The sequence below is a fragment of the Desulfocurvibacter africanus subsp. africanus DSM 2603 genome (assembly GCF_000422545.1).
Lineage (GTDB): Bacteria > Desulfobacterota > Desulfovibrionia > Desulfovibrionales > Desulfovibrionaceae > Desulfocurvibacter > Desulfocurvibacter africanus.
This window is the reverse complement of sequence record NZ_AULZ01000011.1, coordinates 1-115,343: the sequence shown is the minus strand read 5'-3', so window position 1 is coordinate 115,343 and position 115,343 is coordinate 1. Positions and strand designations below refer to the sequence as shown.

General features: G+C 57.6%; 99 protein-coding genes, 3 tRNA genes and 4 pseudogenes (1 of these 106 running past the window's edge). 60 read left to right on the top strand and 46 right to left on the bottom strand.

Annotated features, from left to right (window positions below; translation table 11 throughout):
• From treS to H585_RS0108825, 5 genes are all read right to left on the bottom strand, one after another.
• On the bottom strand, positions 1–2,102 hold the 5' portion of the coding sequence (gene treS / locus H585_RS0108845) for a maltose alpha-D-glucosyltransferase (RefSeq protein WP_027367561.1). Its footprint begins 1,207 nt before the window's first position; only the first 2,102 of its 3,309 coding nucleotides appear in the window; it begins with the start codon at positions 2,100–2,102; its stop codon lies off the left edge, out of view.
• Positions 2,103–2,114: 12 nt separating this feature from the next.
• Positions 2,115–4,124: an alpha-1,4-glucan--maltose-1-phosphate maltosyltransferase gene (locus tag H585_RS0108840; protein ID WP_027367560.1), complete on the bottom strand. Its 2,010-nt coding sequence runs from the start codon at positions 4,122–4,124 to the stop codon at positions 2,115–2,117.
• A gap of 135 nt (positions 4,125–4,259) precedes the next feature.
• On the bottom strand, positions 4,260–4,856 hold the full coding sequence (locus tag H585_RS0108835) for a histidine phosphatase family protein (RefSeq protein ID WP_244432505.1): 597 nt from the start codon (positions 4,854–4,856) through the stop codon (positions 4,260–4,262).
• A gap of 164 nt (positions 4,857–5,020) precedes the next feature.
• The gene (locus H585_RS0108830) at positions 5,021–5,320 is read right to left on the bottom strand and encodes a hypothetical protein (protein ID WP_005983756.1); all 300 of its coding nucleotides are present in this window, start codon (positions 5,318–5,320) and stop codon (positions 5,021–5,023) included.
• 352 nt (positions 5,321–5,672) lie between these two features.
• Positions 5,673–7,574, bottom strand: a complete 1,902-nt coding sequence (locus H585_RS0108825) for a FapA family protein (RefSeq protein ID WP_027367558.1) — start codon at positions 7,572–7,574, stop codon at positions 5,673–5,675.
• 515 nt (positions 7,575–8,089) lie between these two features.
• Here H585_RS0108825 and H585_RS0108820 point away from each other — a divergent pair.
• The 3 genes from H585_RS0108820 (at position 8,090) to H585_RS0108810 (ending at position 10,848) form a co-directional block, all read left to right on the top strand.
• Positions 8,090–9,208 (top strand): FapA family protein, encoded by a 1,119-nt coding sequence (locus H585_RS0108820; RefSeq protein ID WP_027367557.1) that lies wholly within the window; start codon positions 8,090–8,092, stop codon positions 9,206–9,208.
• 125 nt (positions 9,209–9,333) lie between these two features.
• Positions 9,334–10,086 carry a motility protein A gene (locus tag H585_RS0108815; protein WP_005983750.1) on the top strand — a complete coding sequence of 251 codons (753 nt, stop codon included), beginning with the start codon at positions 9,334–9,336 and terminating at the stop codon, positions 10,084–10,086.
• Entirely contained in the window at positions 10,087–10,848 is a 762-nt protein-coding gene (locus tag H585_RS0108810; protein ID WP_027367556.1) for a flagellar motor protein MotB, read from the top strand.
• 8 nt (positions 10,849–10,856) lie between these two features.
• Here the strand turns inward: H585_RS0108810 and H585_RS0108805 are convergent, their stop codons facing one another.
• The 4 genes from H585_RS0108805 to osmF are packed head-to-tail and all read right to left on the bottom strand — an operon-like array spanning position 10,857 to position 14,748.
• Positions 10,857–11,606 (bottom strand): ABC transporter permease, encoded by a 750-nt coding sequence (locus tag H585_RS0108805; RefSeq protein ID WP_027367555.1) that lies wholly within the window; start codon positions 11,604–11,606, stop codon positions 10,857–10,859.
• 10 nt (positions 11,607–11,616) lie between these two features.
• Entirely contained in the window at positions 11,617–12,705 is a 1,089-nt protein-coding gene (locus H585_RS0108800) for an ABC transporter ATP-binding protein (RefSeq protein WP_027367554.1), read from the bottom strand.
• Positions 12,702–13,952: an ABC transporter permease gene (locus H585_RS0108795; RefSeq protein ID WP_027367553.1), complete on the bottom strand. Its 1,251-nt coding sequence runs from the start codon at positions 13,950–13,952 to the stop codon at positions 12,702–12,704. Before H585_RS0108795 ends, H585_RS0108800 begins: the two co-directional genes overlap by 4 nt.
• The gene (osmF, locus tag H585_RS0108790) at positions 13,900–14,748 is read right to left on the bottom strand and encodes a glycine betaine ABC transporter substrate-binding protein OsmF (RefSeq protein WP_272941426.1); all 849 of its coding nucleotides are present in this window, start codon (positions 14,746–14,748) and stop codon (positions 13,900–13,902) included. The genes H585_RS0108795 and osmF overlap by 53 nt, the downstream gene beginning before the upstream one ends.
• A 254-nt stretch (positions 14,749–15,002) precedes the next feature.
• Between osmF and H585_RS0108785 the strand changes: the two genes are divergently transcribed.
• The 6 genes from H585_RS0108785 to H585_RS0108760 all read left to right on the top strand — a co-directional run bounded on the left by H585_RS0108785 (position 15,003) and on the right by H585_RS0108760 (position 20,719).
• Positions 15,003–15,560: a chemotaxis protein CheD gene (locus H585_RS0108785; RefSeq protein ID WP_027367552.1), complete on the top strand. Its 558-nt coding sequence runs from the start codon at positions 15,003–15,005 to the stop codon at positions 15,558–15,560.
• Between the two features lie 141 nt (positions 15,561–15,701).
• Positions 15,702–16,853 carry a DNA polymerase IV gene (locus H585_RS0108780; RefSeq protein ID WP_027367551.1) on the top strand — a complete coding sequence of 384 codons (1,152 nt, stop codon included), beginning with the start codon at positions 15,702–15,704 and terminating at the stop codon, positions 16,851–16,853.
• Positions 16,854–16,864: 11 nt separating this feature from the next.
• Positions 16,865–18,064 (top strand): aminopeptidase, encoded by a 1,200-nt coding sequence (locus H585_RS0108775; protein ID WP_027367550.1) that lies wholly within the window; start codon positions 16,865–16,867, stop codon positions 18,062–18,064.
• Between the two features lie 3 nt (positions 18,065–18,067).
• Positions 18,068–19,003, top strand: a complete 936-nt coding sequence (gene miaA, locus H585_RS0108770; protein ID WP_027367549.1) for a tRNA (adenosine(37)-N6)-dimethylallyltransferase MiaA — start codon at positions 18,068–18,070, stop codon at positions 19,001–19,003.
• A gap of 150 nt (positions 19,004–19,153) precedes the next feature.
• Positions 19,154–20,122: a hypothetical protein gene (locus H585_RS0108765; protein ID WP_244432504.1), complete on the top strand. Its 969-nt coding sequence runs from the start codon at positions 19,154–19,156 to the stop codon at positions 20,120–20,122.
• A gap of 33 nt (positions 20,123–20,155) precedes the next feature.
• A complete protein-coding gene (locus H585_RS0108760; RefSeq protein ID WP_027367547.1) occupies positions 20,156–20,719 on the top strand; it encodes a CDP-alcohol phosphatidyltransferase family protein in 564 nt (187 codons plus the stop codon).
• Between the two features lie 299 nt (positions 20,720–21,018).
• Here H585_RS0108760 and H585_RS0108755 read toward each other — a convergent pair whose 3' ends face one another.
• Positions 21,019–21,225: a twin-arginine translocase TatA/TatE family subunit gene (locus H585_RS0108755; RefSeq protein WP_005983725.1), complete on the bottom strand. Its 207-nt coding sequence runs from the start codon at positions 21,223–21,225 to the stop codon at positions 21,019–21,021.
• A gap of 82 nt (positions 21,226–21,307) precedes the next feature.
• Here H585_RS0108755 and H585_RS0108750 point away from each other — a divergent pair, with 82 nt between their 5' ends.
• From H585_RS0108750 to ilvC, 10 genes are all read left to right on the top strand, one after another.
• Positions 21,308–21,790: a hypothetical protein gene (locus H585_RS0108750; RefSeq protein ID WP_244432503.1), complete on the top strand. Its 483-nt coding sequence runs from the start codon at positions 21,308–21,310 to the stop codon at positions 21,788–21,790.
• Positions 21,791–21,826: 36 nt separating this feature from the next.
• A complete protein-coding gene (locus H585_RS0108745; RefSeq protein ID WP_027367546.1) occupies positions 21,827–22,591 on the top strand; it encodes a hypothetical protein in 765 nt (254 codons plus the stop codon).
• 12 nt (positions 22,592–22,603) lie between these two features.
• Positions 22,604–23,281: an HAD family hydrolase gene (locus H585_RS0108740; RefSeq protein WP_027367545.1), complete on the top strand. Its 678-nt coding sequence runs from the start codon at positions 22,604–22,606 to the stop codon at positions 23,279–23,281.
• Between the two features lie 96 nt (positions 23,282–23,377).
• Positions 23,378–23,677, top strand: a complete 300-nt coding sequence (locus H585_RS0108735) for a YggT family protein (protein ID WP_005983718.1) — start codon at positions 23,378–23,380, stop codon at positions 23,675–23,677.
• 7 nt (positions 23,678–23,684) lie between these two features.
• Positions 23,685–24,188: a DivIVA domain-containing protein gene (locus H585_RS0108730; protein ID WP_014260952.1), complete on the top strand. Its 504-nt coding sequence runs from the start codon at positions 23,685–23,687 to the stop codon at positions 24,186–24,188.
• Complete coding sequence (locus H585_RS22465; protein ID WP_014260953.1) at positions 24,185–24,514, top strand: DUF167 domain-containing protein; 330 nt, start codon at positions 24,185–24,187, stop codon at positions 24,512–24,514. The genes H585_RS0108730 and H585_RS22465 overlap by 4 nt, the downstream gene beginning before the upstream one ends.
• A 26-nt stretch (positions 24,515–24,540) precedes the next feature.
• On the top strand, positions 24,541–24,771 hold the full coding sequence (locus tag H585_RS0108725) for a DUF465 domain-containing protein (protein ID WP_005983715.1): 231 nt from the start codon (positions 24,541–24,543) through the stop codon (positions 24,769–24,771).
• 4 nt (positions 24,772–24,775) lie between these two features.
• The gene (ilvB, locus tag H585_RS0108720) at positions 24,776–26,473 is read left to right on the top strand and encodes a biosynthetic-type acetolactate synthase large subunit (RefSeq protein ID WP_014260954.1); all 1,698 of its coding nucleotides are present in this window, start codon (positions 24,776–24,778) and stop codon (positions 26,471–26,473) included.
• A gap of 9 nt (positions 26,474–26,482) precedes the next feature.
• On the top strand, positions 26,483–26,962 hold the full coding sequence (gene ilvN, locus H585_RS0108715) for an acetolactate synthase small subunit (protein WP_005983711.1): 480 nt from the start codon (positions 26,483–26,485) through the stop codon (positions 26,960–26,962).
• Between the two features lie 185 nt (positions 26,963–27,147).
• Positions 27,148–28,137, top strand: coding sequence for a ketol-acid reductoisomerase (gene ilvC, locus H585_RS0108710; RefSeq protein ID WP_014260955.1), 990 nt, complete (start codon positions 27,148–27,150; stop codon positions 28,135–28,137).
• A 138-nt stretch (positions 28,138–28,275) separates the two neighbouring features.
• Here ilvC and H585_RS0108705 read toward each other — a convergent pair whose 3' ends face one another.
• The 7 genes and pseudogenes from H585_RS0108705 to H585_RS0108695 all read right to left on the bottom strand — a co-directional run bounded on the left by H585_RS0108705 (position 28,276) and on the right by H585_RS0108695 (position 31,983).
• Positions 28,276–29,445, bottom strand: coding sequence for a multidrug effflux MFS transporter (locus H585_RS0108705; protein ID WP_244432502.1), 1,170 nt, complete (start codon positions 29,443–29,445; stop codon positions 28,276–28,278).
• A gap of 543 nt (positions 29,446–29,988) precedes the next feature.
• A pseudogene (locus H585_RS23925) lies at positions 29,989–30,140 on the bottom strand (IS3 family transposase); the annotation flags it as partial.
• Between the two features lie 29 nt (positions 30,141–30,169).
• A pseudogene (locus H585_RS23920) lies at positions 30,170–30,334 on the bottom strand (IS3 family transposase); the annotation flags it as partial.
• Between the two features lie 183 nt (positions 30,335–30,517).
• Positions 30,518–30,662 (bottom strand): annotated as a pseudogene (locus H585_RS23245) (transposase); the annotation flags it as partial.
• Positions 30,663–30,699: 37 nt separating this feature from the next.
• Positions 30,700–30,813: a DUF6538 domain-containing protein gene (locus H585_RS23915; protein WP_420834582.1), complete on the bottom strand. Its 114-nt coding sequence runs from the start codon at positions 30,811–30,813 to the stop codon at positions 30,700–30,702.
• Between the two features lie 138 nt (positions 30,814–30,951).
• A tRNA-Met gene (locus H585_RS0108700) sits at positions 30,952–31,028 on the bottom strand.
• A 97-nt stretch (positions 31,029–31,125) separates the two neighbouring features.
• Positions 31,126–31,983: an undecaprenyl-diphosphate phosphatase gene (locus tag H585_RS0108695; RefSeq protein WP_027367543.1), complete on the bottom strand. Its 858-nt coding sequence runs from the start codon at positions 31,981–31,983 to the stop codon at positions 31,126–31,128.
• A gap of 139 nt (positions 31,984–32,122) precedes the next feature.
• Between H585_RS0108695 and H585_RS23655 the strand changes: the two genes are divergently transcribed.
• Genes H585_RS23655 through H585_RS0108680 form a run of 3 tightly spaced genes read left to right on the top strand, consistent with a single transcriptional unit; the run spans position 32,123 to position 34,593 of the window.
• The gene (locus tag H585_RS23655) at positions 32,123–32,317 is read left to right on the top strand and encodes a hypothetical protein (protein ID WP_014260960.1); all 195 of its coding nucleotides are present in this window, start codon (positions 32,123–32,125) and stop codon (positions 32,315–32,317) included.
• 6 nt (positions 32,318–32,323) lie between these two features.
• Positions 32,324–33,514, top strand: coding sequence for an LPS export ABC transporter permease LptF (gene lptF / locus H585_RS0108685; RefSeq protein ID WP_027367542.1), 1,191 nt, complete (start codon positions 32,324–32,326; stop codon positions 33,512–33,514).
• Positions 33,511–34,593 (top strand): LptF/LptG family permease, encoded by a 1,083-nt coding sequence (locus tag H585_RS0108680; protein WP_027367541.1) that lies wholly within the window; start codon positions 33,511–33,513, stop codon positions 34,591–34,593. The genes lptF and H585_RS0108680 overlap by 4 nt, the downstream gene beginning before the upstream one ends.
• On the opposite strand, the gene yihA is transcribed toward H585_RS0108680, so the two are convergent.
• Positions 34,590–35,180: a ribosome biogenesis GTP-binding protein YihA/YsxC gene (gene yihA / locus H585_RS0108675; protein WP_027367540.1), complete on the bottom strand. Its 591-nt coding sequence runs from the start codon at positions 35,178–35,180 to the stop codon at positions 34,590–34,592. The genes H585_RS0108680 and yihA overlap by 4 nt on opposite strands.
• 173 nt (positions 35,181–35,353) lie before the next feature.
• On the opposite strand from yihA, the gene H585_RS0108670 reads away from it, so the two are divergent.
• The 3 genes from H585_RS0108670 to H585_RS0108660 all read left to right on the top strand — a co-directional run bounded on the left by H585_RS0108670 (position 35,354) and on the right by H585_RS0108660 (position 39,003).
• Positions 35,354–35,824, top strand: coding sequence for a type II 3-dehydroquinate dehydratase (locus H585_RS0108670; protein ID WP_014260964.1), 471 nt, complete (start codon positions 35,354–35,356; stop codon positions 35,822–35,824).
• Positions 35,825–35,848: 24 nt separating this feature from the next.
• A complete protein-coding gene (gene efp, locus H585_RS0108665; RefSeq protein ID WP_027367539.1) occupies positions 35,849–36,406 on the top strand; it encodes an elongation factor P in 558 nt (185 codons plus the stop codon).
• Positions 36,407–36,516: 110 nt separating this feature from the next.
• Positions 36,517–39,003 (top strand): DNA translocase FtsK, encoded by a 2,487-nt coding sequence (locus tag H585_RS0108660; protein WP_027367538.1) that lies wholly within the window; start codon positions 36,517–36,519, stop codon positions 39,001–39,003.
• A 324-nt stretch (positions 39,004–39,327) separates the two neighbouring features.
• Here H585_RS0108660 and H585_RS0108655 read toward each other — a convergent pair whose 3' ends face one another.
• Positions 39,328–39,792 carry an L-2-amino-thiazoline-4-carboxylic acid hydrolase gene (locus H585_RS0108655; RefSeq protein ID WP_027367537.1) on the bottom strand — a complete coding sequence of 155 codons (465 nt, stop codon included), beginning with the start codon at positions 39,790–39,792 and terminating at the stop codon, positions 39,328–39,330.
• 104 nt (positions 39,793–39,896) lie between these two features.
• Between H585_RS0108655 and lolA the strand changes: the two genes are divergently transcribed.
• On the top strand, positions 39,897–40,547 hold the full coding sequence (gene lolA / locus H585_RS0108650) for an outer membrane lipoprotein periplasmic chaperone LolA (protein ID WP_005983687.1): 651 nt from the start codon (positions 39,897–39,899) through the stop codon (positions 40,545–40,547).
• On the opposite strand, the gene H585_RS0108645 is transcribed toward lolA, so the two are convergent.
• Positions 40,548–41,312 (bottom strand): pseudouridine synthase, encoded by a 765-nt coding sequence (locus H585_RS0108645; RefSeq protein WP_014260968.1) that lies wholly within the window; start codon positions 41,310–41,312, stop codon positions 40,548–40,550.
• A gap of 73 nt (positions 41,313–41,385) precedes the next feature.
• The gene (yedF, locus tag H585_RS0108640; RefSeq protein WP_027367536.1) at positions 41,386–42,018 is read right to left on the bottom strand and encodes a sulfurtransferase-like selenium metabolism protein YedF; all 633 of its coding nucleotides are present in this window, start codon (positions 42,016–42,018) and stop codon (positions 41,386–41,388) included.
• Positions 42,019–42,194: 176 nt separating this feature from the next.
• Between yedF and H585_RS0108635 the strand changes: the two genes are divergently transcribed.
• The 6 genes from H585_RS0108635 (at position 42,195) to H585_RS0108610 (ending at position 51,290) form a co-directional block, all read left to right on the top strand.
• Positions 42,195–43,985 carry an ABC transporter ATP-binding protein gene (locus H585_RS0108635; RefSeq protein WP_027367535.1) on the top strand — a complete coding sequence of 597 codons (1,791 nt, stop codon included), beginning with the start codon at positions 42,195–42,197 and terminating at the stop codon, positions 43,983–43,985.
• A gap of 3 nt (positions 43,986–43,988) precedes the next feature.
• Complete coding sequence (locus tag H585_RS0108630) at positions 43,989–44,660, top strand: lysophospholipid acyltransferase family protein (RefSeq protein WP_027367534.1); 672 nt, start codon at positions 43,989–43,991, stop codon at positions 44,658–44,660.
• A 61-nt stretch (positions 44,661–44,721) separates the two neighbouring features.
• Positions 44,722–45,636: a lysophospholipid acyltransferase family protein gene (locus H585_RS0108625; RefSeq protein WP_027367533.1), complete on the top strand. Its 915-nt coding sequence runs from the start codon at positions 44,722–44,724 to the stop codon at positions 45,634–45,636.
• A 480-nt stretch (positions 45,637–46,116) separates the two neighbouring features.
• A complete protein-coding gene (locus H585_RS0108620; protein WP_027367532.1) occupies positions 46,117–47,139 on the top strand; it encodes a sensor histidine kinase in 1,023 nt (340 codons plus the stop codon).
• 20 nt (positions 47,140–47,159) lie between these two features.
• On the top strand, positions 47,160–49,214 hold the full coding sequence (locus tag H585_RS0108615; RefSeq protein WP_027367531.1) for a SpoIIE family protein phosphatase: 2,055 nt from the start codon (positions 47,160–47,162) through the stop codon (positions 49,212–49,214).
• A 1,278-nt stretch (positions 49,215–50,492) separates the two neighbouring features.
• Positions 50,493–51,290, top strand: coding sequence for an alpha/beta fold hydrolase (locus H585_RS0108610; RefSeq protein WP_027367530.1), 798 nt, complete (start codon positions 50,493–50,495; stop codon positions 51,288–51,290).
• Between the two features lie 126 nt (positions 51,291–51,416).
• Here H585_RS0108610 and H585_RS0108605 read toward each other — a convergent pair.
• Positions 51,417–51,493, bottom strand: a tRNA-Arg gene (locus H585_RS0108605).
• A gap of 132 nt (positions 51,494–51,625) precedes the next feature.
• Between H585_RS0108605 and H585_RS0108600 the strand changes: the two genes are divergently transcribed.
• From H585_RS0108600 to H585_RS0108590, 3 genes are all read left to right on the top strand, one after another.
• Complete coding sequence (locus H585_RS0108600; protein ID WP_027367529.1) at positions 51,626–52,291, top strand: O-methyltransferase; 666 nt, start codon at positions 51,626–51,628, stop codon at positions 52,289–52,291.
• A gap of 22 nt (positions 52,292–52,313) precedes the next feature.
• Positions 52,314–52,892: a UbiX family flavin prenyltransferase gene (locus H585_RS0108595; RefSeq protein ID WP_027367528.1), complete on the top strand. Its 579-nt coding sequence runs from the start codon at positions 52,314–52,316 to the stop codon at positions 52,890–52,892.
• A 192-nt stretch (positions 52,893–53,084) separates the two neighbouring features.
• Positions 53,085–53,807: a metal-dependent hydrolase gene (locus H585_RS0108590; protein ID WP_027367527.1), complete on the top strand. Its 723-nt coding sequence runs from the start codon at positions 53,085–53,087 to the stop codon at positions 53,805–53,807.
• 167 nt (positions 53,808–53,974) lie between these two features.
• Here H585_RS0108590 and H585_RS0108585 read toward each other — a convergent pair whose 3' ends face one another.
• The 4 genes from H585_RS0108585 to H585_RS0108570 form a co-directional block, all read right to left on the bottom strand.
• Positions 53,975–54,454: a transposase gene (locus tag H585_RS0108585; protein ID WP_027367526.1), complete on the bottom strand. Its 480-nt coding sequence runs from the start codon at positions 54,452–54,454 to the stop codon at positions 53,975–53,977.
• Positions 54,455–55,066: 612 nt separating this feature from the next.
• A complete protein-coding gene (locus tag H585_RS0108580; RefSeq protein ID WP_014260978.1) occupies positions 55,067–55,354 on the bottom strand; it encodes a TRASH domain-containing protein in 288 nt (95 codons plus the stop codon).
• A gap of 71 nt (positions 55,355–55,425) precedes the next feature.
• Positions 55,426–55,899 carry a 2-amino-4-hydroxy-6-hydroxymethyldihydropteridine diphosphokinase gene (gene folK / locus H585_RS0108575; protein WP_081678628.1) on the bottom strand — a complete coding sequence of 158 codons (474 nt, stop codon included), beginning with the start codon at positions 55,897–55,899 and terminating at the stop codon, positions 55,426–55,428.
• 14 nt (positions 55,900–55,913) lie between these two features.
• Entirely contained in the window at positions 55,914–57,080 is a 1,167-nt protein-coding gene (locus H585_RS0108570) for an LL-diaminopimelate aminotransferase (RefSeq protein ID WP_005983660.1), read from the bottom strand.
• A gap of 237 nt (positions 57,081–57,317) precedes the next feature.
• Here H585_RS0108570 and xerD point away from each other — a divergent pair, with 237 nt between their 5' ends.
• The 10 genes and pseudogenes from xerD to H585_RS22460 form a co-directional block, all read left to right on the top strand.
• The gene (gene xerD / locus H585_RS0108565; protein ID WP_051183037.1) at positions 57,318–58,280 is read left to right on the top strand and encodes a site-specific tyrosine recombinase XerD; all 963 of its coding nucleotides are present in this window, start codon (positions 57,318–57,320) and stop codon (positions 58,278–58,280) included.
• Positions 58,281–58,300: 20 nt separating this feature from the next.
• A complete protein-coding gene (locus H585_RS0108560; protein ID WP_027367523.1) occupies positions 58,301–61,009 on the top strand; it encodes a CBS domain-containing protein in 2,709 nt (902 codons plus the stop codon).
• Positions 61,010–61,088: 79 nt separating this feature from the next.
• Positions 61,089–61,556 carry a TIGR00725 family protein gene (locus H585_RS0108555; RefSeq protein WP_005983654.1) on the top strand — a complete coding sequence of 156 codons (468 nt, stop codon included), beginning with the start codon at positions 61,089–61,091 and terminating at the stop codon, positions 61,554–61,556.
• 3 nt (positions 61,557–61,559) lie between these two features.
• Positions 61,560–62,048 (top strand): HIT family protein, encoded by a 489-nt coding sequence (locus H585_RS0108550; protein WP_027367522.1) that lies wholly within the window; start codon positions 61,560–61,562, stop codon positions 62,046–62,048.
• Positions 62,049–62,070: 22 nt separating this feature from the next.
• Positions 62,071–62,448 carry a lipopolysaccharide assembly protein LapA domain-containing protein gene (locus H585_RS0108545; RefSeq protein ID WP_027367521.1) on the top strand — a complete coding sequence of 126 codons (378 nt, stop codon included), beginning with the start codon at positions 62,071–62,073 and terminating at the stop codon, positions 62,446–62,448.
• Positions 62,449–62,461: 13 nt separating this feature from the next.
• Positions 62,462–63,601 (top strand): tetratricopeptide repeat protein, encoded by a 1,140-nt coding sequence (locus H585_RS0108540; protein WP_027367520.1) that lies wholly within the window; start codon positions 62,462–62,464, stop codon positions 63,599–63,601.
• 27 nt (positions 63,602–63,628) lie between these two features.
• Positions 63,629–66,283: a DNA mismatch repair protein MutS gene (gene mutS / locus H585_RS0108535; protein WP_027367519.1), complete on the top strand. Its 2,655-nt coding sequence runs from the start codon at positions 63,629–63,631 to the stop codon at positions 66,281–66,283.
• On the top strand, positions 66,280–66,723 hold the full coding sequence (locus tag H585_RS0108530; protein WP_027367518.1) for a hypothetical protein: 444 nt from the start codon (positions 66,280–66,282) through the stop codon (positions 66,721–66,723). The genes mutS and H585_RS0108530 overlap by 4 nt, the downstream gene beginning before the upstream one ends.
• A gap of 2 nt (positions 66,724–66,725) precedes the next feature.
• Complete coding sequence (gene lysA, locus H585_RS0108525; RefSeq protein ID WP_014260987.1) at positions 66,726–67,988, top strand: diaminopimelate decarboxylase; 1,263 nt, start codon at positions 66,726–66,728, stop codon at positions 67,986–67,988.
• A 149-nt stretch (positions 67,989–68,137) separates the two neighbouring features.
• Positions 68,138–68,221: pseudogene (locus tag H585_RS22460) on the top strand (transposase); the annotation flags it as partial.
• Positions 68,222–68,608: 387 nt separating this feature from the next.
• On the opposite strand, the gene H585_RS0108515 reads toward H585_RS22460, so the two are convergent.
• The 6 genes from H585_RS0108515 to H585_RS0108490 all read right to left on the bottom strand — a co-directional run bounded on the left by H585_RS0108515 (position 68,609) and on the right by H585_RS0108490 (position 75,664).
• Positions 68,609–69,691 (bottom strand): protein-glutamate methylesterase/protein-glutamine glutaminase, encoded by a 1,083-nt coding sequence (locus H585_RS0108515; protein ID WP_014260988.1) that lies wholly within the window; start codon positions 69,689–69,691, stop codon positions 68,609–68,611.
• 22 nt (positions 69,692–69,713) lie between these two features.
• Positions 69,714–70,580 (bottom strand): CheR family methyltransferase, encoded by an 867-nt coding sequence (locus H585_RS0108510; protein WP_014260989.1) that lies wholly within the window; start codon positions 70,578–70,580, stop codon positions 69,714–69,716.
• Positions 70,581–70,659: 79 nt separating this feature from the next.
• Entirely contained in the window at positions 70,660–72,771 is a 2,112-nt protein-coding gene (locus H585_RS0108505) for a chemotaxis protein CheA (protein ID WP_027367516.1), read from the bottom strand.
• A gap of 79 nt (positions 72,772–72,850) precedes the next feature.
• On the bottom strand, positions 72,851–73,213 hold the full coding sequence (locus tag H585_RS0108500) for a response regulator (RefSeq protein ID WP_005983635.1): 363 nt from the start codon (positions 73,211–73,213) through the stop codon (positions 72,851–72,853).
• Positions 73,214–73,218: 5 nt separating this feature from the next.
• Complete coding sequence (locus H585_RS0108495) at positions 73,219–73,524, bottom strand: STAS domain-containing protein (RefSeq protein WP_027367515.1); 306 nt, start codon at positions 73,522–73,524, stop codon at positions 73,219–73,221.
• A 277-nt stretch (positions 73,525–73,801) separates the two neighbouring features.
• Positions 73,802–75,664, bottom strand: a complete 1,863-nt coding sequence (locus H585_RS0108490) for a methyl-accepting chemotaxis protein (protein ID WP_027367514.1) — start codon at positions 75,662–75,664, stop codon at positions 73,802–73,804.
• 521 nt (positions 75,665–76,185) lie between these two features.
• Here H585_RS0108490 and H585_RS0108485 point away from each other — a divergent pair.
• On the top strand, positions 76,186–76,887 hold the full coding sequence (locus H585_RS0108485) for a methyltransferase domain-containing protein (RefSeq protein WP_027367513.1): 702 nt from the start codon (positions 76,186–76,188) through the stop codon (positions 76,885–76,887).
• An 89-nt stretch (positions 76,888–76,976) separates the two neighbouring features.
• On the opposite strand, the gene H585_RS0108480 is transcribed toward H585_RS0108485, so the two are convergent.
• Positions 76,977–77,708: a class I SAM-dependent methyltransferase gene (locus H585_RS0108480; RefSeq protein WP_244432500.1), complete on the bottom strand. Its 732-nt coding sequence runs from the start codon at positions 77,706–77,708 to the stop codon at positions 76,977–76,979.
• A 213-nt stretch (positions 77,709–77,921) separates the two neighbouring features.
• Between H585_RS0108480 and H585_RS0108470 the strand changes: the two genes are divergently transcribed.
• The 13 genes from H585_RS0108470 to H585_RS0108410 all read left to right on the top strand — a co-directional run bounded on the left by H585_RS0108470 (position 77,922) and on the right by H585_RS0108410 (position 95,798).
• A complete protein-coding gene (locus tag H585_RS0108470; RefSeq protein ID WP_027367511.1) occupies positions 77,922–79,148 on the top strand; it encodes a glycosyltransferase family protein in 1,227 nt (408 codons plus the stop codon).
• A complete protein-coding gene (locus H585_RS0108465; protein WP_027367510.1) occupies positions 79,148–80,386 on the top strand; it encodes a glycosyltransferase family 4 protein in 1,239 nt (412 codons plus the stop codon). The genes H585_RS0108470 and H585_RS0108465 overlap by 1 nt, the downstream gene beginning before the upstream one ends.
• Before the next feature lie 3 nt (positions 80,387–80,389).
• Positions 80,390–81,508, top strand: a complete 1,119-nt coding sequence (locus H585_RS0108460) for a glycosyltransferase family 4 protein (RefSeq protein ID WP_027367509.1) — start codon at positions 80,390–80,392, stop codon at positions 81,506–81,508.
• Positions 81,508–82,125, top strand: a complete 618-nt coding sequence (locus tag H585_RS0108455; RefSeq protein WP_027367508.1) for a histidine phosphatase family protein — start codon at positions 81,508–81,510, stop codon at positions 82,123–82,125. The genes H585_RS0108460 and H585_RS0108455 overlap by 1 nt, the downstream gene beginning before the upstream one ends.
• Complete coding sequence (locus H585_RS0108450; RefSeq protein WP_027367507.1) at positions 82,122–83,282, top strand: glycosyltransferase family protein; 1,161 nt, start codon at positions 82,122–82,124, stop codon at positions 83,280–83,282. The genes H585_RS0108455 and H585_RS0108450 overlap by 4 nt, the downstream gene beginning before the upstream one ends.
• Positions 83,279–84,061: a polysaccharide deacetylase family protein gene (locus H585_RS0108445; RefSeq protein ID WP_027367506.1), complete on the top strand. Its 783-nt coding sequence runs from the start codon at positions 83,279–83,281 to the stop codon at positions 84,059–84,061. Before H585_RS0108450 ends, H585_RS0108445 begins: the two co-directional genes overlap by 4 nt.
• A 122-nt stretch (positions 84,062–84,183) precedes the next feature.
• Positions 84,184–84,882 carry an ABC transporter permease gene (locus H585_RS0108440; RefSeq protein ID WP_027367505.1) on the top strand — a complete coding sequence of 233 codons (699 nt, stop codon included), beginning with the start codon at positions 84,184–84,186 and terminating at the stop codon, positions 84,880–84,882.
• A gap of 10 nt (positions 84,883–84,892) precedes the next feature.
• Positions 84,893–85,657, top strand: coding sequence for an ABC transporter ATP-binding protein (locus tag H585_RS0108435; protein ID WP_034627539.1), 765 nt, complete (start codon positions 84,893–84,895; stop codon positions 85,655–85,657).
• A 10-nt stretch (positions 85,658–85,667) separates the two neighbouring features.
• On the top strand, positions 85,668–90,560 hold the full coding sequence (locus tag H585_RS0108430; protein ID WP_027367503.1) for an FtsX-like permease family protein: 4,893 nt from the start codon (positions 85,668–85,670) through the stop codon (positions 90,558–90,560).
• Between the two features lie 6 nt (positions 90,561–90,566).
• Entirely contained in the window at positions 90,567–92,543 is a 1,977-nt protein-coding gene (locus tag H585_RS0108425) for a DUF6785 family protein (protein ID WP_027367502.1), read from the top strand.
• 39 nt (positions 92,544–92,582) lie between these two features.
• On the top strand, positions 92,583–94,544 hold the full coding sequence (locus tag H585_RS0108420) for an OPT family oligopeptide transporter (RefSeq protein ID WP_027367501.1): 1,962 nt from the start codon (positions 92,583–92,585) through the stop codon (positions 94,542–94,544).
• 14 nt (positions 94,545–94,558) lie between these two features.
• Positions 94,559–95,422 carry a hypothetical protein gene (locus tag H585_RS0108415; protein ID WP_027367500.1) on the top strand — a complete coding sequence of 288 codons (864 nt, stop codon included), beginning with the start codon at positions 94,559–94,561 and terminating at the stop codon, positions 95,420–95,422.
• A 76-nt stretch (positions 95,423–95,498) separates the two neighbouring features.
• A complete protein-coding gene (locus H585_RS0108410) occupies positions 95,499–95,798 on the top strand; it encodes a PqqD family protein (protein ID WP_244432499.1) in 300 nt (99 codons plus the stop codon).
• Between the two features lie 41 nt (positions 95,799–95,839).
• On the opposite strand, the gene H585_RS0108405 is transcribed toward H585_RS0108410, so the two are convergent.
• From H585_RS0108405 to H585_RS0108340, 13 genes are all read right to left on the bottom strand, one after another.
• Positions 95,840–97,021, bottom strand: coding sequence for a BaiN/RdsA family NAD(P)/FAD-dependent oxidoreductase (locus tag H585_RS0108405; RefSeq protein WP_027367498.1), 1,182 nt, complete (start codon positions 97,019–97,021; stop codon positions 95,840–95,842).
• Between the two features lie 216 nt (positions 97,022–97,237).
• On the bottom strand, positions 97,238–97,396 hold the full coding sequence (locus tag H585_RS23465) for a hypothetical protein (protein ID WP_014261010.1): 159 nt from the start codon (positions 97,394–97,396) through the stop codon (positions 97,238–97,240).
• Positions 97,397–97,494: 98 nt separating this feature from the next.
• Positions 97,495–102,093 (bottom strand): glutamate synthase-related protein, encoded by a 4,599-nt coding sequence (locus tag H585_RS0108395; protein ID WP_034627535.1) that lies wholly within the window; start codon positions 102,091–102,093, stop codon positions 97,495–97,497.
• A 697-nt stretch (positions 102,094–102,790) separates the two neighbouring features.
• Positions 102,791–103,537, bottom strand: coding sequence for a M15 family metallopeptidase (locus tag H585_RS0108385; RefSeq protein ID WP_027367495.1), 747 nt, complete (start codon positions 103,535–103,537; stop codon positions 102,791–102,793).
• Positions 103,538–103,702: 165 nt separating this feature from the next.
• Positions 103,703–104,776 carry an alpha/beta hydrolase family protein gene (locus tag H585_RS0108380; protein ID WP_244432498.1) on the bottom strand — a complete coding sequence of 358 codons (1,074 nt, stop codon included), beginning with the start codon at positions 104,774–104,776 and terminating at the stop codon, positions 103,703–103,705.
• A gap of 587 nt (positions 104,777–105,363) precedes the next feature.
• Positions 105,364–106,440, bottom strand: coding sequence for a protein translocase subunit SecF (gene secF, locus H585_RS0108375; RefSeq protein ID WP_005983586.1), 1,077 nt, complete (start codon positions 106,438–106,440; stop codon positions 105,364–105,366).
• Positions 106,441–106,452: 12 nt separating this feature from the next.
• A complete protein-coding gene (gene secD / locus H585_RS0108370) occupies positions 106,453–108,051 on the bottom strand; it encodes a protein translocase subunit SecD (RefSeq protein WP_027367493.1) in 1,599 nt (532 codons plus the stop codon).
• Between the two features lie 153 nt (positions 108,052–108,204).
• Positions 108,205–108,591, bottom strand: a complete 387-nt coding sequence (gene yajC / locus H585_RS0108365) for a preprotein translocase subunit YajC (RefSeq protein ID WP_027367492.1) — start codon at positions 108,589–108,591, stop codon at positions 108,205–108,207.
• Positions 108,592–108,625: 34 nt separating this feature from the next.
• Positions 108,626–109,381, bottom strand: coding sequence for a GltB/FmdC/FwdC-like GXGXG domain-containing protein (locus tag H585_RS0108360; RefSeq protein ID WP_014261018.1), 756 nt, complete (start codon positions 109,379–109,381; stop codon positions 108,626–108,628).
• Positions 109,382–109,383: 2 nt separating this feature from the next.
• Positions 109,384–110,478 carry a class II glutamine amidotransferase gene (locus H585_RS0108355; protein ID WP_027367491.1) on the bottom strand — a complete coding sequence of 365 codons (1,095 nt, stop codon included), beginning with the start codon at positions 110,476–110,478 and terminating at the stop codon, positions 109,384–109,386.
• Between the two features lie 34 nt (positions 110,479–110,512).
• Positions 110,513–111,796 carry an NAD(P)/FAD-dependent oxidoreductase gene (locus H585_RS0108350; RefSeq protein ID WP_027367490.1) on the bottom strand — a complete coding sequence of 428 codons (1,284 nt, stop codon included), beginning with the start codon at positions 111,794–111,796 and terminating at the stop codon, positions 110,513–110,515.
• A gap of 34 nt (positions 111,797–111,830) precedes the next feature.
• Positions 111,831–112,271: a 4Fe-4S dicluster domain-containing protein gene (locus H585_RS0108345; protein ID WP_005983575.1), complete on the bottom strand. Its 441-nt coding sequence runs from the start codon at positions 112,269–112,271 to the stop codon at positions 111,831–111,833.
• Between the two features lie 5 nt (positions 112,272–112,276).
• Entirely contained in the window at positions 112,277–113,800 is a 1,524-nt protein-coding gene (locus H585_RS0108340; RefSeq protein ID WP_027367489.1) for a glutamate synthase-related protein, read from the bottom strand.
• Between the two features lie 1,150 nt (positions 113,801–114,950).
• Between H585_RS0108340 and H585_RS0108330 the strand changes: the two genes are divergently transcribed.
• Positions 114,951–115,026: transfer RNA gene (locus tag H585_RS0108330), tRNA-Asn, on the top strand.
• Positions 115,027–115,343 lie beyond the last annotated feature (317 nt).

Genomic DNA, 115,343 nt, shown 5'->3' with positions numbered 1-115,343 from the left:
AGCCGGCCTTCGCGCGCGCCCAGCCGTTTGCGGCCAGCCATGAGGTAGAGCAGGTCACACAGGAAGTCGGAGTTGTGCAGGGCCTCGTAGATGGCCCCGCGGCTGTCCGCGAACTCGGCCCAGGCCAGGGTTCCCTTGGGCAGCTCCTGCTCCGCGTCCCCAAGCGCAGCAAAAGACAGGGGCAGAATGTAGATCTCCGGATCGCCTTCCGTATAAACCACCTTCACGAGGAGAATGATGGCCGGATTGCGCACGCTGATGGGAATGCGCTCCAGGATGCGCATTTCGCGCACATGGCGCGCCTTGCCGCCGTACCAGCGCTGTTGACGGATGAACCTGGGCAGGACCGAGCCCTCCAGTTCACGTACTGCCTCGCGGGACTCGAAGAGGCTTTCCCAACCTGCGGCGCGAACCCGAGGCAACTCCGCGGCAGTCCTCTCGGCGGTCGTCGTGCGCGGCGGGTGCAGCCGAAATAGATAGTAGGCGAAGGGCGACAGGGTCAGCACGTACGGCTCCTCGCCGATGTCCCTGAAGCGCACGCGGCTGAAGATGTCCTCGGGCTGAAACCACTTGAAGTCCGGCAGATCGAGCTCGACCATCTGGGCGTGGTGCGAAAGGTTGGCTACCACGAGCACGATTTCGTCTTCCAGCCGGCGAACAAAGGCCAACACTTTCACATTATCCGGCAGCAAAAACTCGATGGAACCCCGGCCGAAGACCTCGAAACGTGTGCGCAGGGAGATGAGCCGGCGCATCCACCACAGGAGCGACGAGCGCCGCACGGTCTGTGTTTCAACATTGAGGGCTTCATAGTGGTATTCGGGGTCGATGACCACCGGCAGGAACAGCTTTTGCGGATTGGCCGTGGAGAATCCCGCATTCTTGTCCGCGCTCCACTGCATGGGCGTGCGCACGCCGTCGCGATCCCCCAGGTAGTAATTGTCGCCCATGCCGATCTCGTCGCCGTAGTAGAGGACCGGCGAGCCAGGCAAAGTCATGAGCAGCACGTTCATGAGCTCGATCTTGCGCCGGTCGTTGCCCAGCAGCGGAGCCAGGCGACGGCGGATGCCCAGATTGATGCGCGCCCGCGGGTCCGTGGCGTAGATGCGGTACATGTAGTCCCGCTCCTCGTCCGTGACCATCTCCAGGGTCAAGTCGTCATGGTTGCGCAGGAACAGCGCCCACTGGCAGCTCGCGGGGATGTGCGGCGTCTGATCCAGAATGTCCAAGACCGGATAGCGGTTCTCCATCTCCAGGGCCATGAACATGCGCGGCATGAGCGGGAAGTGAAAGGCCATGTGGCAGGCGTCACCGTCGCCAAAATAGGATACGGCGTCCTCGGGCCACTGGTTGGCTTGGGCCAGCAGCAGCTTGTCCTTATGGCGCGCATCCACGTGCGCGCGCAACTTTTTGAGAAAACCGTACGTCTCGGGCAGATTCTCGCAGTTGGTGCCCTCGCGTTCGTATAGGTAGGGTACGGCATCCAGGTTCAGGCCGTCCACGCCCAGGTCGAACCAGAAGTCCAGGGCCCTCAGCATGGCCGCGTGAACCTTAGGGTTGTCATAGTTCAGGTCGGGCTGGTGCGCGTAGAAGCGGTGCCAGTAGTAGGCCCTGGCCACGGGGTCCCAACTCCAGTTGGAGTGCTCGAAATCCTGGAAGATGATGCGCGCTTCGCTGTACCTGTCCGGCGTATTGTTCCAGACGTAGAAGTCTCGCGCGGCGCTGCCTGGCTTGGCCTTGCGGGCTCGCTGAAACCATTCATGCTGGTCCGAGGTGTGGTTGAGCACCAGTTCGGTGATGACGCGCATGTCCCGACCATGGGCTTCCTTGAGGAAACGCTTGAAGTCCGCCAGCGTCCCGTAATCCGGATTCACGGCCGTGTAGTCCGCGATGTCGTAGCCGTCGTCCTTGAGCGGCGAAGGATAGAAGGGCAGCAGCCAGATGGCCGTGACGCCCAGGTTTTCCAGATAGTTCAGCCGCGAGATGAGCCCCTTGAAGTCGCCGATACCGTCGCTGTTGCCATCGCAGAAGCTCTTGATGTGCAGCTGGTAGATGACGGCGTCCTTGTACCAGTGAGCGCTCTGGACTTCTTTTTTAGGCATGTGGACTTGTCCTTACATGAAGTAGTCGAAGTCCGTCTCGCTACGCAGCCGCGCCCGCAACGTGAAGATGCGCGCAGGCTGCACGTGCGGGTCGAGCTCGATAAAGTTGCGCTCGCCTTGCCAGATGAACTTGTCCTCGCCCAAAAGGTCGTGCACCAGAAACGGTCTGCCCGGATCGAGGCTGTATTCTTCCAGTGGCAGGTGCAGCCAGGCGGACTGCGTGTGGTGCGGATCAAGATTTACGACGATGAGCAGCGTCTCCCCGAGAGCCTCGTCGCTCTTGGCATAGAACAGGATGAACTCGTTGTCCGCCGGAAGGAAGCGCACGTTCCAGGTGGACTGCAGGGCCGGGTGCTCGCGACGGATAGCGTTCATGCGGGTGATGAACTGCTCCAGCGTGCCGGGTCGCTGCAGGTCCCATTGCCTGATCTCGTACTTTTCCGAATCGAGATATTCCTCGCTGCCCGGCCTGCCGGCCACCTCCACCAATTCGAAAACCGGGCCGTAGATGCCGTAGTTGGAAGACAATGTAGCTGCAAGCACCAAACGGATGATGGAAGCCGGGCGGCCGCCGTACTGGAGGTACTCGGGCAGGATGTCCGGTGTGTTTGGCCAGAAATTGGGCCGGAAGTAGTCTCGTGGCGCGTTGCGCACAAGCTCTTCCATGTATGTGGTCAGCTCGTGCTTGGTGTTGCGCCAGGTGAAGTAGGTATAGGATTGGGTGAAACCGGCTTTGGCCAGCCTGTACATGATCCTGGGTCGGGTGAAAGCTTCGGAAAGGAACAGGGTCTCCGGATAGTTCGCCTTGACCTCGCCTATGCACCATTGCCAGAAGGGCAATGGTTTGGTGTGCGGATTATCCACGCGGAAGATGCGCACGCCCTGACGGCACCAGTAAAGAAACACGTCCCGCAGAGCCTCCCACAGCTTCTCCCAATCCTCGCTTTCAAAGTCCAGAGGATATATGTCCTGGTATTTCTTGGGCGGATTTTCGGCATACTGAATGGTTCCATCAGGCCGGTGTTTGAACCACTGCGGGTGTTCGCGCACCCACGGGTGGTCCGGCGAGCACTGAAAGGCCATGTCCAGGGCGATGTCGATGCCGAGCTCGCGTGCCTTCCCGCGCAGTTGTTGGAAGTCCTCCAGCGAGCCCAGCGACGGGTTGATGGCAGTGTGCCCGCCATCCTTGTTGCCGATGGCCCACGGGCTGCCCGGCTCACCGGGTTCGGACGCGGGGTTGTTGTTCCTGCCCTTGCGGAACGTCTCGCCGATGGGATGGATTGGTGGGAAGTAGAGCACGTCGAAGCCCATGCGCGCGATGCGCGGAAGCCAGGCCTGCACATCCCTGAACGTGCCGTGGCCGCCCGATCCGCCCCGTCCGCCTGAACCGGCCGAGCGCGGGAACAACTCGTACCAGGTACTGAAGCCGGCCTTGGGCGGGTCCACCTGGACGCGCAGCTCCTTGGCATAACGGGTGGCCAGGGCGCGGTCGGCATGGCGGTCCATGATCGTCAGCAGGGCAGGGCTGCGCGCGGTGGTTAGGCCCAGATCCTGGCTTTGGGGTGTTTCCAGCAGGCCGACGTGCTCGCGCAGGAAATCCCTGTACACGCCTTCCGCCCGATCGGCTGCCTCGGCCACAAGTTGAGCACCTGTGGTCAGCTCCACCGTGACGTCCTGGGCGGCGGCGTGTTTCTTTTCCGCCTTCTCCAACCAGCTCCGATATTGGTCGATCCAGGCCACCACGGTGTAAATGTGCGCAGTCAGCTCCAGAATCGGAAATTCGGCGCTCCAACGGTCATTGCCCAGCAGCCGCATGGGCATCTCGGCAAACCCGGAATCTCCGTCCATTTTCCACAGGAGCCTGGCCGAGATGATGTCATGGCTGTCGGCGAAGATGTCGGCAGTGACCTCCACGCTTTCGCCCACAGCGCGTTTAGCCGGGAAGGTTCCCCCGTCTATCCGAGGTGTGACGTTTTCTATGATTACGCGCTGCCGCCCGTTGCCCTTGCTCCGCTGCTCCATGCTGCACCTGTCCAGTTACATTTCCACTTCACACTCAGGCCCGGAAAAAGACTGGCTACAAGTATGCAGCAAAAAAGCCTACTCGCGTCAAGGCAAGTAGGCCAGCTCGGGATGCAGGCAAAGCAGTGGGCAGGGTTAACGCAAAGGTAGGGCGAAAGGGCCGCGGGGCGGAATATTCAGGCCCAGCAAGCGCCAGCCTGAGGCAGCGCGGAGCAGAACATTCACATGGCAGTAATCCTGCTCAAGGCGCATCAGCTGGGCGAGCGGTAGGCCCAGAATGGCGCAAAGGAGTGCTCGGTTGACGCCTCCATGGGCAACCACGAGGTGCCGGCCGCGTAAGTCGGCGATACGCTCCAGGGCAGGCAGAGCTCGCTTCTGCACATCCCGGAAGCTCTCACCGCCCACAGGTCTGTACTCGGCAAAGTCCGCTCCGCGCCGTTCATACTCGCCCGGAAATCTGGCCCGCACCTCATCCGAGGTCAGACCTTCCCAATCCCCAAGACAAATCTCACGCAGCTCGGGCACAGTCGTGATTTCTCGTCCAGCGGCCGTCGGCTTGGCCGTATCCATGGCGCGTGACAGGTCGCTGGCCCAGATTCCGTCCAGATGCGTGTTTGCCAGAGCCTGGGCCAAAGTCTCGGCCTGGAGCCTGCCCACCTTGTCGAGGGGCACATCACGCTGGCCGATGAAGCGCCTGGGAGAATTCTGTATTACCTGGCCGTGACGTGCCAAAATAATCGCAGCATTCGCGGTCAACGACTAGTTCCCTTATTTGGTGTGCACATAGGCATGAAGTGTTCATTGGTTGCAACAAGTGTATCGTTGCATCATCTACTGAAGATGGAAGGGAAGAAGAAAGGCGCGAATTCTCTCCACGCCTTAATATTCAGCAGCGGCTAAGCCACGCTCAGCCGCTCATCCATGAATTCGATAAACTGGTCAGCAAGCATCTTATTAACGCGGTTAATCTCCGAGTACATGACCTCGCAGTCGAGGCCGTGACACTGGCAATACTCCGCCAAGCTGCGTCCGTCTCCGCCCTCGTTCATGGGTACGAACTCTTCTTCGGGATCATTGCGCATGTAGAGAACATAGGCGCCGTTGGGTCGCATCTCGATGGAATATTCCTCGGCGAGATCCGTATAGGAGCCAAGAACGTCTATTATGCCCAAGTACCTTCCTGGAATGATGCTCATATACCGCTGCTCCTCGGCGCTCGTCCTGGGCCGGGGACTCAGTGTCCTCTGGCCGGAGCCGTACGAGCTACCGGATTTATTGACCTACCTGTTCTTCTAGTCAAATCCGGGCTGGTAATCAACGACAATTGTGATGTGAATGGTTGATCTTGGTTGGGGCTTGCCCCTGACGGTCATGGCATTGCTGTTTCCCTGCACAGCCTAGGGTTTGGATCCAAGGCGGACAGCCCGTTTAAAACGGCTGTGGGGTCGGAAAGACTCGTTGGATGTAAAGAACGCAATCATTGGAAGGGTGACCGCGTTTGTCCAATCATAGCGATGTTAAAATAAGCTTAACCTTTACAAAGGCTTGTCAGGAACCTTGATCAATGGCGATGCGCCCTGCTTGCTGGTCATAAAAAATCTTGGCGGATTTTATCGTTTCCTTAACGTGGGAGGTCAACCCGCCAATGGTGATGCTCACACCTGGATAAATGGCTTTTTGGGCCTTGAGCGTGGCTTGCAGGGCCTTGCGGGCCAACAATTGATCGTCCTGGATCTTTCGGTTGACTTCGTCCAGGTTTTCACTCAGGCGAATTAGCGCCCTGATGAGTTCGGCCACTGCCTGACGCTTGCTCTCCGGGGTGCGCTTGAGAATATCTTTAGGCGAGCCGGATCCCAAGGCATTGCTTATCTTGACGATCTGTTCCTTCAGACTCTTGCGTTCGGCCAGTAACTCTTCCCTCTGCTTGACCTGCATGCCGAGCACGATGTGCGTCGCCACCCCAAGTTCAGAGCCGATCTCCTTGGCTTCCACGCCTTTGCTGGAGCGGATGATTCCTCCGACGATGGCACCCTTGTCTCGCAGGCAGGTGACCTTGCCCTCGGCGGTGATGTCGCAGTCCGTAATGACGCCGATGTCCACATCGCCGTCGGAAACGAGCGTGGCGTGCAGGGCGAACTTGGCGAAGATGCTTCCGCTGGCTTTTATCAACCCTTTTTTCCCCATGGCCAGGCCGCCGCGGACCACTACGTCTCCGCCGGCGCTTATGTTCGCGCCTTCCACGACCTGTCCGATGAAGACAGAGCCTGGCGCGGCGACGGAGAATCCTTCAAGGACATTGCCGCTCACCTGGACCGAGCCCTTGTCAATGCGCAGGTTCCCGACGGAATAGTCCAGGTCCTTGTCCACAGTGTACAGATCGGTCACGGACAGTTTGGCCTGGCTGTAGACCACTACACCGGCAGTCGTGGCAAGGTAGGTCTGCCCATCCTCGGCTGCTCTCACGCCCTCGCCGATGCTGAGCTTGAAGGGTTGCCCGTCACGGGCCATCAACTCCTCTCCAAATACGTTGACACCGGGCTTGCCACGGCTGGGAGGGACGATTCGGCCCAGCACCTGTCCTTCTTGTACCGATTCCGCCGCGCCGCGTTCCATGAAGTTAATGCGCCCGTCCTGGAGGACCGCCCCAGAACTTAAGCCTTTGAAGGCGGGCTGGAAGTAACCGTCGGCGCCATCCACAGGTGACCGGCCTTCTGCCATCAGGATATTCTCTTGGGGAGCACCGGACTTGCGTGCTTGAGCCAGGGCTTCTTTGAGGGCATCGATCTTGAGATCGACCTTTACCTTGGCCAAGCGCAAAGCATTCCGTAGGTGTCCGATAGTGGTGGGGTCCCCAAAATAATCCTTAGGATGAACCGTGCCCAGAATCTGCAGGCCATCGCCGGACACGGAAAGGAGCGGAGTGATGGAGAGCACTCCCTGGTCGAGGCGCGCAATGCCGTACCGGGTGGCCGTTATTTCGTGCGTATTTTCATCGAAGTTGATGCCGCTGTCAGCTCCAAGCTTTACTTCGGCTTCAGGCGGCATTTGGATCGGTTCAATGATTTTGCCATCCACCGTAGAGCCCTTGGCTCCTTCTTCCGGCGGGAGAAGGTGGCCGAATACATCGCCTGGGAAAACAGGCAAGGTCGGATCGCCTTTCCATTCAAGGCTCGCCGCGCGTGCGGGACGAGGCTGGATGGCCCTGGCTATGACGATACCCTCATCCGGATACTTGTTTGGCTGTATGGTCAGGATTTGTGCGACGGCGTCGGCATCAAGGGGGATACGCACTCCCGCAGCCTTGGCCCAACTCTCCACGGCGGTTTTGGTAAGCGCCGCACTCGATTGGCGCAGCTGAGGTGTCGGCACCGCGATGGCTTCGGATCCCGATTCGGAGATGACTATGGTCAGTAAAGGATCCTTGTTGGATGCATTGGGGGTCGTCTCCATCAGGCCTCCACAGTCTCAATTAGGATCGAGGGGGGAAGCGGCGTGTCAAACTGACGCCACTAAAAACCAAACACCCGGCGCACAACGATGAGCAGAAGGGTATAATAATCGATTTGCAGCCGTCCGGATCAATGGCCGACGCAAGTGAGCGGCAGTGGCTATAAGTAATCATTTCAGTGCCTTGAAAAAGTTTCAATTGACGCAAGGCTGGTTCTGAAAGATAGATGTACTTTGCTCTCATCCACTGCTTGGAGTACGTATGATAAAGGGATTCCATGCGGATGTCGAAGATAATATACGTAAGGCCGGCCTTGTCGCAAATTTTCGCCAGATCTCTCGAGCGTATAGCCGGTCAGGGCCTATGCTGCGCAATCTTCTGCCAAGACTAAGGGCCATGCGGCTCTTGCAATACAAAGCAAAAGGATTTATTTGCATGGCTATCTGTACCGCACCCAGTCCTTTATCGGTTGTGTGTACCTCTTTCAACATGGCGAGCGCATTGCTACAGCATATTCATGCCATACGTGCTCAAGCATTCTTTTGATCCCGATTTCGATCACCTGCACCTCAAGCCCAAGGATAACGACGGCGAGAGGGTAGACCATTTCAATCTCGGCTATGCCCAGAATGTCAGGAAAGGCCATGTGCTCGCCGAGTGGGAAGAAGTCAGTCCCAGGCAAGCCGCAGCTTTGGACGGCCGGTTCATCTTCAAGGACAAACATTTTCCGGCCGGGGCAAACTGCTTCGTCCACCCCAAGAACCCCGACAAGCTGCTGGCCGCCGCAGACGGCTACGTTTTTTATCTGGACGGCAAGATAACTGTCAAATCCGAACTCAATGTGCGCGGAGGAGTGGACTTCCGAACCGGCAATATAGATTTTGTGGCTGACGTAGTCGTCCATGGCCCGGTGCGCTCCGGCTTTTCCGTTTCAGGTCGAAACGTTCAGGTTAAGGATGTAGTGGAAGCTGCCGAGGTCAAGGCTAGCGGCAATATCGATACCGAGGCTGGCTTCAAGGGCAACGGATCGGGATTGCTGGAGGCTGGAGACAAGATAAAGGTTTCTTTTTGCGAGAACGCGCAGCTCAGGTCTGGCGGCAACATCGTCGTGCGGCATTCCTGTCTGCATTGCTCCATCTATTGTGGCGGCAGCCTGGCCGTGCAGGGAGCGCTCATGGGGGGAGATATATACAGCCGCGGGCTCGTGTACGTGGGAGATGTGCTTGGGGGCGGCTTGGGCGTGGAAACCCGACTCGTGCTTGGCTACGCCCCTAAGCTTTTCCTGGAAGCCGAGCGGCTGGACGAGAATCTCCGCGAAGTTCTGCGTCGGCTTTCGAACCACAGGCCCGGCAAAGGCACAAAGTCGCCCGGCAGGGACGGTAAGTCGGATGACTCCGCAGCCCTAGCTCAGCGATTCAAAACTCTTTTGCAGGCCAAGCGTGAACTCTGGACGAACGTGTGTCCCGTGGAAAGCATTGGCAGTTGCAGGGTTGTGGTTCCTGGAGAGGTGCGGCCCGGTGTTGAAATCAGCATCGGTGAAGCGTTTCTGAGGATTGATCGCACTATGCGCAATGTGGTTTTTTTGCGCAGGGACAAGGATATTGTAATCGCCTCTCCGGCCTTGCAAGGCCGGTAGGCTCAATTTTCATTTCCGCTCCGCATCTATAGCCTCCATTTTGCACGCGTTGTTTTGTTGTAGTTCACGTAATTCTCAGCATGGTTGCTGTTTGTCGAGCACGCTAGAATGAAATCAGGATTGCTATGGATATCGCAACATTACTTGGAATTTTGTCTGGCCTGGGGCTCATCGTCGGCGCCATTGCAATGGGAAGCGGACTTGGCGGCTTCATTGATTTGCCGTCAATCGCCATCGTCGGAGGCGGAACCATGGCTTCAACGCTGGTCATGTTTCCCTGGAATGTCGTGCTGGGTTCCATCAAGGTCGGAATGAAAGCCTTCACGGCCAAGAGTCCGGATGAAGAGCAGCTGATTCAGCAGATCATTAAGCTTGCCGACACCGGCCGCCGCGAGGGCCTGCTGGCCCTGGAGAAAGCCCAGGTGGATAATGATTTCCTGCGCAGGGGAGTGCGGCTTGTGGCCGACGGCTCAGCGCCCAATCTCGTGCGTGCGGTCATGGAAACCGAGATCGATTTCATGAAGCAACGTCACCGCCGCGGCCAATCGGTCTTCAAGGGCATGGGCGCCATGGCTCCGGCGTTCGGCATGATAGGAACTCTGGTCGGATTGGTGCAGATGCTCCAGAACATGGCGGACCCATCCTCCATCGGTTCCGCCATGGCCGTGGCCCTGTTGACCACGTTCTATGGAGCTGTTGCCTCCAACGTCATCTTTCTGCCCATGGCTAAAAAGCTGGAGGAACGCTCCAACGAGGAGGCCTTTTACATGGCCATCATCGTGGATGGGGTCATGGCCATACAGAATGGTGAGAATCCCAGGGTCGTTCAGGAGCGGCTGCAGGCCTTCCTCGCGCCGTCCATGCGGGCGGAGAAGTAGATGGCCAAGCAATTGGACGAGACCCCACCTGTTCCACCGCGACGCACGCAGGAAGAGGCGTCGGAGGAAGGCGCTCCGGGGTGGATGACCACCTTCGCGGACATGATGAGCCTGCTGCTGTGTTTCTTCATCCTGCTGTTGTCGTTTTCGAGCATGGATGTCGCCAAGTACGAGAAGGTGCTGGGCTCTCTCAAGTACGCCTTCGGCGTCCAGCGCACCCCTTCTGATTCCGAGTTCGCCTCGCCTCCAGGAGTCTCGCAGGAGTTGAGCGAGAACTTGTCCGCCGACCAAAAAGACATTCTGGGGCTGGTGCTCGTGCTGCGCAAACTCGTGCACCAAGATGTGGACGTGAAGGACCTAGCGGTGGTTTCTTCGGATCGAAACGGCGCGCTGCTGCGCGTCCAAGCCGGTGCCATGTTCGATCCCGGCTCGGCGGCATTGAAGCCCGAGGCGGTCAAGATTATTGACAAAGCCGTGACCATCCTCAAGGAGCGCAATTTCAGCGTGGTCATTCGCGGCCATACAGACTCCCATATCGTACATAGCGCGCAGTTCCCGTCCAATTGGGAACTCTCGGCGGCCAGGGCCGCAGCCTCGGCAAGACTGGTCATCGAGCGCGGCGCGATCGACACCAATCGCATCAAGGCCATCGGCTATGCCGACTCCAGGCCGCTTGTTCCTAACAGTACCGAGGAAAATAGGGCATTCAACCGCCGGGTCGAGTTCTATTTCCACAAGCCCAACGCCGAGGGTGTCTGGTAGGTCTTCGCTCAGCGGGCGTGCTCGCCCAAGGCGGCTTGCGTAAGCCCCAGCCAGCCGTCAACAACGACAGCCAGCCATCCAACCACGAGCGCGCCCTGGAGCACGAAGGCTGGATTGCGCGTAGCCAGTCCGGCGAGAATCGGTTCACCCAGCCCGCCAGCGCCAATGGTGGCGCCCAGGGTGGCCGTGCCGATGTTGATCACGACCGAGGTGCGCACGCCTGCCATGATCATGGGCATGGCCGTGCGCAGCTCCACCTGCGACAGCGCCTGCCATTGGGTCATGCCCATGCCTCGGGCCGCATCCCGCATGCCTTCGGGAACCCCTTCCAATCCGGTCACTGTATTTCGCAGCACTGGAAACAACCCGTAGACAAAGAGGGCGATGATTGTAGGCTCTGTGCCGAAGCCCACCATTGGAACCGCTAGAGCCAGCACCGCCACGGGCGGAAAGGTCTGGCCCACGGAGGCCAATGCGTCGGCCACGGGCAGAAAGTCCCTTCCGGCAGGCCGAGTGACGGTTATGCCGAGGCAGCATCCCACGGCCACGGCAAGGCCGCTGGACATGAGCACCAGAAAGAGGTGCTCTAGCAGCAGAGACATGAATGGCGATCGGTCGTAGAGCAGGCTTGGCGCGTGCGGGAATATAAAGGTCAGGGGCGTTTCCAGCCAGTGCATATTGCCTGCGAGCAGCAGGAGCGCGCAGCTTGCCAACCCCAGGGGCAGGATACGTGGCGAACGGGTGCGGACTGTGGCCACTGGCGACTCCTCAGGCTTCGAGCAGTATTGGCAGACTTAGTTGACCGAGGAGTCTGCCCTGCTGATCGATGACCGGCAGCGTTTCCACGCCGAAGCGGATGAACGTGCTCAGGGCCTGTTTGAGGGTCAAGTCCGGGGCCAGTGGAAACGAGCGCAGGTCCACGGGAACCAGGGATTCGATGGGGTGTTCAGGATTGCCGTTCTCGGGACGGTTCATCCAACCGAGCAGCTTGCCGCCATTTCCGGTGACCCATAACGACGGCAGCCTGCGGTCGATCCTGAATAGACTGTTGGCCCGCTCGGGCGAATCATTTAATCCCACGGCTGGCGCAGGCTGGATGAAATCGCGCACGAACAACCGAGATAAGCGCTTGAGGCCGCGGTCCGCACCCACGAAGCTGCGTGCGAAACTGTCTGCGGGATGGGCCAGCAGCTCTTCAGGCGTGTCGTGCTGCACCAGGCGGCCCTCGCGCATGAGCGCCATGCGTGAAGCCAAACGCACGGCCTCCTCAATGTCGTGGGTCACAAAGACGATGGTTTTGCGCAGTTCCTGCTGCAGGCGGGCCAACTCGGTTTGCAGATGCTCACGGGTTACCGGGTCCAGAGCGCCGAAGGGCTCGTCCATAAGCAGTATGTCCGGGTTCGCGGCCAGGGCCCGGGCCACTCCCACGCGCTGGGCTTCGCCGCCCGAGAGCTGCCAAGGATACTTGCCTGCGTATTCGTCGGGAGGCAAAGCAAGCAACTCCAGGAGTTCCCATGCCCTCCGCCTGATCCTGGCTTTGTCCCAGTTCAGCAGGCGAGGCACGACTCCAATGTTCTCCTGCACTGTCATGTGCGGGAAAAGTCCCACGCTCTGGATGACGTAGCCCATGCTCCTACGCAGGACTTCTGGCCGCGCCAGGCGCACGTCATGGCCATGCACGAGGATCGTGCCCGAGGATGGCTCGACCAGGCGGTTGATCATGCGCAGAGTTGTGGACTTGCCGCAGCCGCTGGGACCTATGAGGCAGCAGAATTCGCCGCGTTCAATCTCCAGGGAAAGGTCGTCCACGGCCAGGCTGCTGCCGTAACGCTTGCTCACATGCTGCAGGCTGATCATGCCTGTGCTCCCCGGTTGCGTTCGGGCGCCAGTAAGGGAATGGCGACCTGCATGAGCGCGTCGGCGGCCACGGCCAGCAGCACTGTTGGCAACGCGCCCAACAGGACGAGGTCGGTGGCGGCCTGGCCCAGGCCCTGAAAGATGAAGACGCCGAAACCGCCTGCGCCTATGAGTGCGGCCACGGCGGCATTGCCGATGTTCTGCACGAGGGCAATACGGATGCCGCCCAGAATGGCCGGCAAAGCCAGAGGGATCGTGACACCGCGCAGAAGTTGCCACTTACTCATGCCCATGCCCGTGCCCGCATCCACCGCTGCCTGGTCGATACTGGCCAAGCCGGCATAGGTGTTGCGTACCACAGGCAGCAGAGCATACAGCGTCAGGGCGATTATGGCCGGCGCCGCGCCGATGCCCTGTACGCCCAGTTTGCCCAGAGCCGGAAAACGCTCGGCCAGCAGGCTTAGAGGCACCATGAGTAATCCGAACAAGGCCAGGCTGGGGATAGTCTGGGCCACGTTGAGCACCAGGAAGACTCTGGGCGCCAGCAATCGCCTGACGTGCAGGAGCAGGCCCAAGGGAATGCCGACCGTGGCGCTTGCGGCCACTGACAGTCCGGTGATGGTCAGATGGGCGGAAAGCTCTCCCAGGAAGCGACTCTGCCTGGCATAGAACTCCTTGGTTATAGCCAGCGAGTCCAGACCTCCAGCGGCCATGAGCCCCGCCAGGCCGACCAACCAGAGCCAAACGGCCAAGGCTCCGGCGAATTGGCCGACGCGCTTGAATCTGTCCGCGCAGATCGTGCCCAGGCTCACGAGCAGGATCCAGAAGCCCCAACCTAGGGAAACCCTGGTAAAAGGTGTGGCTGCATCCATGATCTGTCGTGCGCCTTGGCCGGCAAGAAAAACGAAGAGCATGACACCCGTCCAGGCCACAGGCAGGGCCAGCTTTCCGACACGGATGAATCTGGCCCGCGCAGGCAGTGCTCCGAAGCTGAGCAGCAGGAGCGTTCCGGACAGCAGGACCAGTCCGGTCAACCCTGCCAGCCCTGAAGGCCCCAATGGATTAAAGACTTCCCAGACGCGCAATCCCTCGCCCGCGGCCAAGCGGTTGGGTCGCAGTACGAGCAACGGGCCGAACAGGAGCGCAAGCCAGCCCAATCCAGCGCTCAGGGCCAGAACTTTGTCCAGGCCGGGCTTAATGGATATAGCCGCGCGAGGAGAGGTATTCCCGAGCCACGCTTTCGGCATCCAGGCCTTCGATGGAGATGCGCGCATTGAGCTCTTGCAGTGTTTTCTGGTCCAGATCGGAAAAAACGGGCGGCAGGATGGCTTCAATGCTCGGATAGCGCTCCAAGGCCTCGCGCCTGACCAGCGGAGCAGGAGCGTACACCGGCTGCACGGACTTGGGATCGGCGAGCACCGTAAGCCCGAGCGCGGCCAGGCCGCCGTCAGTGCCGTAGGCCATGGCTGCATTGACCCCGTCGATGCCCTGGGCCGCTGCCTGCTCGGTTTGGGCCGTGTTGCAGCCCGAGAGAATGAGCATCTGCTCCTTGGATAGACTGAAGCCGTAAGCCTTGGTGAAGGCGGGCAGGGCGTCAGGCCGCTCCACGAATTCGTCGCATGCGGCCAGCTTGACGTTCCCGCCTTGGCTGATATGGCGGGCAAAATCCTCAAGGGTGCGAACTCCCTTGCCGGCCAATTCCTGGCTTACGGCGATGGCCCAGGTGTTGTTGGCCGGTGCGGGCGGCAGCCAGACCAGTTCGTTCTCTGCATCCAGTTCTTTTACAGTGGCGTAAGCTTTGCGTGCGTCTCTCCAGGTGTCAACTGGCGCTTCCGGGAAAAAGATGGCGCCGTTGCCGGTGTACTCGGGATAGAGATCCACCTGGCCGGAGAGGATGGCTTGACGCACGATAGGCGTGCCGCCCAGTTCGGTGCGGTCTTGCACCTCCATGCCGTGGTGGCGGAGCAGGAGCACGATCATCTTGCCTAGCAGGGCTCCTTCGGTGTCGATCTTCGAGCCCACGATCACGGGCTTTTGGGCCATGACAGGTTGCGCTCCTAAACCTGCGAGCACGGCAATAGCAAGCGTCAGGATAATGGTACGGATCACGGCAAACCTCTCTGGCGGTGATTTATACACGATAGCGAGTAAACTGGAATTCGTGAGCCAGGGCAAAGTTTTTTTTCGCAGCAGGTTTCTAACGTATCGTACGAGCTGTGCCCTGCCGCTCACGCTAGGCAAATGAACTTGTCTTACGTGATGTTTTCGGCATAAGTGGGGCGCAAAGCGAGGCGAGCATGCATGTGAACAAGGCCTGGGACACGGCAGGTCCCAGGCAGCTCATGGATAGTGGGGTCAACCATATCCATCTGCTGATAGGCGAGTGTATCGTGTCGGGGCATGATCTGCTCATAAGCACGGTGCTCGGGTCGTGCGTCTCGGCAACCTTCCACCATCCGGCAACGCGCCTGTCCGCCATGTTTCACGCCATGCTGCCCACAGGAGATATGGACTCACGGCAAGTCCTTGCCTGCAAGTACGTGGACGGGGCCGTCAAGCTCATCGCCGATAAGTACACCGCCCGGCGTATTGATCTCAGCAAAGTGCAGGTCAAGCTCTTCGGCGGCGGCTTCACCGTGAGTCGTCGGGAGAAGGAGGTCTTGCGGGACATTGTGGATGTGGGCGGCATGAACGTCGAACAGGCACGGCGCGAGTTGATTCGGCACGGTTTTGCCATCCTGCGTGAAGACGTATTGGGCCTCAAGGGCCGCAAGCTCTATTTCCACACCGCTAGCGGCGCGGCCTGGATGAAGCTTCTGCCCGGCGGCCAGGCGTTTTCCAACTTGGTGAGCTGAGCCCAAGCCTGTTTCCGGCAAGTCATTGACGCGAGGGGCATTCCATGTTGCCCTCGCCCAAGGCCCCCGGCGGATTCCGTCCGAAGCCGGACAAAGCCGTCAACCATCGAAGCGCAGGGCGTACACGTGGCAGAGCAGGTAATGCGCGTCATCATGCATCTGGACATGGATGCCTTCTTCGCCTCCGTGGAGCAGGTAGATAACCCCGAACTCAAGGGCAAGCCGGTCATCATCGGCGGTCAGGAGCGCGGTGTGGTTTCCGCGGCCTCTTATGAAGCGCGCAAGTTTGGAGTGCGCTCCGCCATGCCCTCGGCCACGGCTCGAAGACTCTGCCCCCAGGGAGTCTTCCTCAAGGGCCGCATGCAACGTTATGCCGAAGTTTCCGGGCATATCATGACCGTATTGCGCGACTTGGTCCCGGTGGTGGAGCAGACCTCCGTGGACGAGGCTTACGTGGACGCCAGTGGCACGGAGCGACTCTATGGGCCCCCCGTGGTATTGGCACGGCGCCTCAAGCAGGAGATCCGCCAGGCCACACAACTTACCTGTTCCGTGGGAATAGCGCCCAACAAGTTTCTGGCCAAGATAGCCTCGGAATTGAATAAGCCTGACGGACTTTACGAACTCAGGCCCCAGGACGTGCAAACCTTCCTGCGCGAACTGCCTGTGGAGAAGATCCCCGGAGTGGGCGCCAGTTGTATGAAGGTGCTTGGCAAACTGAACGTCAAAACGGCCGCGGACGTGCTGCGTTTTCCTCGCGAGTTTTGGGTCGAAAAGCTCGGCAAGTGGGGGAGCGTGCTCCATGACCGAGCCCAGGGCATCGACGGGCGGGCTGTTTCCCCGGAGCACGAGACCAAGTCCTCCAGCGCCGAAAACACTTTTTCGAAGGATGTTGACGACTCTGAGATACTGCGCCGCTGGCTATGGCGTCAGTCGGAGCGAGTGGGCCGGGATTTGCGCGAACACGGCTGGTTCGGCCGTACCGTGACGCTTAAGGTCAAATACGCCGACTTCACGCAGCTTACCCGCAGTCGGTCCCTGCATGTGGCCACCAACAGCACGCGTGTCATTCACGAAACGGCCGTGAGCTTGATGGCCGAGATATCTTTTGCCAGAAAGGTCCGGCTCATCGGAGTCGGCGTGTCGAATTTCGATAAAGGCGAGAGCCAGTTCAGTTTGATCGAGAGCCTGGAGCCGCGTCCGGATAAACTTGATCTTACTCTTGACGCCATACGAGACAAATTTGGAGACAAGATCCTAGTGCAGGGCAGAGTCTTCGACCTCAAGAAATAAGCGGAGGATTCATGTTCGACAGCATGCGACTGGAAAAGTACGCCGACGTGCTCATCTGGGGACTCAAGACCTCGCGCAAGAAACCTTTCGCGAATGGCGATGTCGTGCTCGTGCGCTTCGATGCGCCGGCCCTGCCGCTCGTCGAAGCGCTTTATGGCAAGCTTCTGGACATGCGACTCAATCCGGTCGTCCGCCTGCAACCCACCGCTGGCATGGAGCGCAGCTTTTATGATGTGTCCGGGCAGAAGCAGCTCACCTTCGTGCCGCCGGGCGAAAAGGAGCTGGTGGACAACCTGTCCGGGCTAGTCTCCATCCTGGCTCCGCAGTCGTTGACACATTTGAGCCATGTGGACCCCGCGAGCTTCGGCATGTTCCAGAAGAGCCGCAAGTTCCTGCGCGACATCATGGACCGCCGGGAGGAGCAGGGCGAGTTCGGCTGGACCCTGTGCCTCTATCCGACCCCAGCCCTGGCCGAAAAGGCCGGCCTGAGCATTGAAGAGTACGCCCGCCAGATCGAGAAGGCCTGCTACCTGAACATGGCCCAGCCCGAGCAGGATTGGCAGCAGTTCTGGAACGCGGCCCAGGAGATCAAGGCCAAGCTCAACAGCCTGGACATCGAGTCCTACCATATCGAGTCCGAGCGCACGGACCTGCGTGTGGTGGGCGGCCTCATGCGGCGCTGGGTAGGCATCACGGGACACAACATCCCCAGCTTCGAGATGTACATCTCGCCCGACTGGCGCGGGACCGAGGGTGTGTTCTTCGCCGACCTGCCCTCGTACCGCAGCGGCAACTACATCAAGGGCGTGAAGCTGACCTTCAAGGCGGGCGTGGTCACCGACGTGCAGGCCGAGCAGGGCCAGGAGTTCACCATTCAGCAGCTCAACATGGACCAGGGAGCCAGGCGCCTTGGCGAGTTCTCGCTCACGGACAGGCGTTTCTCGCGCATCGATCGTTTCATGGCCCACACCCTGTACGACGAGAATTTCGGCGGGCAGAACGGCAACTGCCATGTGGCTGTGGGTTCCTCTTATTCCGATACGTACGCCGGTGATCCGGCGGAGCTGACTTTGGAGCGCAAAGAGGAGTTGGGCTTCAACAACTCGGCCCTGCACTGGGACCTCATCAACACCGAAGCCAAACGCGTTACGGCCTATTTGCGTGGCGGAGGTAAGACCGTCATATACGAACAGGGCATGTTTACGCTTTAGATCATGACGCTCCCGAAGGTTCTCTGTATCCTCGGCCCCACGGGCGCGGGAAAGACCGATGCGTCGGTGGCCCTAGCCGAAGGCTTGCACGGCGGTGTGGTCAATTTCGACTCACGCCAGGTCTACCGTTATCTGCCCATTGTTACGGCCCAACCTAGTCATGAGGAGCGACGCGCAGTTCCGCACCTCCTGTACGGCTTTCTGGATCCGTGCGAGTCCATCAGCGCGGGCGCATTCATAGCCATGGCCGAGGACTCCATGGCGAAACTGCGCGAAAAAGGGCTGCTGCCGATTCTGGTGGGCGGCACGGGCATGTATCTGGATGGCCTGCTGCTCGGATTGGCCGAGATCCCTCCGGTGCCGGCCGAGATTCGCCAGTCGGTGCAGGCTGAGTGCGACAGTCAGGGCACGGCTAGACTGCATGAGCGGCTTACGGCCGTCGATCCGCGCTATGCAGCCAAGATCCACATCAATGACCGCCAGCGCATCACGCGCGCCCTGGAAGTGCACGCCGCTACCGGGCGTACCTTCTCGGAATGGCACGACTTGCAGCAAGCCCAGGCTGCAAGTCCACGCTACGATGCCCTGAAGATCGGTGTCGTTCTGGACATGACGGATCTGGAAACCAGACTGGCGTTGCGCATCGAGCGCATGCTTGAGGCCGGCGCGCTGGAGGAGATGCGCCGGGCGTACGCCCTATGCCCGGACGAGCATGCATCAGGCTTCACGGGTATTGGCTGCCGCGAACTGCTGGATGTCATTCTCGGCAGGACGAGTCTGGAAGAGGCCAAGCGCATCTGGCTAAAACATACGCGAGCCTACGCCAAGCGCCAGTTGACCTGGTTTCGGCGCGATGCGGGCATCCACTGGTTTGCTCCGGCTGATTATCCGGCCATGCTGGGCCTTGCGCAACGCTGGCTCCACGGCGTTAAAGACTGACATGGCCTTGTGGAGGGTGAGCATTACCGGCATTGGAGTCGTAGTTACATTGCCAAAAACCATAAACGGAAGTAGACAGAACGAAACCGCACAGGATGCCGCATGCTCCGCCATATCTCCCAAGATCAAAACAGTAACACAGTGAAGACCATGAAAAGAGCGCTTGTCCGCAGATGCCTTGCGTGTCTGGCCCAGATCGTCGGCCTTTTGATTGTTGGCCTGATGGGGGTGTCTCCTGCCCTGGCAGCGGATATCGAACTTGACGTCTTGCGCATGGAAGGGGAGAGCCAGCAGCAACTCCAGGCTAGAGCCCTGCAAGCCGCCTTTACCCGCGCAGTCTATAATGAAGCTCTGGATCTCTTGCCGGGCCAACTTCAACCGTTGCGTAGCGAGTTGCTCTATTCTTTCCTGTCTAACCGGTCGGCCAAGTACATCCAAGGATACTCCGACGTATCCAACGAGCACATTTCCAATGGCGTGCGCATCTATGCCCATGTCGCGGTCAATCGCAACGCCCTCAAGAAAATGCTGCAGGACTTGGGCATCCTGTACACAGTGGATGCTTTCTTGCCCTATACTCTGTCCATGGGGCAGGGCATGGGCTCGATTGGAGAGCAGATCACCAGGCTGCAGTTTCTCTCTGGCCTTTCTTCCATCCATGGAGTCAAGCCCAGGCTGACCCTGGAGAGTGGGCCGCAGGATGTCTGGTCCGGGCACCTGGAGTCCGACGTGGGGGAATGGCGCAGCCGCTCAAAGGATCTGGAGGTCCTGTGGCTGACCTTGTGGGGCAATTATTTTTCTCGCACGGGTATGGCAGCCAGGGGCAACAAGGCCATGAGCGTGCAGGTGGTGGGCTGGAAGGCACCGGATGATATCCGTATCTTTGACGAAGAGCTGCAGACATGGGAACATAGCGTATCCGCCGCAGAGCTCGTGGATGTATCCCTGGAGGCCGGTGGCTTGACCGCGCGTTGGCAGATTCTTACGGACAAAGTGCAAGAAGTTCAGCAAGCCTTGGACGTCAGGCTTGCATCACAGGGGCTTACTGTGCTTCTGCATTCACCGGATGCCGCGCTCGATGTACAGCCGACCGCCGGATCTCAGCTAGCGGCGCCCTGATTCACACCTTAGCTTAAGGGCGGGGCAGAGAGCATGGAGGAGCTGAACAGGAACTGGACACTGCCAAATCTCCTGACCATGGTGCGCATCCTGCTCACTCCCGGCTTCATCATGGCCTTTTTGCAGGAGTGGTTCACCCTGGCGTGGATCCTGTTCGCAGTGGCGGGATTCACGGATGGCCTGGACGGGTTTCTGGCCAGGGTCCTCCGGCAGCGTTCCAAGCTCGGGGCTATGCTGGATCCTCTTGCCGACAAGGTGCTCCTGGATGCCAGCTTCATCACTTTAGCCGTAAAAGGTTGGCTGCCCGACTTTTTGGCCGTTCTCGTCGTGAGCCGGGATGCGCTCATTATCGGCGGCCTGCTCGTTCTCAATTTTTGGGGCATTGACGTCAAGAACATAGCCAGGCCTGCTTGGACCAGTAAGCTCAATACCTTGCTGCAGATATCCCTGGTGCTTTTCGTACTCCTGGAGCAGACATTCGGCTTTGATCAGAATGCAGTTCGACTGCTGTTGTTGGCCGGAGTTTCCGGGCTGACCGTGCTGACGGCCGCCCAGTATATCGTGCGTGGCATGGCCATGGTCAAAGACGAGGCATAGCATCTCATTGAAATGGCTGTGCGGTCAGGATGGCTCCCCGGATGCTGGGCGTCAAACCAATACGGTGTTGAAAAAGTCCAGAACGGTTTTCAACAGTCTAGAGCAGATTGCTTTTAAGACGCCCGCTCCGGCGTTGACGGCGCAAGTGAATTGCGCCTACGCCTACGCGGCGGCAAGCCATGCCGACGCATGGCTTGCAGAGCATTTTCAAAAGCAAAATGCTCTAACAGGGCTGAGTTGGACCAAAAAAAACCGGAAAGCTTGCGCTTTCCGGTACTTGCCACGTCTTTTCCCGCAGATTATTTCGATTCGTCCTTGGATTTTTCCCCGGAGTCTTTATTGTTCTTTGGAGTGATGTCGATCTCCTCGGGCTCGTTGGTGGCCTTGCGAAAATTCTTGATGGCCCGCCCGAGTCCTCCGCCGATTTCCGGCAGTTTGTTAGCGCCGAAAATGATGAGAATGATCACCAAAATGATGATCAGTTCAGGCATTCCGATTCCAAACATGAAAGCGCCTCCATTTACGAGTAGACTCGGGCTATACACGCGCCTTTTGATGAGGTCAAGGCGCGTTTGGACGCGCGGCTGCATGGCTGAAGCGGCTTTTGCTGATTGCTGCGGCGCAGGTGAGGTAGGCATGAAAGAACATTGCGCAAAGGAAGGCAAGCGGGTTAATAGCTTCCCCCACGCGAAGAGGATGGACAGAAACAGAGCGATAATCAGCCGGATGCCCGGAAGGGAGTGCGCGTATTACGCGCAAGGCCACTGCATCTACGAGGAGCGCCTTAATCCTGGCTTTCAGACGGGCTTTCGTTGTGTCGTTCTGACGCGTTGGGAGGATGAGTATGACCAGTTTCTCGACCAGGCCGAAGTCTTTCAGTTGGACGACGAAACGGCTGGCCGCATATGGGACAAGCGCTTCCGCAAATTGGCCGAGGGTCCGCTGCAGTGCCAGGAGTTTACCTCTGGCGGCGACGTGGCGGTAGTCAACTGCATCCATCTCCTGGACGATGTGTGTGTGCTGCGGCTGCCCGCATGTCAGGGCATGTGCCGCAGATTTAAATCTCGCTGAGTGCTCAGTTGCACAACCAGCGTGGCGAGGGAGACCATGTTGCTCTACTTCCCATCCATGCATCTCGAATTCGCCTCCGATGAGGCTCCGTTGGAAGTCTGCTTCCTCGATCCTGGCTTTGCCGAGCAGACCGGTGGCCGCTCTGTCCGACCCACAGGCCTGCCGATGGATGAAAGAAGCGCCAAAGCCTTCGTGCAGGAATCCCTGCGCTTTGGCGAACAGTTCTCCAACATCAAGGACCTGTCCTATCATGCCGTCGGCAAGCAGGAGAATTGTTTCGACCATACAAGCATGGCTATCCGCTCGGAATTGCGTGCAAGGATTGAGGGTGTGAGCACGGAGAATGACTTCGCCTCCAAGGCCAGGGCCCAGAGCCTGCTCCTGCTAGCTTACAGTCTGGAGCAACGCGTTCTTGAGGTTGATGCCTGCCAGGAAGGAGTGCAGAGTGGACACGCCAAACTGGCTATGGCTCTCGGGTTCAGCGAAGATGATTTCGAGGAGATGCGCGAAATGGGCCTGCAGGACGCGCTGGAGATCCCACAGGAGCCCGCCCCTTTGGCCTCGGCCTGGCGCACTGTGTTCGAGGCCATGCTCCTGCTCACGGATTGCTCCGATTACTATACCGATGACCCGCAAGTGCTGGCCGACCTGGAAGAGCAGGGGCTGGTGGGAGCCGGCAATGGTCTAGGCACCTTCAAGGCTCCTGCCTGGAAGATGCTGGGCCTTTCGAAAACGGACGCCAGGCGGCCATGGCTGAATGGTGAAATCTCCGTCTCCTATTCCAAAAAGGCCCTGATCTAGAGACGTAACAGCATGCATATTTCCTTTCTGGACAAAGAATTCTTCACTGGCATCCGCGGCTTTATCTTCGATTGCGATGGGGTGCTCGTGGACTCCATGGCCGCCAATATGGCCTATTACAATATCTTCCGCGAGCACTTCGGCCTGCCGCCCATGAGTCGTGAGGAGGAGCTGTATGTGCACAGCGCCTCCAATCAGGAGTCGCTGGACCGCATTTTACCGGCAGAATTCCGTGCCGAGGCTGAAGAATTCCGTAAGACGCTCGATTACCGAATGGTCCTGCCGTGGCTGCAGCTGGAAACAGGTCTCACGGAACTGCTGACCTGGCTTCGCGGCAAGGGATTTCACTTGGGCGTGAACACGAATCGGACCAACACCATGGACATGCTCCTGGAGCATTTCGGGTTGTCCGGCATCTTTAACCCCGTCATCCAGGCCAGTTGCGTGTCCAGGCCCAAGCCCAGCCCTGAAGGAGTGCACGTCATCTTGAATGGCTGGCGCATGCTGCCGGAAGAGGCAGTGTTCATCGGTGATAGCCATGTGGACGAACAGACGGCTAGAGCGGCCGGCGTGCGCTTCTGGGCATACCGCAACGAGCGCCTGTCGGCCGAACTGCACCTCTCCGCTTATGCGGAATTGTCAGCCTGCCTGAAGCAGGTGGACGCCGGCTGTAGACCCTGTATGCCCTAAAAATCTCTTGATTTGTCGGTCTCGCTGTGCAAGGTTTTTAGCCATGCGACTGCCCTATCCGTCTTTCAGGGGCTGCCGCAATCCTGGGGAGGAACAATGTTCCTGAGCAATTTCCTGCAGGCCATCGCCGTAGTCATTGAGGCGATTCTTTCCATCTACTTCTGGATCGTCATCATCTCCGCACTTCTTTCGTGGGTGAATCCAGATCCATATAACCCCATAGTCCGGATTCTGCGCAACCTGACAGAGCCGGTTTTCATGCGCTTGCGGCGTTGGATGCCCTTTCTTATCGTCGGCGGGTTCGATCTTACACCCCTGGTGGTGTTGCTTGGCATTCAATTTCTAAAGATTTTCGTGGTGCAGAGTCTTCTTCAATTAGCATTCACTATGCGGTGATTAAATCATGAATTTGTCCAAGATAGATTTGCTCAACAAGCGCTTTAGCAAAAGGTTCCGCGGTTATTGCCGTACGGAGGTGGATCAGCTTCTTCAAGAAGCAGCCGAAGCTATCGGCGACCTTTCTGAAGACAAGAAGGAGTTGCACCGCCGTATCGCAGACCTGGAGGCCAGCCTCGCCGAACATAAGCAGCGCGAGGAGACTCTGCGCGATACGCTCATGACGACGCAGCGCATGATAGACGACCTCAAGGCCAATGCCCGTCGCGAAGCTCAACTCATCATCGACGAAGCACAAGCCAAGGCCGAGGCCATACTCAATCGCGCGCACCTGCGCCTGGCTCAACTTCATGAGGATATCACCGAACTCAAACGGCAGCGCACTCAGTTCGAGGTCAAGCTTCGCAGCCTTCTCGATGCGCATCTGCGCATGCTCGAGATGGAGAATCAGGATCAGGAGCAACTTGAGGCTCTGGAATCCAAACTGAAGTTCTTCAAAAAGGCAAAGTGAAAAGAAGTTCAGCCACATCTGCCGCATCAGCACTACCCGGCTGCGTAATCAGCATTGAGCCGGGGGTCTGGAGGCTCAACATATGGGTGCAGCCAGGTGCGAATCGCAATGAGCCCGTCGGTCTGTACCAAGATTGCTGCAAGATAAAGCTGTCTGCTCCTCCCGTGGACAACAAGGCTAACAAAGCTTTGGTTGTCTATATTGCCGGCCTTCTTGGCCTACGAAAAAATCAGGTTTTACTTGAGAACGGTTTGACCAGTCGGCGCAAATCGCTGCTCATACATTCGGCAACCGAACCAAAGTGGTCTGCCGTAATGATGGATTAGTGGTAATAAAAAAGGAGAGGACTCCCATGGAACAGCATGAGATTGAACTCATCAAGAAGTACGGACAAAAAGACAATGAGCTCAAAGCGCTTTGGGACCTCCATGCCGATTATGAACAACGGCTAGAGAAGCTACTAAAAAAGCCCGCGCTAACCCCCGTGGAAGAAACTGAGGTCAGGGAACTCAAGAAAAAGAAGCTTGCGGGCAAGACAAAGCTGCAACAGCTTCTGGAGCGTTACAAATCAGCGGAGGCATGATCCTATGGAGCTCAGCGGAGCTCAGATTCTGCTCGAATGTCTGAGGCTCGAGGGCGTTGAGGTCGTCTTCGGTTTTCCTGGGGGAGCCGTCATTGATATTTATGACCAACTCCCCAACTATCCCTTCAAGCACGTCCTCGTGCGCCACGAGCAGGGCGCAATCCACGCGGCGGACGGGTATGCCCGAGCCACTGGTAAAGTAGGCGTCTGCTTGGCCACTTCCGGCCCCGGCGCCACCAACACGGTCACGGGCATTGCCACGGCCTACATGGACTCCATACCCGTGGTCATCATCACCGGGCAGGTGCCTACGCCGCTCATCGGCAACGACGCCTTCCAGGAAGTTGACATCGTCGGCATCACCAGGCCGTGCACCAAGCACAACTACCTGGTGAAGAGCGTGGATGATCTGGCGCTGACGCTTCGCAGGGCATTTTATCTCGCCAAGACCGGGCGGCCGGGCCCGGTCTTGGTGGATATACCCAAGGATGTCCAGCAGCAGATCACCAGTTTCGTGTTCCCCAAGGCCGAGCAGATCAAGATGCGCAGTTACCAGCCCAACTTGAAACCCAATGTGAAACAGCTGCGCAAAGTCTTGGAACTGCTCAAGAGTTCCAAGAAGCCGCTCATCTACGCAGGCGGCGGCGTCATATCCTCGGATGCTTCCGAAGATCTGACCTGGCTGGCCCGGACGTTTAATGTTCCGGTCACGGCCACGCTCATGGGCCTGGGCGCTTTTCCGGCCGCCGACCCGCTGTGGCTGGGCATGCTTGGCATGCACGGTACTTATGCCGCCAATATGGCCGTGAATAATGCCGACCTCCTCCTGGCCATCGGAGCGCGCTTCGACGACCGGGTCACGGGCAAGGTCAGTACCTTCGCGCCCAACGCCACCATCGTGCACGTTGATATCGACCCGACCTCCATTCGCAAGAACGTGAATGTGCACGTGCCCGTTGTGGCGGACTGCAAGACGGCACTGTCGGAGTTGCGTCAGGAGATGGAAGCCAAGCCGGAAGAGTTCACGGCATCCGATGATCATAAGGATTGGGTCGAGACGGTCCGTGCCTGGGCTGTGGAGCATCCCCTGCGCTACAATCGGGAAAATGGCGTCATCAAGCCCCAGACGGTCGTCGAGGCCATTTACGAGTTGACCAAGGGCGAGGCCATTATCTGCACCGAAGTGGGGCAGAACCAAATGTGGGCCGCCCAGTTCTACGGATTCCAGAAGCCCCGCACCTGCATCTCCTCGGGTGGCCTGGGCACCATGGGCTTCGGCTTTCCGGCCGCCATCGGCGCTCAGATGGCTTTTCCCGACAAGCTGGTTATCGACATCGCGGGTGACGGTTCAATCCAGATGAACAGCCAGGAGTTGGCCACGGCAGTCTGTTACAAGCTGCCGGTGAAGATCGTCATCCTCAACAACCGCAATTTGGGCATGGTGCGCCAGTGGCAGGAACTCTTCTACAAGAAGAATTATTGCGCCACATGCATGGATGCCCAGCCCGATTTCGTCAAGCTGGCCGAGGCATACGGCGCCGCCGGATTCCGTGTGACGCGGGAAGCGGACCTCATACCGACGCTCCAGAAGGCCTTTGCCCTGAACAATACGGTCATCGTGGACGTGACGGTCTGCCCCGAGGAAAACGTCTACCCCATGGTGCCGGCCGGAAAATCCTTAACCGAGATGCTTCTCGTCTAGGTGGGCGCCATGAAACACGTGCTCTCGGTCCTCGTGGAAAACGAGCCGGGCGTCCTTGCGCGGGTGGCCGGCCTGTTCAGCGGCCGAGGATTCAATATCGAATCCCTCAATGTGGCACCCACCCTGGATGAAGGCGTATCGCACATGACCATCACGACCGAAGGCGATGCTGCGATCATCGAGCAGATCATCAAGCAGTTGCGCAAGTTGGTCACGGTGATCAAGGTCGTGCATATCAACGAGGTCAAGTCCATCCAACGACGCATGGCGCTTATCAAGGTGCACGCCGGCGATGCCGGACGCGCCGAGGTGCTGCGCATCGCGGACATCTTCCGCTGCAAAGTGGTGGACGTAAGCCCGGATGAACTAACGCTTGAAGCAACGGGTGATGAGGAGAAAATTCTCGCGCTCATTAGCCTCCTGCAGCGCTTCGGCATCAAGGAGGTCGCGCGCACCGGTGCCGTGGCCATGAAACGGAGCATGCAGTAGCCTTTCGCCGGACTCGAATGTACTCAGCCTTGACCTGTCGCCAGCAGTAGCCGGCTGTGGAGTGTTCTGCGCCGCATTGTTTTGTGCCAGGTCAATGGCTTGTCCAAGGCCCGGAAGCCATTCCGCATCCAAGATTGGCTTCCGGATGATGATTTGCCCACGCAGAAAACGAAGAGAGCAGAGTGATGAAAGTCTATTACGAACAGGACGCCGACCTCGGTCTTCTCAAGAACAAGACGGTGGCAATCCTCGGCTACGGCAGCCAGGGCCACGCCCATGCCCAGAACCTGCGCGACTCCGGCGTCAAGGTCATAATCGGTCAGCGCCCGGGAGGCCCCAACTATGACTTGGCGCGGGAACACGGCTTTGAGCCCATGTCCGCAGCCGAGGCGGCCAAGCAGGCCGACGTCATCATGATTCTTGTTCAGGACCAGTACCAAAGGGCCCTGTACGAGAACGACATCAAACCCAACCTGACGCCGGGCAAGGCTTTGGCCTTTGGCCATGGCTTCAATATCCATTTTCAGCAGATCGTGCCGCCCAAGGACGTGGACGTGATCATGATCGCGCCCAAGGGCCCCGGCCACCTCGTGCGCCGCACCTACACTGAGGGCGGCGCTGTGCCGGCCCTGGTGGCCGTGCACCAGGATGCCTCGGGCAAGGCTCTGGATAAGGCCCTGGCTTATGCCAAGGGCATCGGCGCTACTCGCTCCGGCGTGATCCAGACTAATTTCCGCGAAGAGACCGAGACCGATCTGTTCGGCGAACAGGTGGTCCTGTGCGGCGGTGTGTCCGAACTCATCAAGGCCGGCTTCGATACCTTGGTGGAGGCCGGCTACCAGCCCGAGATGGCTTACTTCGAGTGCCTGCACGAGCTGAAGCTTATCGTGGACCTGCTCTATGAAGGCGGCCTGTCCAAAATGCGCTGGTCCATCTCGGACACGGCCGAATACGGCGACTATTCGCGTGGCCCGCGCATCATCACTGATGAAACGCGCAAGGAGATGAAGAAAATCCTCAAGGAGATCCAGCAGGGCGAGTTCGCGCGCGAATTCATCATGGAGAATGTGACCGGCAAGGCTCACTTCAGCGCCATGCGCCGCCTGAACCAGGAGCACCAGATCGAGAAGGTCGGTGCCAAGCTGCGTTCGATGATGTCCTGGCTCAAGAAATAGCAGGGCTGATCACGAATTGAACAAGAGCGCCCGACCCCACGTGGGATCGGGCGCTCTTTCGTTGACGGGCCGAGCGCCGGCCAGGACAGCTCGTGATAACCTGCGGCCGGACGCCAAGCAGATTCGGAATCCAGTCGGCTATTCGTGTCGCAACATGCCCATGCGCCTCATCGTCAGCCATGCCGTCAGGCACAGGCCGCCGCAGCTCACGCCCAGAAGACCGATGATTGCCTGCTTGCTCTCCCATTCCAAAGAAACGAACCACATGGCGACGGCACCAAGGATAAAGTAGGTGAAAAGTAGCAGAGACGATGCCGCGCCAGCCTCATGCTTCACCTGCTCCAGGATGAGGTTGTTGCTTGGCGGACGGCTCAAGCCACCCGAGAAGGCAATCACGGCCATGGCCAGGGCAAAGCCCCACTGCCCCAGCCCCTTTCCGAACAGCAGGCCAAGCCCCCCCACAAAAATCCCCGCAAAGCCGACCGTGATCAGCGTCTTGGATTCATACCCCCTCACAAGTCGTAGGAAGGCGATCGAACCAAGCATGATGCACAAGGCATTGAAAGCGAAGAAATAACCGAAATTCTGTTCGCTGAGGCCAAAGCCAGTGATGTAGATGTGCGAGGAGCCGGCAATGAATCCGAAGAATGGGAGCATGATCGTGGCCATGAGCAGGGTCAAGGCTACATAGGTCGGATTTTTTGCCAGGCGGATATAGGCTCCGGCAACTTGGGCAAGCGAATTGCTGGATCTGCTCACAAGAGTTTCCGGGCATCTGCTTACTCCGATGAGGGCGATTAGGCCTAGGATAGCTTGGGCATAGAATATCCAATGCCAGGAGAGCCAAGCTGTGATCCAGCTGCCAAATGTGGGAGCCAGCATGGGCGCCAGGGGCACAATGATGCCGAGGTAAGCCAGCACGCGCTCGCGGTCCTTGCCGGTGAAGAGATCCTTGCTCATAGCTAGAGCCAAGGATGGCCCGGCAGCGGCGCCGGCTCCCTGCAGAGCACGGAAGAAGATCACCGAACTCACGTTATCCATTATCGCACCCAGCAGGCTGGAGACGACGAACACGCTTAAACCCACCATGAGTGGGCGCCGTCGGCCGTAGCGATCCGATACCGGGCCGTATACGAGCAGGAAGAACGCATAGGTGACGACGAAGCAGACCAGGATCAGGTTGATCGTGGCAACTGGTTGGTTCCAGGTTTCTGCCAGAGTGGGCAGGGCAGGCAGGATCATGTCGATGGACAAGGGTGGAAAGGCGGATAAGAGAGCCAAAAGGAGTATCATTCCTCGCACATGCATTCTCCATTGCGTGAAGCGGTACGCCCAGGTCGAGCGACCACTCATGATTACGGTGTATTGGGATGGACATTATATGGCAAGCTTTGGCGCGGAGCCCGTATGGGCGCACGCGGGCCAATTTGCATATACTATGTCAGGACAGCCAGGCATTGATCCGGTTCAGCCGGGGAAATGTCACAAAGGTTTGCTCAAGGTTCAACTTTGCGAATTCACTCAAGTTGTTAATTATGGTCTTCCTATAGGCAAATGGCAAGTTGACAGGCGGCTCCTAAAGAGTAAGCGACTCCAACCTTAAGCCCTAAACAATGCTGATGTAGGCGTACGTCTGAGCACCAAAGTGTAGCTATAGCGTAGTCATGGCGGTGTTTAGCGTGCATAATTCATTTAATGTTCTTACTTGGTTCTTGTAGGCTTGACATGTGGTCACATAAAGTCTCATGTTGCGCTCGATATGTGGTTAGTATGTCAAGTGATCTGCCTGATATCTTTGGTCCACTCAACTTTTGAGAGTGGCCTCCAGGCTCAGGTTCACTATTTCCAGTTGGCAGAGGCCACCCGTTTTCGCGGCCTCTTGCGCGGCACCTGCAGACCGGCCCTGCCCCAGAGTCAGCAGGCCTTGTCCGGGCTCATGGCCTGCCCAAGCCACTTCATTAAGACCTGAATGCGGCGGTATTCATACCCGGATACTGTGCCGCATGCGCGACTGGTAAGCGTCGAAAGGTAGAAAACGCACACGCACGACGCAGAGAGAAGCCGCGTTCCTTGGCGCAATCGACCTGCTGGCGACGAACGGATGCGCCTACCATTTTCTTGCAGTGATCTCCTTCAGGGCCTCAACTTTAAGGTTGCGCTCAGCAAGGAGCTTCTTGAGGTGGCCATTCTCTCCTTTAGAGCATTTTGCTTTTGAAAATGCTCTGCAAGCCATGCGTCGGCATGCTTGCCGCCGCGTAGGCGTAGGCGCAATTCACTTGCGCCGTCAACGCCGGAGCGGGCGTCTTAAAAAGCAATCTGCTCTAAACTGTCGCAGCTCCTTGACCTCGTAGGCACGCATGCCGCCGAAGCTCTTTCGTCAGGTGTAGATGGTCCACTCGTTGATGCCGTGCTGCTTGGCAACCTGCGCCACCGGACCGCGGTCGGTCTCGCGCAAGGATGTTCACCATCTGCTCGTCTGAAAAACGGCCTTTTCTCGTGGCTCCTCGTCTACTGCTGGGAGCCATCTCCTCAAATTATAATGGTTTGAAGGAGCTGAGCAAGTCATGTATCTAGATTTGCTTTGATTTCCCGTAGAGAGAAAACATGCCGAAGATCGACTGGGACGGTCAAGCGGAAGTGGTAGTGGCCCGCGCGAAGAACCAGACGGGAAGCCATTCAAGCCTCCGTTTCTGGTACAAATCTGGTCCAACTTGTACCAAACTTGTACCAAAAGCAGCTTTGAGCGACTTCCGGAGGCCTTCAGGCCAGCCAAAAAGAAAAAAGGCTCTGGAAAACCAGAGCCTTAGATTTCTGTGGTAGCAAGGGAGGGACTTGAACCCCCGACACTGCGGGTATGAACCGCATGCTCTAACCAACTGAGCTACCTTGCCACAAAAAAACGCATTTCTTTCAACCGCCGCGGGAGCGATTAACTACCCACTCTCGCCATAAATAGCAAGAGGTCTGCACACAATTTTTCCGGCCCTATCAATTCACCCCCGTGCTCCAGAAAAGAAGCACCAGCGGGGCCAAGGCCAGGCGGTAATAGGCGAAGGGGCGTAGCGTTGTCTTGCCGAGCAGGGCTATGAAGAATTTGATCGCAGCCCAGGCCGAGAAGAAGGAGACAACGAAGCCGATAGCCAGGAACAGCATATCCGCACTTGTGAAGAGTCCAAGATTCTTGAACATCTCCAGTCCACTCGCCGCAACCATTATCGGCACCGCCGCGATGAAGGAATATTCGGCGGCCATGGTGCGGCGGGCGCCCAGGATCATGCCACCCATAATGGTTGCCGCCGAGCGGGAGAAGCCGGGCCACAAAGCCAGGCATTGGAAGCAGCCAATGCCCAGGGCGAGCAGAGGGGTTATATCGTCCAGGCTCGCGTAGCGCGGCTTTGGCCGCACGGTTTCGATGACCAAAATAATTACCGCACCTGCTCCCAGAGCCCAGGCAACGCTGATAGGGCCAAACAGATTGCTCTTTATGAGATCGTGTGAGGCCAGGCCCAGGAGCGCCGCTGGTAGCGATGTTAGGAAGAGCAGGAACAGCCCGCGTATTCCAGCGAACTGGGACGAGAGGGGAGGAGCGAATCCGGCTAGCCCGGATTGATCTTGATCGATCTGGACCAGGGATGGCGCCACGAGCCCCAGGAAGCGGCGTCTATAGAGTACGACAACCGCCAGAATCGCCCCGAGTTGGATGATGACGTCAAAGGTGGCTATTTTCTGGCCGGATAGCCCGAGCAGGGAGTTGGCAAGGATAAGGTGCCCAGTGCTCGAGATGGGCAGAAACTCGGTCAATCCTTCCACGACACCGAGCAATGCGGCCGAAATCCAGGAATCCATTTCCCCTCCCCCAAACATGGTTCATGCAGCAAGCCAAAGAGCCCTAGCTTAGGCCGTTTCAAGTTGCAAGCCAACCTTGGGTCGTGTACGAAATGCGTTCCGGCAAACCTTGCCGACCAAGCCGACGAGAGAGAAACACATGCCCACAATAGTTCCCAAGAGCGAGTTGCACCGCCGAGCTGTCCAGTGGATCAGCGAGCACCGGCCCGAGAAGTGCGATGCCGCCTGCCTTAAGAAGCTTCTTGAGGAAGCTGCCATGCGCTTTAACATGAGCCCCTTGGATGCAGAGTTTTTGCAGCGCTTTTACGCGGAAGACCGCAGTAAGGTAAAGTAAGGGAGCATCGTTCTGCGGCTTACTCCGTTCAAGCTGGCCAGTGAGCATGTTTTTAAGGAACTGCTCCTGACTTTTATCATTTGTCTGGGCTCACTCCTGACTCTTATCCTCATCGGCAGGATGCTCCAACTGAAAGAACTTTTTCTGGGGCAAAGCCTTGGAGTGATGGAGATAGGTCGCCTATTCTTCTATCTAAGCCCTTTTTTCCTGCAGCTGCTCATGCCCATCAGCTGCATGCTGGCAATTTTTCTAACCTTTCTCCGCATAAGCAGCGACCGGGAACTCATAGCCCTCAAGGCTGGCGGAGTGAGCCTGTACAAGCTGCTGCCATCGCCGGTCCTTTTCTGCTGTTTGTGCTGTGTGGCGAACTTGGCCGTGGCCTTTTGGGGCATATCCTGGGGCATGGACAATTTCCGGGCGGAAGTCCTTGAATTCGCCCGCAACCGCACCCAGATCATGATCCAGCCCGGCACGTTCAACAGCGATTTTCCTGGCTTGACAATTTTTGCCGAGCAATACGACCCAGGAAACAAGGAGATGCGGCTGATATTTGTCCAGGATAGCCGGGGAGACGAGACTTCCGCCACCATCGTCGCTGAAAAGGGCAGAGTGGTTACCGACAAGGAAAGAGGAAGGTTGCAGTTCCTGCTCAACGATGGCGCCATATACCGCACGGCCAAGGATCAGGTTCATACCCTTAAGTTTGTATCGTACCTGGTCAACCTGGACATCTGGAAGACATTCAATGCCGAGCAGCTCTCTGAAACCAGACCAAGAGAGATGTCCATCATTAACCTTCGCCGGCTTGCGGCTGATCCCGACTTGGCCAAGAAAAGGGATGAAGATTACGTTCGCAAGGTGAATGTTGAGATACAGAAGCGCTACACTTTGCCAGTAGCTTGCCTAGTGCTCGGGTTATTCGCCTTGCCGTTTGCCTGCTCCTTTCAAGGAGTTAAACAGTATGTCGGCGTGCTCATGGCCTTAGGCATGTTCATAGTCTATTACAGTTTATACTCCATCAGCATAAGCCTGGGGGAATCAGGTTTTCTTGCGCCTTGGATCGGGCTATGGTTGCCCAATGTAATCTTTTTTGTGTCGGCCATCTTCGGCATTCGGCTAACAGCTCAAGAAAAATCCATCAGGCTTGGGGATTGGCTGACCAACTTGCGCATGCCATTTAGGAAGAAGAGTTCGTGAGTGTCCTAAGCCGCTATCTACTGAGGCAAAACCTCTATCTAATGAGCATCTGTCTCTGTCTGGGTATAGCTGTCTACCTCCTTTCGGATTTGTTTGAACGATTGGACGACTTCCTTGAGGCTGGCCGAGGACTCAAGATCATGCTCGTCTACTTCCTGGTGAAAATCCCGCTTATCATTTCCCAGATATTGCCGGCCGTTTTTCTGGTCGCCATGCTCGTCCAGCTTTCAGCCATGCGCTCGAATCGCGAACTCCTGGCGCTACGCGCTGGCGGAATATCATACAAAGCTATCATTTCCTTCTTTCTAGTCTACAGCCTCTTTTGGTCGGGAGGCCAACTCTTCATCTCCCAGTACCTTGGGGTCAAAGGCCTGGAGTACTCCAAGCGAATTTGGGCTGAAGATGTGCGTGGCAAGGAGTATGTAACCAAGACTATCCACAAGCTTTGGCTTCGAGAAAACAACGATATCCTGCATATTGATACTGTCCAGCCTGCATCAGGCAAGGGCCGCAACTTGAGCATCTATACCCTTGCGCAGGACAGGCGGTCGGTTGTTCAATTCATCAACGCAAAAACATTTGAAGCGAAAGAGGGGAATTGGGTGCTAAATGATGTCACCATTATTGATCCCATCCGATTTACCTCAGAATACAAGCCGACCTTGAAACTAAGTCTAGGGGAAGCTTTCAAGTCCTTCACGTTGGCGGAGTCGAGAAACAATCCGGCTCAGCTTCCTTTGTGGGAGTTAGGCCGAGCCATACACCAACTGGAAGTAACAGGTTCGAACGTGGAAGGCCTGCGCACCATCTGGCATGGGAAGCTGTCCTATGCCTTCTCTATTACGATTATGGCCCTCCTGGCTCTCGCGATCATCACCTTCGAGCATAACGTATATTTAAACCTGACCGCCGGCTTGGTGGCGACGTTCCTCTTCTATGGCTTCTTCGTGCTTGGCTCGTCCGCCGGCGAGATGGGCTTCCTCCCGCCAATTGCCGGCGCATGGCTGGGCAACGCCGTTTTTATCCTGGGGGCCACGACACGATTGTTTTGGAGGAGCATCGCCAAGTCAACGCATTAGCCTGGAACGCTTCCCACCGCCGCGTCCAGGGCCTGCCAGAGTTCCTCGCGCCCCTGACTCGTACGGGCGGAGAAGGGCACGGGCCGCTGAATATCCCCCAAAATCTCGGTCCATTCACGCTGGCGCTTGGCTCGCTCTGCCTGCTTGCACTGATCTGCCTTGGTCAGGACCACGAGGATGGGCATGCCGATCTGGCGCAGATAAGAGCCCAGCTCGAGATCGAGCAGCTGCGGCGAGTGGCGACAATCGATGAGCATGGCCACGGCGCATAGTGCAGTCGCCTTGCTGATGTATGCGTCGATGAGCGAGGCCCAACTCTGGCGTTCCTGTTTGGAGCAGCGCGCGTAGCCATATCCCGGCAAATCCACGAGGTAATAGCCCGCGGGAGAAACGTGATAGAGATTGATGCTGCGCGTCTTGCCTGGCGTACCGCTGACCTTGGCCAGTTTCTTGGTCCCGGCCAGGGCATTGATAAGCGAGGATTTGCCCACATTGGAGCGCCCGGCCAGAGCGATCTGCGGAGCGTCGGGCAACGAGAGCTGGTCCGGAGTATAAATCGTACTGGTCAAGCGAACTACTCTGTTCATGTATTTCCTTATTGCTCGTTATGTCTGCTGAAGTCCAGCTGGACGCCGGGGAACGGGTGTCCGCCGGCTTGTCTTCGCCGTGTGAAGCGGGTATATATCGTAAGCTTCGTCAGGCATCCACTCCAGTTACAGTACGACTTCGGCGACCTCTCCGCCGACGAGGGCAGATCCCGATGGCAGGCTTCGACATTCTTGTGCTTAATGGTCCAAATCTTGGCTATATCGGCAAGCGACAACCTGAAATATATGGTTCGCAAGGCATGGATCAGGTGCCTGCGCTAGTTCGTGAGCTAATGGGTGAAAAGGCAGGCGACGTGCGCCTCTCTTTCTTCCAGACCAACTCCGAAGGCGGTCTCATCGATCGCCTGGAGCAGGCCTGGAACCATGGGGTGCACGGCATAGTCTTCAATGCCGGTGCCTACACACATACGAGCTTGGCCTTGGCCGATTGCCTGGCCTGGATCACAATTCCTTGCGTTGAAGTGCACCTTAGCAATATATGGGCGCGCACGGATGAGCCGCTTCGTCAGCGTAGCTACATCGGGTCCCGCTGCGTCGGTGTTGTTGCCGGATTTGGGCTCTTGAGTTATGCCCTGGCCGTGCAATCGCTGTGGAGACTTCTTTCAGATAAACAAACAATTTAATTTCAGAAGCTTATCGGAGGCGACATGCTGTCCACCAGCTCTTTCAGGCCAGGCCTGAAGATTGAAATAGACAATATTCCCTATGAAATTGTCGAGTTCCTGCACGTGAAACCTGGCAAGGGCGGAGCATTCGTGCGCACCAAATTGCGTAACCTCCTCAACGGCAGGGTAACCGATCAAACTTTCCGCTCCGGCGAAAAATTCAGCAAGCCCGACATGGCCACCACGTCCATGCAGTATCTGTACAGAGATGGCAGCGATTTTGTATTCATGGATATGGAGACATACGAACAAGTCCATGTGAACGAGGAGAAGCTCAGTGACAAGGGGGGCTTTGTCAAAGAGGGCAAGGAAGTGCAGGTGCTGCTGTACAAGGGCGAGTTGCTCGACCTTGACTTGCCTGCCTCCGTGGAGCTTCAGGTCGTGGAAACTGAACCTGGCGTGCAGGGCGACCGCGTGAGCAACGCCACCAAACCGGCCAAGCTTGAGACCGGTTTGCAGGTCAAGGTTCCGCTGTTCGTCAACCAAGGTGATATGATCAAGGTCGATACGCGCACCGGAGATTACATCAGCCGAGTGTAAGGTCTTCAGTGACAGCAGGTCGTGGCGGAAGCGGGCAGCCGCTTCCGCCGGTTTCGCGTTTCCGCCGGTAATCGAGGCATGTCCCGCGCGACCGCGCTCGATCCGCATCAATCGGTCCGATAAAGGAGGGTAGTGCTACGGACGGAAATAAGCTTTTCCGCGAAATCGTCGGCCTGTTCTTAATATTTTCCGGCATTTTCCTTGCCGTTAGCCTTTTTTCTTATCATCCGCAGGACCCGAGCTTTTTTTATATCTCCAGCAATAGCCGAGATGCCAGCAACCTTGCCGGTATCTTTGGCGCTCACTCCGCGGGCTTATTCGTGGAATTTTTCGGCATCGGGGGGATTCTCGTCCCGTTCTTGTGCCTCTACCTGGGTGCGCTCTGTTTCGTGCGCAGGCTGGCCATGGAGTGGTGGCGAGGCCTCGGCGTCTTCCTGCTGACTTTGACCCTGATAACCTGGGCCAATACGCCATGGGCCATACAGCATATTTCCATCTTGAGGACCTCGGGCGGCGGTTTGCTGGGCAAAGAGATATATCGCTGGTCCCAATTCCTGCTGCGCCCCTTTGGTGCACTTATTGTCTGGTCTTTCATACTAATGGCTTCCATCCAGCTCACCTTGGGCATCTCCTGGGTAATGGCCGGGTGCGGACTGCACAATCGCGCCTTGGGCGTTTGGCAACGGCGCAAATTCAAGAGCAAGCCGCACAGATTGTTAAAGCCTGCCATTTCGGCTCCGGAATCAGCAAAGGCCCAGTTTGTAGCCTTTACCTCCGTAGTCGATGAAGCGTCTCCTATTAAGCCTGCCTCTCCAACTTCCGAACGGAAGAGCGACTTTTCCTTCACCGCACTTTTTAAGCCGGAGAAAGAGGCTGAGGATACATACGAAAGAAAAAGAAATCCCCTGATCCCTTCAGAAAGAGGACAGGAGGAAGCTGGGGAAGCTGACTTGGCGTTCCCGGCAGAACTTTTTCTGCCGCCGCAAGATCCTCAAACCAAGGCTGGATCTGCAGAACGGTCTGGTTCAGCTACATCAGTACAGCCGCCTTCCGGTTCAGCATCACGCTCCCGCGCGATCACTCCGCGTGCCGCAGCCGCCACTAAAGCTCCATTGCCCGAAGAGTCAGACGAGCCTGAAGATGAGCATATACCTATCGACACATCACTTGCTCTGCCGCCCTTGGAGTTGTTAGCCAAACAAACAGGGAGCACCAGCGTCCAAAACATGGCGGACCTGGAGGAGAAAGCCCGGGCTTTAGCCGCCTGTCTGTCGGATTTTGGTGTCAATGGAGAAGTGCAGCGCATCGTGCCCGGCCCTGTGGTGACCATGTTCGAGTATAAGCCAGCTCCAGGTGTGAAACTCACGCGTATAACGAGCCTCTCGGATGACTTGGCCATGGCCCTGCGAGCCATGGCAGTACGCATCAACGCAATCCCGGGTAAGGATCTCGTGGGCATTGAGATTCCTAACGAAGACCGGGAGGTGGTGTTCTTACGGGACATTTTTGAGTCCGAGGATTTCAGCTCGTCCAAGTCCCGATTGACGTTAGCCCTGGGCAAGGACATTCAGGGCAAGCCCTTTGTGGCAGATTTGGCCAAGATGCCGCATCTGCTGGTGGCGGGCGCCACCGGTGCAGGCAAGAGTGTCTGTCTCAATGGCATCCTGCTTAGCCTGCTCTACAAGGCCGATCCGGACGAAGTAAAGCTGCTCCTGGTAGATCCTAAACGTATTGAACTCTCGGTTTATGCCGATCTGCCGCATCTGGTGCATCCTGTAGTTACGGAAATGGCCATGGCCAAGAACGCCTTGGAATGGGCAGTCTACGAAATGGAGAAACGCTACGAGGCCATGGCCCGGCTCGGAGTGCGCAATATTGACGGGTTCAACCAGAAGCTGGCCAAGACGAATATTGAGGCCCGTCCCGACTTGGCGGATCTGGCGCCCATGCCATATCTGGTCATTGTTATCGATGAGTTGGCGGACCTCATGATGACAGCCGCCAAGGAAGCCGAGATGGCCATCGTGCGTCTGGCCCAGTTGGCCCGCGCTTCCGGCATTCACCTCATCCTGGCCACGCAGCGTCCTTCGGTGGATGTCGTCACCGGACTCATTAAAGCCAACTTCCCGACGCGTATCTCCTTCCAGGTGACGTCCAAACACGATTCGCGGACCATTTTGGATACGATTGGTGCTGAAAAGCTCCTCGGGCGCGGCGACATGCTCTACAAGCCTAGCGGAGGCAGTTTTCTTCGTCTGCATGGAGCCTATGTAGGCGAGGATGAGATCGCGCACGTGGTGGAGTTCTGGAAGGCCAAAATTCCACAATCTTTTGAGCTTGATTTCGCTGCCTGGCAACAAGATGGCACGAATGAAACAGCGGAAGGAATGCCGGGAGGCCTTGATGGTGATCCGGTATACCAGGAAGCCATGGATTTTGTCCTCGAGCAAGGCAAGGCTTCCATATCGCTTATCCAGCGACGTTTCCGCATTGGCTTCAACCGCGCAGCACGCTACATTGAGCAGATGGAGATGGATGGCCTCCTAGGACCCCAGGAAGGCAGTAAACCCAGGCAGGTGCTCAGGGGGCGAGAGTAAATAATCCAAATGCGTTCAGATCCCGGAGTGTTCAAGACGGGATCAAGATGAATTTCGGTTCGACCTATTCAGAGCCTGTTGAACACTACCTGGCTTTTTTTGCAGAAAGATGGGATGAAAGGGCATTTCGGGAGAGTTTCGATGCCGAAGAGCTTATGCCGCCGGATCGGCAATCTCCTGGATATTTGGACTTTCATGCCTTGCTTGCTTCCCGTGCTTTCGTCTTCAGGCAGTTGGTAACACGCTCTAGCATCGACTTGTCGTTTTTTATATATGGAGATTGGATCCCGGCCCACGAGGAAGTTCTCCCCCAAGGAAAAGCCCTTATTTCCAAGTATAGATGAGCTCGCAGAGCTTGTTGTCCTGACAGATAGAGGTGGGCCGTTTGAAGCTCAGACGCGTGGAGTAACCCTCGGCAAAGGCTTCTTCGCGGACGCAGGCCAGTTGGCAAGCTAGATCGTCGGGCAGGCCCAATTCACGGTATGCATCAATGTGGGCGCAACGTTTGATTACGACTCGCATCTTATCCAAGCCAATCTCAAATTTGCCAATGTCCAAGGACCGACCGCTTCGCCATGTATTTACCACCGTGGCGAAATGGGGCAGATTGGGAGTGGTGTCACACGATTCGGCAAGGGCTTTGCCGGCCTCTCTGGCCACGTCGCGAGTGGCTTCCCCAATCACCTTAAGCGCTTCGGCACGCCCAATACGATCAATAAGCGTTTCAAAAACGCGCCGAAGGATGTCAGCCTCGAAACGTCTCTGTTCTGTTTGCGTCAGGAGGGGCATAGACACTACCTTAAATTAGTTTAAGTGGCAAAGCGCATCTATAATTGTATATAAAAGTATACCCATAAAGAAATCTCTTAGTCCAGCAGCCAAGAGGAGCGATAATGAAAAGATTTTTCATAGCATTGGGAGCGGTATTCATTCTGGTAGTGGTCAGCTCAAGCGCCCAGAGTGAGGAGATCACCCGCCGCATCCAGCAGCAGTATGAAACCTTGAAGGGCTTCAAGGCCGGGTTCACACAAGAGCTGACGAATGCCGCTACTGGCGAGGTAGAAAAAAGACGTGGCACGATAGCTTTCATGCAGCCAAGCCTTATCCGCTGGGAGACGGTGGAGCCGGAGAAGGAGTTGCTCATCGTAGGCGAGAATGCCGTCTGGGACTATTTCAGCGATGACAACCTAGTTATAAAGTATCCTCTTGCCCAAGTGCTCAACTCCAAGACCATGATTAGGTTTCTTTCGGGCAAAGCTCGGTTTGAGGAAGACTTCGCCGTGGCTAATCAAGGTGAGGAGAGCGGATTGATCAAGATCCGCCTTGATCCCAAAGAGCCTGAACCTTCGCTAGTTTTGGCCTATATCTGGTTGGACCCGAAGACTTACCTCATCCGTAGCGTCTTGCTGATGGACTTCTATGGCAATGCTAATCAGGTGAACCTCCGCGACCTGGAACTCAACCCGGTTCTGTCCAGAAGCTACTTTCACTTCACGCCACCGTCTGGAGTAGAGGTGCAGGACAATACCCAAACAGGTTCATAGCTATTCAGAGCCGGGAATACCGACGGCCACGGCTGTCTTCAGGACCTTGACTTCAGCGGGAGTCAGGGTCCTGAGTTTTCCAGTAGGAAGCGCGCCCAGGGAGAGCGGACCTTCACAGGTGCGTCGGAGTTTGAGCACCGTAAGGCCTAAATCGCGGCACATGCGCCTTATCTGTCGATTGATGCCTTGAATGAGCGTCAATTCCAGAAGGGTCTTGCCAAGCATCTGTTTATCCAAAACCTTGACCTCCACTGGAGCGAGTTTCTCGCCTTCAGCCAAGGTCATGCCCCGGCGCATGGCCTCAAGCTTGTCCCTGGTCACTTCACCGCGAACCAGCACTTCATAGACCTTAGGCAAATGATAGCGCGGGTGCGTCATGCGATAGGTCAAGTCACCATCGGAAGTCAGTAGGAGAAGGCCTTCGGAGAAGAAATCCAAACGACCAACGGGAAAAACACGCCTCTTGCGTACCTCCTCGGGCAAGATTTCCAGCACGGTTCGCCGGCCCTGTGGATCGCTGGCAGTGGTCACTACTTCGACTGGCTTGTTCAGCATATAGTAGGCATGCTCCGTAGCTTGCCCCTCTTGAGGGAGAAACGCCACCGGTTTGCCGAACACGGTGACGATGTCATTCTGGGGATCGACCTGTATGCCAGGGGACGAGGCTGTGATGCCGTTAACAGCTACATTACCGGCAAAAACAAGCTCATCTGCCTTACGTCGAGAGCAGACCCCAGCCATGGCCAATGCTTTGTTTAGTCGCATGGGCCCCTTCTATCGGAAGGGGCCCTTATCAGAAAAGAGGAAAGTGTAGTCGAATTTCGACGAGAGGCTGTGCTCAGATCTGAATAACCTTGTTGGCTAATTGCAGACTTGTGACCACATCCAGCATATTGGTCGTGTCTCCTACGGCCTTTTTAGCCAGAAGGCCGAAGAAATCAAGGCAGGTGCCGCAAACCAGGATGGTCACACCCGAATCCTCGATGCGTTTGAGTTCGTCTAAAACAGGGCTGTCTTGGATAGTCAGCCGGACACCGCTGTTGAGCAAGATGACGCGCCAGAGTTCCTCGCCCAGTTCAGGCAGGGTGGACAGAAAACTCTTCATGAGCTTGCTACCCAGAGTTTCATCGCCACGGCCAATTGTGTCCGCAGTGATAAAGACCACGGTTTTCCGCGCGAGTCGGGCAAGTTCATCGTCAGGCATGACCGCGCACTCGGCGCAACCATCCGGCTTCCCGCCGGTAGTGGAAGTCACGCGATTTCCAGCAATGCTCCACACTCCATCGCCAGCCGATTCCGTGGTGATGGTGTAGCCTTGATTTTTTAGAAACCTGCTGACATTTTCCTTGGCGGCCTCGTTATCCACGGTTACGGTCAGGCAATCCGGCTGTTGGGAATCGATGAGCCGCTTGCATTCCAGAACCGGCCCTGGACAAGCCAGACCCTTGCAATCCAAATGCCTATGGGGCATGGGTGTTCCTCCTTGCAGATCTGACTTGGGATCATAATTCGCCAACGTCGTCAAATTTGATTGCCGGATAGAATATTACTTTTTCCATAGAATAATCAGATGCAATCCTGTGAAACGTGCTGGCCGCTCCGACCGGCGCGTCGCTCCAGGGTAGCGTCATGTATTAAGGAGACCGCGTGGGAAGCAAAGGCCCTGCCTACATGTCGAATAAGTACCTTATCCTCAGAATGCTAAGCTACTTCAAGGCCTTCAAGGTGCGTATTGCATTTTCAATGCTGGCCATGGTCCTTGTGGCTGCCGGCGATGGCGCCACGGCTTTCCTGGTCAAGCCGGCCATGGACGAGATTTTCATCAATAAGGACAAAACCGCCCTAATTTTTATTCCGATCCTGTTCATGGCGGTTTACCTGCTCAAGGGAGCGGGGCGTTTCTATCAGCAATACCTCATGCAATACTGTGGCTACATGGTCCTGGAGAAACTGCGCCAGGAACTCTATCAAAAGATTATCAGACTCCCGCTTCGTTTTTTTGAAGACAACCAGGTTGGCATGCTCATGTCCCGTATAATTCAGGACGTGACCATGATCCGCTCCAGCTTGCCTTCAGTGATCATGATCCTCAGGCAAGCCTTGACCATGATCGCCCTCATCTTCGTCGTTTTTTACCGCGACTGGTTTCTGGCTATCTGGGCTGTGCTCGTCCTGCCGCTGGCCTACTTCCCGCTCATCTATTTCGGACGCAAGCTGCGCAAACTGAGCCGCAAGAACCAGGCGAAGCTTTCCGACATTTCAGTCTTCTTGCAGGAGATCTTCAGCGGGATACGCGTGGTCAAGGCTTTCGCCAACGAGAAGAAAGAAAACGAACGCTTTGATCAGGAAAACGACCGGCTTGTTAAGAACGTCATCAAGCAGACCCTGTATAACGAGCTTTCCTCGCCAGTCATGGAGGTCATCGGCGCCTTGGGCATGGGTTTGGTCATCTGGTATGGCGGATCAATGGTCATCGCCGGTGAATCCACGCCGGGCACGTTCTTCTCCTTCATGACCGGGCTCATTCTCTTGTACGAGCCAGTTAAGAAAATCAATTCTTCCAACCAGGACATTCAAAAGGCCCTGGCTGGAGCCGAGCGCGTCTTTGAAATTCTTGATTCCAAGGACGTGCTCGAAGAGCAGGGTGGAGACAAGCAATTCAGCACTCCTTTCCAGGCTCTTGAACTCAAGGATGTTTCATTCGCTTATTCCGAGAATGATGCACCGGCCCTGAATCATGTTGATTTGAGCATCAAAGCGGGCCAACGCGTGGCCATTGTCGGTCCCAGCGGCTCGGGAAAGACCACACTCATCAACCTTATTCCGCTGTTTTACAGACCGCAGCAAGGGGCGATTTACCTCAACGGCCAGCGGCTGGACGAATACTCTTTGGCCAGCCTGCGTATGAACATCGGCATGGTTTCTCAGGACGCCTTCCTGTTCAATCTGTCCATCCGGGACAATATCGCTTACGGCATGGTGGGCTACGACGAAGAGGATGTCGTGCGCGCGGCCAAGGCAGCCTATGCCCATGACTTCATCAGCGAGCTTCCGGAAGGTTACGATACGGTGGTTGGGGAGCGCGGAGTCAAACTATCAGGCGGTCAGAAGCAGCGTCTGACCATCGCCAGAGCCCTGCTCAAAAACCCTCCCTTGCTCATCCTCGACGAGGCTACCAGCGCCCTGGATACGGAATCCGAACGCATCGTGCAGTTGGCGCTGGAGAACCTCATGAAGGACCGTACAAGCATTGTCATAGCGCACCGGCTGTCAACCATCATGACCGCCGACAAGATCGTGGTTATGCAAAAGGGCAGGGTTGTTGCCGAAGGGCCGCATGCCAAGCTTCTGGAAACTTGTCCGCTATATGCCAAGCTTAACCGCATGCAGTTCGGGAACGAAGCAATGCTCGAAACCGAACCCGCCTTGGCGGAGTGATTCATGCGCATAGATCCGAGCAAGCTCTCCAGGCCCATTTCAATGGCATATCGCCTCTGGTGCCGATCTCTTCGCTTTCAGGATGTCGGCCAGGAGCATCTTGATTGCGCAGCAGCCCAGGGGCGCAGATTGATTTACGCCATCTGGCATGACGAGCTTTTCCCCCTGGTCTGGTACGCCACCCGCAAGGGCCTTACCGTGGGGGCCATGGTCAGCCAGAGCCGCGATGGGGAACTTCTGGCAGGCATCATTGAATCCCTAGGCATACCAACCATACGTGGATCAAGCTCGCGGGGCGGGGTCAAGGCTCTGGTGTCCGCCATACGGCTCATCGAGAGGCAGGGGCATGACATTGTCATCACTGTGGACGGTCCACGCGGGCCCCGACATATCGTCAAGGAGGGCGCTATCCACTTGGCCTCCAGGACCGGGGCGCATATAATGCCGGTGCGCGTTTCCATGAAAAGAACTCATATCTTTCATAAGGCCTGGGATAAATTTCAGCTTCCTTGGCCGCTTACAAGATGTCGGGTAGTCTTCGGAGAGCCGTATGCTGTTTCCCGCAGCCTCGATGAAGCGGGAATCGCGCAAGAGCGAAGCCAGCTGGAAAATCGCCTGGAAGCCTTGGATGCCGAATTGTCCGGGCTGACGCATTCGCAAGAGCCATCTTGTTAAAGTGATACTTTAATAACCTTGCCGAGGCTGTTGCCTCGGTGATTCAGCGTTAAGGATGCACATGAAGACGCGCCTATTGTGGTGGCTGGCGTGCCTTGGCCAGCGCATGTCCATTGCGCAGATCGATCGTGCGGGAGATGGGCTCGGCAGGCTCTTCTGGCTCGTACTACGCTCACGCAGGCGATTGGCTACCAAGGCCATCCAGGAACACCTGGGGCTTGGAGAGGCCGAATCCAAGGCCTTGGCCTACGAGAGCTTTCGACAAAACTGCCGTTCCTTTCTGGAACTGCTGTATGTCCCCAAGCTTGATAAGGCTTTCCTTGAGGAGCGCTGCACGATTAACCGCCCGGATATCATCGCAGCGATAAGCAAGCTGGAGCGACCGATTGTCCTTGTCTCAGGCCATATCGGAGCCTGGGAATTCTGTTCGACTATAGTGCGGGAGATTCTTGGCATCACGCGCGTCACCGGCATAGCCCGCAAGCCCAAAAGCGAAGCCATGCACGTCGTCATGATGAGATTGCGCGAGCGGCCTTGTATTTCGGTAATTCCCCATCGCAATGCAGCCAGGCAAGTGCTACGGCGCCTTAAGAACAATGAGGCTGCCGGCTTCGTGGTGGATCACAACACCTCCTCGCGCGAATCAATTTTCCTTCCTTTTCTCGGCGAAGTAGCTGCCGTAAACAAGGGACCGGCCATCCTTGCAGTCGGTGCCAAGGCCCTGGTGCTGCCGCTGTTTTTGTTTCGCGAGCCGGGTGGCCGGTATCGCATCCACGTGGAAGACCCCCTGGATACCACGACGATCCCTGGAGACCGGGAGCAGCAGGTTCAGGCTGTAACCGAATTCTATAATGAAGCGGTGGAACGCCAGGTGCGCCAACATCCGGAGCAGTGGTTCTGGATGCATAAACGCTGGAAGACCAAGCCGGATGCGGAAACGGAACCAGACAGCCAAGCTACGCCGATGGCTGAATGACGTAAGGTTATTTTCGCTCCAGATAGTAAATCCGTATTGTTCAGGTCAGAAAGACCGCCCCGCAGGGTAGATTCAAGTTTCCCATTACCCGTCTCCGGCTATCCCATGGATACGCTATACTTAGAGCATTTTGCTTATGAAAATGCTCTGCAAGCCATGCGTCGGCATGGCTTGCCGCTAGCTTCGGCGTAGGCGCAATTCACTTGCGCCGTCAACGCCGGAGCGGGCGTCTTAAAAGCAATCTGCTCTAGCAACTGCGCTGTCAGGGGGAGAAATCTCAGGGCCTAAAGTTTGGCTGAGGATGCTTGGCCTTGGCTTGCCTTCAGGTGTAGTAATGTAAACAGGATGATCCCGCCCATCTTTGGAAGCAGAACCCACGTAGTGGAAGAGAGGAGAATCAAGGCGGTCGGGATCTTGCGGTTTGAATCCCTGATGGACGCTTGAAACCAGGACTCGGCCAGCAACTCAGCAGGTATTGCCATGGCGCGAATACGCGACGATACCACCAGGACAGGCCTGTCAGGCAATCCGATCATCACGGACTCCTTCTTCGGGGCCGTCCTCGGTTTCTTTCTCCTGCATCCCCTGGCCATGATCATCGTGGGCATCCCCCACAATGGCGGTACCTTCAATCTGGTGCATACCGGCCACGCGCTTTTCAATTTCATGGGTTTCTACTTCGCTGCCATAGGCTTCGTATCCGGACTGTCGAGCGGCATCCTGCGCCGCAAGGTCAAGATTCGAAATGCCCGCCTGCGCGATAACGCATTGCTTCTGGAGCAGGTTTTATCCGAGCGGGAGAGCCTGCTGAGGATTTTGACGCACGACCTGACCAACGCCATCGTATCCGCCTCGGCCTACTTGAAGATCGTAGCCCGCAAGGGCCGTACGCTGCCCAAGGAAGAGATCGTGGAGAACGTGGCCGAGGTATACCAGACCCTGCTGCATGCTCACGAACTCATCGATTTCACACGCCAGATCATGGCCATCGCTAGCGGCAAGCTGGAGATAACCCTCTCCAGGCAGGATATCGTGCCGCTGGTCCGGGACGCCGTGCGCCTGTTTTGCGACAAGGCCAGCCAGAAGGAGGTAGCAATCAGGCTGGATGTCCCGGATGGACCTGTGGTCGCCGCAGTGGAACCCGTCACCTTCAAGAATTCGATCCTTGGCAACCTCATGAGCAATGCCGTGAAGTTCTCCCTGCCCAAACGGGAAATCGACATCTCGGTACACCGGGCTGCTGGAAGGATCCATATCTGCGTGACCAACTTGGGCCCGCACATTCCCGAGCAGGAAAAGGCCAGGCTCTTCTCGCCCTGCGAACATACTACGAAGCCCGGAACCTGCGGCGAGCCCGGCACCGGCTTCGGCCTGCCCCTGGTGGACAGGTTCACGCGCAAGATGAACGGCGAAGTGCGCGTGGAGAGCGTGCCCACGGGAGATGGCAATGAGGCCTGCACCGTCTTCGAGGTAATCCTGCCGCAACCGGAGACAGATGAATAGGGGAGTAAGAGAGGGCAGACATGCGCATCTTGTGGAAGACCCTTATTCTTCTGTTAGGCATATCTTTCATCCCCTTGCTCCTGGTTACGGGCGTATCCTACAAGGCTATGCAGGGCATGGGCACGGACCTGGCGGAGAGTGGGCGTGATTCGCTCCTGGAGCGCACCAGCACGGCTTTGCAGCGCATGGTCGAGGACCACGCCCGTGTCTTGCGCCTGGAGATGGACGTGCTCGAGTTGGTCCTGCAGTCCGATGCCAAGGATATTCGAGAATTGGCCCGGACTGGCGAACTTGCCTGCCAGCGAGTTGGCGCTATGCAAGGAGCGGCGTGTCCTGCCGCCGAGGCCATGCGTCCGGAGCGCTTCATCTCGCTCAAGGGCGTCTTCGCGCCCGTGCAGCAGAAGTACGCGCACCTTGTCCACTGGCAGGCGGCCTTGTTCGAGGATGGCCGCTACTCGGTCTTTCCTGAACGCTTCATGGCTGACCTTGGGCGAATGCAGGACCTCCCATGGGTCCGGCTCGGCCTGGACACGCGCGATCCGAAGTGGTCCGACCCGCAGCGGGATCCGCTCACCGGAGACGTGGTCTTCACGGTCTCTCGCTCCCTCTACAGCCATGAAGAGCAGTTCCTCGGGGTGGCGGCCGTGTCCGTGTCAGTGGACACGGTACTCAAGGAGAACATCCATACGCACATGCTCTCGCCAAACCTCGTCTTCTTTATGGCTGCACCCCAGGCTGAAGGCGGGCCGGACGACGGACGCATCAAGATCATCGCCCAGCGGAGCACCGCCGGGCACAGGAATGTGCGCTGGAGCGTGCCCGACAAGCCGCTCTGGCTGGCTTCCGAGGACGAGGCTGGCCTTGCCAGGCTTGCCTCGGATTTGCGGCAGGGCCGTAACGGCGTCAGGATCATGCCCTTTGACTCGCGCGAGAGTGTATGGGTCTACGCGCGCATCCCGGGGATGCGCAGCTACTTGTTCTTCGTCATCCCCGCCGCAGACGTGACCCGCGAGGCCGAGGCAGTCGAGGCCTACGTGCGCGGCCGGGTGGGCCAGCAGGAGCGCTTTTCCATGGCGGTCGTTGCAGTAGTCGGCCTGCTTGCGTTGGCCGCTGCACTTGCCGGAACACGCACCATCACGCGCCGCATCGGCAACCTTGTCTCAGGGGTGCGCCGCGTGGCCGCAGGCGATTTCGAGGCCCGCGTGCCGGTGGAGGGCCGGGACGAGATTGGCGAACTATCGACGACCTTCAACCGCATGGTCCCGGCGCTCCAGGAGAGCGTGCGCATCCGCCAGGGCCTCATGGTTGCCCAGGAGGTGCAGCAGCACCTTCTGCCGGTCAGGGCTCCGCTCATTGCGGGACTCGATGTTGCCGGGGCGAGCCTCTACAGCGATGAAACCGGCGGGGATTACTACGACTTCCTCGAAGTCTGCTGCCAGGACCCGAACATCCTCAGCGTGGCGGTGGGCGATGTGTCTGGCCACGGACTTTCCGCCGCGCTGCTCATGACCACGGTAAGAGCCGCCCTGCGCGGCAGGCTAACCCAGCCTGGCTCCATGGCCGAAGCCCTGCGCGACGTGAACAGGCTTGTGGCCGTGGATACGCGTGAAACAGGGCAGTTTGCCACCCTCATCTATGCCCAAGTCCACCCGGCCGTGCGGACCATCCGCTGGATACGCGCGGGTCACGAACCAGGGCTTCTCTATGATCCAAGTCGGGATGAAGTCGTGCAGCTTCGGGGCCCGGGCGCGGCCTTGGGTCTTGATGAAGAGATGGAATTCCAGGAGCAGGTGGTGACCTACCCGTGGGGAGGAATTCTCGTCCTTGGCACCGACGGCATTACCGAGGCCCATGATGCCGCGGGCGAGATGTTCGGAAGACAAAAGCTGGAGGATGTGATCCGCAAGAGCCGGGATCTCGCGGCCGGACGGATACTTGAGGAGATAGTGAAGGCGGTGCGGGCCTTCCAGGGCGACGTGGCCCAGGAGGATGACCTGACTCTCGTGGTAATCAAGGATGTGCGTGTCGCGCCTGGCAGTCCAAGGGAAGGAGCCGTACAAGATAAAAGAGAGTAGCTGGCGTAGCCGGTACGCTCATCACCCAAGAATGTACCGGCAAAGTTCCATCAGGAGAGATCATGCCACTCGTTCCTGAAAGGCGCAGACATCTGCGTGAGGCGTTCACCGGCAACCCCAGTGAGTTGACCGTGAATCACGGGTTTCTTCCAAATCGCCTTACTATTCGTCCTAAGTCTGTACGCCAAAGGCCCGGCTCGATCTCCATTAGCAGGCGTGGGCGGCTGTTTTTCAGGAGCGCATGCGGACGCTTACTGGCAGGGCAGTCACTTTTCACTGACTTCTAGGAAATTCTCAGCTCCTATGGTTATTTTCACTGAGTTCTTGATTTCAAAGAGTTCCTCAATCTAAAAGTTAACATAATTTACATTACGAGACTTATTCAAGCATACAAATCCCACACACGGATGTCCACAGCATGCCCGGGATTCGGACCATGTCCGGCAGTCCCAGCCTCCTGAGGTCATCCTGTGCTCGATTCCCCTCAATCCGTGAGGCGTTCGAGCATGCTCCCAGTCACACCGTCCGCAGCGAGTCGCCCGACAGGCATCCGCCAGATGCTCAGTTCAGTCACACTGTCAGTCACACGTCCGAATCTGGACGTTGGGCTTCAGGCCGCCTTTCGGGCTGCGGCGCGCTCGACACTGGTCGGCCCATGCCCGGAATCTCGTTCCAACCTCAAGCCTTGCGGCGATATCGAGCGCGCGTGCAGAACATGTTCCGTCCCGCAGGAGCAACAAAGCGCGGCGCTGATTGCGGGCCTGGCCAGACCGCTTGCGACTTGAGCGGCTTCCCCATACGCCTGGCCAAGGGGGCCCCGGATTTGTATTATTTACGGATGGACATTGTCGGCCACACCGTATGACCTCTTCGCCGGGTTATCCGTTAATAATTTGTCTGTCCGGAATTAATTGGTGTTCGTTTATTTACGGATGTAGCCTGTTGTCTATTTACGGATAGCCCCCCTCGTCCAGGCGCCCTACCCGGCTCCGGCTCAGACAGGGGAACAGTGATTGCCGCATATGGGAATTATCGGTATGGTTGCGAAGGCTTCCAAAGCAACTTCAGGGCCTTGGCGTTGCGGGGCGCCTGGACAGGCCTCTGCGCTGGACGACTTCACAGGTCGGCTTGTTGTGCAGGTCTTGGAGCATGTTGCTCTTGAAAACCCTCAGCGCCATGCCCCGGCACGGAGTGTCCCCAGCTTTGGCGCAAGCGCAATTCACGGAAGTATGATTGTTTGTCCTGCGCTCTCCATTCGAAAACAGGGGTGTTTCGATCATGACCCGCTTTGACCATTCATCCGGACATTGCCTCAAGGTAGACGAGGCCAGCATCTATTTCGAAATCGCTGGAAATCATGAGGGAAAGCCTCTTGTGTTGCTCCATGGCGGCCTTGGAAGCATGGCTGACTTCAATGGCCTCCTTGGCAAGCTGCCGACGGAGTATCGGGTCATCGGGATCGACTTTCGAGGTCACGGCAGATCCACGCTGGGCTCAACCCCACTGACCTACCAGCGCTTTCAGGCTGACGTTGAGGCCGTTCTCGCCCATTTGGGCATGGCTGCCTGCACGGTTCTCGGATTCAGTGACGGCGGGATTGTCGCCTACAGGATGGCCGCTCAGTCCCCCTCAAAGGTCCAGGCGCTGGTGACCCTGGGTGCGCAGTGGCGACTGGAGCCAGATGACCCCGCATTCTCCATGCTGAGCGGGTTGACTCCTGAGATGTGGATGGAGATGTTCCCCGACTCGGTCTCCTACTACAACTCCATCAACCCCTCCCCGGATTTCCACGCCCTAGTGAAGGCAGCCGTATCCCTGTGGACAGATACCCGATCCAGTGGTTATCCGAACGAATCCATGGCTCGGATAACGGCGCCCATGCTCATCGTACGCGGAGATCACGATCATTTCCTGTCTTTGGCCGAAGTCGTGGAGTTGCGGAAACGCGTTCAAGGCGCCCACTTCCTCAATGTTCCCTTTGCCGGACATGAGGCGCACAAGGACTGCCCCACGCTCTTTCTGTCCGCAGTCATGGATTTTATGGAGCGTACTCGGGTCCTGCCAGAGCACGTCTAGGCTTGCCTGTCCAGCCCATCAGGAACACCTCCTGATGGGAAGCTCGCTTCGAAGCTCAGGGTAGCAATAGGGTAGCCAAAAAGAAAAAGGCTTATGTCCATTACGGTCATAAGCCCTTGATGTCTTTGGTGGGCAATGCAGGATTCGAACCTGCGGCCTTTGGCTCCGGAGGCCAACGCTCTATCCAACTGAGCTAATTGCCCAAGAACGATGAAATATCCTTGTAGTCGGCTTTAGTCAAGCCGATTGGTTCAGCCTTGCCGGCGTTTTCTATCTCAACGCCTTACCTGTCCTGGTAATCTCTGATAAAAAGGTGCGCAGCCAGGAGGTCCGCTTTGTATATACCTGTAATTCACCTGTTACCGAAAGATCCTCTGCTCGTGCATGCCGCCAAATGGCTTGCCCGCGGAGCGCTAAACCTACCTGTTCGGCTACACATGGCCCTGCGCCAGGACTATCCCTGGTTTGCCCAGGACAGCGTGAAGTGGCTGCAGGGCTTTCTGAAGCCTTATATGTACGGCTTCGAATGGGGAAGCGGCCACAGCACGATTTTCTTCGCCCAGCGCTCCGCAAAATTGGTATCGGTGGAACATAAGCGTAAATGGTTTCAAAAGGTTTCATCCAGATTGGCTGAACGCGATGTGTGCAATGTAACATATCTCTTCAGGCCACCAGGTACTGAATCGCGACCCTCTCAACTGCGCCCGACCATGCTGGAGGAACTCGACTTTAAGCCCAAGCCCGAGTTCACGGCTTATTGCGACACCATCCTGGACTACCCATCAGAGACCTTTGACTTCGTGAGCGTTGATGGACGGGCCAGAATTGAATGCGCCATGAACGCGCTGGACAAGCTCAAACCCGAGGGAGTGCTCATCCTGGACAATAGCGAACGCAGCAAGTACAGATCTTTGTTTGTAGTTCTAACGGCTTGGCCCAGAATATCCTTCGCCAATGGCGTCTGGGAAACTACCATTTTCAGAAAACCAGGGCGTTCCTGAAGCTTCAACACTGGTGCACAGCATGAGCACACGACGAATTCTCCTCGGTGTGACCGGAGCTAGCGGCATGCCCTACACCTTCAAGCTGGCAAAGATTTTAGGCGCAACTCCGGGCATGGAATTACACCTCATCCTCAGCAAAGCGGCCAAACAGGTCTTGGCGCTGGAAGCGGATGAACCCCTTGAAGCGCTTACAACTTGCGCCACAGCCGTTTATTCCGATGACGACTTGGCCGCGCCGCCGGCCAGCGGTTCCTGGCTGCATCAGGGCATGGTCGTCTGCCCCTGCTCCATGCACAGCCTGGCAGCCATCTCTCAAGGTTTGGCCGGCTCTCTCCTGCATCGAGCCGCTGACGTCACGCTCAAGGAAGGCAGGCCGCTTGTGCTCGTGCCACGCGAAACGCCACTCAACCGCGTGCATTTACGCAACCTGCTGTCCGCCTCGGAGGCCGGCGCTGTGATTCTGCCGGCAATGCCCGCCTTCTATCATCGCCCGCGCAGCGTCGCCGACGTCGTTGACCATCTCGTGGCACGTATCCTGGACCGCCTGGGAGTTAGCCACGAACTCTCAAAACGCTGGAATGGTTTACCTGAGGATTGAGTTTCTCTCATTCTTTGACTACATAGAATAGAGCATTTTGCTTTTTGAAAATGCTCTGCAAGCCGTGCGTCGGCATGGCTTGCAGCCGCGCAGGCGCAATTCACTTGCGTCGTCAACGCCGGAGCGGGCGTCATAAAAGCAATCTGCTCTAACAGGCGTTTTCCGCCGAGTCTTAGCCAAAGGAGGCTTGTCATGCCGCATCAATTAACCTGGTATGGCCATTCCAACTTCAAGCTGCAAACCTCTACTGGCAAAGCAATCCTTATCGACCCATTTTTTGAAGGCAATCCGAATGCTCCGATCGCCTCGGGATCGGTGGGCCATGCGGATTGCATATGCGTGACCCACGACCATGGCGACCATGTTGGACAGGCCCTGGAGATCGCCAAGGCAACCGGCGCTACCGTGGTGGGTGTCTTTGACACAATCCAGAAGCTTTTGAAACAGGGTCTGCCGGAGTCCCAAGGACTGGGCATGAACATCGGCGGCAGCGTTCAGGTCGCGAACGTGCGGATTAAGATGGTGCAGGCCATGCACTCCACCGCCAGCGGTGCAGCCAGTGGCTACATTCTCACTTTGGAGGATGGCTTCTGCTTATACCATGCCGGCGATACCGGTCTGTTCGCCAGCATGGAGCTTTTCGCCATATTTCACGAAATCGACCTGGCGATTCTGCCCATTGGCGGACACTTCACCATGGACCCAGAGCAGGCGGCCTACGCCTGCAAGCTGCTCAGGCCAGCCTGGGTCGTTCCCATGCACTGGGGGACTTTCCCTGTCCTTGAGCAGAATACCAAATCATTCTCCGATTATCTGGCCCGTCATGCTCCAGATGCCAAGCTCTTGTCGCTTACTCCGGGCAAAGCCGCAGCTCTGTCGAAAAATGAGGCGCTCTCCGATTGCCGGTGTGAGTAATAATCAATGGAAGTAAACGCGCTCCGGAGCTTATATGCCCTTCAATTAGCTAAATATCCGTAAATAATACCTTCATCCCTCATGTGCTGATCTTCAAGACTAGCCGGGGCTCGCCCCCCCTCTTCTTATGCCACTGCCACCAGGCAATATGCTTAGAGCAATCTGCTTTAGAACCTGCACTGCTCTCGCCGAATGACCACGGGACGCCAGACTTTTTCAGGAGACATCACTATTTGCCTGCTCAGATCCGCTCGCTGCAACTCCTCGGAGTTTCTTGCAGGCATTGCCCTTGATCCGGGCTCAGTCTTGCGCTGCCATTGCCAGGCGATTCCGACCATGTCGTCGTGCTCCGCCAGGCCATTTCGCCACAAATCATCGAAAAAACCGGCGCTCTCCCAGACCTGAAAATAGGAATGAATTGAACTTGAACTGCCATAATGCTCCGTAGGCAGCCCCTTCCAGGGTATCCCGGTTCGCAGCACATGCACGATGGCTTCAAAGACACGCCGAGGATCAAGCGGTTTGCGGCCACCACCCGGCCTGCGACGATAGTTTTTTCCAGACGTGCGCTCCGGCCTAGGAATCAAGGGATCCACCATGTTCCAGAACTGGTCGGACACTCTCCATAATTGGAACTGCTTTGCCATGCATTACCTCCAACGCTAGCATGCTTTAGAGGTATCTTCTTACTTAGTTAAATACGGATAATCAAGGCGGGCTCTTTAGGTATCAAGCGACCCAAAGAACGCATGGACACCTGCCTGTGCCCATAACTCCTGACCTGCGCTCCAGCACCTTCAATCAACTTTTAAACATATAGCGCACCCAGCTTCAGGATGAAACAAATCGACACACCTGTATTGTACGCATTATAAGTACAAAAGTTGTGAATGACTTTCCCGCTGTGGATAGCCTCTGTTCAAGAGCCGATGGCCTTTGAACCGGGAAAGGGTGCTACCTCTCCTAAAGCAGATTGCTTTTAAGACGCCCGCTCCGGCGTTGACGGCGCAAGTGAATTGCGCCTACGCCGAAGCTAGCGGCAAGCCATGCCGACGCATGGCTTGCAGAGCATTTTCAAAAGCAAAATGCTCTAGCTCCACTCCGCCAGGACCATTTTGAATAAAGCGCGCCCCAGGTCCGGGCAGTTCATCCGCAAAATGCTATTGCCACCTGCCCTGCCGCTTTCTCCAAAACAAAGGGGGAAGGAGCTTGTCGCACCTTCCCCCTTTGTGGGCTTCTGATTTCAACCAGGTTGCCGTTTACTCCTGACTGGTCTTCTTCTCGATGCCAGCGCTGGAGCCGATCTGCTTGATATATTTGTCTCGGCATTCATAACTGCAGAAACAATAGACCTTGTCGTCCTCACGCACACGGATATCGCTATCTTGGGGCACAAACGTCCCACACATCGGATCACGAACCATCTGTCCTGAAGCGGCTTTGGTTTCCTGATCCTTGCGCCGCTCCGTTTCCTTTTTCTTTTTATCTCCGGTGAGCAGCTTCCAGAGAATAAAAATTGCGCCCACAAAAATGAGTAGTTTTATCATCCACGTTCTCCGGCGTTATATGAGCGGACTCCCGTACTCACGATCTAAGGCTTATTAGCGCAAACATAAGCTCATTCCTGGCAGATTCGATTATCCGTGGTCAAGAAACGCAAGCAAGCCAGGGCTTGATCCAAGGTATCGCCCTCGGGGAATATAAGATTCCCCGCAACCTCCCGCAAGGGAATGAGCACGAAGGCTCTCTTGCGCATGCGGGGGTGCGGCAGGATCAAGTCGTCCGAAGTCATGATCCGGTCGCCAAATAGAAGCAAGTCAAGGTCGATGCAACGCGGGCCGAATCGTATACCTCGGCTCCGGCCCATGCACTGCTCAATTTCCAGCAGCGCCGCCAAGAGCCCTTCCGGTGTCCACTTAGAGTCGCAGCTCAGTTGCAGAACCTGATTGGCGAACCAGGGTTGGTCTTTAAGGTCCTGCGGCTCGGTCTGCCAAATCGCGGAACTTGCGGTTATGCAGACGCCCTCAAGGCTGTCGATACGCATCCCTGCTTCGTGCAGATTCTTCCGCGCATCCCCTAGATTGGAGCCCAGGCAAACGTAAGCTATTACAGCTTGATGATGCGCGATACGGCTTCCTCCAGCAGGGGCATGTCCACGGTAAGAGATATCCGGAAATAACCTTCGCCCGGAGCGCCAAATCCATTGCCTGGAGTGACCACCACTCCGGTTTTCTGGAGCACATTGGTGCAGAATTCGGCCGAGGTGTAACCTTTGGGCACATTGCACCAGACGTAGAAGCTCGCATCGGACTTGCGATAGCCGATGCCTGCCTTGTCCAAGGCCTGAAGCATCACGTCACGGCGCTCCCGATAAATGGCCCGGAATTTTTCGGCGTAGGGCTCGCCCTGCTGAAGGGCCGCGATGCCGGCTTCCTGCACAGCCTGGAAGATGCCCGAATCCACATTCTCCTTGATCTTGCCCAGGCCGTTCACCAACGTCTCGTTGCCAACGGCCATGCCGATGCGCCAGCCGGTCATATTGTAGGTCTTGGACAATGAGTGGAATTCGATTGCCACGTCCTTGGCCCCGGGTATCTCAAGAATGGACATCGGCTTCTTGGCTGGATTGAAGTAGACTTCGGTGTAGGCCGCGTCATGAAGCACGATGACGTTGAACTCGCGGGCTTTCTCCACCACCCTTTCATAGAATGCGCGGTCGGCCGTGGCCGAGGTGGGGTTGTTTGGATAGTTGATGAACAGCAGCTTGGCTTTCTTCCATGTGTCGTTATCAACAGCGTCCAAGTCGGGAAGAAAGTTGTTGTCACTGGTCAAAGGTAGATATTTGACCGTGCCGCCGCAGAAACCGACGGCGACGTTATAAACAGGATAGTTGGGCGTGCAGACCAGAGCCAAGTCGCCGGGGTTGATAAAAGCCAGCGGGAAATGTGCGATGCCTTCCTTGGAGCCGATGAGGCTGACAACCTCTTTTTCGGGCGACAGGTCCACACCGAAACGAACCTTGTACCAGGCGGCTACGGCCTGGCGAAAACCGAGCAGCCCTCGATAGGAAGGATATTGGTGATTGATCGGCTTCTTGGCTGCCGCATGCAGGGCCTCGATGATGAAGTCCGGGGTTGGCATGTCCGGGTCGCCGATGCCGAGGCTGATGATATCCACTCCCCTGGCTTTCACTTCCTGTTTCACCCTGTCGATTTCTGCAAACAGATAGGGCGGCAGCGCGGCCAGACGGTCGGCAAGTGGGAACTGGGCCATGATCCGGGAATCTCCTTGGTTGGCAGGGTGAACGGTATGGGTTGGTCAAGAAAGTTCAGCATGGTAGATGGGGCTGACGAGCCTGTCAATGCACCATCTCGAAACCCTTTTCTTCCTGTTTTCTTTAAGAAAAGCAACAGGAATTGACCTTGAGCCCTCTTCTCCCCGCGTGTATTGTGCCGTGGTGTCCAGCAGTTTTGCAGGCTGGGACAGCCAAGCCCAGGAGCGCTCTCTAGGATGACCACTTTCGGTAATGATCAGCGGCCGACAATGCCGGCCAATCCTTGGATAGACCGCTATCTGGAGCACCTGCTTGTCTCCAAGGGCCTGTCCGAGAACAGCTTGACAGCCTATGCCACTGATTTTGAAAGCCTGCTCGAATTCTTGACTGAAAAGGCTCTGCCCATGGAGCGGGTCACGCCTCAGACTTTGCTCCTATACCTCCTACACTTGCGCCGCAAAGGCCTTGGAAACAGATCCATGGCCCGCCACCTGTCAGCTTTGCGCGGTTTCTTCGCCTTCGCTTTGGAGGAAGGCTGGCTGGTTGAAAACCCGGCCGAGTTGCTAGAAAATCCCAAGCTTCCTCGAACGCTCCCCGAAGTACTCAGCCGCGAGGAAGTCGAGCGAATGCTGGAGCGGCCCGATACGCGCACCAAACTCGGCTTCCGTGACCGGACCATGCTCGAACTGTTATATGCTGCGGGCTTGCGTGTATCCGAGCTTGTGGATCTGCGACCACTCGACTTCGACCCTCAGACAGGCGTGCTGCGTGTTTTTGGCAAGGGCAGCAAGGAACGCCTTGTACCCTTGCACGACCTGGCACAACGTTTTGTGCTGGCTTATCTTGAAAGTTGGCGAAATAGCTTCAAGCCCTTGGAAGAGCATATGTTTCTCAACCGCTCGGGCAAGGGTCTGACCAGGCAAGCCATCTGGAAGCTGATAAAACGCTATGCCCAGGAAGCAGGCATTTTCCGCGAGATATCTCCCCATACAATGCGGCACAGCTTCGCCACGCATCTGCTCGAAGGTGGAGCCGATCTACGCACTGTTCAGATACTCCTTGGCCATGCGGATATCAGCGCTACGGAAATTTACACTCACTTACAAACTTCCCGTCTCCTGGCCGTGCACCGTGAGCACCACCCTCGCTCTGCTAGACAGTCAGGCCGCGCAGCCGCAGTTCATGATGGGTCGGAATAAAGCTAAAGTAGAACTTTAACATGACCCCAAAGATCGTCACCGACACCATCGTCACCGGCCACGGCAACGCTGATTTCGACTGTTTCTCTTCAATCATTGCCGCAGGCAAGCTCTACCCTGGCGCTGCGCTCATATTCCCTGGCAGCCAAGAGAAATCCCTGCGCAACTTCTACATCCAAAGCGCCATCTATCTTTTCAACTTCGTTTCGACCAAGGATATCGATCTTGCTCAGGTCAAACGTCTGGTGGTCGTGGACACCCGTCAACGTTCACGCATTGAGCACATCAAAGCCGTGCTGGATAATCCAGGCCTTGAAATCCACACGTATGATCACCATCCTGATTCGGAGGACGACTTTCAGGCGCAACTCGAAGTATGGAAGCCATGGGGCTCCTGCGCTGCCATCATTATCCAACAGGTGCGCGAAAAAGGATTGGATATTGGCCCGGAAGAAGCCACAGCCGTGGGACTCGGTCTTTATGAAGATACTGGATCCTTTACCTTCTCCTCCACCACGGGCTACGATCTCGAAGCGGCGGCTTGGCTGCGCCACAAAGGCATGGATTTGGATGTCGTTTCCGACCTCATTACCCGTGAGCTGACCGCCCAACAAGTTTCAATCCTCAATACCATGCTCGAGTCCGCCACCACACACGAGATCAACGGCGTGGAAGTAGTCATGGCAGAAGCGACTACTGAACATTATGTCGGTGATTTCGCCTTTTTGGCCCACAAGCTTATGGAGATGGAGAATATAAATGCGCTCTTTGCCATGGGGCGCATGCACGACCGCATCCAGCTCGTGGCCCGCTCGCGAGACGAACGAGTGGACGTGGGTGTTATCTGCGAACGGTTTGGCGGTGGCGGGCACTCCTATGCAGCCTCTGCCTCCATCAAGGATCGAACTCCGGCGCAAGTAAAGGATGAACTCCTGTCCCTGTTGCTGGCGAGCATCAATACCCAAATGACCGCGGGCAAACTCATGTCCAAGCCAGCCGTGGTGGTGACCGAGAACAAGACCATGGCCAAGTCCGCTGAAATCATGACACGCTTTGGCCTCAAGGCCGTGCCGGTGGTCGACCCCGAGGACGGCCATTGCGTGGGTCTCTTGGAGCACGAATTGGCGGACAAGGCCATCGCTCACGGCCTTGGAGATGTTGAAGTGCGAGAATACATGGCCCGCGATGTGACCACGCTTTCGCCTTCCGACGGGCTGCAACACGCCATGGATGTCATTCTCGGCCAACGTCAACGCTTGGCCCCGGTCGTGGATTCCGGACGGGTCGTCGGAGTACTCACACGCACGGATCTTATCAACATCCTTGTGGAAGAGCCGGCGCGTATTCCTGAATCACTGCTGCCTGAGAAACGCCAAAAGAAGAGCATCGCAGGTCAACTTCGGGACAGGCTGCCCGAGGATATCCTCGGCATTCTGACCCTGGCCGGCAAGCTGGCCGACGAGGACGGCTTTGAGGTCTTTGCCGTAGGAGGTTTTGTCCGAGACATTCTGCTGCGACAGCCGAACTTCGACATTGATCTCGTGGCAGAGGGTGACGGCATCGCCTTTGCTTACAAGTTGGCCGGCGTTCTCGGCGGGAGGGTCAAAGCCCACCATAAATTCAAGACCGCAGTCATCATCCTTCCGAACGGCCAGCGTATCGACGTGGCCACAGCCAGGCTCGAATACTATGAGTACCCGGCCGCCCTGCCCGTGGTGGAACTCTCCTCTATCAAGATGGACCTCTATCGCCGAGATTTCACCATCAATGCCTTGGCCGTGCACCTCAACCCTGGCCGTTTTGGACTCCTTGAAGACTTTTTCGGCGCCCAGCGGGACATCAAAGATAAAATCATTCGAGTGCTGCATTCGCTTAGTTTTGTGGAGGATCCTACGCGTATCTTGCGCGCCATCCGGTTCGAACAGCGTTTCGAATTTCGTATAGGCGGCCAGACCGAGCGGCTTATACGCAATGCTGTGCAGATGACCTTTTTCCAGAAGCTCTCGGGCACACGCATTTTCCACGAACTAAGGCTAATTTTTGACGAGCGCAATGCTCTGCGTTGCCTGCGGCGCATGGACAGTTTCACACTGCTGACGCACATCCACCCGAATCTCACGCTGGATGACAAGCTCATCAAATATCTGGAGGAGCTGGAAAGCGTACGCAACTGGTACCGCTTGCTCTATGAAGAGCCGGCAGCCCAATCCTGGATAGTATACCTCTTGGGATTGTGCGGACACCTGCCACCTGAGGAACTAGTGCAGATCGCGGGCAATCTTGGCTTCACGGAGCGGCAACGTCATGATTTCCTGGCCTTGCGTGAGCGAACCGGCCAAGCCTTGGGCAAGCTTATCAACTGGAGCCAGTCCGGCGAGCCCCTCAGCGGGCTTTACTTCATACTGCACGAACTGCCCGTTGAAGGCGTCCTGCTCCTTATGGCCAAGAGCACGCGGGACCAGGTAAAAAAGGCCATTTCCGTTTATCTGACGCGGCTTCGGCACATCAAGCTGGAGATAGGTGGCGCGGATTTGCGAATCATTGGCCTGGAGCCAGGTCCCGCCTACGGCAGAATACTTCGCGAGGTGCTGGCCGCACGCATCGATGGCAAGGCGGAATGCCGTGGAGATCAGTTGGCCCTGGCTGAATCCCTGGCTGGCCACATACCCGACCTTAAAACAAAGAAGCCGCAGAATACAGCTAAGCCGCCCTCCGAGCATAAACCGTAATCATCCTTGCTCTCGCACACCAAGCTGTGTAGTAAGATGCAGTTGTGATTTGCCTAACGAAGAATAGAGGCAAGATGCTATGGACAGGGAGCGCGCTGTAGCCGTCATAGGTGCAGGCAATTGCGGGCAGAGCGAGGCCGAGATGGCTCGCGAATTGGGAAGACTGCTGGCCTTGCGCGGCTACACGCTCGTCAGCGGCGGCATGGGCGGAGTCATGCGCGCGGCCAACGAAGGCGCGCGTGCCGCAGGAGGCCGTTCCATCGGCATTCTGCCTGGCCATGACCGCAGAGAGTCTGCGGAGCCCAATGATATCCGCATCGCGACGGGCCTTGGCCACATGCGTAATTATTTAGTCGTGCTCAACGCTGATGTGATAGTAGCCATACACGGCGGCTGGGGAACCCTATCCGAAGTCGCTCTGGCTAAAAAAATCGGCAAAAGTGTTATCGCCATTGGCAAATGGTCTTGCATCGAAGGCGTCATTTCCGCAACTGATTCAGCGGAGGCGCTTGATTGGGTAGAACAAATGCTGGGCAAGGAGGAATAGCAAGTGGACGTGCTATGGGCACCATGGAGAATGGACTATATTCTCGGCCCCAAGCCAGACGAGTGCGTGTTCTGTGTGCCGAGTAATACTGCTGAGGACGAGGAGCGTAAGATTCTTGCTCGAGGCAGCCTGTGCTATGTGATCATGAATAAGTATCCTTATAATAGTGGTCATCTCATGGTGGCCCCCTACCGCCATGTGAGTTGTCTGACCGATCTGACAGCAGAAGAACGGCAAGAAGTCATGGAATACGTTACCCGTTGTGTGTCCGTGCTCAAAGAGGCCATGCGCCCACAGGGAGTCAACGCCGGATTGAACCTGGGTGAAGCCGCGGGGGCGGGTATTGCCGCACACCTGCACTTCCAGCTTGTACCTCGCTGGAACGGTGACGCATCGTTCATGGCCGTATTTGGCGAAACCAGGGTCATTCCTGATCATCTTATGGCTACCTATTCCAGGCTCAAACCCTATTTCGTAACCTCACGCAACTAATCCAAGCGCCAAGGAGGAGCCCATGCGTTACCTTAAGATCCTAGCTCTGCTCATCTTTATCGCCATCCTGCTCATCTTCTTCCAGCAGAATACTGATATCCTCAATACGGGCCTCCAGTTCCAGCTCGATATATTTGGAAATGTCTGGCGCTCCCTGCAAACGCCGCTATATTTTGTGCTTATCGCCGCGTTCTTTCTCGGTGGAGTGCTGACCTTGCTCTACTTCTTCATCGAGAAACTGCGCCTTGCCAAGCAACTGCGCGCCTGCCGGTCACAGATCGGCAAGTTGGAACAAGAAGTTAACTCTCTGCGTAATCTTCCCTTGCAGGAGACGTATCCCGCCGTCAGCGAAGAATCCTATGCGGCTTCTCCAGAAAGCAAGGCCGAATCCGGAACATAATACGAGGCTGAACATGTTCTGGTTATTCCGGCGGAAGTGCTCCAAAATGCCTGAGCAGCGCACCGAGCCGACGAAGCATCCCGGAGAGGGGCAGATGCCGCCGTCCCAGGATACTCTGGCGGCTATCGGCGAACTCAGCCGGGTGGTCAAAAACAACCCCGATTCGGTGGAGATCTATCTCGCCTTGGGTAACCTCTATCGCTCCCAAGGCGAGATAGAGCGCGCCGTTCAGATACGTAATAACCTTATTGTACGGCCGGGATTGGACAAGGAGTTCAAGATTAAGGCTCTCTACGAACTTGGCCGCGACTACAAACGCGCCGGATTCGTGGATCGCGCCCGGGCAGCTCTGGAAGAGGCCCAAGCCCTGGGAGGTCGAAACAAGCTCATTCTAAGCGAATTGGCTAGATTGGCCGCAGATGGCGGGGATTACGAGCAGGCCGCTACACTCTATTCCCAGCTTGACCATCCCCAGGCCGAGGCCCACTACCTTGTGCAGTTCGCACGCGAGCTTTTCGACAAGGGTGTGGAGGCGCAAGGTAAGAAGACACTCAAAAAAGCCTTGCGGGTTTATCCTGGGAGTCTCGAAGCATGGCTCTTTCAACTCACACGCGAGTATGATGCCGGCGACAAGGACAGGCTACGCAAAACACTTTCGGATGCGCTTGCCCATGTACGGCCAGAACTAAGCTTTATTCTTTTTGAAGGACTTTTGAGTCATGCCACCAAAGGTCGTTTGCCGGACTCTGCCAATGCAAGAACGATATCCCTCTCTCAGACGGAAACGGAACTACTTGTTGCCGTACTCAACGAATTGGAATCCCGTCATGGCGAAATACTCCTTCACTACTACGGAGCCCTCATTCTGGCTCTCAATGGCCGACTTCAGGAAGCGAGCACTTGGCTTGAACGCGCCCTTCTACTGGATCCCACCTTCTGGCCGGCGCGTCTTGACTTGTTGGGGTTGTCGCTTGAGGAACAAAATCTTTCTCCCTTATTCCATAGCCAATTAGAGTTTTTCATTAACAAGGCCCGATCCGTGAAGCGCTTCGCCTGCGGTGTTTGCGGTTTGAAGCAAAGCCAGCTATTTTTTGTCTGTGCCCGCTGTGGAAGCTGGCACTCCATTGTCTTCCGTATGCTTTTAACCGATTGACAAAGAATACTCTAGAAAAGCACGTTAATGTCCTCGGCCCCCAAGCTCACGCCCATGTTCGAGCAGTATCTCGGTATTAAGCAGGAATACCCGGATGCCTTGCTCTTCTATCGTATGGGCGACTTCTATGAAGTCTTCTTTGAAGACGCCCAGATCGCGGCCCGGGAGCTGCAGATCGCCCTGACCAGCCGCAATCCCAATTCCGAAACCAAAGTGCCAATGTGCGGCGTGCCCCACCACTCTGTGGACGGCTACCTAACCCAACTCTTGGAAAAGGGTTACAGGGTCGCCATCTGTGATCAGGTGGAAGATCCGAAGCAGGCCAAAGGATTGGTGCGCCGGGCAGTAACCCGCGTACTCACTCCCGGTACAGTCATAGAGGATGCCAACCTCGCATCTAAGTCACACAACTATCTGGCCGCTTTGTGGTGGGATGCGGATAAGGGTGCCGGCGCTCTGGCCTGGGTCGATTTCTCCACCGGAGAATGGAGTGGCTTGGCTAGCCGTCGCGCTGAAATCCTATGGCAATGGACGGCCAAACTTGGACCACGCGAACTGCTTCTGCCACTTGGTCATGAGGTCCTGCCTCAATATGCCGAGGCTGCCAAGCAAGTGAACAGACTCCCTGCTCTGCCCGCCTTCGACCTGGCCGCGGCAAGGCGAGAATTGCCTAAGGTTTTGGGAGTAGCCGATCTCTCAGTTCTCGACCTGGAGGACAAACCCGAATTGGCCCGTTGCTGCGGCGCCCTCCTGTGCTACCTGCGTCAGACTCAGAGGCATGATGAGCTAGGGCATCTGGGTGCGTTTCGTCCGCTCAATTTGGGCGACCACCTCATCCTTGATGAGGTGACCGAACGCAACCTGGAGTTATTCCGCCGCCTGGATGGCAAAACAGGCCGGGGAACGTTACGCCATGTGCTGGACGAAACCATGACGGCCATGGGCGGCAGACTGCTCGAATCGCGACTTCGGCAGCCCTGGCGCATGTTGGCGCCTATTCTGGCGACACAGGAGGCCGTAGCGTGGCTTTTTGCTGGAGATGAGCAGCGCGGACGGCTGCGTATGGCCCTGGAGCGGGTCTATGATCTTGAACGGCTTTCCACGCGTGTTTTTCTGGGGCGCGCAGCCCCCAAAGACTACCTGGCCTTGCGTGAAAGCTTGGCTGTATTGCCGGAGGTCCGCCAGGCACTGGTATCAACAGGTGGCGACCTTCCAACGGAAGCCGCCAAGATTCTCTCGGCATGGGATGACCTGGAAGACATCCGCGACCTGCTTAATCGCGCCCTGTCCGACAATCCTCCTCCGGTGATCACAGAGGGAGGTTTGTTCAAGCCCGGCTTTGACTCTGAGTTGGACGAGCTACTCGAGTTGAGCGAGCATGGCGAGGCCAAGCTCAAGGAACTTCTGGAGGTCGAACAGCGCGAGAACGACCTGCCCAAGCTTAGGTTGGGCTACAACCGGGTTTTCGGCTACTACCTGGAGTTGTCAAAGGCCGTTCACGATCGCGCGCCCGAGCATTTCATCCGTCGCCAAACCTTGGCCAACGCCGAACGTTATGTGACTCCAGCCCTTAAAGAGCTGGAGGAGAAAATTCTTACTGCTGCGGAAATACTCAAGAGCTTGGAATACAAGCTGTTTCAAAAGTTGCGCGAAACCGTAGCCAAAGCCAGGCCGCGCTTCATGGTCATGGCTGAAGCTCTGGCAACACTGGACTATTGGCAATCAATGGCCGAGGTCGCTCGGCGCAACGAGTGGCTTAGGCCGAGGCTGCACGAAGGCTTGGAGTTGCGCATCAGAGGAGGCCGTCATCCCGTGGTCGAGCAGGTCCAAGGTCGAGGCAACTTCATCCCCAACGACCTGCGCCTGGACGAGTTCTGCCGGCTCATGCTTATTACCGGTCCCAACATGGCCGGCAAGTCCACCATCCTGCGCCAGTCCGCCATCATTTGCATCATGGCCCAGATGGGTTCCTACGTGCCTGCGTCCGAGGCGGATATCGGCCTGGTTGATCGAGTCTTCTCTCGTGTAGGAGCATCGGACAACCTGGCCCAAGGGCAGTCCACGTTCATGGTCGAGATGATGGAAACTGCGCGCATCCTGCGCCAAGCCACTATGCGCAGCCTAGTCATTTTGGACGAAATAGGCCGGGGCACGAGCACCTTCGATGGCTTGGCCTTGGCCTGGGCCGTGGTGGAGGAATTCGCGCGCCGGGGTAAGGGCGCCATCCGCACCCTCTTCGCCACGCACTATCATGAGCTTACGGCATTGGAAGGACGTATGCCCGGCGTACGCAACTACACCGTGGCCATCAAGGAATGGAAAGGCGACATCATTTTTCTGCGCCGGCTCGTGCCTGGCCCCTCTGACCGCAGTTACGGCATCGAAGTGGCCCGGCTGGCTGGCGTGCCGGACAGCGTGGTGCGACGAGCGCGCGAAATACTCTCCGAATTGGAACGAGCCAAGAGTGGTGATGCGCCCGATTCGCCGCGAACCTTGTCCTGCCAAACATTGCTGCCTGGCATGGGGGGCAAGCCTGGCAAGGTAACAGCGACAGCCAAGGCAGCGGAACACCCGCTGATACAGGAATTGCGGGAAATCAAGGTTGATCGCCTGACACCGCTTGAAGCATTAAACCTCCTCCAGACCTGGAAAAACCGCATTGACGAGGAATCAGGCTCATGAGAAATTTCCTGCTTGCGGCAATGATGGTCATCCTTTTTGCCTCATCGATATCCTGCGGCAACAAGAGGTGGCCTAGACCAAACCTTGAGGAGGAGACCTTCTCTTTTGCTAAGGTCCAAGGTCGCCGCCAAGGGAAATGCCTGCTGGTGAACGCTGATGTACAAGGCAACATTGGAGCTGCCCGCGCCCTATTCTTGCAAATCGAGGCTCCCGATGGTTGTCCTGACTGCCCGTTTTCACCCGACCAGCGCATCGAGTATCTACCTGGAGATCCCCAGCTTCTATTGAAGGATAGCATACTTTCACTGAGCTACTGCGGTCTTGACCCTGACCGGCAATACCGGTGGCGGCTCACGGGGGCCACCCGTCTGCGGCCAGGCGACACCGTGGCGGGGCCGGTCATGCCCGCTAGCGCTGTATCCAGCAATCCCAAGGAGTAATCATGCATCATTTCGAATACCACAACGGCCGCTTGCATGCCGAAGACATTCCAGTGGAAGATCTGGCCCGACAGTTCGGCACGCCTCTTTACGTCTACAGTAAAGCTACATTCAGCCGACATTTTCAGGCCTTTGACTCCGCCTTCTCCGCTTTGCCACATATCACCTGCTACTCGGTCAAGGCCAACTCCAATCTTTGCGTGCTGCGACTCCTGGCCAGCCTGGGCGCCGGCATGGACATCGTCTCTGGCGGCGAGCTGCATCGCGCGCTCAAGGCCGGCGTTTCTCCTGAGAAGATTGTTTACTCCGGTGTGGGTAAGCGCCCTGAGGAGATCCGCCAAGCCCTGGATGCGGGCATTCTCATGTTCAATGTGGAATCACGTGAAGAACTCAGAACCATAAGCGCTATAGCCAGCGAAAGCGGACGGATCGCGCGCATTTCCCTACGCATCAATCCCGACGTGGATCCTAAGACGCATCCTTACATCTCCACGGGCATGAAGAAAAACAAGTTCGGCCTGGATATGGAGACTTCCTTGGAAACTTACAGGATGGCCAAGGGCTTGCCTGGCATCGAGCCTGTGGGCATCGACTGCCATATTGGTTCCCAGTTGACCAGCATCGAGCCGTTCCTGGAGGCCTTGGACAAGCTCGTGGAATTTTATGGCAAACTGAGGGAAATGGGCATTGATATCCGCTACCTCGATCTGGGCGGCGGTTTGGGCATCACCTACAATGAGGAAGAGCCCCCACACCCCGAAGCCTTTGGCAAAGCTCTTACGGAACGGCTCAAGGGTCTTCCGCTCACCATCATCCTTGAACCGGGGCGGGTCATCGCCGGCAATGCAGGAATTCTGGTCACCAAGGTACTCTACACTAAGTCCACACCTAGCAAGGATTTTGTCATCGTGGACGCGGCCATGAATGACTTGGTGCGCCCCTCGCTCTACGGCTCCTTCCATCGTATTGCCGAAGTGGTGGAGCATAACAGGCCCAAAATCAATGTGGATGTGGTGGGCCCCATCTGTGAGTCAGGAGACTTTTTGGCCCGTGATCGTGAACTGCCAAACGTGGAATCTGGGGAACTTTTGGCTGCTTTCTCGGCTGGAGCTTATGGATTTGCCATGTCTTCCCAGTATAACTCCCGACCACGAGCAGCCGAGGTCATGGTCGATGGAGAAGTGACCGTTTTAGCTCGCCGTCGTGAAACTTATGATGACCTGGTTGCCGCTGAGATGGGCTGTCTAGAGCGTGTTGTGGACTGATTGATATTTCTTTTTGGGTAAGGCTTATGAACCGTAAGCCTTACCCAACGGAAGTGAGCGACGAAGAGTGGGAGTTCGTCGTATCGTACCTGAGCCTTCTGTCCGAGTACGCCGGCCAGCGCCGACACTACTGATGCGAGGTCTTCAACGCCCTGCGCTGGATCGTGCGCACGAGCACGTTCTGGCGATGGCTGCCGCACGATTTCCCACCATGGCAGATCGTCTATCGATAGGCGCGGTGCTTGATTGCTGCTGGCGTCTTCGAGGATATCATCTACGACAGCCAGCTCCTCAGGCGAGCGGCTGTCCAGGACAAGTCGATGATCTACTGGCGAAAGGCTACTGATTAAGCGGACGTGATGTAGGCTTCGTGAACCTCTTCTCCACGAAGGGTGATCTGTCCACGAAACAAGGTCAACTTCATGCGCCCATTGCGGCCTCCCATGCTGGAGACCGTTGTGTAAGCCTATTTCAGGGAAGCAGCACTTGAAGCTCTAGAGCAGATTGCTTTTAAGACGCCCGCTCCGGCGTTAACGGCGCAAGTGAATTGCGCCTACGCCTACGCGGCTGCAAGCCATGCCGACGCACGGCTTGCAGAGCATTTTCAAAAGCAAAATGCTCTAAGACGAAGAACAGAATCGTACTACTTCATGGGCGATGCGCTCCAGGGAGAGAACTTTATAAGCCGCGCCCAGCTTGATAGCCTCGCCCGGCATGCCGAATACCACGCTGGAGGCTTCATCTTGGGCCACGGTGAAGGCTCCGGCCTGTTTCATCTCCAGCAGGCCATGGGCACCGTCATCACCCATGCCGGTCATGATCACGCCAACAGCATTCTTTCCAGCGTAACGTGCGCCGGAGCGAAAAAGCACATCCACGGAGGGTCTATGTCGGCGCACCAGTGGACCATCCCGAACTTCCACGTAATAGCGGGCTCCGCTACGCTTGACGAGCATGTGCTTGTTGCCGGGAGCGATCAGCGCTTGCCCCCGCAACATGGTGTCATTGTTGGCGGCCTCGCGCACATTGATGCTGCAGATGGTGTCCAGGCGCTTGGCAAAAGCCGTGGTAAAATGCTCGGGCATGTGCTGGACAATGGCGATGGCCGGGCAGTCCTGTGGCATGGCCTCAAGGAATATGCGCAGGGCTTCCGTGCCGCCGGTGCTAGCGCCCACGAGCACGATCTTCTCCGTGGTCTGCAACTGGCTCGGGGCATTCAGCCTTACGCCCGGCAGAACAGCGTCGGCGGATAGCTTGGGGGAGACCTCCATGGGTCTGGTAAGCTTCCTGAGTTTGACCGAAGCCGCTGCCTTTACCGCATCGCGTATACGGATCTTGGACTCTTCCAGAAACTGGCGCGTGCCAAGCTTGGGCTTCTGGATGATCTCCACCGCGCCATAGTCCAAGGCGCGCATGAGCGTTTCGGAGCCATGTTCCGTGAGCGTGGAGCAAATGACTACCGGAATGGGATGCTGGCTCATGATCTTACGTAGAAATGTCAGCCCATCCATGCGTGGCATTTCCACATCCAACGTGATGACGTCGGGCGCTATTTCCTCCATGATTTTCGCCGCCGCGAATGGATCGCCGGCCTTGCCGATAACCTCAATGGCCGGGTCCTCGGAGAGCACCTCGGAGAGAGTCTGGCGCACGAGCGCGGAATCGTCGACTACAAGCACCTTAATCTTGGAGCCTAAAGGCATGCATTCTCCTGATCGCTGTCGTTCAGACGCGCTCGTAGACCGTGGGCGCGAGCTGCCGAAGCGGCAATTGCATTCCCGTTAGGCTTTCCGAGTGGCCGATGAAAATATGGCCACCTTGGTGCAGGTGGGAGCAAAATTTGCTTAGCAGGCGCTCCTGGGTAGGCCGGTCAAAGTAGATCATGACATTGCGGCAAAAGATGATGTCCATCCTGTTCTTGAATGAGAACTCTTCCATGAAATTGAGCCGCTGAAAGCTGACTAGCCGGCGCACTTCGGGAGCCACGCGCACAAGGCGCCTGCTGCGGTCCTTGCTGCGCAGGAAGTGAAGCTTGTGTAAAGGCTTGGGCACCTTTTCGAGTTTATCCTCGGCATAGACGGCCCGAGAGGCATGCTCCAGGACCCGTGTGGAAATATCCGTGGCAAGGATGGAAAAGCGGAACTCCGGTTGCTGAAGCTGGAATTCACTTAACACGATGGCCAGGGAGTATGGCTCTTCCCCCGTGGAGCAGCCAGCGCTCCATACGGCCAACTCTCGGCCTTGATGGCGGCTCAACCAACGCGGAAGCACATTCCTGGAAAGCAAATCAAAGTGATTTGGCTCCCGAAAGAAGTCCGTGGTGTTTGTGGTCACTACGTCAAGAAGATGCGGAAGCTCCGTAGCCATGCCTTCCTTTGAAAAAAAGTAGGCGCAGTAGTGAGAGTAGTCAGGCAAAGCCAAAGCCCGTAATCGTTTTTGCAAGCGGGCTTCGAGCATGGTTTTCTTGCTCGGCGGCATCTTGATGCCGCATTCGGTATGTATGAACTCGCTGAAACGCGCGAAGTCGCGGGCGCTGAGTTGCCGAGAATTGCTCTGATCCCTTCTCACAGATACCTGTTTGCTATCGGACATGGCCTCGCCTAGCTCCTTCACAACGGCTCACGCCTGCCATGGCGTTCCGAGGTTCGGCTTGGCATCCAGTTAGTTCCTTTCACGTGCAAGACTCCAAAACCGAGCGAACCAGGCGCGGAATGTCCAGAATAAGGGCCATACTTCCGTCACCTTTGATGGTTGCGCCGGAAATACCCTCAACCTCTCGATAAACCCGTCCCAGCGATTTGATGACTGTCTGGTGTTCACCGATGACGTGATCCACGACAATACCCACCCTATTGTCACCCTGAGATGTAATGACGACCTGCTCGATCTCAGGGGCGGTGCCGGAAATGTCGAACCACTCACGCATGCGGATATAAGGCACCACTTCCCCTCGCAGGTGAATGATGCGCTGTTCGCGACGCCCATTGCCTTTGGTCCCGATCAATTCCACGCACTCCTCAACCAGAGAAAGCGGGATCACGTAGAATTCGTTTTCAACCTGGACCTGCAAGCCGTCGATAATGGCCAGAGTCAAGGGCAGTTTGATAGTGATAGTCGTGCCCAAGCCTTTGTTGCTGGCAATGTCGATGCTGCCCCGCAGGCTGTCGATGGCCTGCTTGACCACATCCATGCCGACTCCGCGTCCCGAGACGTTGGTCACGGCCTTGGCGGTGGAGAAACCAGGGGCGAAGATAAAGTTGAAGATCTCCTTCTCGCTCAACTCGGCATCGGGAGAGACCAGCCCTTTTTCCACGGCCTTGGTGAAGATGGTTTTCGCATCCAAGCCCTTGCCATCATCGAAGATGCGGATTAGCACGTCGCCGCCCGAGTGCTCGGCTGTGAGCTTGATGGTCCCATGGCGAGGCTTGCCCTGAGCCAGCCGCTCGGCTGGAAGCTCGATGCCATGATCGATGGAATTGCGCAGAAGATGCACCAGTGGATCGCCAAAGCGCTCAATGACTGTCTTATCCAATTCAGTTTCGGCGCCTTCCGTCTCCAGCTCTATCTCCTTGCCCAAAGCGTCCGATAGGTCTCTAACGAGTCTCTTGAACTTGCTGAAAGTTGTGCCGATCGGCAACATGCGGATGCCCAGAGTGCTATCGCGCAACTCGTCCGAAAGCCGCCCCAATTGCTCCGACAAAGCAGCCAAGTATGGGTCCTTACGCTGGACCACATACTGATTAACCTGGGCCTGAACAATGACCAGCTCGCCAACAAGGTCCACCAGCTTATCCAACTTTTCGGCCGCCACGCGAATGCTGGAAACAGACTCCTGGGGCTTGCGCGCGCCCCGTCCGTCCTTAAGTGCGGCTTGTTCGGCCAAAGCCGAGGCCACTTGCGCCGGGCTGACAATACCGCTCTCGGTGAGGATCGCACCAATGCGCTTCTGGCTGCCCAAAGCCTTGAGCAAGTCCTCCTCGGTTATGTCGCCTCGATCGACAAGTATCTCGCCCAGCTTCTTGTGCTCGCCGTTGACCTCGACATTCAAGCCGGGCTCTACCTTGTCAATCGAGATCTCGCTGTCGTCCTCGACAAAGATGAAGACATCCTGCAGCGCCTGCCGCCCTGCCCTGGTGACGATGATCACATTCCACCAAGCGTAGCAGGCATCCGGTTCATAGGCGGATAAAACGGGAACATCATCCAGGTGCGCCGTAACCTTGCATGTGCCGAGCGCTGCGAGTTCCTCCAAAAGTGCCAGCGGGTCAGTGCCAGACAAGAAAACATTTCTGGGAGGCTTAAAGTGGATGCGGAAAATTTCAGCATCTTCATTCACGGCAGTCGGGGGTTGGATACTGGACTCGGGCTTTGGCTCCGGGAGGGACGCAAAGACTCCGGCTTGCCCTAAAAGGGATTTCAGCGATTTGACGATGCGCTGCGAGGCGGCAGGGTCCTGATCAATTCCCGATTCAGAGCCGCTAAGCATGGCCATGATTCTGTCCCGGGCGACCAATGTCAGATCGAGCAACTCTTTACTGACCGCAAGTTGACCGTTACGCACCAAATCGAAAACGGTTTCCACCTCATGGGTGAACCTGGCGATGTCGTCGAACCCGAACATGGCGCCAGAGCCTTTGATGGTGTGCATGGCCCGAAAGACACGATCAATGGTCTCGCGGTCGTCGGGGGTCGCCTCCAATTCTAGCAGAGCGCTTTCCAACTCCGAGAGAAGGTCGTGCGCCTCCTCCTTGAATGCCAGCCTGTTAAGATCGTCACGGGACATGGATTCCTCGCTTCCCTGTCTGCAATCCCTGCGTTGCTTCAGGCAACAACTCTGGGCGCGCGACAGGTCGCTGTCCCGCTTAGCGCAGGACCTTGTTCACCACCGCGAGAAGTTGCTCGGGTTTGAATGGCTTGACTATCCAGCCCGTAGCACCGGCGGCCTTGCCATCTTGCTTCTTCTCGGCCTGGGATTCAGTAGTCAGCATGATGATTGGTATGAATTTATAGGTCGCCTGGGCGCGAACCTGCTTGATAAGCTCAATGCCATCCATGTTAGGCATGTTCAAATCGGTGATGATCATGTCCACCTGACCTTTGAGCTTGCCCAGGGCATCCTTGCCATCCACCGCCTCGATAACGGTGTGCCCTTCATTCTTCAGCGTGAAGCTGACCATCTGGCGGACGCTGGCGGAATCATCCACGGTCATGATCGTCTTGGCCATCCGGCTCATCCTCCCTCTGCGATGTGCGGCGCCAGGGCATCGCGCACCCCGGCGGTTTCAGCTAGCGATGTGAGATATTCATTCAGACCGGTGAAACGGACATCGAATCCCGACGCTTCCATGGTCGTGGCGAAAGAAATCAGCAACTGAAACAAAGAGATGCCTGCCCTGGTAACCTGGGTGAGATCCACAAGCCCCGGCCCACCGGCAGCCGCGGCCTCAGCCAGAAACGCCTTGAGGTCCGCCGCATGCTCAATGGTGAACTCTCCACTCAAGACAAGTCGATCGTCCACTTTTTCGCAGTCACCCATATTTCTCTCCCTGCGTTGTTGCGCTGGGCCATTCGTCAACTATTGTTCACAATCTCTTGCCGTGGACAAGGCCATGGCGACTATAGAATAGTTCCTTAGAGCGATGCCAGACATTGCAAATATGTTTCGTTACTTGAGACATCAAAAGTCAATTAAAGCTTTTCTTGCAATGCCTTTCGCCAATCTCTACGAGCTAGCCATTTATAAAGCTTAAATATCTTGCTTTGTGCATTTATGCAAGTTCGTAGGTAGGACATCAGACTTGCGCAAAAATGCCCTAAAATAGCTCCACATTGTCACCGAGATCGTCACTGCCACTTGGAGCCGCTTTTTTGGTTCGATCAAGACTCGTCACGCACGCTGCAGGTTGAAAGCTATTGGAGTTCTCCAGAGTCTGACCAGAGTGACCAAAGGTGCTCATGTGAATGATGCGCTCGGCATCCATGGTATATCTGTCGAGCATAGCCCTGAGCCGCTCCGAACGCAGTGCATCATCACTGTGCGGGACGATATGTCTAGCTTCCTGACCGGCCTGCTCCAGTCTGGCTTTGGATTCCTCGAGCTTGTGAGCTACATCGTGATGGAACGTCAGACCCTCCACCGTATCTTCAATGGAGTTGGCCAAGTCTCCCACCGAAGTGCCGATAGTCGCCAGCCCAGAGCCAACCCGTTCACTAATGTTGCGCAAGCTGCCCGTCAGGTCGCCCATACGCGCGATCATGGCAGCCACCTGCCCGCGGTCAATAGAAGCATCGGCATTGCGGAGCAATGCCTCGGAAGCAGTGGAAATCTGCACGAGAACAGAAGATACAGCCTCTGTCTGATCTCTGGCTTCCACGGAAAGATGCTGAATGGCTTGTGCCAACACGCCCAAGGCCTTGCCTTCATCTCCGGTGTGCGCAGCCTTGACGCTCGCGTTCAGAGCAATAAGCTCGATTTCCGCACCCACGTCTTCAATGTCGCTAACGAAAGCTGACATTTCAGCGATGGTGTTGGCAACATCGCTCATGATCCCGCCCACGGCCTCGCCCTGGCTGGCATATTCACGCATGGACTCGGTGATGTCTCCGACGCCTTGCTCAATCTGGTCTAGGACACTAACCCCAGACCCTCTATCGGCCGAGACGGACAGCGCTAAAGAGCTACTCAACGCAACGGCGTGCCGCGCTATGCCCCCCATATGCTCACTCAAGCACTCCAGAGCAGAGGAAAACTGACCGGCTGCGTTATGTAGTTGGGAAGCTTGCAGGGTACAGACGTCGGCTACCCAACTCACCAAATCCTTGCCCTCAGGCTCAAGCTCAGCTTTGGCAAGGTGTGGTTGAAGCAGCCCTAAGCCCTCTTCCAAGGCCTCGGCAACATGCTCAACCTGCTGGCGCACGATATCATGAAACTGCAGGGATGAGACGACCTCGCTGATCTCGGCGGAAATGTTGCGAGCCTTGTCCGGCAACTCGGACGATACCTGTGCGGACTTGTGCGTCAAGTCCACCAGCGAGCGCAGGTTGTCTTCGATGCCGCAAAAAATGTCGGTCGAACATGTCTGCTGCATGTCCAGAATGGATGTAGTCCGTTCGCGCACCGAAGCTACAAGCTCACACAAGGATTCAGCCTTTTGAGTTATCTGGGATGAATGCGCAACAATGGTGTGGGCCAGCTTTTCCACATCGTCGGCCAGGGTGGTGAACCCCCGCCCCATGCTACCAAGCCTGGCGCTCTCGATGCGCGTCGATATGCCAAGCATTTGCAGTTTTTTGACGATGCGCCGGAAGTCCTGGCTGAGTGCTTTAAGCTTACGGGAAACCTCCAGGATGGAATCGAGTTCCCGCAGGCTCTGGCCTGAAGAATCCCGGCCCACTAGGTTGCGCATGCGCTCAAGCTCGGCAGACAATTCCCCGACTCTTCTGTCCAGTTCGTCTCCCGAAGTTAACCCTGCGAGATCCGAGGCCTGACGCGTCAAATCAAGTACGGAGCGAGTAAATTCCTGAAGTCTAGTCCCCAACGCAAGAAAATCCGTCTCTCGGCCCTCAATTGCCTTGCCAACGGCCTTGGCCACACTTTCGAGCGCCTCGCCAAGCGGCTTGAGGGATCGTTTTTTACCCGCCTCGGCAAACGCCATGCCCTGTACGCCCAATTGCATCACCTGCTCGGATTCCTGTCGTGAAGAAAACTATGTCATGCCGCTCATGCACGAAATTACCAAGCACAGTCGACCGCACGCTCGCCTTACACGGCATGCATGCTCCCACCCATAGCGGACCGGCTCTCCATCGCTGGCCATCGCCTTATGCTTGCTTCTCTTTCCAGATGAATGACCTTTCATTTCCCCATTTTCAAGTGGAAAAAACGCAATACTAGTTTCGCATTGCTTCTTCTCACACTAACGCTTCAGAACTGAACATCTTTTTATTATGCGAGCCCTTCTACATGGATATCGCTGGATAACGCGATTACTTTTCCAATCATGAAGCACAAATCCCCCGCACAGGCCATTGGAGCTCTATCCAGGTAGTTTGCAAGAACTTGACCATATTATCAGAATACCGTGGCAATCCCGTGTTTTCAGTGTAAACTTAAGACTACCGCCGGGGTTCCAGGAAACCTGACGCGGAATTAGCGTACGCTGCGGGATGTCTGGAAAAAACCAGGAGAGCGGCCAGCATGGAATTTGAACCGAACGAATTGGAGCGGTACATCGGGAGCCTGCCTGCTGAAAGCGTCTGGCGCCCGGTGCGTGATCATGCAGGCAAGCTGTTGCGTCGAGGCGGCGGTAAATTTCCCGACATACTTCCAGAGACATTGCATGGAGTCGAGTTGACAGGCAGAAGCATCGTCGACCTTGGCTGCAACCTTGGCGCCTACTCACTCCTGGCGGCACAGGGTGGAGCGGCCAGGGTTCTTGGCGTGGACATCGATCCAGCAGTTGTCGCCGGTTGCCGTCTTCTGGCTCTAGATTACGGTCTTACCAACACGGAATTTCGTGTAGCTGACTTCCTCAAGGAAGACTTGAAGGAAACCTTCGGCCTAGGCATGCTCATCGACTTCATCGGTAGGTCCGTGGTGGCTAAAGGCAAGCTGCACGCATGCTTGAAGGCCGTGGCACAGGTATCGCGTAGTGAACTGCTCTTTACCCTTCGGCCGGAATACAACAGCCAAAACGACTTGGGCTGTGATCACGACAGTCTGTCCGCATTCTACCCTCCTGGCTTCCTTCGGCACGGACGTGTTCAAGTCCTGGAGTATGCGGCGGAGATCCTAAAGCAGGATTGGGAAATCAGCGTGGATTGTCCAGGCCGCTTCCGGGAGCACAACCTCAAAACCCGTGTGCGAGCTTTCCGCAAAAGCAGCTCTGACAGCAAGTAATGCTCTTCCGATAAGGTCGCTTGGCCAGCACGCGGTAAGTCCGGCCGGCGCCCGCCATGGCCTCAACAGCATGATTCCGTGCCTGCAGGTCAGCGTTTGCGGTACAATCCGATCCAGCCTGTTTTATGGCCCAAGAGCTTTCCTGAGCAGCGAAAAGCCAAGGCCAGCAAGAAGTTGCACACTTTAGGAAGCAAGTCGCCTCGTTTGAGTATCAAGGCACGGTTCAAGCGCAGGCGCCAGGGGCTTCGCCGAAACCGAATGTCCACAAGTTGCAACGTGTGCCGGGAGTAAGATTGCACCTGCTCGTCGCCCTTGCCGAAGAAATCCTTGATACCTTGCGGGTAATAAGGCTTCACGTGGTCGAAATCGAGAAAAAAATCCTTGTGCATAAGGGGTGAAACAACAAGCAGCCACCCTCCCGGCCTTAAACGATCAAGATAGTCGTCCAGGAACTCCAACAGCTTGTCGAACGGGAAGTGCTCAATGACATGGGCCATGACCAGCAGATCGTAAACCGCTTGGCCTACGCCTTGACAGAACTCTTCAGCTCCATGCACCCGCAGCCCATCTTGCCTGGCCAGCTTCACTTGCGCGGTGTTTTTTTCCACGCCCTCCACGTTTGAGAATCCCAGACTTTGCAGAAGGCGCATTTTGCGGCCAAAGCCGCAACCCACATCCAGCACGGATAACTCTCGCGGCAAGGGCTTCAGTGCCTTGGCAATCTCTGCGCTCTCATCCCGAGCCAGGGTCTTTGTCGCGCGCTCAAGCCATGTTCGCATACCGCCCTTGCCTGATCGGTTAGTGTTCAGTTCAACATTCATGATACATGTACATACTCAAGCTTGAAGCGGCAATGGCTGTGCTTTTCATCGGCTATATTCCTGAGAGCTGCGTGAACATACGAAAAAGCTACTCCATGGACAAAAAACTATTTTTCATTCAAAACTGGTGAGAATGCCCATCTCGGTTCTGACGGGGGCTTGTCGAGTTGGGTGAACACCGCTGCGCGCGACCGGGAGAATGAGCCAGGACGAATGAGCAATACTTTCAAGATCCTGATGTATTCCCATGATACCTATGGGTTGGGGCACATCCGGAGGACGCTGGCCATTGCTTCCCAGCTCCGACGCCCAAATGTGAACATCCTCATTCTTACCGGCTCGCCCATCGTGGGCCGTTTCGATTTTCCCGAACAAGTCGACTTTGTGCGCATCCCGGGCATGATCAAGAAGAGCAACGACCTCTACCTGCCGCATTCCATCCGCATCGAAGCCCAGGAAGCCATGAATATCCGCCAAAGCATCATCAAGGCTACGGCCAAGGCTTTCGAGCCTGACCTATTCATCGTGGACAAGGCCCCCCTGGGGCTCAAGCGTGAAGTCATTCCAGCGCTCAAGTGGCTGCGGAACACAAGTGAGGTTTCCTGCCGAACGGTCCTGGGCTTGCGGGACATCATGGATGACGCACGCAGCACCATCGAAGACTGGCGCAATAAGCGCGTCTATGACGCGTTGGAAAAGTACTATTCCGAGATATGGGTCTATGGGCATCGTGAAATGTACGATCCTATCAAGGAATACGAAATACCAGAGAGTATAAGTCAAAAAATGATCTTTACTGGCTATCTTCCGCGCAAGCCGCTTATCAATGGTCATGATATCTACAAAGGAAACGGCATGAACGGTTGTGGCACCGGCAGCAATAACGATGCAGGCCTTTTCGGCGCCAAGGAAAAACGGGTGCTCGTGACCACGGGCGGGGGGGGCGATGGATACAAGCTTATGGATGTCTATCTGCGCATGTTGGAGACATGGCCGGCGGAGCATCGTAGCATTGTCGTCACGGGACCGTTCATGCCCACTCCCGAGCGCAAGGACATAGCCGCGCGCGCCAGGAAACTTGGCGTACGTTACTATCACTTCTGCCGCCAGATGGAGCAGCTCATGGCCGCGGCCGATCTGGTGGTGAGCATGGGCGGCTACAACACGATTTGCGAAATCCTCAGCCAGCGCAAGGTCTCGCTCATCGTGCCCCGCGAGACTCCGCGTTTGGAGCAGCTCATTCGAGCCCAGGTGCTCAAGGCCAAGGGGTTGGCCGACTACTTGGCTTGGCAGGAACTGACACCTGACCGACTGCGGAGCAAGATCGAGGAGCTGCTGACCAACCCACAGCCCTATGTCGACGCCGTGCAGGGTTTTCGCTTCACTGGTTTGGAAGTCATGCGCCAGCGGTTGGCAGCGTTCCAGGCAGGGGTGGTCTGATGGAGCGCAACGTTATCGGCATGATCCTGAAGGGCTATCCGCGCATTTCCGAGACCTTCATCTCCAACGAAATACTGCAGTTGGAGTCCCTGGGCTTCCGTATCCATATAATCTCCATGCGCGAACCGCGCGAGGACTTCACTCACGGCAATGTGCGGCGCATCCGGGCACAAGTGAGCTATCTGCCTACCGAACTGACCACCGGACTACCTCGCCTGCTGCCGCCTTTCCTGAGTCTGTGGCGCGAACGGCCGCGCGAAACTCGCGCCGCCCTGGCTCTTGCCTGGAGCAGATATCGGCGCACGCGCCGGCTGGCCACGCTCAAGCATTTGCTTCAAGGTGCCTACATCGTCCGCAAGATTCTGCCCGGCTCGGGTATCACCCACCTGCACGCCCACTTTGCCCATTCGCCGACCTCCGTGGCCATGTTCGCCTCGCTGTTCAGCAGGCTGCCTTTCAGCTTCACGGCCCATGCAAAAGACGTCTGGACCCAGGAGGCTGAACAGCTTGGCGAGAAGATCGACCTGGCCAGGTTCGTGGTCACTTGCACCCGTGCCAATCGCGAATACCTGACGAGGCTGGGAAGTGGACGCACGCCCGTTCATGCAGTCTATCACGGCATCGACCTGCGCTTCTTCGCGCCCAATGGCCGGCTTCCGACTGCGCGGCCTCCCTTCCGCATCCTGACCGTGGCCCGGCTTACAGGCAAGAAAGGCCTGGACACCGTGCTCCGGGCCATCAAGCTGCTTCGGCAACGCGGGCTTGCCTTTCGCTACGAGCTCGTGGGCGATGGCGAGCAGCGGGCGCAGCTGAAGGCCTTGGTAGGCGAACTTGGCCTGGAGGATGTCGTGAGCATGCCGGGCGTGCAAGCCCATGAGGTGATCCGTGAACAATTCAGGCAGGCCGACGTTTTTGTCCTGGGCAGCAGGATCCAGGAGAACGGCGACCGCGACGGAATCCCCAACGTACTGGCCGAGAGCATGGCCATGGGCGTGCCCGTGGTGGCAACATCGGTTTCAGCCCTGCCCGAGATCGTGGAGGATGGCGTCACAGGCCTGCTCGTGCCGCCTGACGACGAGCAGGCCATGGTCGCGGCCTTGGAGCGCGCGCTCACAGACCAGGATCTGCGCCGGCGCATGATTCCGGCCGCCCAGGACAGGGTAAGGCAATGCTTCGACAACCTGCGGCTCATCCAGAACCTGGCTTCAATCCTGCGCCATGAAATTCCGGGGACCTGAAGCATGCGCATCGCCTTTTATGCTCCATTCAAGCCCCTGGGACATCCCAATCCATCCGGCGACCTGACCATCGGCACAGGGCTGCACGATTTCCTGAGCCTGAACAACGAGGTTGTTCAGGTCAGCCGTCTGCGCAGCCGCTGGATCTATTGGAAGCCGTGGCAATGGCCGCAGGTATGCCTGGAGCGCATACAGGCGCAGCGCGCCGCTAAAGGGTGCGACCTGTGGCTGACTTATCATACCTACTACAAGGCTCCGGACCTGCTCGGCCCGGCCTGCGCGCGCAGGCTCGGTGTGCCGTATGCCGTGTTCCAGGGCATCTACTCCACCAAGACGCGCCGCAGTCTCAAAACATGCCCAGGCTTTCTGCTCAACCGAGCAGCGCTGCGAGCCGCGTCTGTGGTGTTCAGCAACAAGCGAGACGATCTTACCAACCTTGCGCGCATCATCCCCAAGGACCGCCTGCGATATATACCGCCCGGCATCTTTCCGGAGCAATTCGCATTCGATCTGGATGCCCGCGAACGGCTGCGCAAGGAATGGGATACGGGCGACAGATCCGTTATCCTATCCGCGGCAATGTTCCGTGACGACGTGAAAACCCAAGGACTGACCTTTCTGCTCAAAGCCTGCGGCAAGCTTGCTGCCCAAGGCAAGGACTTCCTGCTGACCCTGGCTGGCGATGGCGTCATGCGTCCCCACCTGGAAGCATTGGCCCGTGAGCAGCTGCCCGGCCGGGTCATCTTTCTCGGCCAGGTGCCTAGGGAAAAGCTCTTTGAGAATTACAGCGCCGCCGACGTGTTCGCCTTTCCCGGCATACGCGAGTCCCTGGGCATGGTCTTTCTGGAGGCGCAGTCATGCGGCCTGCCCGTGGTGGCGTTTGACGGCTGGGGCATTCCGGAGGTGGTGGCCAATGGCGAGACTGGCCTGCTCTGCCGGCCATTCGATGAGGACGCCTTTCGTGCGACCCTGGCCAAACTGCTGGATGATGCAAAGCTGCGCCGGAGCATGGGGCTAACTGCCGCTGATCGTGTGCGATTACACCATGATTTGAACCGCAACTACCAGCAGGTTGAGTCAGAGCTGCGGGAAGTGGCGCGTAGAACCCAGGGGAACAACTGATGGCTGTCACACGCTTCCTGCTCATGCGCCATGCTCCCACGGTCTGGAATCAGGAGCGGCGTATCCAGGGCCAGTGCGACACGCCCTTGTCGCCACAGGGCTTGAACCTGGCCCGAAGCTGGGCGTTGGTCTTGCGCAACCATGATTTCCAGGCAGTGCTGACCAGCGATCTGCGCCGGGCCCAAGAAACTGTCGAAGCTGTTACAAATGGCAAGGAACTGCCGAGCATGGCCGATCCCCGGCTGCGTGAGCAGGACTGGGGGCAGTGGACAGGCCTGCTCCTATCCGATTTGACGGCTAACGAGGAGTTCAAAGCACAGGCAGAGCAAGGCTGGAATTTCCGTCCGCCGGAAGGCGAAAGCCGCAGGCAAGTCCTGCACAGGGCCTTGGCCGCACTGGAGGACGCCGGCCACCGTTGGCCAGGGCAGAATGTACTTGTGGTCACCCATCAGGGTGTCATCAAGTGCCTGCTCTATCATGCGCAGTCACACCCCATGCTGCCCGGCAATCCTTTGCTGGAGAAGGGCTACCGGCTCTACCTTCTTGACCTGGAAGAACAAGGATTGTTCCAACGAGGGGCTGGGTGGCCGCTGCCGGAAATGCTGGAGACGCCATGAGAGTTGCTTACTACTGCCAGCATGTGCTCGGCATGGGCCATTTCTTCCGCAGTCTGGAGATCGCCAAGGCTTTGGCCGACCATGAGGTGGACCTGATCTCGGGCGGCCCTGAGGTGCGTGCCGAGTTGCCTCCGCATGTATCCCTTTTCCGTCTCCCCGGACTCATGATGAACGACGACTTCTCCGAGCTTTACCCCTTGGAGCCCGGTCGCAGCCTGGAGGAGGTCAAAAACGAGCGCGCTCGGCTGCTCAGCGAACGGTTTCTCCTGTTTTCTCCAGATCTGTTCCTGGTGGAACTCTTCCCCTTTGGGCGCAACCAGTTCAGCTTCGAGCTCCTACCCCTGCTCCAGGATATACGCGACGGCCATTTCGGTCCGGTCAAGGTGGTCTGCAGCCTGCGCGATATCCTCGTTGAAAAAAGTAACCAAGAAAAATACGAAGCGCGCGTCGTGAAGCGGCTTAACGAGTTCTTCAACCTGCTGGCTGTGCACGCGGATCCGGCCCTGCTGCGCCTGGACGAAACCTTCGGAAGCCTGGATCGGGTGCGTATCCCGGTACGCTATACAGGTTTCGTGACTACCAAGCCTAGATCGGGTGCCGGGATTGCCTTGCGCAGGGAACTCGGTCTGGAGCCTAGTCAGAAGCTCATCGTGGCCAGCATAGGCGGCGGGAAAGTGGGCGGCAGACTCCTGTTTGCCGCATTGCAGGCCTTCGCTCGCCTGGGTCTCTCGGGTGCGCGGATGCATGTCTTCAGCGGACCATACATGGAAGCGAGCGAATTCCTCGCCTTGGAGAAACTGGCTTCGGCCATACCCAGCGTGATTCTTGAGCATTTCACCGACCGCTTCCTGGATTACCTGGACGCGGCGGACCTGTCCTTGAGCCAAGCCGGCTACAATACGGCCATGAATATCCTGGCCACGGGAGTTCCTGCCCTGGTCTGGCCTTTTGACCAGAACCACGAACAGCGCCTGCGCGCCGAGAAGCTGAAACAACTCGGTGTGCTGGGCATACTGGAAGACGCCGATCTGGAGCCCGAACGCCTGGCCGTGCGCATGGCCCAGGCAATGGAAGCCGGCAGACGATCCGGGCCGGCGCCGGTCGACTTGGATGGAGCAGCCAATACGGCCAGGCTGCTCCAGGATCTCGCATCATGACCGCATACGCCCCCTGTGAACTCTGGCTTCGACCGCCGGCGGATACCTTGGAGCGTCTTGAACGGACCCTTGAACGGGCATCCGGACGGCAGGCTACGATCTTCTTTCGCGCCGATGACATCGGACTGCCCGGCAGACAATTGGCGCGTATGACGGACCTCTTCGTCCGTCACGACGTGCCCTTGGCTCTGGCCGTAGTCCCGATTTGGCTGCCCCTGCGGCATACGGAACTGAAGGGCATGCTCGCGCCCGGAGGAGCTTTATGGTGTCTGCACCAGCATGGCTTCCGGCATGTGAACCATGAGCAGGGAAACCCTTCGGGGAAGAAAAGCGAGTTCGGACCGGCACGATCCGCCGAAGCCAAGCAAAGGGATATATCCAGGGGCCGCGACATCCTGGAGAGCTACCTCGCAGGACGAATTTCTCCTCTGTTCACTCCGCCTTGGAATCGCTGTGATGGCGAGGCTCTGGATATCTTAGCCGAACTTTGCTTCCGGGCGGTATCACGTAGTGCAGGGGCGCAGCCCGCTTCCCCTCCCAAGATGATGGAACTGGCGGTCAACGTGGATCTGCACACGCGCAAGGAGCCTACGGCCCAGGCCGCTCTTGACGCACTGCTTAACGAGTTGGAGCAGAGCCTGGCCACGGGACTGTGCGGCATCATGCTCCACCATCAACGCATGAACCGAGCGGCGCTGGAATTCCTGGACTGCCTGCTGGTCGCTCTCAAACGGGCCGCAGGCCTGCGCCTTGCTCATCCGACTGATCTCATCCGGTGATCCCATCTGTGACACACTGTAACTTGCACCGCGAACCGGTTGCATTTTCCCCCTCATGGGATACCGTAGCACGAGTAGCCTCAAGCCGAATGGGCATGATTTCCTGACAAGGCGGGAGCGAGATGAGCGGCAAAAGACAGGAAAACGTCAGCAGCACGCGACAAAGCAACATCGCCAAGCAAGTCGTACTGCCCTTTCGCAAATCTCTGGAAATCAGCATTCAGAGCCTGCGCGTGCGCTTTTTCCGCTCGCTTATCACTACCCTGACCCTAGTACTGGCCGTGGCCTTTCTCGGTTATGTCCTCATATCCTCGGATGTGGCCACGGGCCTGCTGCGCAGCGGCGATCCAGACTTGCGGGATTCCCTTGTCCAAGCAGGCTATGATCTGCAGCAAGGAGTCCGGGAGGCGGGCAGCAGCGCCACGGAGCGCTGGATCGTGCTCCTGTCGCTGCTGGTCTGCACCGTGGGTATTATCAACGCTCAGCTCATGGCTGTCACCGAACGCTTTCGCGAAATCGGCACCATGAAATGCCTTGGGGCCCTGGACAGCTTTGTGTTGCGGCTCTTCCTGCTGGAGGCGGGAATCCAGGGAATCTTGGGAGCCGTGGCCGGCGCGCTGGTGGGGGCCTTGGGCGCTCTATTGATGGGACTGGCTCGTTTCGGACTCCCGGTATTGAAAACACTTTCCCTGCCGACCGTGGGATTGTCGCTCCTCGCAGCCGTAAGCACGGGTTTTCTGTTGAGCGTGGCCGGCGTGATCTACCCGGCCATCGTGGCCGCGCGTATGCAGCCGGTGGAAGCCATGCGCGTGCAGGAATGAGACAGCCGGCATGAATACAATTCACACAAATATTCAGGGCCGCACCATTGTCAGGGCCATGGGGGTGCGCAAGGTCTTCCGCCTGGGCAAGATCGAGGTCGAAGCCCTGCGCGGCATCGACCTGGAGATCATGAGCGGAGAGTACGTATCCATCATGGGGCCATCCGGCTCGGGCAAGAGTACGCTCTTCAATATGATCGGCGGCCTGGACAAGCCCAGCGAAGGCAAGGTCTTCATCGACGAAGTGGATGTGGCTCAACTGGACGCCTACGAACTGGCTTGGCTGCGCAACCGCAAAATCGGCTACATCTTTCAAACCTTCAACCTCATCCAGGTCATGACCGCCCTGGAGAACGTGACCTTGCCCATGATTTTCGGCGGCGCGAGCAACGATGAAGCCGTGGACAAAGGCATCAAGCTCCTGCGCCTGGTGGGCTTGGACAAACGCTTCGACCACAAGCCCCAGGAGTTGTCGGGCGGCCAGCAACAGCGCGTGGCCATCGCCCGCTCCCTGGCCAATGACCCAGCCATCATCCTGGCCGACGAACCCACGGGCAACCTGGACCTGTCAACGGGCGAGGAGATCATCACCCTGCTCAAGACCTTGAGCCGCGAACAGGGCGTCACGGTTATAACCGCCACCCACGACTACAAGATGCTCAATGTCTCGGATAGGGTAGTCTGGATCGTGGACGGCCGCATCGACCGCATCGAGAATCGCTCCGAGCTCAAGATCGAGGTCGGCACTATCTCAAGCAGGGCCCAGGCCGAATAAGGATGCGGCAATGATGCGCACGCGGCCCAGCCTGGCACGAAAAAGCCCGCCCGGCACATTCCGAAGATACTGGCCTGCTTTGCTGGCCGCCCTGCTGGCGGGCTTGATCTCGGCCAAAGTGGCGGCCCAACCGTTGCCGGAGGTCGCTCGGACCATCACCGCCCTTTCGGCGGTGGAGGACCGCAGCACAGGCACGCCGGGCGCGGCCAAAGCCGCCGCATACATCTTCGATCAGCTCAAGGTCCTGGGCTATGAGGACCTTGGTCGCCATGCCTATCTGACGCCGATGCGCGTCCACCGAGGCAGCCGCATCCGCATCGGCGGGCGTGAGACGGCCATCACACCCTTGCAGCTCAACGCCATTACGCCGAATACCATCCCACCACCTGGGGTCTCCGGTCCACTGGTCTACGTGGGCCGGGGTTCGCCTTCCGAGATGGACGGCAAGCCTGTGCAGGGCGCCATCGTGCTCATGGACATGGACTCCGGCCGCAACTGGCGCACGGCGGCGGCCCTGGGCGCAAAGGCACTCATCTATGTGGACCACGAGCCGAGCATCAAGGGGCGCTTCGAGGACAAGCACGAGCTGACTCCCCTGGATTTTCCGCGCTTCTTCATGACCGGAAGCGAGGCTGAGCAACTTCTGCCCGGCTTCCGGGACATGCAGGCCGGGAACGCGCAGCATCCCGAAGCCGTGCTCGTATCCAACGTCATCTGGGAACGAGCCGCGTCCGAGAACATCTTCTGCCTCGTACCCGGAGTCGACAAAAAACTTTCGGAAGAGCTGGTGGTAATCGAGGCCTTCTACGACAGCACAGCCTGGGCCTACGGCCGATCCCCCGGTGCGGACGAAGCCTCGTCCGTGGCGGGCCTGCTGCATCTGGCGCAACACCTCAAGGAGAATCCTCCGGGCCGCTCGGTGCTTCTCGTGGCTACAAGCGGACACGCCCAAGGCCTTGCCGGTTGGCGAGAATTCCTGTGGGCCATGCAGGCCAAGGGCAAATACCTGCGCGACCTGGAGCGCCATCAACGCAGCCGCATGGACGAAGCCGAGGAAGTTCTAAAGGCTTTGGACGAGGCGGCTCCCGTAGCCGCGGCCTTGCCGGGTTCCCATGGCCCTCTGGCCAAAGCCATGGACGATGAGTTGAAACAGGAATCCGAGCGCGTGGCCAGGGAACTCATGCGCCTGCGTCTATTGGGTGAAGGGCGCAATGAAACCCGCATCCGCGCGCTGACCGACTATCGGGCGCAGATCCGCCAACTCACCTGGGGCTTGTCCCCGGAACTGGTGTCAGCGCAGCAGAGCGAAACACTCGAACGCATGCTGCCCCGCATACGGCGGACGCAAGAAGCTGTCCTGACCGATGCCGAGGAACAACTTGCTTCCCTGCGTAGTTCACGGGACATGCGCGGCATGGTCGCCGTGCGCGAGGTCGCGGCCAGCATCTCCTTGTACTTGTCCAGCGGCGGCGACGGTGTTGGAGCCTTCGCCAACGAAGGTTTCATGTACGCCATTCGGCCGGACCGCAACTACAGCGGTTCCTTCTCGCTCATCAGCCGCGCCGCTGACCGTGCGGCGGGTCAAGCCAGCGCAAACCCTGGCAGCTCCGAAGCGCAGGTACGTTTCGTCAATGCCCTGCGCCCGGACAGCCTGAGACCGTGGCGGAGCTGGTTTCTGGACCAGCCGCTCATGGGCGGCGAGCTGGCTAGCCTAGCCAACTACGTGGGCATCAGCCTAGCCACCATCAACGACGCTCGGCCCTGGTGGGGCACACCATACGATACGCCTGGACACATGGATCTGGAACGTCTGTCGCGCCAAATACGCTTCGTCTCCGGGCTGGTCACCGAACTGACGCGTACTCCGACGCCACTGGCCGACGAACGGCCGCGCCTGGGCTTCGCCACCCTGGACGGCCAGGCCAGTTTCCTGCGCCAGGGCGAGCTGTTTCCGGACCAGCCCGCGCCCGGCACCGTGATCCAGGCTTACCAGGACAACGGAGTGTTCTACGCCATGACCGACACCGAAGGCATGTTTCGTCTGGTGGGCGTGGGCAATAAGAAGGTCATCGTGGGCAAGGTCATCCTGGAGGCCTACCGTTTCGATCCCGTGAGCGGTAACGTGCTCTGGGCCATCGACAAGCGCGGCACGGGCAAGGACGCCTACCGGGTCAAGATGAACCGGCTCTTCGAAGAGACGCGGCTGACCATGTTCGCGGCGGACCAGATGACGGTCTTCAACACCCTGGAACCGCGCACATTCGCTTTCATGACCAAGATCGCGCTGTTCGACTCCCGGCGCGACGCCGAGCCAAACCGCTTCTGGTACAGCCGCATCGACACGCGCGACTCCACCCTGCTCAGCTTTTACCTGGAGCCGGGCATCCCGCTCAAGTACACCCTCTCGGATACATTACTGAACCGCAAGATGATCATGACCAATGCCGTGCCGGGACAACCCGAGGGCGTTGGCTACCTGCCCGAAGAGTGGCCGCTCATCCCGCGCACCGAGTATCATGCGGCCAAGGATATGTGGGCGCTGCTCCTGCCGCGCATCGACAACCTGGAAGAGCACGGCGTGGTCAACGAGCGCATCCGGTCATTGCGCCAGGAAGGGCTGGACGCCTTCAACGAGGCTGAACGGGCCTACGCCGAGCAGCGCTACTCCGACTTCCTGGAATCCTCGCGCGTGGCCTGGTCCCTGGCCAGCCGGGTCTACAACGACGTGGAAGCCACCCAGCGCGACGTGCTCCTCGGCGTGCTGTTCTACGTGGCCTTGTTTGTGCCCTTTGCCTACTGCGCCGAGCGCCTGCTGTTCAGTTTCGCGGACATCAAGCAGCGCATCCTGGCCCTGCTGGCCATTCTGGCCGTGGTCATCGGCATCATCTACAATGTGCACCCGGCCTTTCAGCTCACTTACAGTCCGCTGGTGGTTATTCTGGCCTTCTTCATTCTGGGCCTGTCCATGCTCGTGTCGCTGATCATCTTCCTGCGCTTCGAACGGGAAATGGCCGGCCTGCAGCGGCGCACCAGCAGCCAGGGCGCGGAACTTGGCCGCTGGAAAGCCCTGGGAGCGTCCTTCGCCATCGGCGTGAGCAACCTGCGCCGGCGTAAGATGCGCACCTTGCTGACCACCTTGACCCTGGTGCTGTTGACCTTCACCATCATGAGCTTCACGGCGGTCAAGAGCGTACGCGAAAGGGGCGCCAGCCTCTTTTCCAGGCAGACTCCCTATGCCGGACTGCTCATGCGTTCCCTGGCCTGGTCCAGCCTGCCGCCCGAAGCCATGCCCATCGTGCGCAACAAATTTCGTGGCGCGGCTCTCGTGGGTCCGCGCATCTGGCTGGAAGGCAGCGCCAGGACCTCGGCAGCTTTCGTGCCGCTGGAAACGGATGCCGGCCACGAGTTGGCCCGCGGGCTGGTGGGGCTTTCACCCCAGGAGCCGGAAATCAGCGGCATGAACCGCATCCTGGTGGGCGGGCGCTGGTTTGCGCCGGACGAAGAACGGGCAGTGCTCCTGCCCAATCGCATGGCCGAGCGCCTCGGCATCGATCCCGGCAATCCTGAGGGAGCTACCGTGAACGTGTGGGGAATACCCTTCACGGTCACGGGGGTCTTTGATGGCGGTCGGCTCACGTCAGAAACAGACCTGGACGGGGAGCCGGTTACACCCGCGGTATTCCCCAGCGAGACTGTGCTCGGCGTGGCTGAAATGGAGGCCGGGGAAACCGAGTCCGAGCAGGACTTGCGCACTGTGCAGACGCGCTACGAGCACGTATCAGGCGAGGTGACGGTCATCGTGCCCGCCTCCACGGCCATGGCCCTGGGCGGGCAACTCAAGGCCATGGCCATCCGGCCACCCGCGCCCGGAGACGTGCCCAGGCTTGCCCGGCACATGGTGGATCGATTCGGCCTGCCGCTCTTTTGCGGCATCGTTCCGGAGGGCGTCAGTCCTGGAAGCGAGTCCGCAGGGACCTATCTTTTCTACGCCGCCGACACCCTTGACTACTCGGGCCTGCCGAACGTGGTGGTGCCCGTGCTCATCTCCGCGCTCATAGTGCTCAACACCATGATCGCCAGCGTGTACGAGCGCAAGCGCGAGATCAGCGTGTACACCTCCGTGGGCATGGCCCCCACGCATGTATCCTTCCTGTTCGTGGCCGAGGCTCTGGCTTATGCGGTCATCAGCGTGGTGCTCGGCTACTTGCTGGCCCAGATAGCGGCCCAGGTACTCGCGGGCACGCCCCTGTGGGCCGGCATGACCGCCAACTACTCTTCGCTTGGCGGCGTGGCGGCCATGATCCTGGTCATCCTCGTGGTGCTGGCATCGGTCATCTACCCATCCAAGGTTGCCGGCCAGATCGCCATCCCAGACGTTAACCGCTCCTGGTCCATGCCGGAACCGGACGGCGACGAGATGGTCGCCACCCTGCCTTTCCTGCTCAAGCGCGACGAACAGCGCTGCGTGGGCGGCTACCTGGTGGATTATTACAAAGCCCATGAGGATATATCCCACGGCCTGTTCTCTTCGGACGACATAGCCTACCGCTATGCCTGCCCCATGCCGATACGTGGTAGCGTGACCGACACGATCGGCGAGCCGAGCGGTGAGGACGAATGCCTGCAGATGAGCGCCAAGGTCTGGCTGGCCCCCTTCGACTTTGGCGTACGCCAGCATGTGCAGCTCATCTTCTGCCCGGCGCGGGTCAGCCCTGAATTCCTGGAAATCCAGGTGCGCCTCAAGCGGGAGGCAGGCGAGCACGGAGCATGGAAGCGTATCAACAAGGGGTTCCTCAATGATTTACGCAGACAACTGTTGGCTTGGCGCTCCCTGGGCCAGGAGGACAGAACGCGCTACGAGGATCTCATCATTTTCCCCACTCCAGAACCACAGCAGGCGTAGGGAAGCATGGGCAGGAACATCCGCGCACGCGCCCTGATGGTGGGCATCGTTTTCGGACTGCTCATCTGCCTGGCCACGCCCTACCACAACATCTATTTGATGGGCACGCTGCTGGGCGGCGGTCACTTTCCCCTGGCACCGTTCTTCATCTTCGCCTGGCTCATGGTGCTCATATCCGCCACGGCGCGCGTCCTGCGGCGGCCGCCGCTGCTCACGGGGCTGGAACTGCTGTGCGCCTGGGCGATCATGGTCGTGGTTTCCGGCATCCCTTACACCGGATTGCTGCGCACGTTTCTGGTCAACATAACGGCGCCCTTCCAGTTCGCCACCACGGGTAATCGCTGGGACGAAGTGCTGCATCCGATCATGCCAAAGGGACTCTATCCGCAGGATCCTACAGCCGTGGAAATTCTGTGGAACGGTCTGGATCGCGGCTTCGACATGGGCTGGTGGGAAATCCTGTCCAATATCCCCTGGCAGGCCTGGATAACGCCGCTTTCCTGGTGGGCCGTGTTCATCCTGCTTTCCTACCTGACCATGCTGTGCACAGTTAACATTCTCAGCCGCCAATGGATCGCCAACGAACGCATGAACTTCCCGCTTTTGCGCCTGCCGCAGTTCATGGAAGAGGTCATGGACCAGCAGCGTCTGGGAAATTTCCTCACCGACCGCTACCTGGTCCTGGGCCTGCTCGTGCCCACACTTCTGCACACTATAAATGGCCTGAACTTCTACCATCCGCAGGTGCCGGCCATACCCACGCTGATTCCCATCGGCCCCTATTTTCCTCCCACAGGCCTGTTCGCCGGTTTCGCCAAGCTGCGTATCTACTTCTATCCGGCCTTCATCGGTTTCGCTTTCCTGGCCGCGCGCCAGATCTCGCTCAGCTTTTGGTTTTTCTATCTTTTCGGCTCGTTCATCTTCGGCATCCTGGCTCTGATCGGACTCTCCGTGCCGCCGGCAGCCTTGGGAGTGTCCTTCGGCCCCACCTTGGCCTTTCCGGAAGAAACGCAAATGATCGGGGCATGCGTCGTCTTTTTCCTGTTCATCCTCTGGCTGGCCCGCTTCCATTTGGCCCAGGTGCTCAAGGCCGCCTTCGTTCCCGGCGGAGAACCGCCACGCGAAACCGAGTGGCTATCCCTACGCTGGTCCTTCTGGGGGCTAATGCTGGGCGGCTGTGGTCTGGTCGCTTGGTGCATGTATTTCGGCATGGGCCTGCCCATGGCCCTTTTGGTACTGCTGGCCTTCTACATGATGACCATCGTAGCCACGCGCGTGATCTGCCAGGGCGGCATCCCCTATTTCACGCTCACCGCCGCGCCGCTCGACGCCATCCTGGCCTTCATGGGCTCCAAGTTGTTCACCGCCCAGGGCCTGCTGCTGGCTGCCGTGTCCCAGAAGGTACTCTACGCCGACCTGCGCGAGTCACTCATGCCCTCGTTGCTGCACGCCTCCAAAGTCAGCGAGCAGACTTCGCGCAAGCGGCTCATGCTTCTGGGCATCGTGCTGGTCATCCTGCTCGGCCTGGTGGCCAGCTTCGCGGCCATGCTCGTGCTGGCTCACCGCTACGGCATGCGCGAGCTGAACCTTGAGTGGTCCACTACCACCACGGTAAGCGTGTACGAGAACGTACAGCGGCTGCTGGAGGTCCCCAGCGATGCCCGTCCCTTCGTCATGCTCTTCGCCGCCATTGGAGCGGCGGTCATGCTCGGGCTCATCGTCTGCTACCAGCGCTTTTACTGGTGGCCGCTGCACCCCCTCGGCTATCTGGCCACTTACAGTTCGGCCATGCGCATTCTGTGGTTCAGCTTCTTCGTGGGCTGGGCCGTGAACGAGCTGGTGCTGCGCTACGGCGGCATGGGCCTGCACCGCAGGGTACGCCTGTTCTTCTTCGGGCTTATCCTGGGCGATTTTCTCATGGGCGGCATATTCGCGGGACTGGGCGTATGGACAGGGTCGAGCTACATGACGATGCCCGACTAACGGCAGATCATCGAGAGAAACGGACGGGACGGAAGCCGAATGTACGAGGACAAGGAACTCCGCGAGTATCGGGACCTGCTGCAGCCGCCTGAGCATTTCGAGCAAGGCTTCGACTGGAAGACCTTGGTCGGCGCGGTGTTCATCGGTTTCCTCATGATGCCCGGCTCCATGTACCTGCAGCTCGTCATCGGCCAAGGCATTGGCCCGGCCGCGCGCTGGGTGACCATCATCCTGTTTGCCGAAATCGCCAAGCGTTCCTATACGCAACTAAAACAGCAGGAGATATTCCTGCTCTACTACATGGCGGGCGCTGCCCTGGCCTCGCCTTTCCAGGGTCTACTCTGGCAACAGTATCTGGTGCAGTCCGACGCCGCGCGCATGCTGGGGCTCGCCGAGTACATCCCCTCCTGGGTGGCCCCGCCCGCCGCGTCCGAGGCGCTGGCCGAGCGTTCTTTCTTCCATCGCGACTGGCTCGTGCCTATCTTGCTCCTGTTCGGCGCGCAGCTCATCCAGCGCATCGATCAGTTCGGCCTGGGCTACGCCATGTACCGCCTGACCTCGGACGTGGAGCGCCTGCCCTTTCCCATGGCGCCCGTGGGTGCGCTAGGCACCATGGCCCTGGCCGAATCCACCGAGGAACGCGAAAAGAGCTGGAAATGGAGGGTGTTCTCCATCGGCGGGGTCATCGGTCTGGCCTTCGGAGCTGTTTACGTTCTGCTGCCCACGGTCTCGGGCCTCGTGTTCACCCAACCCGTGCACATCATTCCCATTCCCTGGATCGAGCTGACGCCCCACACCCAGGACTGGCTGCCGGCCGTGGCCACGGGACTGCAACTCGACCTGGGGCTCCTGTTCGTGGGCATGGTACTGCCTTTCTGGGCCGTCATTGGCGGCGGCATCGGTGTGCTGTTCACCTTCATCGCCAACCCGGTGCTGCTCGATCAGGGCCTGCTGCGGCGCTGGCAGCCCGGCATGGGGACCGTGGACACTATCTTCGCCAACAACTTCGACTTCTACCTGAGCTTTTCCATCGGCCTGGGCTTGGCCATTGGTCTTCTCGGAATCTGGCATGTGCTCAGGACCCTCCGCTCAAGCGAGCGCAAGGATCGAAATTCGCTACACATCCTGCTCCATGGCAAACCTGAGCGCGGAGATATCAACTTTTTCCTGTCCATCGGCATCTATGTTGTCTCCACCCTAGCCTACATCGCCTTGTGCATGGCCCTGGTGCCGAGCTTTCCCTGGTTCTTTTTCGCCCTGTACGGTTTTGTCTATACGCCCTTCATCTCCTACGTTTCGGCGCGCATGGAAGGCATAACTGGCCAGTTCGTGACCCTGCCGCTGGTGCGCGAGGCCTCTTTCATTGCTGGCGCGCGCTACTTCGGCTACACCGGCATCGAGATCTGGTACGCACCCATCCCCATCCACAACTACGCCGAATCCACACTGGAATTCCGTCAGATCGAGCTTACCGGCACCAGCCTGCGCGGCATCATCAAGGCCGAGGTCGTTGCCTGGCCCATAGTATTCGTGGCAAGCATACTTTTCTCGCAATTCCTGTGGCGCCTGGCGCCCATTCCCTCCGCGGCCTATCCCTATGCCGCGGAGCTGTGGCATCTGCAGGCCCTGAACACGCTGCTTATGCAGACCTCGACCCTGGAGGGCAACTCGCTCTTCTTCCAAGCCCTCAGCGGCCCCATCGTGCTGGCAGGAGCGGTGCTGGCGCTAATCCTGTACAATATTCTCAGTATCCTGGGATTGCCGCTCATGCTCGTGTACGGCCTGGTACGGGGCCTGGGCCAGACGACACCGCACACGCACATCCTGGAAGTCGCGGGAGCGCTCCTGGGCCGTTTCTACTTCCTTAAGCGTTTCGGCAAACCCTGGCGACAATACGCGCCCGTACTTCTGGCGGGATTCTCCTGCGGCATGGGCCTGGTGGGCATGTTCGCCATGGGCTGCACGCTCATCCTCAGCTCTCTCAACAAACTGGCCTACTGATGGATGCGATGGCCATGGACACGCACTACTTGGCCTGGAACGGCCTGAGCCTCACACGTCCGGCAGGCTGGGACCTGGCTGCCCTGGGACGCCAACGTCTACAGCTCGCAAGAAATGGAAAGCCGATGCTGGATGTACGCTGGAATCGCATCCGCGGGCGCTTCTCCTTCGACGCGCACCTGCGCAAGCTGGAAAAGGCGCACGACAAAAAACACGGGGGATTCTCAGTCACGAATGACCATAAGCGCTGGGACCTGGGTCCCGACATGGCAGCCCGTTCATTTGTTTGGGGTGATTCGGGCAAGGGCGGCAGGGGCGCCCTCCTCCATCATTCCGCCTCTTCAACAGCCATTCTGGTCCAAAGCAGCGGTCCCGCTGAGCAGGCCGAGGCTGTCTTATCCTCCCTGCACTGTCATTGGGCCGATCCACTCGTGCCCTGGGCCGTGTACGACTTGCGCGCCCAGACGCCGGGCTGTTTTCATTTGGAAGAATACGCGCTGCAGCCCGGGCGCTACCGACTGGCCCTGCGTTCCAGCAGGCAGCGGCTTGTCCTGCACCGGTTGGCGCCGGCCGACATCCTGCTGATCGGGCGCAGCTTGGTCATGTGGAGCCGTAAACACTTCGAGGCAGCCATCAGACGCTGCCACCTGATGATGGAGGAAACCGGAGATGTCGATGCCGTGACTTGGCGCAGACCGCTGCCCCCTGGAAGGCTCGCCAGCGCGACGGCCCTGCTGTTAAACCGTCCTGTGCACGCCTACATACGGGTCTGGCGGCCTGCCGGCCATAACCGCCTGCTGTGCGTGGAGATGCAGGGGGCCACACCGCTGGATAAAGATATGATTAAACAGGTAGTGAATTCGTATGCGACTGTCTAAGGGCAATACGGTAACGCATTCACAGCTGAGCCGGAAGGAAGCCCTCGCGTATAAGCCTGTTATCAGCAGAGAAGTCATGACGGAACGCACAGAAGCCGGCCTGGTGCGCATCCTCTATCCGATTGCCATCAAGCCATGGCTTGCAGGATTGGCCAAACGCCTTGGCCTAAAGGACCAAAAGTCCATGCTGCGCACTTTGGAATTGGACACCATGGGTTCCACGGTCTGGGACTGGCTGGACGGCCATAACACGGTACACGCGTTGGCCACCAAGCTAGCTGAACATTATGGCCTGCACGAACGCGAGGCCGAGGTGTCCATGTCCGCTTTTCTGCGTGAGCTTGGGCGGAGAGGCATAATCGGCTTGGCGCGCTGAACTGATAACTTCCGAAGAGTTTCCCGAGCAACGGGACCGGCTCAGACGTGCTGGCCCGCCGCGAAGCCCGAAGCCCAGGCCCACTGGAGATTGTAGCCGCCGAGCATGCCGGTGACGTCCAGCACCTCGCCGATGAAATAGAGGCCCGGCATCTGCGCGGCCTCCATGGTCTTGGAGGACAACTCGCGGGTATCAACTCCGCCGGCCGCGACCTCGGCCTTGGCAAAGCCTTCAATCGAGAGCGGCGTGACCCTGAATGAATGTACGCTGGCCAAGGCGGTCTCCTGTTCCGCGCGGGACAAATTGGCTACGGTCTTATCGCCAAGCTCTGCCGAGCAAAGCGCCGCTGCAAGGCGCGCCGGCAGCACGCGGGACAGGGCGTTACGCAGCTTGACCTTGCGGTCAGGCAGGCTGGCCAGGAAATCCACAAGTTGCAACTCCGGCAGGAAATTGATGCTGACTTCCAGGCCGGGTCGCCAGAAAAGCGAAACCTGCAAGGCCGCCGGACCACTCAGGCCCTCATGGGTGAACAGCAGGTGATCGCTGAAGGATCTGTCGGCAACCTGCGCGGTCGCTGGCAGGGAAATCCCGGCCAATCCGGCCAAGGGCCAGTCCTTGGCCATGACCAACGGCGCAAGGGCCGGCCGCACGGGCACTACCGGCAGTCCGAAATGTCGGGCAATGTCCAAACCAAGTCTGGTAGCCCCTACCTGGGGCCAAGCCGGACTGCCTGTTGCCACGACGAGCGAAGGGGCCAGGAACACGCCTTGGGACGTCGCGGCCCTGAACAACCGTTGTTCGCGGTCCACTTCGCGAATCGTGCAATCGAGCAGGATATCCACGCCCTGCCGATGGCATAGCGTCGTCAACAGTCCGGCGACTTCTCCCGCGCTGCCAAGGCAAAACAGGCGGCCTTGCTCACGCTCCTCCCAAGCAATGCCATGGCTGGAGAGCATCTCCATGGCCGCGTACTGGTCGAAGCGGGCCAAGGCCGATTTGCAGAAGTGCGGATTCGCGGAGACGTAGTTGGCCGCGGATACGTCCAGGTTGGTGAAGTTGCACTTTCCTCCGCCCGTAAGACGCAACTTGCGACCGGCCTTGCCGGCGTGGTCCAGCACGGCCACGCGCCGCCCCCGCTTGGCGGCCTCCATCGCGCACATGAGGCCCGAGGCTCCAGCGCCCAAGACCAGCACGTCATATCTCGCCTCTGTGGCCAACCCCACGCAAGCCTCCTGTCCGTAATGAAAAAGGGTGCGGCCATTCCGCACCCCCTATGCCAGGATGTCAATCGCTTCAGAAAGGATTTAGAGCATTTTGCTTTTGAAAATGCTCTGCAAGCCATGCGTCGGCATGGCTTGCCGCCGCGCAGGCGTAGGCGCAATTCACTTGCGCCGTCAACGCCGGAGCGGGCGTCTTAAAAGCAATCTGCTCTAAGTCGGCTAGTTGTCCTTGCCTTCTTCGTAACCCTCACCAAAGCTTTCAGCGCCTTCTTCGGCCTCCTCGGCTCCCTCGCCCGTAGCCTTGCCCATGTGATAGCAGCCGGTCAGGGCGGAGAAGGACAACAGGGAGACAATCAGGCAAATCAGCAGCTTTCTCATGTGGTACCTCCTTAGGCAGGTTGTCGGCCATATTCGTTATAGCCTGGCTTGGAGGTATCACAAGAGGGCACGGGTGATTATCACCCGTGCCCATCTATCTATTCTTCGATCACTGAAGGCCCCAGCTCGGGCACAACCTTGACGAATCGCTCCTCGGCCTGCTCCAGCAACAGGGCCACGGAATCCGCTTCCGCATCCTGGAAACTCTGGCGCAGGGACTCCAAGTAGCGGCCAAGGAGCAGATTCACGTCGACAAGACCCTTATCGCCCAGATCGCGCAAGGCTACCTTGGCGCCTGTCGCCAAACGCCTTGTCACGGATTCACGGGTGAATCCGAACTCGGGGTACAGGCATTGGTAGATAACTCCGCCCGTCATGCCCGAGCAGATCCAGGGACCCGGATCGCCCAGCATCACAACCCGGCCGCCCGTCATATACTCGAAGGCGAAGCCTTTGAGGTGCGCACGCGAGGCTATGTTGCCCTGCTCGTCGCGAACCGGGGCCGTGATGCGGCCGCCGAAGACGACGTCGGCTCCGGACATGCGCACGCAGGCCCGCGAATCAGCCATGTTCTGAATCATGATCGTTCCAGCAATGGCTCCGTAGGCCAAACTTTTCCCGGCCGAGCCATCCACGCGCCGGCCATGGCGGTTGAGGCCCTTGAGCACGGCCAGGCTGCCGCCCATGCCGCCCTTGGCCGGACCGTCCTGGGCTCCGCCCTCCACGAATACGTCGATGCCCTGTATCGTGAAGGCGCACAGCCCATTGCCCGGCACGGAATGGCTCAAGCGCAGGTCGGCACGACGACCATGCTCCATGCCGAAAGCCCTGACCATGTCTCCGGCCAGATAGGTGCCGATGGCCCGGTCCATGCTGCGCACGCCCTCGTCATAATAGACGACCTCCGAGCTACCCTCGCGGAAGCGCTGCATGGCCAAATCGGAGATGAGCCTGGTCAGGTGGTTCAACGGCCGCCGCACCTTGCGCGAAGCCAAGCCAGGACCGGATTCCCAGAAACCGCAGGACGTGGGCAGCCGCAGAAGATCGGCAAGATCCACATGATCGTTTGCGCTCTTCTGTACGAGAAGATCTGTACGGCCCACAAGCTCGCGCAGGTTCGTCTGCCCCATATCCGCCAGAATCGCGCGTACTTCGTCGCCTATGGTCCGCAGGAGGCGGACCAGGTTATCGGTTTCCTGCTCCACGAGCACTTCGGAGAAGCCCTTTACTCCGCGTGCTTCGGCTTCGGCCTTGGAGCTGAGCTGCGTGGAAATTCCGCGTGGGCAACGATCAAGATGGCAGCGCTGGCAGCTGATGCAACCAACACCCATGAGTGCCACGGTGCCAAGTCCCACACGATCCGCGCCCAGAAGAACCATGCGCACCACGTCCGCGCCGCTGCGCATGCCGCCATCACACCAGAGCTCGACAGAGCGACGCAGGCCGGATTCGCATAGGGCGCGGTGGGCCTCGCTCACCCCGATCTCGGCAGGCAGGCCGACGTACTTCTTGGCGTGCTCGCGCGCCGCGCCGGTGCCACCTTCGAAACCGCTCAGGGTGACGATGTTGGCACCAGCCTTGGCCACACCCACGGCAATGGTGCCCACGCCGCTGGTAACCGGTATTTTGACCGAGATGCGCGCCGTCGGGTTGGCCGTTTTCAGCTCGGTGATGATCTGGTGCAGGTCCTCGATAGAATAGATGTCGTGATGATTGGAGGGCGAAATGAGCGTGACGCCAGGCTTGCAGTGACGTGCCTGAGCCACCTTGGGCGTGACCTTGGTCCCCGGCAGGTGGCCGCCTTCGCCTGGCTTGGCGCCTTGGCCTATCTTGATTTCCAGAAAATTGGCAGAGTTCAGGAACTCCATGGACACGCCGAAGCGCCCCGAAGCGATCTGCTGCCCGCGATTATGGCGATACAAGCCGAGCATGTCGGGAATCTCGCCGCCCTCGCCGTTCATGCACACGATGTTAGCCTTGCGGCCCGCCTCGGCATAGACGCGAAACGAGTTCTCTCCCTGGGAACCGAAAGACATGGCCGAAATGACCAGAGGCATGTCATGCTGGCCGATGGAGATGTCCACATCGTCCATGGCCGGTCTGCGTCCGTTTTCGGCCTTACGGAAATCCAGCAGGTGGCGCAGGGCCGTAGGGCTGTCCTGCTCGAGCTTGCGCAAACCGTCGGCCATGTCGCGAAAGCCGGTCTTTCCCACTGCCACGTCGCGCAGCAGTTTTCCCACGCGTACATTTCTGCGCACATCCTTCTTCAGGGCCCGCACTCCCTTGGCGGCGGCGCATTCAAGGCGCTTGGCAGCCATGTCCTCAAGGGCTTCCAGGCTCAGGCCGGTTTCCTGCGCTGAACAGAAGCTTGGGCAGCCGAACACTTCAGCCAATTCCCTGGCAAGCCCAATGGAGGCGAAGATGCGGCCATAGCCGCACAGCTCGTGGATGCCCATTGTGGACATGACTTTTTCCATGCCCTGCTGCAGTACGGACATGGTGTTGCGCAGGACCTTGGAGAGCGGCAGCTCGGACGTGGCATGAACCGCGGCCCCGGCCCACAGCAACCTGGGCGCCAGGGCATCCGCACCCTGCCCAAGGAGGAACATGATATCATGCAGGTTGCGCACGGCCCCTGAGCGCACCACAAGGCTGAAACGCCTGCGCAGGCCCCGGCGCTCCATGTCTTGCAGCAGCCAGGCCGTGGCCAGGGCAGGGTCTACAAATACCCGGCCCTCCGTATGGCTATCGACAAAAGCACGCGAGTCGTCCATCACGAGCAGCATGGCGCCAGCTTCCACGGCTTCCGCCGCCTCGGCGCACAAGGCATCCAGGCGTGCTCGCAACGCACCTCGCTCCGGCACGAACGTAGCATCCAGCAGGCGCACGCGGGATAAATCCCGCCCTTGACCGGTAAAGAAGGCCAGCACTTCTTCCAAGGTCGCGGCCTTGAATCGGCGGGCCACCGTATCGATGGCTTCAACATCGCCCAGCCCGCGCTCCAGGAGGAGCGGCGTCGCCAGCTCCAGGCCCACAGATGTGGGCCCTTGCCCTCCGGCTTCGGGCCTTGGGCCGAGGATGACCCGCGTGGAGAAATGATCCGCCTCGCGCTCGCGGTCAATGGCCGGGTTGGTGACCACGGCCACATTCTCCTTGAAGAACTCGGATATGACGGGCAGAGCCTCCCACTCAAGGCAAGCCAGTGGTCCCTGATGACCCATGGAGCCGACAACGGGCTTGCCCGTACGCGCCACCTCCTCACGGATGTCCAGTTCGTACTGCTGCCAGCCCCAAGCCGCCAGCCTCGATGGGTGCAGGGCCTGATCCGCAGGTTCGGGCTGATCCAGCCAGGCTGAGTCGTCCAGGGCAAGCTTGCCCATGAATTGTCGACACGCCTCGGGTACGCCATGGCTAAATCGATGCTCCGGAGCATTGTCTCTGTGCCTGGCTTGGGCCAAGAGCTTAAGAGAACGCTGCAGTTCGCCCTGATCCAGAACCTGGGCACGACGTCCCCTGCCGGCCATGATGGCAATCTTCTCGCCTGGGGCCAGGGGCTTGGGGTCGTTGATGGTGCTCTCAAGGTTCACGACACCCTTCTCCGAGGACAAGAACCAGTCCTCATCGCTCTCGCCGAACCATAAGGGTCGCAGTCCCATGGCATCCACGCTGCCAAGGCATACGTCGCCCAAGCGGGCGATAATGGCTGCCGGTCCCTGAGCCGATGGCGGAAAGAACCAACGCAGATGCTCGTAGACCTTGCGCAGTTCCTCGTCGGCCAAGCGATCCACTTCGCTGTGGATGGCAGGGAAAAGCATCTCCATGGCCTCCAGGGGATCGACGCCATGCACGTGCATGAGTCCTTCGAGGATGCGATCGAGATCCTGGGAGTCGCTGCCGCCCGGCACTAGCGGTATATTCAGGGTGGCGGCCGTGCTGCGCAAACGCTCGATAGTGTTGATCTCGCCGTTATGGCCAAGCAGGGCAAAAGGCTGGGCGCGCTCCACCGTGGGCAGGGTGTTCGTGGAATAACGACTGTGTCCCAGGGTCATGATGGAACGCACGTCAGGATCTTGAAGGTCGGGATACACGCGCTGCAAGAGCTCGGGTACGCCGCGCACCTTGTAGACCACCGTATCCGGACTCAAGGAGGCGATATGCGCTTCCGGCAGTTCGGCTTCCAGGCCTGCCTTGACGCTGAACAGCAAGCGCGCGGTTTCCCGACGCCCCATGTTCGGAGCCATGCCCGTCACCTGCCAGAAGAGCGAAGGCTCGGCTCTGGCGTTAGGGCCGAGTTCCTGATCGCGGGTATTGCCGGCCAGCTCGGTCAGAAGGTCCAGCCCAGCTTCCCTTAAGCCTGCCCGCATACGTTTCATGAGCGCATCATGTTCATCACGCAATTTCGCGGGCAGCAGAAAATGGCCCACGAAGAAGCCACGTCCCTCGGCCAGATGCGGGCTGAGTCCCGCAGCCTCCAGCCGATGGCTCCAGGCAAGGCGGGGAATATCGGTCATGACTCCACAGCCGTCGCCTTCGTCGTTGATGTCCCCCGAGCGGTGGGCCATCTTCTTGAGCGCCTCGATGGTGCGGGCGATGTTCGTGTGCGTGGAGCGGCCTTGCTTGTCCACATAGGCGATAATGGCGCAGGCGTCTTGCTCCCTGGCCACTTCGAACGGCCGGAGCCCTCTTGAACGGCTCATGCATCCCCCTTGACTGTAGAATTCTTAGCGCTAAGCAACGGCAGGAGCCCCCTGCTGTGGAATGCGGCACATCCGCGTACACCACCGGGTGGGCAGGCAGCATACAACAAGCGGTGCATAGTCGTCAGCAGCGTTATTCGCCTACGAGATTTGCCAGGATGAGGCCGTAAAACTCGCCACCATGAACGGCTATGTACCGCCAGCCGAGGTGAGCGCGACAGCCACGACACACCCCTACCTGCCACTCATACCCAGGAAACCATGTGAATTCAAGACTTGGCAGACCAAGAGGAGCGCAGCCAGGGGCGGCACCAAAACAGCCTATCTCAAAAACCAAGCCGTAAGGATTGCAGAAGACGTGCACATGCTTTCCCTGCACCTCCGTACGCGCATTTTCGGCTGTAACTCGATGGAGGCAAGTTTTGCAGAGCAGAAAGCGCGGCTTGCTGTCCTCGATGCTTTCAGCATTCGCCGCAGGCGCCTGCCAATCAGACTTGCACTCTTCCGCCCCGCGCAGGAGCGGATACTCGGAATGCGCGGAAAACCTTGCGTTGGTATCCAGGGAGCCAATAAAGCGCACCATACGCCGTCAATAGCACCCTTGCCGCCTACTTTCCAGGCTGAAGGTTACAGGGCGGATCCGCTTGGACCCATGATTAGGACGCGGCTAGCCGTCTGAAGTGTCTACTCGGAGCGTCTACTCGATAATGGCGTATCTTCGTCTGGTCGTATCCTTGTCGAACGCATTGAAGTGCCACCATTCGATGGCCAAAGGTTGGAAGCCCGCCTCCAGCATCGCATTTCGCAAGATCTCCCTGTTTGCGACCTGTTCCGGCGATAGCATGCCTTCCCTAAGGAACCGTTGCTCCTCGCGGGGTTGCGCCAGCATTCCGAAGTGATCCACCCTTGTGCCCATATCCAAGGGAGTTCCGTCGGCCCTGGCAATGGTCACGTCCACAGCCGCACCATAATTGTGCATGGAGCCGCGAGCGGGATTGGCGACATATGGCTGCATGGGCGTGTTCTTGACCATTTCCCACATCCGTTGCTGCACGGATCTCGGCCGAACGCCATCCAGCAGGAGGAGCACCAGGTCGGGATTCCGATCATGAAGACGCGCATGCGCCTCCTTCAGCATCAAAGCCGGCTCGGGATGGAGATAGCACTTACGCAGATCCCCATAGACATTCTCGCCCATGAAGTTGTCACTTCGGGCATATTTGAGGTCGACCAGCAGCAAGGGATCGGTCGTCTGGACATCGATTAGCCCTTGGCCGATCAGCCTGCGCTCGATATCTCCCTTGCCATCGGTATGTCCCCCGGCAGCGGGAGAATGCATTGGGCTGGAACCAGCGAAAGCATCGAGCGGATTGGCAAGACAGGCCAGGGACGCAAGACCAATTATGCGCAGAGCGCTTCTTCGTGTGTATTTTTTCGTGTGCATGGTTGGAGCGTGCTTGCTGAAGTATATGCAGCGGCTCAAGCCGGGAAACGCTTGTCACCCGAAGCAACAAGCTCTGGGCGAAATAATCAGAGCCGCAGACAAGGCCATAAATACGGCAGTGATCGTTTGACCTCGTGAAGACTCTCCAGTCGTGCAAAAAACGGGCTAGTGGCCAGGATGAATCGTCGGTCCAACCTGTTGGCTCAGCCAATCAAGCCCGACATCATAAAATATGTCGTGCTTGCCCTCGAAGAGCACCAGGGTTGCATTCTGGGATGTTCTTTCAAAGATTTTGGGCCATTCATGTCTTGAGTCGGCCTCGGCGGTGCGACTGCCCAAGAGACGGGAGGGAAGCCGTCCTTGCTTGTCGATAAAAAGCATGTCCTCCTTGGAAAACACGTCTTCTGCTGCGGCCAAATCATTGAAAGCGCGCAGGGAATGGCTAGGCGGCACATAGTCGTCATTTACCCCGACAGCGATCTGAATTCGTACACCTTTGCCCCTGGCCTCTTTAAGATAGGCCGACGGGCTTCGCTGTGCGCAATCCTTGGCTGCTTTCGAGCCCGGAGAAGGAACACCGCCACAGGAGGCGGTTATATGAGAGACGTAATGTCGTGTAGGCTGGAATTCCTGATTATAGCGAAACCAATCATTCAGATCATAGACAGGTACCCAGGCAGATACGGCCGTCCAGAGCTCAGGATATTTCCCAGCCATGACCAGAGCGCTCATGGCGCCACCTGAAAAGCCTATGAGATAGATTCTGGATTCATCGACATTGGCGTTGTTCTGTGCGTAACGCAGAGCATCGATAATGTCTTGGATTGCATGCTTAGATGCAGTGGCTTGAGGTTTATTATTAACGCCTCTGAAATCGGGATGGATAAAAACCCATCTGTTTTGCACCGCCCAAAGCGCATACGGGATGCTGGCTTTCTGGGTATAATCGTCGCTCCAGCTATGCAACGCAACCAAGAGAGGTCTCTTGGTTTTAGAGTCTGGATCATAGAATAAAGCTTGCTGCTGCGTACCGTCAGAAGTGGAGGTGATCCGGATTGTACGAACTTGAGGAGCATCCTTCTCCCAGGACAAGCGCTCAGGCAAATCAGAGAAGGTACCCAAAGCCTCTGAAGGCTTAAAACCTGCCGCCAATCCCAGACGTAATTCTGCGCAAGCGAGAATAAGACAGAACACGACGGCCAGCCTGAGCCAGGTGGATGAAACCAGCTTGCGTTTCACGATCGCACCGGGCTCAGGCTCAGCGAGAGTTTCCATCTAGACAGGTTACATCATATATTGCAGTCATGTAGATTATTTTTAAATGCATGGAGGTGGTCCCGATTGTCCGGGCAGGTTGGCGATGAAACAAGGTGTAGCCGGTGTGCTGTTCACTCCGTCGAACGAGCCGAAGCCATGTCAGAAGTGCTTCTCGGATTAAGTATGATTGCTCCCGCATTATAGAGCATTTTGCTTTTGAAAATGCTCTGCAAGCCATGCGTCAACATGGCTTGCCGCCGCGTAGGCGTAGGCGCAATTCACTTGCGCCGTCAACGCCGGAGCGGGCGTCTTAAAAAGCAATCTGCTCTAGGGCCTGTTCACACTAAAGCAGTTTATGAATGAAGATAAGGGCCCAGAGAAATTGCTTCAAACGTAACGCGCTATAATAACTTTTGTTCTTATATAGCGTTAACAGGCCCTAGTCAGGCGCTGCAAACCTCAAATGTACGATTTCTTCGTCGCCTGACTATAAACACAACGGAAAAAACCCCACCAGCTTCACCTGATGGGGTTTGTAGATGAGATTGGGGCCACTGTGGCCTTTTAGTCTACGAGGTAGCCTCGACCTCTTTGCGTTCGTCCAAAGAACTACCGGGACCAAAACTGAGAAGAATTGGTGCGGCTACAAAGATGGAAGAGAACGTGCCGGTGCCGATACCCACGAGCAAAGCCAAAGCGAAGTCATGGATCACGCCGCCACCAAACATCCAAAGGCAGAGAATAACCAGGAGCGTGGTGCCCGAGGTTAGTATGGTACGGCTCAAGGTCTGGTTGATGCTAGCGTTAATGGTCGCGGCGAAATCTTCGCGCGCGCGGCCCTTCATGTTCTCGCGAATCCGGTCGAATACGATGATCGTATCATTTAGCGAGTAGCCGATAATCGTGAGCACTGCGGCGATTGTAGTCAGGTCGAATTCCTTGCCCAGAACTGAGAACACTCCCACAGTGATGAGCACGTCATGCACCAGAGCAATCACTGCGCCGAGCGCGAAACTGAGCTTGAGGAACCAGCAAAGACCCAAGGTTATCAACATGGCGGCAAGAATAAGCCACGCCATGGGTATGCCGAGCAGCTTGAGTAAATAGATACCAGTTGCGAGTCCCGCAGCCATGGCAATGGCCGCAAACCAGCGTTGCTCGAAGCGGCCAGATATGTAAATTGCGATGATCAGCACGGCGTAAAACACTGCCTCCAACGCCTTGGAGCGCAGGTCAGAGCCGACCTTCGGCCCAACCATCTCCAGCCGTTGCACTTCGAACCCCAGACCGGGCAGATCTGAAGACAAGGCATCGCTCACACGTTTGCGCACTGTATCCGAGGGGATATCCGAGGCAGAAGTACGGACCAGGAACTCGTAATCATCTTCTTGACCGAAGCTTTGAACCACAAGCCCAGGCAGGTCGGTATCGCCAAGGGCGCTCTTGAGTTGATCGACTTCGACCTGCTGGTCAAATTTGATCTGCACGATCATGCCACCAGCGAAGTCGATGCCATACTGTGGCCCGCCTTTGACGAGCAGTGAGCCGAGTCCGGCCAAGATGACCGTCAAGGAGATAATATAGGCAATGCGGCGTATGCCAATGAAATTAATATTGGTATTCGGCTTGATAATCTGGAAGCCCATGAGCGCTCTCTCCTAGATGTTCAGGGTCCGCAGTTCCTTGCGACCGGACGTGTACAGGTCAAATATGACCCGAGAAACGAAAATGGCCGTGAACATGGAGGACAGGATGCCCAGAATAAGCGTCACGGCGAAGCCGCGGATCGGGCCGGTCCCGAACTCATAGAGGATTACAGCCGCGATGACCGTTGTCACGTTGGCATCAAGAATGGTCAATGTTGCTCTGCTGAAGCCTTCAGCAATAGCCGCTCTGGGAGTGACTCCGTTGCGCAACTCCTCGCGGATGCGCTCATAGATAAGCACATTGGCGTCCACGGCCATGCCGATGGTCAAAATGATGCCCGCGATGCCAGGCAAGGTCAATGTAGCGCCAAAAGCGGCCAAGCCAGCCATGATGAGCACCAAGTTGAACAATAAAACCAGATCGGCGACAATGCCGGCCAAGCCATAATACAAAACCATGAAGGCCATGACGACCACGAGGCCGATAATACCTGCCCTGAGGCCCTGATCGATGGATTCCTGCCCCAAGGATGGCCCCACAACCCTCTGTTCAATGACCGTTACCGGCGCCGGCAGGGATCCGGCGCGCAGGACGACGGCCAGATCGTGGGCCTCGGCCTCGGTGAAGCTGCCCGAGATGCTAGCTCTGCCGCCGCTTATCTTTTCCTGAATGACCGGAGTCGAGTAGACAACGCCATCCAGCACTATAGCCATCTGCTTGCGCACGTTCTCGCCGGTGATGCGCTCGAAGTCGCGTGCGCCGCGTGCATTGAAGGTCAAGCCGACATAAGGCTGCCCGAACTGGTCGAAACTTACGTTGGCATCGGTAATGGCCTCTCCGGTGAGTACAGCGTCACGCTGGAGTACGACGGATGTTTCGACTGTTCCACCATCGGCAGAGGTTCTGCGCATGGTCGCCAGTTCGCGTCCGGGAGGGAGAACGCCCGAGGCTGCCTGCTGCGGGCTCATACTGTCGTCAACGATCTTGAACTCAAGATGCGCAGTCTTGCCGATAATGGCTATGGCGCGTTCGGGGTCCTGCAACCCCGGGAGCTGCACCTGGATGCGACCACCCTGTTGCTTGCGGATATCGGGTTCGGCGACACCAAACTGGTCAATGCGATTGCGGATGGTCTTGACTGCCTGGTCCACCGTTAGGTTGGTAAAATAGTTGCGATATTCCTCTGTCGGGGCGAGCACGTACTCGATACGCCCATCCTCTCCAGGCTCCTTGGACTCGATGCGAAGACCTTCAAAGCTTTGCTTCAGGAGGCTCTCGAATGATTCCTGTTGCCCGGATTTAACCAAAGCCAAGCGCAACTTGGCGCCCGCTATGACCTGCGGCTTGATGACAGCCAATTCCTTATCTCGGGCCAAGTCACGAATATCTCGCCCACTTTGGGACAAGGAATTCTCAAGTGCCTTGCGCACATTGACGTCGAGGGTGAGGTGAATGCCGCCTTTGAGATCAAGGCCCAGGCTGATCCTGTCATTTGGCAGGAAAGAGCCGATAGCCCTATCCACGGCGGGGATGGAGGGCATCATATAGACCAGTCCAATAATGGCGGCGATGAGCGAGAGCGCCAGCCTCCAGCGCAAACTGCCTTTCATTGTCACTCCTTGATGGACACACTTAAAAGGCGCCCAAGTTTTAGCACTTAGGCTTTGGGTGTCAACTCACGCGCGCCACCCCAAAAAACAAGCCGCCCGTCGAGGCTTGGCCTCCACGGGGACTTGTTGAAAAGAGGCGCAGGGACAGGAAGGCTACTCGGCCTTTTCCTTATCTGCTTCCTTGGCCTTCTCTTTCTTATCCTTCCGCGTATCGGCTCTGGTGGCTTCGCCAGGACCGGATATAAAGCTGCGGTTGACCTTAATGCTCATATCCTTGGCAATCTCAACGGTCAGGACATCGCCATCCACATCGATTATACGGCCGTAGATGCCCCCGCTGGTCAGCACGTAGTCTCCTCGCTTGAGGCCACCCAAAAACTCTCTGTGCATTTTGGCCTTTTTCTGCTGTGGCCGGATGAGCAGGAAGTAGAAGATGGCGAACATGAGGATAAGAGGCAGGAAAGAGGTGATGGGATTCCCGCCAGCTCCTCCGCCTGATGGCGCAGCCCCCATGGCATGGGCAATGCTCGTGAACGACATAACTCCTCCTTCTTAGTCTTGCTACCGTACCCGCTCAGCAAGGTACGTACATGTTTCCGTAAGGTCTATGAGAAAACGGTTTCACTTTAAAGAACGATTCCGCAAGGATGTGCTGGGCATCCAGGCCAAGCTCCAGGGCGAAGTCCGTGACCATCTCTCGGATGCGTGCCTTGTCGGTCTCGTCCACGGGCTCACTGGTCAAGTGTGGCCCAAGCTGTGTATCGGGCACAGGTCCGCGTACATAGATCACGCCACCATGCATTCCCGTGCCTAGGCTGCGGCCGCAGATAGGCGCATAAGGCTTATCGCTGAACATGCCAAGCAGAATGATGGAGCCGCCAGCCATATACTCGCCTAAGAAGTCTCCAGCCTTGCCACCAATAACGATGACCGGCGATTTCTCCTTGTAGGCCTTCATGTGAATGCCCACGCGATAGCCCACGTCTCCGCGAATGTAGAGTCTGCCCCCGCGCATGCCATACCCGAGAACGTCCCCGGCGATGCCGTTAACAACGACCTTGCCGTCATCCATGGTATTGGCGACGCCATCCTGGGCGTTACCCTCCACTCGAATGGATGGGCCGTTCATGAACGCGGCCATATCCTGGCCAGGCACTCCGTTGATCTTCAAACTAAGCTCGCCTTTGAGCCCAGTGAAGATATAACGCTGTCCATTGACGTTATTCAGCTCGATCTCACGGACACCGCCAGTCACCGCATCGCGGATGCGCTCATTAAGTTGGCGGTAGTACACTCCTTTCGCATCGAGCACAAGCTTTTGATCGGCCAACTTCAATTCTCCAGCGTTGCGATTACGGGCTCGCCCGCCTTGGGTGCCCAGACCTTGTCCAACGTTCCGCTCACTTCGCGGATAGAACTTTCCTCGCTGGACATGTAGACCCGCTTGCCTTCCTCGGCCACCACCAGGGGCCGCAACTTGACCCTGTCATTAAGGCCCATCATGAAATCGCCGGCCGTAACCAGGATAGCGAAGGGACCATTGAGGCAGGCCGAACCGTACACCATGCGCAAGGCCTTGAAGGCATCCTGTTGTTCCTTTGGCATACGGGCAACATCATCCCAGAATGGCGGCGAAAAAACCCAGCTGGCCATGCGTAAGGAGAGCTTGTGCCGGCGCACAAGCATATCCAAAAGATAGGCCACCACCTCGGTGTCAGTCATGAGCGTGCACAGATAATCATGCTCGCAGAGGTAGCGGCGATTGATGCCATAGGAAGAGATTTCACCGTTGTGTACTATGGACCAGTCGAGCAAAGTAAAGGGATGCGCTCCGCCCCACCAGCCCGGCGTGTTGGTGGGAAAACGGTTATGGCCAGTCCAGATATAGGCTTTGTACTCGTCCAGACGATAGAAATCGGCCATATCCTCGGGAAAGCCCACGCCCTTGAAGGCACCCATGTTCTTGCCGCTGGAGGCAACGAAGGCGCCGGGAACGTTCTGGTTGATGTGCATGACCACGCTGACGATGTAATCCTTTTCGTCACGCTCTTTCCACTTGGGCCTAGCATCTTTGACTTTAAGGAAGAAACGCCAAAGCACGGGCGGATTGGTCACGACAGGGGTCCGCCGGGTGGGGATGGGTTGAGCTTCCTTGATCTCGAAGAAGTGCTTGAGGACTTCCTCGGCCCTTTCCAGTCCAGCCTGATCATCGCACATGAGGTGGAAACACCAGTAATCGGCCAAGTCTGGATAGATTCCATAAGCAGCGAAACCGCCGCCCAGACCATTGCCGCGGTCATGCATGGTGCACATGGCCTTGATGGGCATATCGCCCGGAATCAGCTCGCGGTCGCGGGCGATGACGCCAAATACACCGCAGCCGGATATATCTTTCTCGAAGTCGTGATATCTATGTGGCGCTTTCATGAACTCCTACTCCAGGGATGCACGATCCGGTCATTTAGCTCGCAGCCGTGCCGCTTTCCGGGTTCCATTGGTTCTTGAAGATCTCTTCCGGCCACAAGAGCGCGCAGGGTTGGCCCGAGATGAGTTGTTCTTTGACTTCGGAAGTCAACGGCAGCTTGAAGCGAATGAAGCCGGTGTAAAGACCGGCACAATCGATATCTCCGACCAGGACGTAGCCAACCAGGCGATCTTCCTTGAAAACGAGCTTGCGATATGATTGTTTCTGCTCATTGAGCAGCGTGTGAACGTCGAAGCCCTCTTCCGGCGGATTGACCAAGCCAACCGAAGTTGTGGCCAAGCCATAGAAGCTGATCGAGTTCATGGCCAAACCGCCTTCGAATGGCCGGTCGGCGCCAGCCATGTTCATTCCCGCGGTAAAGCCCTGATTGTAGGCATTGGGCCAGATGGGGACCACGCGGTTGTCGCCCGCGATCATGTCCAAGGCCTGCACAACGTCTCCCGCGGCATAAATGCCCGGAATGCTGGTCTGCAGCCGATCATCAACCTGGATGCCGCGATCGACCTTGAGCCCGGCCGCAGTTGCCAGGGATTTCTCCGGGACGACGCCGATGGCCACGACCACGGCTTCGGCTTCCAGGAAACGGCCATCGGACAGGAGCACGCCCTTGAGCGTCCCATCCTCGCCCCGCTTGATCTCCTTGGCCGAAACCTTACAGAAAATATGCAGCCCCACCCTGTGCAGTCGGCCCTGCACCAGATTACCCGCATCATCGTCAAATGCGGCGGACAGAACCCGCGGCGCAAGCTCCACGATGCTCACGTCCACGCCACGGTCAAAAAGGGCTTCAGCAGCCTTAAGGCCGATTAGCCCGCCGCCGATGACCACCACGCGCCGCAAGCTGCCAGCCAGCTTATCCAGGACCCGCGCATGCTCGGCCGTGGTGAAGTTGTAGATGCCAGGTCCCTGCAGGCCTGGAATTGGCGGGTTAAAGGGCGTTCCGCCAGTGGCCAGCATAAGCTTGTCATAGCCGATGGTCTCGCCCGCAGAGGTGACAACGCAACGCTTCTGCGTGTCGATGGATGTGACCGTGGTACCGAGCTTCAGCTCGACCAAGTTTTTTTCGTAGTAGTCGCCTGGCCGGAGCGGGATATCCGAAGAGCCTATCTTGCCAGCAAGCATGTAGGAAATGAGCGGCCTGCCGTAGATGGGTTCATTTTCGGCGCTGATGACCACGATGCGCCCTTGCTTATCATATCGCCGTATGCCTTCGATGGCGCCCAGGGTTGAAGCGCCGCCGCCGATGATTACATAGGTCATGTCATTCTCGCTTGAATTTGGAGGGCCCGAGCGACTAGCGCTCCTCGTACTTGAGGGCCCGGTTTGGACATGCCTCTACACAGGCAGGCATCTTCCTGCCCTTGCACAGATCGCACTTGACGATCTTCTGCTTGGCCGCGTGCCGTTTGATGGCCCCGAACGGGCAGGACATAACGCACGACCAGCAGCCCACGCATTTGCTCTCGTCGTACTCGGTGCGGCCGCTCTCCGGGTCCTTGCTCAGGGCACCGGAAATGCAAGCTGCTACGCAGGCTGGTTCGGCACAATGCCGGCAGGACAGAGCAACGCAGGTCGGACCGCTTTGATACACCGCCTTACGGGAAGACAGGCCCGCAGCCTTCTCTTCCCTGTGCGCGATGATAATATCCTGACTCTTACTATGCACGGTCAAGCAAGCCACCTCGCAGAGGCGGCAACCAATGCAGACTTCCTTATCGGGGTAGACGCGTTTCATGTCTCTTACCTCCCGGCGTGCTTGACGCCGAGAATGTCTAACTCGGTGTCGTTCAGGCCCACGCCGCGCAGCTTGTCGCGGTTGCCACGCAGACTCTCGATGGAGTTGAGTCCCATGCCGCCAAGCATCTCCTGTATTTCGTGGCCCCAAGCCTTGATGAGGTTGGCCATCTTCTCGGCCGCCACATCCGGATTCTGGCGCCTGGCCAGGCTGGCTTCATTTGTGGCGATGCCCCACGGGCACTTGCCCGTATAGCAGCGGCCGCAGACCGTGCAGCCCACGGAAATGAGCGTGGCCGTGCCGATGTACACGGCATCGGCTCCCAGGGCGATGGCCTTGACGGCATCCGCGCTACAGCGAATGCCTCCCGAAGCCACGATCGAGGCCCGGTTGCGTATCCCCTCATCGCGCAGGCGCTGATCCACGGCGGCCAGGGCCAGTTCCATGGGCAATCCCACGTTGTCGCGAATCATGGCAGGAGCTGCACCTGTGCCACCACGCATGCCGTCAATAACCACAATATCAGCGCCGGCGCGCACCACACCCGAAGCGATTGCCGGGGCATTGTGCACTGCGGCGATCTTAACGGAAACGGGTTTAGTATAAGCCGTAGCTTCCTTGATGGCATAGATGAGCTGATGCAGGTCCTCGATGGAGTAGATGTCGTGGTGAGGGGCCGGCGATATGGCATCGGAGCCGATTGGCACCATACGTGTTTCGGATACGCGCGCATCAATCTTCTCGCCGGGCAGATGACCGCCGATACCGGGCTTGGCGCCTTGACCAATCTTAATCTCAACGGCCGCACCAGCGTTCAGGTAGTCACTGTGCACGCCAAAACGGCCCGAAGCTACCTGCACAATAGTATTCTTGCCGTACTTGTACAGCGAACGGTGCAAGCCGCCCTCGCCAGTGTTGTACATGGTCCCGCTAGCGGTTGCGGCCCGGGCCATCGCCACATGCAAATTAAAGTTGATTGCGCCGAAGCTCATAGCCGCGAACATGATCGGCACTTCGAGTTCCAACTGCGGCCCTATCTGGGTCTTGAGGCGGGGTCCTTCGGAAGCTTCCTCGAACTCTAGTCTGCTGGGCTTAGTCCCCAGGAACGTCTTGAGTTCCATGGGCTCGCGCAACGGGTCGATGGAAGGGTTGGTTACTTGGCTAGCATCAAGAAGCAGCTTATCCCAGTAGACCGGGATATTGGTCGGGCAACCCATTCCACCCAGAAGCACACCGCCTGTATCAGCCTGCTTATAAATGTACTTGAGAAATTTTGGATTCCATACGGCATTATCGCGAAATTCGGTGGGCTTATGTCGTATGGTCAAGCACGCCGTTGGACAGAACGCCTCACAACGATGACAACCTACGCACTTGGAGCTGTCATGCCGCACACTCTTGCGTACGTCATCCCAGAAGTGCGCTCCATAGGAACATTGGCGGACGCACACCTCACAATTGATGCACGCCTCTTTGTCCCTCTCGATGGCATAATCGTAGTAGGACTTGTTGATGGGATTAAACAGCAAGACACAACCCTCTACTAGCTGGTGGTTTGAGCAATCCCCCCGTTTGGGCTGGGGACGCACGAGGACCTCGGTCGAGAAGGATTAACCCGCCTGAAGAGCTAGGTACCCAAGCCTATCGCAAATTATTAGCAAAAACGTTTCCAATTTCGTTAAGCAGTTGAACCTTGATTTTCATCTTCGCAGCGACGGCTGCCCAGGACCAAGATTCAAGTGTTCGCACTACTCATGCAGCCTCATCAGGCCATTTTCGCACGCTCTTCTCTTCACCAACTCATGCGAAAAACAGGTTGTTCAACCAGACAAATTTGTACGAAATCTCCAAATCCCACTTGAGGTGGAGCTATTTTGTGCAACAACCGGACCTATGCATCCTTTATTCTACACAGAATGGAAGAACTATGGCTCACGAATGAAAGCGGCCCCCAAAGGCCGTTTTTTCACGCTAAACTCAAATTTTACTCACTCCGGAGACATCATCTTGCCATTTGCGACTGCCATCTTTTGACAAATTTTGTTAAGGCCAGCCCAAAGTCAAACAAATATGTACAAAGGTTGCAATTACCAGAGAGTAAGAGCACGAATCCGCAGTTTCTGGAGTGTCTCCGCTAAAATGGACATTCCGCAGCTGCTATTGAACGGATGAACTCCCGGGAAGATTTCATCCGCAGCCCCTTGTGAGGATGTCTCTCGTTGTAGTCCTCGAACCAATCCGCGAAGTGGTAGCGGACAATTTGTCGGCCCATAAGGACAAAGTAGCCCTGGAATTGATCAGGCCACTGAGGCCGGCTTCTGGCCGCCAGTGTACTCGACCGAGCAAAAATGTGGATCAAAGTGAAAGAGAACCTCCGGGCGGCCAAGATCCGTACAAGGAGGCTCCTTACAAGCACTCGCGGTTGCCTTGGATAAGGTCTCCCCTGATGATGCCAGAGGCTGATTCTGGGCCTGCGGTATGTCTCACCTTACTAGAAAAGTGCTCTAGCGGGATTCAGGCGTTTGGCCTGGATGAGACGGCCTGCACGCGCAGCCATCTTAGTAAACGCATGCATTCCACGACAAGCGCGAAGAATCTTTTTCTCCAACTTAAAAAAGGTCCTTGACGAGCGAGGGGGATTTGTTTAATCCACTACCTCGCCGCTAGCGCGGAACGCTTTCCCCGGTAGCTCAATAGGCAGAGCGGGTGGCTGTTAACCACTAGGTTCGCGGTTCAAGTCCGTGCCGGGGAGCCAGGAATTTTAAGCCCTTTGGAGCATATCCAGAGGGCTTCTTTTTTGTGTGTATCTATGTGAAGCGCGGAGCGCCCGCCCTGATTGGATTTCTCTGCTATACCGGTTGAGCGACCGGGAGAGGAATTGCCGCCCTGCTTACCAGTTAAGTAAAGGCCTTGAGCAAATAAAAAGCAAGCCCCCTTCCGCTGGCGGAAGGGGGCTTGCTAATTTTACGACTGGCGCAAAGGCAGTCGCTCTATTTTGTTGGCTAAAACTCCAAATGCTTGGGCGTGCGCGGAAAGGGGATGACATCGCGGATGTTCGTCACACCCGTGACC

Coding starts and splice junctions, on each gene's coding strand:
- H585_RS0108840 (WP_027367560.1), bottom strand. CDS start 4,124: ATGGAGCAGCGGAGCAAGGGCAACGGGCGGCAGCGCGTAATCATAGAA.
- H585_RS0108830 (WP_005983756.1), bottom strand. CDS start 5,320: ATGAGCATCATTCCAGGAAGGTACTTGGGCATAATAGACGTTCTTGGC.
- H585_RS0108825 (WP_027367558.1), bottom strand. CDS start 7,574: ATGGAGACGACCCCCAATGCATCCAACAAGGATCCTTTACTGACCATA.
- H585_RS0108820 (WP_027367557.1), top strand. CDS start 8,090: ATGCCATACGTGCTCAAGCATTCTTTTGATCCCGATTTCGATCACCTG.
- H585_RS0108815 (WP_005983750.1), top strand. CDS start 9,334: ATGGATATCGCAACATTACTTGGAATTTTGTCTGGCCTGGGGCTCATC.
- H585_RS0108810 (WP_027367556.1), top strand. CDS start 10,087: ATGGCCAAGCAATTGGACGAGACCCCACCTGTTCCACCGCGACGCACG.
- H585_RS0108800 (WP_027367554.1), bottom strand. CDS start 12,705: ATGATCAGCCTGCAGCATGTGAGCAAGCGTTACGGCAGCAGCCTGGCC.
- H585_RS0108795 (WP_027367553.1), bottom strand. CDS start 13,952: ATGCCGAAAGCGTGGCTCGGGAATACCTCTCCTCGCGCGGCTATATCC.
- osmF (WP_272941426.1), bottom strand. CDS start 14,748: ATGGCCCAAAAGCCCGTGATCGTGGGCTCGAAGATCGACACCGAAGGA.
- H585_RS0108785 (WP_027367552.1), top strand. CDS start 15,003: ATGCATGTGAACAAGGCCTGGGACACGGCAGGTCCCAGGCAGCTCATG.
- H585_RS0108780 (WP_027367551.1), top strand. CDS start 15,702: ATGCGCGTCATCATGCATCTGGACATGGATGCCTTCTTCGCCTCCGTG.
- H585_RS0108775 (WP_027367550.1), top strand. CDS start 16,865: ATGTTCGACAGCATGCGACTGGAAAAGTACGCCGACGTGCTCATCTGG.
- miaA (WP_027367549.1), top strand. CDS start 18,068: ATGACGCTCCCGAAGGTTCTCTGTATCCTCGGCCCCACGGGCGCGGGA.
- H585_RS0108765 (WP_244432504.1), top strand. CDS start 19,154: ATGAAAAGAGCGCTTGTCCGCAGATGCCTTGCGTGTCTGGCCCAGATC.
- H585_RS0108760 (WP_027367547.1), top strand. CDS start 20,156: ATGGAGGAGCTGAACAGGAACTGGACACTGCCAAATCTCCTGACCATG.
- H585_RS0108755 (WP_005983725.1), bottom strand. CDS start 21,225: ATGTTTGGAATCGGAATGCCTGAACTGATCATCATTTTGGTGATCATT.
- H585_RS0108750 (WP_244432503.1), top strand. CDS start 21,308: ATGGCTGAAGCGGCTTTTGCTGATTGCTGCGGCGCAGGTGAGGTAGGC.
- H585_RS0108745 (WP_027367546.1), top strand. CDS start 21,827: ATGTTGCTCTACTTCCCATCCATGCATCTCGAATTCGCCTCCGATGAG.
- H585_RS0108740 (WP_027367545.1), top strand. CDS start 22,604: ATGCATATTTCCTTTCTGGACAAAGAATTCTTCACTGGCATCCGCGGC.
- H585_RS0108735 (WP_005983718.1), top strand. CDS start 23,378: ATGTTCCTGAGCAATTTCCTGCAGGCCATCGCCGTAGTCATTGAGGCG.
- H585_RS0108730 (WP_014260952.1), top strand. CDS start 23,685: ATGAATTTGTCCAAGATAGATTTGCTCAACAAGCGCTTTAGCAAAAGG.
- H585_RS0108725 (WP_005983715.1), top strand. CDS start 24,541: ATGGAACAGCATGAGATTGAACTCATCAAGAAGTACGGACAAAAAGAC.
- ilvB (WP_014260954.1), top strand. CDS start 24,776: ATGGAGCTCAGCGGAGCTCAGATTCTGCTCGAATGTCTGAGGCTCGAG.
- ilvN (WP_005983711.1), top strand. CDS start 26,483: ATGAAACACGTGCTCTCGGTCCTCGTGGAAAACGAGCCGGGCGTCCTT.
- ilvC (WP_014260955.1), top strand. CDS start 27,148: ATGAAAGTCTATTACGAACAGGACGCCGACCTCGGTCTTCTCAAGAAC.
- H585_RS0108705 (WP_244432502.1), bottom strand. CDS start 29,445: ATGCATGTGCGAGGAATGATACTCCTTTTGGCTCTCTTATCCGCCTTT.
- H585_RS23915 (WP_420834582.1), bottom strand. CDS start 30,813: ATGGCTTCCCGTCTGGTTCTTCGCGCGGGCCACTACCACTTCCGCTTG.
- H585_RS0108695 (WP_027367543.1), bottom strand. CDS start 31,983: ATGGATTCCTGGATTTCGGCCGCATTGCTCGGTGTCGTGGAAGGATTG.
- H585_RS23655 (WP_014260960.1), top strand. CDS start 32,123: ATGCCCACAATAGTTCCCAAGAGCGAGTTGCACCGCCGAGCTGTCCAG.
- yihA (WP_027367540.1), bottom strand. CDS start 35,180: ATGAACAGAGTAGTTCGCTTGACCAGTACGATTTATACTCCGGACCAG.
- H585_RS0108670 (WP_014260964.1), top strand. CDS start 35,354: ATGGCAGGCTTCGACATTCTTGTGCTTAATGGTCCAAATCTTGGCTAT.
- efp (WP_027367539.1), top strand. CDS start 35,849: ATGCTGTCCACCAGCTCTTTCAGGCCAGGCCTGAAGATTGAAATAGAC.
- H585_RS0108655 (WP_027367537.1), bottom strand. CDS start 39,792: ATGCCCCTCCTGACGCAAACAGAACAGAGACGTTTCGAGGCTGACATC.
- lolA (WP_005983687.1), top strand. CDS start 39,897: ATGAAAAGATTTTTCATAGCATTGGGAGCGGTATTCATTCTGGTAGTG.
- H585_RS0108645 (WP_014260968.1), bottom strand. CDS start 41,312: ATGCGACTAAACAAAGCATTGGCCATGGCTGGGGTCTGCTCTCGACGT.
- yedF (WP_027367536.1), bottom strand. CDS start 42,018: ATGCCCCATAGGCATTTGGATTGCAAGGGTCTGGCTTGTCCAGGGCCG.
- H585_RS0108630 (WP_027367534.1), top strand. CDS start 43,989: ATGCGCATAGATCCGAGCAAGCTCTCCAGGCCCATTTCAATGGCATAT.
- H585_RS0108625 (WP_027367533.1), top strand. CDS start 44,722: ATGAAGACGCGCCTATTGTGGTGGCTGGCGTGCCTTGGCCAGCGCATG.
- H585_RS0108620 (WP_027367532.1), top strand. CDS start 46,117: ATGGCGCGAATACGCGACGATACCACCAGGACAGGCCTGTCAGGCAAT.
- H585_RS0108615 (WP_027367531.1), top strand. CDS start 47,160: ATGCGCATCTTGTGGAAGACCCTTATTCTTCTGTTAGGCATATCTTTC.
- H585_RS0108610 (WP_027367530.1), top strand. CDS start 50,493: ATGACCCGCTTTGACCATTCATCCGGACATTGCCTCAAGGTAGACGAG.
- H585_RS0108595 (WP_027367528.1), top strand. CDS start 52,314: ATGAGCACACGACGAATTCTCCTCGGTGTGACCGGAGCTAGCGGCATG.
- H585_RS0108590 (WP_027367527.1), top strand. CDS start 53,085: ATGCCGCATCAATTAACCTGGTATGGCCATTCCAACTTCAAGCTGCAA.
- H585_RS0108585 (WP_027367526.1), bottom strand. CDS start 54,454: ATGGCAAAGCAGTTCCAATTATGGAGAGTGTCCGACCAGTTCTGGAAC.
- H585_RS0108580 (WP_014260978.1), bottom strand. CDS start 55,354: ATGATAAAACTACTCATTTTTGTGGGCGCAATTTTTATTCTCTGGAAG.
- H585_RS0108570 (WP_005983660.1), bottom strand. CDS start 57,080: ATGGCCCAGTTCCCACTTGCCGACCGTCTGGCCGCGCTGCCGCCCTAT.
- xerD (WP_051183037.1), top strand. CDS start 57,318: ATGACCACTTTCGGTAATGATCAGCGGCCGACAATGCCGGCCAATCCT.
- H585_RS0108560 (WP_027367523.1), top strand. CDS start 58,301: ATGACCCCAAAGATCGTCACCGACACCATCGTCACCGGCCACGGCAAC.
- H585_RS0108555 (WP_005983654.1), top strand. CDS start 61,089: ATGGACAGGGAGCGCGCTGTAGCCGTCATAGGTGCAGGCAATTGCGGG.
- H585_RS0108545 (WP_027367521.1), top strand. CDS start 62,071: ATGCGTTACCTTAAGATCCTAGCTCTGCTCATCTTTATCGCCATCCTG.
- H585_RS0108540 (WP_027367520.1), top strand. CDS start 62,462: ATGTTCTGGTTATTCCGGCGGAAGTGCTCCAAAATGCCTGAGCAGCGC.
- mutS (WP_027367519.1), top strand. CDS start 63,629: ATGTCCTCGGCCCCCAAGCTCACGCCCATGTTCGAGCAGTATCTCGGT.
- H585_RS0108530 (WP_027367518.1), top strand. CDS start 66,280: ATGAGAAATTTCCTGCTTGCGGCAATGATGGTCATCCTTTTTGCCTCA.
- lysA (WP_014260987.1), top strand. CDS start 66,726: ATGCATCATTTCGAATACCACAACGGCCGCTTGCATGCCGAAGACATT.
- H585_RS0108515 (WP_014260988.1), bottom strand. CDS start 69,691: ATGCCTTTAGGCTCCAAGATTAAGGTGCTTGTAGTCGACGATTCCGCG.
- H585_RS0108510 (WP_014260989.1), bottom strand. CDS start 70,580: ATGTCCGATAGCAAACAGGTATCTGTGAGAAGGGATCAGAGCAATTCT.
- H585_RS0108505 (WP_027367516.1), bottom strand. CDS start 72,771: ATGTCCCGTGACGATCTTAACAGGCTGGCATTCAAGGAGGAGGCGCAC.
- H585_RS0108500 (WP_005983635.1), bottom strand. CDS start 73,213: ATGGCCAAGACGATCATGACCGTGGATGATTCCGCCAGCGTCCGCCAG.
- H585_RS0108495 (WP_027367515.1), bottom strand. CDS start 73,524: ATGGGTGACTGCGAAAAAGTGGACGATCGACTTGTCTTGAGTGGAGAG.
- H585_RS0108490 (WP_027367514.1), bottom strand. CDS start 75,664: ATGCAATTGGGCGTACAGGGCATGGCGTTTGCCGAGGCGGGTAAAAAA.
- H585_RS0108485 (WP_027367513.1), top strand. CDS start 76,186: ATGGAATTTGAACCGAACGAATTGGAGCGGTACATCGGGAGCCTGCCT.
- H585_RS0108480 (WP_244432500.1), bottom strand. CDS start 77,708: ATGAATGTTGAACTGAACACTAACCGATCAGGCAAGGGCGGTATGCGA.
- H585_RS0108470 (WP_027367511.1), top strand. CDS start 77,922: ATGAGCAATACTTTCAAGATCCTGATGTATTCCCATGATACCTATGGG.
- H585_RS0108465 (WP_027367510.1), top strand. CDS start 79,148: ATGGAGCGCAACGTTATCGGCATGATCCTGAAGGGCTATCCGCGCATT.
- H585_RS0108460 (WP_027367509.1), top strand. CDS start 80,390: ATGCGCATCGCCTTTTATGCTCCATTCAAGCCCCTGGGACATCCCAAT.
- H585_RS0108455 (WP_027367508.1), top strand. CDS start 81,508: ATGGCTGTCACACGCTTCCTGCTCATGCGCCATGCTCCCACGGTCTGG.
- H585_RS0108450 (WP_027367507.1), top strand. CDS start 82,122: ATGAGAGTTGCTTACTACTGCCAGCATGTGCTCGGCATGGGCCATTTC.
- H585_RS0108445 (WP_027367506.1), top strand. CDS start 83,279: ATGACCGCATACGCCCCCTGTGAACTCTGGCTTCGACCGCCGGCGGAT.
- H585_RS0108440 (WP_027367505.1), top strand. CDS start 84,184: ATGAGCGGCAAAAGACAGGAAAACGTCAGCAGCACGCGACAAAGCAAC.
- H585_RS0108435 (WP_034627539.1), top strand. CDS start 84,893: ATGAATACAATTCACACAAATATTCAGGGCCGCACCATTGTCAGGGCC.
- H585_RS0108430 (WP_027367503.1), top strand. CDS start 85,668: ATGATGCGCACGCGGCCCAGCCTGGCACGAAAAAGCCCGCCCGGCACA.
- H585_RS0108425 (WP_027367502.1), top strand. CDS start 90,567: ATGGGCAGGAACATCCGCGCACGCGCCCTGATGGTGGGCATCGTTTTC.
- H585_RS0108420 (WP_027367501.1), top strand. CDS start 92,583: ATGTACGAGGACAAGGAACTCCGCGAGTATCGGGACCTGCTGCAGCCG.
- H585_RS0108415 (WP_027367500.1), top strand. CDS start 94,559: ATGGACACGCACTACTTGGCCTGGAACGGCCTGAGCCTCACACGTCCG.
- H585_RS0108410 (WP_244432499.1), top strand. CDS start 95,499: ATGACGGAACGCACAGAAGCCGGCCTGGTGCGCATCCTCTATCCGATT.
- H585_RS23465 (WP_014261010.1), bottom strand. CDS start 97,396: ATGAGAAAGCTGCTGATTTGCCTGATTGTCTCCCTGTTGTCCTTCTCC.
- H585_RS0108395 (WP_034627535.1), bottom strand. CDS start 102,093: ATGAGCCGTTCAAGAGGGCTCCGGCCGTTCGAAGTGGCCAGGGAGCAA.
- H585_RS0108385 (WP_027367495.1), bottom strand. CDS start 103,537: ATGCACACGAAAAAATACACACGAAGAAGCGCTCTGCGCATAATTGGT.
- secF (WP_005983586.1), bottom strand. CDS start 106,440: ATGGGCTTCCAGATTATCAAGCCGAATACCAATATTAATTTCATTGGC.
- secD (WP_027367493.1), bottom strand. CDS start 108,051: ATGAAAGGCAGTTTGCGCTGGAGGCTGGCGCTCTCGCTCATCGCCGCC.
- yajC (WP_027367492.1), bottom strand. CDS start 108,591: ATGTCGTTCACGAGCATTGCCCATGCCATGGGGGCTGCGCCATCAGGC.
- H585_RS0108355 (WP_027367491.1), bottom strand. CDS start 110,478: ATGAAAGCGCCACATAGATATCACGACTTCGAGAAAGATATATCCGGC.
- H585_RS0108350 (WP_027367490.1), bottom strand. CDS start 111,796: ATGACCTATGTAATCATCGGCGGCGGCGCTTCAACCCTGGGCGCCATC.
- H585_RS0108345 (WP_005983575.1), bottom strand. CDS start 112,271: ATGAAACGCGTCTACCCCGATAAGGAAGTCTGCATTGGTTGCCGCCTC.